The organism is Streptomyces sp. NPDC046866 (assembly GCF_040704625.1).
GTDB lineage: Bacteria > Actinomycetota > Actinomycetes > Streptomycetales > Streptomycetaceae > Streptomyces.
In genome coordinates this window covers 228,320-342,619 of record NZ_JBEYXN010000004.1, presented here as the reverse complement: position 1 = coordinate 342,619, position 114,300 = coordinate 228,320, and the positions used below count along the sequence as shown (strand labels likewise).

99 protein-coding genes, 2 tRNA genes, 1 pseudogene and 1 riboswitch (2 of these 103 only partly in view) are annotated in these 114,300 nt (G+C 73.6%); of the genes and pseudogenes, 44 read left to right on the top strand and 58 right to left on the bottom strand.

The annotated features are described in order from the left end of the window. From AB0953_RS09920 to AB0953_RS09910, 3 genes are all read right to left on the bottom strand, one after another. On the bottom strand, positions 1-358 hold the 5' portion of the coding sequence (locus AB0953_RS09920) for a DUF3291 domain-containing protein (protein ID WP_366858893.1). 92 nt of this gene lie to the left of the window's left edge; the window shows 358 of its 450 coding nt (coding positions 1-358); it begins with the start codon at positions 356-358; the stop codon falls past the left edge of the window. 117 nt (positions 359-475) lie between these two features. Then, the gene (locus tag AB0953_RS09915; RefSeq protein WP_366858892.1) at positions 476-1,939 is read right to left on the bottom strand and encodes a penicillin-binding transpeptidase domain-containing protein; all 1,464 of its coding nucleotides are present in this window, start codon (positions 1,937-1,939) and stop codon (positions 476-478) included. Beyond that, positions 1,936-3,414, bottom strand: a complete 1,479-nt coding sequence (locus tag AB0953_RS09910; protein WP_366858891.1) for an FtsW/RodA/SpoVE family cell cycle protein — start codon at positions 3,412-3,414, stop codon at positions 1,936-1,938. Before AB0953_RS09910 ends, AB0953_RS09915 begins: the two co-directional genes overlap by 4 nt. A 99-nt stretch (positions 3,415-3,513) precedes the next feature. Here AB0953_RS09910 and AB0953_RS09905 point away from each other — a divergent pair, with 99 nt between their 5' ends. From AB0953_RS09905 to AB0953_RS09895, 3 genes are all read left to right on the top strand, one after another. Beyond that, positions 3,514-3,903, top strand: coding sequence for a DUF6325 family protein (locus AB0953_RS09905; protein ID WP_366858890.1), 390 nt, complete (start codon positions 3,514-3,516; stop codon positions 3,901-3,903). Then, positions 3,903-4,565: a hypothetical protein gene (locus tag AB0953_RS09900; RefSeq protein ID WP_366858889.1), complete on the top strand. Its 663-nt coding sequence runs from the start codon at positions 3,903-3,905 to the stop codon at positions 4,563-4,565. The genes AB0953_RS09905 and AB0953_RS09900 overlap by 1 nt, the downstream gene beginning before the upstream one ends. Before the next feature lie 948 nt (positions 4,566-5,513). Continuing rightward, positions 5,514-6,602: a C40 family peptidase gene (locus tag AB0953_RS09895; RefSeq protein WP_366858888.1), complete on the top strand. Its 1,089-nt coding sequence runs from the start codon at positions 5,514-5,516 to the stop codon at positions 6,600-6,602. On the opposite strand, the gene AB0953_RS09890 is transcribed toward AB0953_RS09895, so the two are convergent. The 5 genes from AB0953_RS09890 to AB0953_RS09870 all read right to left on the bottom strand — a co-directional run bounded on the left by AB0953_RS09890 (position 6,599) and on the right by AB0953_RS09870 (position 12,701). Next, positions 6,599-7,846, bottom strand: coding sequence for a styrene monooxygenase/indole monooxygenase family protein (locus tag AB0953_RS09890; RefSeq protein WP_366858887.1), 1,248 nt, complete (start codon positions 7,844-7,846; stop codon positions 6,599-6,601). The two genes, AB0953_RS09895 and AB0953_RS09890, sit on opposite strands and share 4 nt — an antisense overlap. A 101-nt stretch (positions 7,847-7,947) precedes the next feature. After that, positions 7,948-8,565: an ATP/GTP-binding protein gene (locus tag AB0953_RS09885; RefSeq protein ID WP_366858886.1), complete on the bottom strand. Its 618-nt coding sequence runs from the start codon at positions 8,563-8,565 to the stop codon at positions 7,948-7,950. Continuing rightward, a complete protein-coding gene (locus AB0953_RS09880; protein WP_366858885.1) occupies positions 8,546-9,028 on the bottom strand; it encodes a DUF742 domain-containing protein in 483 nt (160 codons plus the stop codon). Before AB0953_RS09880 ends, AB0953_RS09885 begins: the two co-directional genes overlap by 20 nt. Further along, positions 9,025-9,519, bottom strand: coding sequence for a roadblock/LC7 domain-containing protein (locus AB0953_RS09875; RefSeq protein ID WP_366858884.1), 495 nt, complete (start codon positions 9,517-9,519; stop codon positions 9,025-9,027). Before AB0953_RS09875 ends, AB0953_RS09880 begins: the two co-directional genes overlap by 4 nt. Beyond that, positions 9,516-12,701 carry a nitrate- and nitrite sensing domain-containing protein gene (locus AB0953_RS09870; protein ID WP_366858883.1) on the bottom strand — a complete coding sequence of 1,062 codons (3,186 nt, stop codon included), beginning with the start codon at positions 12,699-12,701 and terminating at the stop codon, positions 9,516-9,518. The genes AB0953_RS09875 and AB0953_RS09870 overlap by 4 nt, the downstream gene beginning before the upstream one ends. A 400-nt stretch (positions 12,702-13,101) precedes the next feature. On the opposite strand from AB0953_RS09870, the gene AB0953_RS09865 reads away from it, so the two are divergent. Then, a complete protein-coding gene (locus AB0953_RS09865) occupies positions 13,102-13,875 on the top strand; it encodes a hypothetical protein (protein WP_366858882.1) in 774 nt (257 codons plus the stop codon). 91 nt (positions 13,876-13,966) lie between these two features. Here AB0953_RS09865 and AB0953_RS09860 read toward each other — a convergent pair whose 3' ends face one another. The 5 genes and pseudogenes from AB0953_RS09860 to AB0953_RS09840 all read right to left on the bottom strand — a co-directional run bounded on the left by AB0953_RS09860 (position 13,967) and on the right by AB0953_RS09840 (position 20,205). Continuing rightward, positions 13,967-14,407: a MarR family transcriptional regulator gene (locus tag AB0953_RS09860; protein WP_361906736.1), complete on the bottom strand. Its 441-nt coding sequence runs from the start codon at positions 14,405-14,407 to the stop codon at positions 13,967-13,969. A gap of 127 nt (positions 14,408-14,534) precedes the next feature. Further along, positions 14,535-16,946: an endopeptidase La gene (lon, locus tag AB0953_RS09855; protein WP_366858881.1), complete on the bottom strand. Its 2,412-nt coding sequence runs from the start codon at positions 16,944-16,946 to the stop codon at positions 14,535-14,537. Between the two features lie 292 nt (positions 16,947-17,238). Continuing rightward, positions 17,239-17,811: a DinB family protein gene (locus AB0953_RS09850; protein WP_366858950.1), complete on the bottom strand. Its 573-nt coding sequence runs from the start codon at positions 17,809-17,811 to the stop codon at positions 17,239-17,241. Then, positions 17,803-18,672 (bottom strand): annotated as a pseudogene (locus AB0953_RS09845) (sulfurtransferase); the annotation flags it as partial. The pseudogene AB0953_RS09845 and the gene AB0953_RS09850, both read right to left, overlap by 9 nt. A gap of 237 nt (positions 18,673-18,909) precedes the next feature. After that, on the bottom strand, positions 18,910-20,205 hold the full coding sequence (locus tag AB0953_RS09840) for a hypothetical protein (protein ID WP_366858880.1): 1,296 nt from the start codon (positions 20,203-20,205) through the stop codon (positions 18,910-18,912). A gap of 170 nt (positions 20,206-20,375) precedes the next feature. On the opposite strand from AB0953_RS09840, the gene AB0953_RS09835 reads away from it, so the two are divergent. From AB0953_RS09835 to AB0953_RS09820, 4 genes are all read left to right on the top strand, one after another. Beyond that, positions 20,376-20,951 carry a hypothetical protein gene (locus AB0953_RS09835; RefSeq protein WP_366858879.1) on the top strand — a complete coding sequence of 192 codons (576 nt, stop codon included), beginning with the start codon at positions 20,376-20,378 and terminating at the stop codon, positions 20,949-20,951. 229 nt (positions 20,952-21,180) lie between these two features. Continuing rightward, positions 21,181-21,924, top strand: a complete 744-nt coding sequence (locus AB0953_RS09830; protein WP_366858878.1) for a response regulator transcription factor — start codon at positions 21,181-21,183, stop codon at positions 21,922-21,924. 68 nt (positions 21,925-21,992) lie between these two features. Further along, positions 21,993-23,045, top strand: coding sequence for an ATP-binding protein (locus tag AB0953_RS09825; RefSeq protein ID WP_366858949.1), 1,053 nt, complete (start codon positions 21,993-21,995; stop codon positions 23,043-23,045). 258 nt (positions 23,046-23,303) lie between these two features. Then, the gene (locus AB0953_RS09820; RefSeq protein WP_366858876.1) at positions 23,304-27,191 is read left to right on the top strand and encodes a multifunctional oxoglutarate decarboxylase/oxoglutarate dehydrogenase thiamine pyrophosphate-binding subunit/dihydrolipoyllysine-residue succinyltransferase subunit; all 3,888 of its coding nucleotides are present in this window, start codon (positions 23,304-23,306) and stop codon (positions 27,189-27,191) included. A 177-nt stretch (positions 27,192-27,368) separates the two neighbouring features. Here the strand turns inward: AB0953_RS09820 and fxsT are convergent, their stop codons facing one another. The 7 genes from fxsT to AB0953_RS09785 form a co-directional block, all read right to left on the bottom strand. Then, positions 27,369-30,374 (bottom strand): FxSxx-COOH system tetratricopeptide repeat protein, encoded by a 3,006-nt coding sequence (gene fxsT, locus AB0953_RS09815; RefSeq protein ID WP_366858875.1) that lies wholly within the window; start codon positions 30,372-30,374, stop codon positions 27,369-27,371. A 63-nt stretch (positions 30,375-30,437) separates the two neighbouring features. After that, the gene (locus AB0953_RS09810; protein WP_366858874.1) at positions 30,438-31,694 is read right to left on the bottom strand and encodes an HEXXH motif domain-containing protein; all 1,257 of its coding nucleotides are present in this window, start codon (positions 31,692-31,694) and stop codon (positions 30,438-30,440) included. Further along, on the bottom strand, positions 31,691-33,034 hold the full coding sequence (locus tag AB0953_RS09805; protein WP_366858873.1) for an FxsB family cyclophane-forming radical SAM/SPASM peptide maturase: 1,344 nt from the start codon (positions 33,032-33,034) through the stop codon (positions 31,691-31,693). The genes AB0953_RS09810 and AB0953_RS09805 overlap by 4 nt, the downstream gene beginning before the upstream one ends. Before the next feature lie 151 nt (positions 33,035-33,185). Continuing rightward, complete coding sequence (fxsA, locus tag AB0953_RS09800) at positions 33,186-33,560, bottom strand: FxSxx-COOH cyclophane-containing RiPP peptide (RefSeq protein WP_366858872.1); 375 nt, start codon at positions 33,558-33,560, stop codon at positions 33,186-33,188. Positions 33,561-33,621: 61 nt separating this feature from the next. After that, entirely contained in the window at positions 33,622-36,930 is a 3,309-nt protein-coding gene (locus AB0953_RS09795; protein ID WP_366858871.1) for an SAV_2336 N-terminal domain-related protein, read from the bottom strand. A 3-nt stretch (positions 36,931-36,933) separates the two neighbouring features. Further along, on the bottom strand, positions 36,934-37,944 hold the full coding sequence (locus AB0953_RS09790) for a MoxR family ATPase (RefSeq protein WP_366858870.1): 1,011 nt from the start codon (positions 37,942-37,944) through the stop codon (positions 36,934-36,936). Between the two features lie 19 nt (positions 37,945-37,963). Beyond that, the gene (locus AB0953_RS09785; RefSeq protein ID WP_366858869.1) at positions 37,964-40,090 is read right to left on the bottom strand and encodes a trypsin-like peptidase domain-containing protein; all 2,127 of its coding nucleotides are present in this window, start codon (positions 40,088-40,090) and stop codon (positions 37,964-37,966) included. 133 nt (positions 40,091-40,223) lie between these two features. Between AB0953_RS09785 and AB0953_RS09780 the strand changes: the two genes are divergently transcribed. From AB0953_RS09780 to AB0953_RS09770, 3 genes are all read left to right on the top strand, one after another. Further along, the gene (locus tag AB0953_RS09780) at positions 40,224-40,409 is read left to right on the top strand and encodes a DUF6104 family protein (protein WP_010061466.1); all 186 of its coding nucleotides are present in this window, start codon (positions 40,224-40,226) and stop codon (positions 40,407-40,409) included. A gap of 256 nt (positions 40,410-40,665) precedes the next feature. Next, on the top strand, positions 40,666-41,586 hold the full coding sequence (locus tag AB0953_RS09775; RefSeq protein WP_366858868.1) for a hypothetical protein: 921 nt from the start codon (positions 40,666-40,668) through the stop codon (positions 41,584-41,586). A gap of 1 nt (position 41,587) precedes the next feature. After that, positions 41,588-42,556, top strand: a complete 969-nt coding sequence (locus tag AB0953_RS09770) for a helix-turn-helix transcriptional regulator (protein WP_366858867.1) — start codon at positions 41,588-41,590, stop codon at positions 42,554-42,556. A 366-nt stretch (positions 42,557-42,922) separates the two neighbouring features. Here the strand turns inward: AB0953_RS09770 and AB0953_RS09765 are convergent, their stop codons facing one another. Together AB0953_RS09765 and AB0953_RS09760 are read right to left on the bottom strand one after the other, a co-directional pair. After that, positions 42,923-43,885, bottom strand: a complete 963-nt coding sequence (locus tag AB0953_RS09765; RefSeq protein ID WP_366858866.1) for a zinc-binding dehydrogenase — start codon at positions 43,883-43,885, stop codon at positions 42,923-42,925. Between the two features lie 537 nt (positions 43,886-44,422). After that, positions 44,423-45,613, bottom strand: coding sequence for an NADP-dependent malic enzyme (locus tag AB0953_RS09760; RefSeq protein ID WP_366858948.1), 1,191 nt, complete (start codon positions 45,611-45,613; stop codon positions 44,423-44,425). A 539-nt stretch (positions 45,614-46,152) separates the two neighbouring features. Here AB0953_RS09760 and AB0953_RS09755 point away from each other — a divergent pair. The 3 genes from AB0953_RS09755 to AB0953_RS09745 are packed head-to-tail and all read left to right on the top strand — an operon-like array spanning position 46,153 to position 48,860. Continuing rightward, a complete protein-coding gene (locus tag AB0953_RS09755) occupies positions 46,153-47,109 on the top strand; it encodes an ABC transporter substrate-binding protein (protein WP_366858865.1) in 957 nt (318 codons plus the stop codon). Positions 47,110-47,145: 36 nt separating this feature from the next. Then, entirely contained in the window at positions 47,146-48,096 is a 951-nt protein-coding gene (locus AB0953_RS09750; RefSeq protein WP_366858864.1) for an amino acid ABC transporter permease, read from the top strand. Next, positions 48,093-48,860, top strand: coding sequence for an amino acid ABC transporter ATP-binding protein (locus tag AB0953_RS09745; RefSeq protein ID WP_361906693.1), 768 nt, complete (start codon positions 48,093-48,095; stop codon positions 48,858-48,860). The genes AB0953_RS09750 and AB0953_RS09745 overlap by 4 nt, the downstream gene beginning before the upstream one ends. A 110-nt stretch (positions 48,861-48,970) precedes the next feature. On the opposite strand, the gene AB0953_RS09740 is transcribed toward AB0953_RS09745, so the two are convergent. Continuing rightward, entirely contained in the window at positions 48,971-49,729 is a 759-nt protein-coding gene (locus tag AB0953_RS09740; RefSeq protein ID WP_366858863.1) for a class I SAM-dependent methyltransferase, read from the bottom strand. A gap of 82 nt (positions 49,730-49,811) precedes the next feature. Here AB0953_RS09740 and AB0953_RS09735 point away from each other — a divergent pair, with 82 nt between their 5' ends. Next, positions 49,812-50,441, top strand: a complete 630-nt coding sequence (locus tag AB0953_RS09735) for a CGNR zinc finger domain-containing protein (protein ID WP_366858862.1) — start codon at positions 49,812-49,814, stop codon at positions 50,439-50,441. Here AB0953_RS09735 and sodX read toward each other — a convergent pair. Next, a complete protein-coding gene (gene sodX / locus AB0953_RS09730; RefSeq protein WP_366858861.1) occupies positions 50,345-50,758 on the bottom strand; it encodes a nickel-type superoxide dismutase maturation protease in 414 nt (137 codons plus the stop codon). The two genes, AB0953_RS09735 and sodX, sit on opposite strands and share 97 nt — an antisense overlap. Before the next feature lie 181 nt (positions 50,759-50,939). On the opposite strand from sodX, the gene sodN reads away from it, so the two are divergent. Beyond that, a complete protein-coding gene (sodN, locus tag AB0953_RS09725; protein ID WP_366858860.1) occupies positions 50,940-51,335 on the top strand; it encodes a superoxide dismutase, Ni in 396 nt (131 codons plus the stop codon). A gap of 142 nt (positions 51,336-51,477) precedes the next feature. On the opposite strand, the gene AB0953_RS09720 is transcribed toward sodN, so the two are convergent. After that, entirely contained in the window at positions 51,478-52,413 is a 936-nt protein-coding gene (locus tag AB0953_RS09720; protein ID WP_366858859.1) for a LysR family transcriptional regulator, read from the bottom strand. A 206-nt stretch (positions 52,414-52,619) separates the two neighbouring features. Between AB0953_RS09720 and snpA the strand changes: the two genes are divergently transcribed. After that, a complete protein-coding gene (snpA, locus tag AB0953_RS09715; RefSeq protein ID WP_366858858.1) occupies positions 52,620-53,294 on the top strand; it encodes a snapalysin in 675 nt (224 codons plus the stop codon). 39 nt (positions 53,295-53,333) lie between these two features. On the opposite strand, the gene AB0953_RS09710 is transcribed toward snpA, so the two are convergent. The 5 genes from AB0953_RS09710 to AB0953_RS09690 form a co-directional block, all read right to left on the bottom strand. After that, a complete protein-coding gene (locus AB0953_RS09710; protein WP_366858857.1) occupies positions 53,334-53,561 on the bottom strand; it encodes a hypothetical protein in 228 nt (75 codons plus the stop codon). Positions 53,562-53,599: 38 nt separating this feature from the next. Then, positions 53,600-54,184 carry a dihydrofolate reductase family protein gene (locus AB0953_RS09705; RefSeq protein WP_366858856.1) on the bottom strand — a complete coding sequence of 195 codons (585 nt, stop codon included), beginning with the start codon at positions 54,182-54,184 and terminating at the stop codon, positions 53,600-53,602. 69 nt (positions 54,185-54,253) lie between these two features. Then, a complete protein-coding gene (locus tag AB0953_RS09700; RefSeq protein WP_366858855.1) occupies positions 54,254-54,877 on the bottom strand; it encodes a GNAT family N-acetyltransferase in 624 nt (207 codons plus the stop codon). Positions 54,878-55,011: 134 nt separating this feature from the next. After that, positions 55,012-56,103, bottom strand: a complete 1,092-nt coding sequence (locus AB0953_RS09695; protein WP_366858854.1) for a family 2 encapsulin nanocompartment cargo protein polyprenyl transferase — start codon at positions 56,101-56,103, stop codon at positions 55,012-55,014. Positions 56,104-56,141: 38 nt separating this feature from the next. Further along, on the bottom strand, positions 56,142-57,548 hold the full coding sequence (locus AB0953_RS09690) for a family 2B encapsulin nanocompartment shell protein (protein ID WP_366858853.1): 1,407 nt from the start codon (positions 57,546-57,548) through the stop codon (positions 56,142-56,144). Between the two features lie 188 nt (positions 57,549-57,736). On the opposite strand from AB0953_RS09690, the gene AB0953_RS09685 reads away from it, so the two are divergent. From AB0953_RS09685 to AB0953_RS09670, 4 genes are all read left to right on the top strand, one after another. Further along, positions 57,737-58,195, top strand: a complete 459-nt coding sequence (locus AB0953_RS09685; RefSeq protein ID WP_366858852.1) for an Rrf2 family transcriptional regulator — start codon at positions 57,737-57,739, stop codon at positions 58,193-58,195. A 133-nt stretch (positions 58,196-58,328) separates the two neighbouring features. Continuing rightward, positions 58,329-59,525, top strand: coding sequence for a globin domain-containing protein (locus AB0953_RS09680; protein ID WP_366858851.1), 1,197 nt, complete (start codon positions 58,329-58,331; stop codon positions 59,523-59,525). A 169-nt stretch (positions 59,526-59,694) separates the two neighbouring features. Next, entirely contained in the window at positions 59,695-60,285 is a 591-nt protein-coding gene (locus AB0953_RS09675; protein WP_366858850.1) for an N-acetylmuramoyl-L-alanine amidase, read from the top strand. Between the two features lie 34 nt (positions 60,286-60,319). Continuing rightward, positions 60,320-61,228, top strand: coding sequence for a pyridoxal-phosphate dependent enzyme (locus AB0953_RS09670; protein ID WP_366858849.1), 909 nt, complete (start codon positions 60,320-60,322; stop codon positions 61,226-61,228). 259 nt (positions 61,229-61,487) lie between these two features. Here AB0953_RS09670 and AB0953_RS09665 read toward each other — a convergent pair whose 3' ends face one another. Beyond that, the gene (locus AB0953_RS09665) at positions 61,488-63,068 is read right to left on the bottom strand and encodes a Na+/H+ antiporter (RefSeq protein ID WP_366858848.1); all 1,581 of its coding nucleotides are present in this window, start codon (positions 63,066-63,068) and stop codon (positions 61,488-61,490) included. Positions 63,069-63,142: 74 nt separating this feature from the next. Here AB0953_RS09665 and AB0953_RS09660 point away from each other — a divergent pair, with 74 nt between their 5' ends. The 3 genes from AB0953_RS09660 to AB0953_RS09650 all read left to right on the top strand — a co-directional run bounded on the left by AB0953_RS09660 (position 63,143) and on the right by AB0953_RS09650 (position 65,082). Then, a complete protein-coding gene (locus AB0953_RS09660; protein WP_366858847.1) occupies positions 63,143-63,403 on the top strand; it encodes a UBP-type zinc finger domain-containing protein in 261 nt (86 codons plus the stop codon). 204 nt (positions 63,404-63,607) lie between these two features. After that, a complete protein-coding gene (locus AB0953_RS09655) occupies positions 63,608-64,021 on the top strand; it encodes an anti-sigma regulatory factor (RefSeq protein ID WP_366858846.1) in 414 nt (137 codons plus the stop codon). Then, positions 64,018-65,082 (top strand): RNA polymerase sigma factor SigF, encoded by a 1,065-nt coding sequence (locus tag AB0953_RS09650; RefSeq protein ID WP_366858845.1) that lies wholly within the window; start codon positions 64,018-64,020, stop codon positions 65,080-65,082. The genes AB0953_RS09655 and AB0953_RS09650 overlap by 4 nt, the downstream gene beginning before the upstream one ends. 78 nt (positions 65,083-65,160) lie before the next feature. Here the strand turns inward: AB0953_RS09650 and AB0953_RS09645 are convergent, their stop codons facing one another. Further along, a complete protein-coding gene (locus AB0953_RS09645; protein WP_366858844.1) occupies positions 65,161-65,595 on the bottom strand; it encodes a hypothetical protein in 435 nt (144 codons plus the stop codon). An 84-nt stretch (positions 65,596-65,679) separates the two neighbouring features. On the opposite strand from AB0953_RS09645, the gene AB0953_RS09640 reads away from it, so the two are divergent. Continuing rightward, a complete protein-coding gene (locus AB0953_RS09640; RefSeq protein WP_366858843.1) occupies positions 65,680-66,645 on the top strand; it encodes a diacylglycerol kinase family protein in 966 nt (321 codons plus the stop codon). Positions 66,646-66,966: 321 nt separating this feature from the next. Beyond that, complete coding sequence (locus tag AB0953_RS09635; RefSeq protein ID WP_003953983.1) at positions 66,967-67,224, top strand: WhiB family transcriptional regulator; 258 nt, start codon at positions 66,967-66,969, stop codon at positions 67,222-67,224. A gap of 197 nt (positions 67,225-67,421) precedes the next feature. On the opposite strand, the gene AB0953_RS09630 is transcribed toward AB0953_RS09635, so the two are convergent. After that, a complete protein-coding gene (locus tag AB0953_RS09630) occupies positions 67,422-68,891 on the bottom strand; it encodes a PAS domain-containing sensor histidine kinase (protein ID WP_361914649.1) in 1,470 nt (489 codons plus the stop codon). A 435-nt stretch (positions 68,892-69,326) separates the two neighbouring features. Next, positions 69,327-69,920, bottom strand: coding sequence for a TetR/AcrR family transcriptional regulator (locus tag AB0953_RS09625; protein WP_366858842.1), 594 nt, complete (start codon positions 69,918-69,920; stop codon positions 69,327-69,329). Between the two features lie 84 nt (positions 69,921-70,004). On the opposite strand from AB0953_RS09625, the gene AB0953_RS09620 reads away from it, so the two are divergent. Further along, on the top strand, positions 70,005-70,766 hold the full coding sequence (locus tag AB0953_RS09620; RefSeq protein ID WP_366858841.1) for an SDR family oxidoreductase: 762 nt from the start codon (positions 70,005-70,007) through the stop codon (positions 70,764-70,766). A 195-nt stretch (positions 70,767-70,961) separates the two neighbouring features. Next, positions 70,962-71,747: a glucosamine-6-phosphate deaminase gene (nagB, locus tag AB0953_RS09615; RefSeq protein WP_366858840.1), complete on the top strand. Its 786-nt coding sequence runs from the start codon at positions 70,962-70,964 to the stop codon at positions 71,745-71,747. Between the two features lie 47 nt (positions 71,748-71,794). Here the strand turns inward: nagB and AB0953_RS09610 are convergent, their stop codons facing one another. Further along, entirely contained in the window at positions 71,795-73,063 is a 1,269-nt protein-coding gene (locus AB0953_RS09610) for an FHA domain-containing protein (RefSeq protein WP_366858839.1), read from the bottom strand. A 79-nt stretch (positions 73,064-73,142) separates the two neighbouring features. Here AB0953_RS09610 and AB0953_RS09605 point away from each other — a divergent pair, with 79 nt between their 5' ends. Further along, the gene (locus tag AB0953_RS09605) at positions 73,143-75,053 is read left to right on the top strand and encodes a serine/threonine-protein kinase (protein WP_366858838.1); all 1,911 of its coding nucleotides are present in this window, start codon (positions 73,143-73,145) and stop codon (positions 75,051-75,053) included. A 64-nt stretch (positions 75,054-75,117) separates the two neighbouring features. Here the strand turns inward: AB0953_RS09605 and AB0953_RS09600 are convergent, their stop codons facing one another. From AB0953_RS09600 to AB0953_RS09585, 4 genes are all read right to left on the bottom strand, one after another. Further along, a complete protein-coding gene (locus AB0953_RS09600; protein WP_366858837.1) occupies positions 75,118-76,608 on the bottom strand; it encodes a glycoside hydrolase family 3 protein in 1,491 nt (496 codons plus the stop codon). A 6-nt stretch (positions 76,609-76,614) separates the two neighbouring features. Then, on the bottom strand, positions 76,615-77,451 hold the full coding sequence (locus tag AB0953_RS09595; protein WP_366858947.1) for a carbohydrate ABC transporter permease: 837 nt from the start codon (positions 77,449-77,451) through the stop codon (positions 76,615-76,617). Between the two features lie 74 nt (positions 77,452-77,525). Further along, positions 77,526-78,476, bottom strand: coding sequence for a sugar ABC transporter permease (locus AB0953_RS09590; RefSeq protein ID WP_366858836.1), 951 nt, complete (start codon positions 78,474-78,476; stop codon positions 77,526-77,528). A gap of 187 nt (positions 78,477-78,663) precedes the next feature. Further along, positions 78,664-79,947: an extracellular solute-binding protein gene (locus tag AB0953_RS09585; RefSeq protein ID WP_366858835.1), complete on the bottom strand. Its 1,284-nt coding sequence runs from the start codon at positions 79,945-79,947 to the stop codon at positions 78,664-78,666. Between the two features lie 294 nt (positions 79,948-80,241). Here AB0953_RS09585 and AB0953_RS09580 point away from each other — a divergent pair, with 294 nt between their 5' ends. The 3 genes from AB0953_RS09580 to AB0953_RS09570 all read left to right on the top strand — a co-directional run bounded on the left by AB0953_RS09580 (position 80,242) and on the right by AB0953_RS09570 (position 83,555). Next, positions 80,242-81,006, top strand: coding sequence for a GntR family transcriptional regulator (locus AB0953_RS09580; RefSeq protein WP_179172853.1), 765 nt, complete (start codon positions 80,242-80,244; stop codon positions 81,004-81,006). A gap of 192 nt (positions 81,007-81,198) precedes the next feature. After that, positions 81,199-83,352: a carbon starvation CstA family protein gene (locus AB0953_RS09575; RefSeq protein ID WP_366858834.1), complete on the top strand. Its 2,154-nt coding sequence runs from the start codon at positions 81,199-81,201 to the stop codon at positions 83,350-83,352. Continuing rightward, a complete protein-coding gene (locus tag AB0953_RS09570) occupies positions 83,349-83,555 on the top strand; it encodes a YbdD/YjiX family protein (RefSeq protein ID WP_366858833.1) in 207 nt (68 codons plus the stop codon). Before AB0953_RS09575 ends, AB0953_RS09570 begins: the two co-directional genes overlap by 4 nt. A gap of 60 nt (positions 83,556-83,615) precedes the next feature. On the opposite strand, the gene AB0953_RS09565 is transcribed toward AB0953_RS09570, so the two are convergent. Next, positions 83,616-84,203, bottom strand: a complete 588-nt coding sequence (locus AB0953_RS09565) for a Uma2 family endonuclease (RefSeq protein WP_366858832.1) — start codon at positions 84,201-84,203, stop codon at positions 83,616-83,618. A 78-nt stretch (positions 84,204-84,281) separates the two neighbouring features. On the opposite strand from AB0953_RS09565, the gene AB0953_RS09560 reads away from it, so the two are divergent. The 3 genes from AB0953_RS09560 (at position 84,282) to AB0953_RS09550 (ending at position 88,544) form a co-directional block, all read left to right on the top strand. After that, entirely contained in the window at positions 84,282-84,779 is a 498-nt protein-coding gene (locus tag AB0953_RS09560; RefSeq protein WP_366858831.1) for a GNAT family N-acetyltransferase, read from the top strand. A 90-nt stretch (positions 84,780-84,869) separates the two neighbouring features. Beyond that, positions 84,870-84,948, top strand: a riboswitch (cobalamin riboswitch). Between the two features lie 168 nt (positions 84,949-85,116). Beyond that, positions 85,117-87,531, top strand: coding sequence for a ribonucleoside-diphosphate reductase subunit alpha (locus AB0953_RS09555; protein ID WP_366858830.1), 2,415 nt, complete (start codon positions 85,117-85,119; stop codon positions 87,529-87,531). Positions 87,532-87,587: 56 nt separating this feature from the next. Then, entirely contained in the window at positions 87,588-88,544 is a 957-nt protein-coding gene (locus tag AB0953_RS09550; protein WP_366858946.1) for a ribonucleotide-diphosphate reductase subunit beta, read from the top strand. A gap of 115 nt (positions 88,545-88,659) precedes the next feature. Here AB0953_RS09550 and def read toward each other — a convergent pair whose 3' ends face one another. The 8 genes from def to AB0953_RS09510 form a co-directional block, all read right to left on the bottom strand. Continuing rightward, positions 88,660-89,295 carry a peptide deformylase gene (def, locus tag AB0953_RS09545; protein ID WP_366858829.1) on the bottom strand — a complete coding sequence of 212 codons (636 nt, stop codon included), beginning with the start codon at positions 89,293-89,295 and terminating at the stop codon, positions 88,660-88,662. A gap of 58 nt (positions 89,296-89,353) precedes the next feature. Further along, positions 89,354-90,343, bottom strand: coding sequence for a hypothetical protein (locus tag AB0953_RS09540; protein ID WP_362171410.1), 990 nt, complete (start codon positions 90,341-90,343; stop codon positions 89,354-89,356). A gap of 105 nt (positions 90,344-90,448) precedes the next feature. Further along, a complete protein-coding gene (locus AB0953_RS09535) occupies positions 90,449-91,744 on the bottom strand; it encodes an HD domain-containing protein (protein WP_366858945.1) in 1,296 nt (431 codons plus the stop codon). A gap of 31 nt (positions 91,745-91,775) precedes the next feature. Next, on the bottom strand, positions 91,776-93,335 hold the full coding sequence (locus tag AB0953_RS09530; protein ID WP_366858828.1) for an HD-GYP domain-containing protein: 1,560 nt from the start codon (positions 93,333-93,335) through the stop codon (positions 91,776-91,778). A gap of 185 nt (positions 93,336-93,520) precedes the next feature. Then, a complete protein-coding gene (gene rsrA, locus AB0953_RS09525) occupies positions 93,521-93,823 on the bottom strand; it encodes a mycothiol system anti-sigma-R factor (RefSeq protein ID WP_179172862.1) in 303 nt (100 codons plus the stop codon). Then, the gene (locus tag AB0953_RS09520) at positions 93,820-94,464 is read right to left on the bottom strand and encodes a sigma-70 family RNA polymerase sigma factor (protein ID WP_361914643.1); all 645 of its coding nucleotides are present in this window, start codon (positions 94,462-94,464) and stop codon (positions 93,820-93,822) included. The genes rsrA and AB0953_RS09520 overlap by 4 nt, the downstream gene beginning before the upstream one ends. Positions 94,465-94,774: 310 nt before the next feature. After that, entirely contained in the window at positions 94,775-95,428 is a 654-nt protein-coding gene (locus AB0953_RS09515; protein ID WP_366858827.1) for an alpha/beta family hydrolase, read from the bottom strand. 19 nt (positions 95,429-95,447) lie between these two features. Further along, complete coding sequence (locus AB0953_RS09510) at positions 95,448-96,266, bottom strand: SOS response-associated peptidase (RefSeq protein ID WP_366858826.1); 819 nt, start codon at positions 96,264-96,266, stop codon at positions 95,448-95,450. A gap of 53 nt (positions 96,267-96,319) precedes the next feature. Here AB0953_RS09510 and AB0953_RS09505 point away from each other — a divergent pair, with 53 nt between their 5' ends. From AB0953_RS09505 to AB0953_RS09490, 4 genes are all read left to right on the top strand, one after another. Further along, a complete protein-coding gene (locus AB0953_RS09505; protein WP_366858825.1) occupies positions 96,320-97,033 on the top strand; it encodes a M50 family metallopeptidase in 714 nt (237 codons plus the stop codon). 64 nt (positions 97,034-97,097) lie between these two features. Further along, positions 97,098-98,435: a 3-phosphoshikimate 1-carboxyvinyltransferase gene (gene aroA, locus AB0953_RS09500; protein ID WP_366858824.1), complete on the top strand. Its 1,338-nt coding sequence runs from the start codon at positions 97,098-97,100 to the stop codon at positions 98,433-98,435. Between the two features lie 9 nt (positions 98,436-98,444). Continuing rightward, positions 98,445-99,455 carry a ribosome small subunit-dependent GTPase A gene (gene rsgA / locus AB0953_RS09495; RefSeq protein ID WP_366858823.1) on the top strand — a complete coding sequence of 337 codons (1,011 nt, stop codon included), beginning with the start codon at positions 98,445-98,447 and terminating at the stop codon, positions 99,453-99,455. 106 nt (positions 99,456-99,561) lie between these two features. Further along, a complete protein-coding gene (locus tag AB0953_RS09490; RefSeq protein WP_361914558.1) occupies positions 99,562-99,885 on the top strand; it encodes a multidrug efflux SMR transporter in 324 nt (107 codons plus the stop codon). On the opposite strand, the gene AB0953_RS09485 is transcribed toward AB0953_RS09490, so the two are convergent. Beyond that, complete coding sequence (locus AB0953_RS09485; RefSeq protein WP_366858822.1) at positions 99,851-100,423, bottom strand: TetR/AcrR family transcriptional regulator; 573 nt, start codon at positions 100,421-100,423, stop codon at positions 99,851-99,853. The genes AB0953_RS09490 and AB0953_RS09485 overlap by 35 nt on opposite strands. Positions 100,424-100,546: 123 nt before the next feature. Here AB0953_RS09485 and hisN point away from each other — a divergent pair, with 123 nt between their 5' ends. Further along, on the top strand, positions 100,547-101,350 hold the full coding sequence (gene hisN / locus AB0953_RS09480; RefSeq protein WP_366858821.1) for a histidinol-phosphatase: 804 nt from the start codon (positions 100,547-100,549) through the stop codon (positions 101,348-101,350). 193 nt (positions 101,351-101,543) lie between these two features. After that, the gene (locus tag AB0953_RS09475; protein WP_361914549.1) at positions 101,544-101,939 is read left to right on the top strand and encodes a CBS domain-containing protein; all 396 of its coding nucleotides are present in this window, start codon (positions 101,544-101,546) and stop codon (positions 101,937-101,939) included. A gap of 57 nt (positions 101,940-101,996) precedes the next feature. Here the strand turns inward: AB0953_RS09475 and AB0953_RS09470 are convergent, their stop codons facing one another. Continuing rightward, a complete protein-coding gene (locus tag AB0953_RS09470) occupies positions 101,997-103,448 on the bottom strand; it encodes a catalase (protein ID WP_366858820.1) in 1,452 nt (483 codons plus the stop codon). 160 nt (positions 103,449-103,608) lie between these two features. On the opposite strand from AB0953_RS09470, the gene AB0953_RS09465 reads away from it, so the two are divergent. Continuing rightward, positions 103,609-104,025 (top strand): Fur family transcriptional regulator, encoded by a 417-nt coding sequence (locus AB0953_RS09465; RefSeq protein WP_366858819.1) that lies wholly within the window; start codon positions 103,609-103,611, stop codon positions 104,023-104,025. A 163-nt stretch (positions 104,026-104,188) separates the two neighbouring features. On the opposite strand, the gene AB0953_RS09460 is transcribed toward AB0953_RS09465, so the two are convergent. The 4 genes from AB0953_RS09460 to AB0953_RS09445 form a co-directional block, all read right to left on the bottom strand. Further along, positions 104,189-104,262: transfer RNA gene (locus AB0953_RS09460), tRNA-Met, on the bottom strand. Between the two features lie 92 nt (positions 104,263-104,354). Next, on the bottom strand, positions 104,355-106,211 hold the full coding sequence (locus tag AB0953_RS09455; protein WP_366858818.1) for a tetratricopeptide repeat protein: 1,857 nt from the start codon (positions 106,209-106,211) through the stop codon (positions 104,355-104,357). Positions 106,212-106,415: 204 nt separating this feature from the next. Next, a tRNA-Met gene (locus AB0953_RS09450) sits at positions 106,416-106,489 on the bottom strand. 52 nt (positions 106,490-106,541) lie between these two features. After that, entirely contained in the window at positions 106,542-109,418 is a 2,877-nt protein-coding gene (locus AB0953_RS09445) for a UPF0182 family protein (RefSeq protein ID WP_366858944.1), read from the bottom strand. Positions 109,419-109,558: 140 nt separating this feature from the next. On the opposite strand from AB0953_RS09445, the gene AB0953_RS09440 reads away from it, so the two are divergent. Further along, positions 109,559-110,128, top strand: coding sequence for a PPA1309 family protein (locus AB0953_RS09440; RefSeq protein WP_366858817.1), 570 nt, complete (start codon positions 109,559-109,561; stop codon positions 110,126-110,128). A 30-nt stretch (positions 110,129-110,158) separates the two neighbouring features. On the opposite strand, the gene AB0953_RS09435 is transcribed toward AB0953_RS09440, so the two are convergent. The 4 genes from AB0953_RS09435 to AB0953_RS09420 form a co-directional block, all read right to left on the bottom strand. Continuing rightward, positions 110,159-111,247 carry a PDZ domain-containing protein gene (locus AB0953_RS09435; RefSeq protein WP_366858816.1) on the bottom strand — a complete coding sequence of 363 codons (1,089 nt, stop codon included), beginning with the start codon at positions 111,245-111,247 and terminating at the stop codon, positions 110,159-110,161. A 103-nt stretch (positions 111,248-111,350) separates the two neighbouring features. Then, entirely contained in the window at positions 111,351-111,548 is a 198-nt protein-coding gene (locus AB0953_RS09430) for a hypothetical protein (RefSeq protein WP_366858815.1), read from the bottom strand. Positions 111,549-111,759: 211 nt separating this feature from the next. Beyond that, the gene (locus AB0953_RS09425) at positions 111,760-112,221 is read right to left on the bottom strand and encodes a molybdenum cofactor biosynthesis protein MoaE (protein ID WP_366858814.1); all 462 of its coding nucleotides are present in this window, start codon (positions 112,219-112,221) and stop codon (positions 111,760-111,762) included. A 131-nt stretch (positions 112,222-112,352) separates the two neighbouring features. After that, the gene (locus AB0953_RS09420) at positions 112,353-113,528 is read right to left on the bottom strand and encodes an SDR family oxidoreductase (protein ID WP_366858813.1); all 1,176 of its coding nucleotides are present in this window, start codon (positions 113,526-113,528) and stop codon (positions 112,353-112,355) included. Positions 113,529-113,722: 194 nt separating this feature from the next. On the opposite strand from AB0953_RS09420, the gene AB0953_RS09415 reads away from it, so the two are divergent. Next, positions 113,723-114,300, top strand: the start of a protein-coding gene (locus AB0953_RS09415; protein WP_366858812.1) for a zinc-dependent metalloprotease. The gene runs 874 nt beyond the window's last position; the window shows 578 of its 1,452 coding nt (coding positions 1-578); the start codon lies at positions 113,723-113,725; its stop codon lies off the right edge, out of view.

The window sequence follows — 114,300 nt, the reverse complement described above, 5'->3', positions numbered from 1 at the left end:
CCGCGACGGTGGGCCGGACCCCCGCCTCGACCCACCACAGGACGGTGCCGGCCTCGGTGAGCGGCTCGAACCACTCGCGGCGGCGGGACATCAGCGTGCGGTGCAGCCCCTCGTACATGAAGGCGGCCAGGGCCTCGGCGTCGCGCCAGACGGAGAGGTTGACCATCACCGAGTCGTCGCCGTCCAGGCGCAGGGCGGTGGCGTTGCCGGAGTCGTCCTGGAGCCGCCAGACGAACCCGTCGGCGGCGTCGGCTACGGCGTTGACGGGATCCAGCCCGTCCATGAAGTCCTTGAATTCGGGGGCGTCGGCTGCGTACTTGGGGCGGGCTGTGTTCAACTGCGCCAGTTCGTGGGTCATGGGGCCAGCGGTACCAGGCGGAAGCCGCCCCGTGCAGGGAATTTCGCGGTGCGGACGGCGGGGCCCGCCCCGGACCGGGCCGCCTGCCTGCATGCCTGCCCCGCTACGTGCCTGCGGCTACGGGGCCCCGTACAGGGCGGCCTGCATGACCGCGCGGGCGATGGGGGCCGCGGCGCTGTTGCCGGTGACGTCGCCCTGGTCGCCCCCCGCGTCCTCGACGACCACCGCGACCGCCACCCCCGGCAGCGGTGCGTTCGCGGCCTTGGCCCAGCCGATGAACCAGGCGTAGGGGGTGCCCGCGTTGCCGACGCCGTGCTGCGCGGTGCCGGTCTTGCCGCCGACGACCGTGTGCGGGATGGCCGCGTTGCGCCCGGTCCCGTCCTGCACCACCTTCACCATCAGCTGCTGCAGCCGCACCGCCGTCGCCGGGGTCATGGCCCGGCCCAGGCTGCGCCGGCCGCCGCGCCGGACCTGGGTGCCGTCGTCCTGGGTGGTCCGCTCCACCAGGTACGGGGCCTGCAGCTCGCCGCCGGCCGCGACGGCCGCGGCCACCATTGCCATCTGCAGCGGCGTGGCCGTGGTGTTGAACTGCCCGATCGCGGACAGGGCGAGCTGGTCGCCGCTCATGTCGGTGTCGAAGTTCGACCGCGACACCCACGCCGGCACGCGCAGCCCGCCGTCGTTGAACCCGAACCGGCGGGCCGCCTCCGCCATGCCGCGCAGCCCCACCTGGACGCCGATCTTCGCCATCACCGTGTTGCAGGACCACTGCACCGCCTCCGCCATCGAGGCGTCGCGGCAGCCCGTGCCGGCGTTCGGCAGCAGGGTGCGGGTGCCGGGCAGCGGATAGGGGTCGGGGGTCTGCGTGGGCGCGTCCACGTCCGTGACCACGCCGGCGTCCAGGGCCGCGGCCGCCGTCACGATCTTGAAGGTGGAGCCCGGCGGGTACGTCTCGCGCAGCGCCCGGTTCAGCATCGGCCGGGCCGGGTCCGCGTTCAGCCGCGCCCAGGCCGCGGCGACGGCCGGGCCGGTGCCCGAGAGCACCGCCGGGTCGTACGAGGGGCTGCTGACCAGCGCGAGGATCCTGCCGGTGGCCGGCTCCAGCGCGGCCACCGCACCGCGCTTGCCGGCCAGCGCCGCGTACCCGGTCCGCTGCGCCGCCGCCTTGACGGTGGTGACCGCGTTCCCGCCGGGCGGGCGGCCGCGCGCGAGGTCGTACCAGAGGGGGAAGGCGGAGAGCGCCGGGTCGGAGCCCGAGAGCACCGCGTCCTCGGCGCGCTCCAGGAGGCTGGTCCCGTACGTCTGCGAGGAGAACCCGGTGACGGGCGCGTACAGCGGGCCGTTCGCGTACGTCCGCTCCCAGCGCAGCAGTTGGCCGCTGTCCCGGGATCCGGTCACCGGCCGGCCGTCGACCAGGATGTCCCCGCGCGGGCGGGCGTAGCGCTCGATGGCGGTGCGCTTGTTGGCCGGGTTCGCCCCGTACCCGGCGGCCTCCCACACCTGCACCCGGGCCAGGTTGACCAGCAGGGCGGCGAGCAGCAGGGCGCAGAACCAGGCGCACCAGCGGATGTAGCGGATCACGCGGCGGCCCCCGTGCTCGTCCCCGGGCCCGTTCCCGCGCTCCCCCTGGCGCCCGGTCCCGTTCCCGCGCCCGCATCCGCCCCGGCCGGGAAGGCGGCGGCCGGACGGGGCCTGCGGGCGCTGTCGCTGAGGCGGACCAGCAGCGCAACGATGATCCAGTTGGTGACGACGGAGGAGCCGCCCTGGGCGAGGAAGGGCATGGCCATCCCGGTGAGCGGGATCAGCCCGGTGACGCCGCCGGCGATGCCGAAGACCTGCAGGGCCACGATCGAGGCCAGCCCGGTGGCCAGGAGCCGCCCGAAGGGGTCGCGGAGCGCGAGGCCGGCCCGGAAGCCGCGGTCGACGAGGAGCCCGTACAGCAGCAGGATCGCGGTGAGGCCGGCGAGTCCGAGCTCCTCGCCTGCGGTGGCGAGGATGAAGTCGGACTTGGCGGCGAAGCCGATGAGGAAGGACCGGCCGTGTCCGAGACCGGCGCCGAGGAGCCCGCCGGCGCCGAAGGCGAACAGGGACTGGGCGAGTTGGCCGGGGCCCTCGCCGCGCTCGATGGAGGCGAAAGGATTCAGCCAGTCCTGCACCCGGCCGTGCACGTGGGGCTCCAGCGCGCCCACGGCGTAGGCGCCGAGGGCGGCGAGGGCCAGCCCGACGGCGATCCAGCCGATCCGGCCGGTGGCGGTGAACAGCATGACCACGAACAGGCCGAAGAAGAGCAGGGAGGTGCCGAGGTCCCGCTCCAGCACCAGCACCCCGACGCTGAGCAGCCAGATCGTCAGGATCGGACCGAGGACCCGGCCGGGCAGGAGCCGCAGCGGCACGCGCAGCGGGAGCCACGGGAAGAGGCGGCGGCCGGTCAGGGCGAGGGCGGTGCGGTTCGCGGCGAGGTAGGCGGCGAAGAACACGGCGAGCAGGATCTTGGCGAACTCCCCCGGCTGCAAGGACAGCCCGGCGAACCGGATCCAGATGTGGGCGCCGTTGACGGCCGGGAAGAAGACGGGCACCAGCATCAGGGCCAGGGCCGCCGCCACCGACAGGTAGGCGTAGCGCTGGAGGGTGCGGTGGTCGCGCAGCACGGCCACGGCGAGGACGAACAGGGCCAGCCCCACGGCCGACCAGCGCAGCTGGTCCCCGGCGGCCGTCCGGGCGGGGGTGGTGGCGTCGAGGCGCTGGATGAGGACCAGGCCGAGCCCGTTGAGCAGGAACGCGATGGGCAGCAGGACCGGGTCGGCGTACGGGGCCCGGAAGCGGACGGCCAGGTGGGCGAGGAGCGCGGCGACGGCGAGGCCGGCGGCGTGGCGCCCGGCGGACGGCGGCAGGTGGCCGGTGGTGGCGAGGCCGACGTGGAGGTGGCCCAGGAAGCAGAGGAGGACGGCCCCGGCGAGGAGCGTCAGCTCGGCACCCCTGCCCCGGGGCGGGCGGGGGCCGGGCCCGGCGTGCGGGGAGGGCGCGCCCCCCGCCGCCTCTGCCGTCAGAGCGGTCATACGGGAAACGTAGCAAGCGGGCGGGCGATATGTCCGGTGATGTCATAGTGTGCCGAAGAGTCGTCAGAAACGGTCAGGAACGAGTGGGAGCCGCGGCACATGGGACCTGTGGAATTCATCGTCCTCGCCTTCCCCGAGGAGCAGCTGCGGGTGCCGGCGGTCGAGGCCGTGCTGGGGCTGAGGAAGACGGGGAACGTGCGGCTGATCGACGGCCTCGTGGCCACCAAGACCGCGCGGGGCGAGGTGCTGGCGGCGGAGTTCGACGAGTTCGTCGAGCTGAAGGGGCTGCTGGCGCACCGGGAGGCGGCGCCGCTGATCGGGCCGGAGGACGTACGGGAGGCGGCCGACCTCTTGGAGTGCGGGAGTTGCGCGCTGCTGCTGGTGGTGGAGCACGTGTGGGCGGAGGACGCGGCCAAGGCCGTACGGGCGGCGGGCGGCCGGATCGCCGGGTCGGTCCGGATCCCGGCCGAGCGGCTGGGGGCGGCCTGATGTTCATCCGCCCCGTCGGCCCGGTCGTCCACCCGTCCCAACGCCCTCCGGGGCGACCGCTGCTGCGGGGGATCCTGGCGCGGGGCGCCTACGTGTGGGACGCGGCCCAGATCCCGGAGGAGGAGCCGGGCCCTGCGGGGGGCGCCGAGGCCGGTGGGGGTCGGGGCGGGGGCGCGGGAGGTGCCTGGGCCGCCGACGCCGACGCCGGCGGCGAGGTGTGGGCCGCCGAAGCGGAGGGGGGCCTGTGGGACGCGGACGCGGCGGCCGGCGCCGGCGAGGGCGAGGCCTGGGACGCGGAGGAATGGAGCGCCGAACCCGAGCCCCCGGAGGGCCCGCCCGCGGAGGGCCCGCCCGCGGAGGGCCCGCCCCCGCCGGCGCCCGCGCCGGCGCCCCCCGCCCCGCCGGCCCCGGCTCCGCCGACGTCGGCCCCCGCCTCCCCCGCCGGCCCGACGGCGACCGCGGCCGGGGCCGCCGCCTGGCCCGCCGACCCGGCGGCTCCGGGGCGGGCGCCGCGAGGCGGTCCGGGCGGCTCCGGCCGCACCGGCCCGGAAGCCGGCCCGGACTTCGTGCTCCGCCTGAACCAGCTGGCCGACCTGGCCCGCGAGGGCCTCCTGACCCCGGAGGAGTTCGCAGCGGCCAAGTCCCGCCTCATGAACCCCTGACGGGCCGCCCATCAGCCGGCCCCGCAGCGGTACCCCGCGCCGACCGCCGCCGCCCGGAGCCGCTCCCCGCCCCACCCTTCCACCGCTCCCCTGCCCCCGCCCCGGACCCCACAGGGTGGCCTCACCCCGGCCCCTGCGGCGGACCCCGCTCCGCGGAGTCACGCCGTGCCCCACGGGCTCCGCCCCTATGCCCGGCGCACAGCGGCACTCGCCTTCGCCCCGCGGCCGGCCACCGCTGCGCGGAGCCCGCCGCACCCCGGCCCCGCCCTTCCACCGTTCCCAGGGCTCCGCCCCGGATCCCACGGGGTGGCCGCACCCCGTCCCCCCTGCCTCCGCGCACAGGGCACTCGCCTGGCTGCTCGGGTGATGCGTGGCGTTGCTTGGTGCCGCCGCCTCGGAAGGGGCGTGCTGGGCTGGGTCGGTGAGGGGGCGTGCGCTGCGCGGGTGAGGGGGGTGACGCGGCCGTCCCGGGTGGGGGGTTTGTCATATCGGGCGTGGCAGCATCGGCGGGCCGGAGGTGCTCCCATGTCACGCCGTCTGCTTCGTTCCGCCTGCATCGCCGCCGTCCTGCTCGCGGCCTGTCCGCTTTCGCTCACCCACGCCGAGCCGCGTCCCGCCTCCTCCCCCGACGCCACGTCCGAGGCGACCGTGGCGCCTGCCTCGCCTGCCTCGGCTGCCTCGCCTGCCTCGCCTGCCGCTTCTGAGCGGGCGTCCGTCAGGGCTGGGGCCTCCGCGTCTGCCTCTGCCTCTCCGTCTGCGTCCGCGTCCCCCTCTCCCTCCGCCTCGGAGCGCTTCGGGTCCGTGGGGGGCTCTGCGGTGCCGGACGCCCCCGTCCCCTCCGCCTCCCCCTCCGTTCAGGCCTCCCCCTCCGTTCAGGCCTCCCCGTCCGTTCAGGCCTCGGCCGAGCCGGAGGCCGGGGCCGCTTCCGGCGGTGGGGACATCGGGGCGTTGCTGACCCGGCTTCAGGGGCTGTACCGCGAGGCCGAAGAGGCCGCCGAGGCCTCTGACGCCGCCGAGGCCGCCCTCAAGGCCCGGCAGGACGACGAGCGCCGGCTGAGTACCGCGCTCGGGCGGGCCCGGGCCGCGCTCGGGGCCGAGAGGGCCGCCGCCGGGCGGATCGCCCGGGAGCAGTACCAGTCGGCCCGCGGCCTGTCCCCGTACGCCCGGATGCTGCTCACCGGGGACCTGCAGGCGGCGCAGGACCAGCGCCGGCTCGCCGCCCGGGAGAGCGCCCGCCAGGCCGGGGTCCTGACCCGCCTCGCCCGCGGCGAACGGCGGGCCGACGCCCTGGCCACCGCCGCCCGCAAGGCCCTCGACGCCCAGCAGGCCGACGCCGCCCGGGCCAAGAAGCTCAAGGACCGGGCGGAGCTCCGGCTCCGGGAGGTGGAGCGCATGCTCTCCGCGCTCACCGCCGACCAGCTCGCCCGGGTGGGGGAGCGCGAGGCCGCCGACACGGCCGCCGCGCAGCGGGAGCTGCTGGCCTCCGGCCGGCTGGGCGCTCCCGGCGCGGCTCCCGCCCGTACGCCGACGGCCGCCGGGGGCGCGGCCCTCGCGTACGCCACCGCCCAGATCGGCAAGCCGTACGTGTGGGGCGCGGAGGGACCGGGGGCCTTCGACTGCTCCGGGCTCACCTCGCAGGCCTGGGCGCACGCCGGCCGGGCGATCCCGCGGACCAGCCAGGAGCAGTGGGCCCAGCTGCCGCACGTACCGCTGGACCGGCTGAGGCCGGGTGACCTGGTGGTCTACTTCCCCACCGCCACGCACGTCGGCCTGTACCTCGGTGACGGCAAGGTCGTCCACGCCCCGCGCCCCGGAGCCGCGGTGAAGGTCTCCCCGCTCGCCGCGAACCCGCTGCTCGGCGCGGTACGGCCCGATCCCGACGGCATCCCGCTGCCCGCCTACACCCCGCCGCCGCTGCCGCAGCCGGCGCCCGAGGCGGCCGTGCCCGAGGACGACGCCGGGTACTCAGCCGCCGAGGCCCCGGCCCCGGCCCCCGGCCCCATGAGTGTCCGGTCACGGCCGGCACCGGAGGGCTAGCGGCCCGCGGCGGCCGCGGCCTGGGCCAGGTAGTCCGCCGCGTCCTCGGCGTCGTAGAAGTACGTGTCGAAGTCGGACGGGTTGTCGAAGCCGTTGGCGAAACGGTCCGCCACCGCCTGGTGCTGCCCCGCCGCCCCGATCAGGTCCAGCACGTGCGCCGGCGGCTCGGCCAGCATCGCGTTCGTCCAGTCGGTCACCGGCTTGCCGGTCGTGAACCAGTACGTGTCGAACGTGGCCTTCATCCAGGCCTCGTCGAACGGCTTGTCCCCGTGCATCAGGATCGACGACAGGTACGAGGCGGCGCACTTCGCCGCGGAGTTCGAGCCCTGCCCGGTGATCGGGTCGTTCGCGACGACCACGTCCGCGACGCCCAGCACCAGCCCGCCGCCCGGCAGCCGCCCGACGGGGTTGCGGACCACCGGCGCGTACCGGCCGGCCAGCGTGCCGCCCGCGTCGGTCAGTTCGACGTCCACCGCCCGCTCGTACTCCCAGGGCGTGAACTTCTCCATCAGCTCCAGGGTGAGCTCCAGGTGCTCCGACGGATCGTTCACCCCGCGGAACACGTCGAGCGGCCCGCCCGGGAGCCCCTCCCAGAACAGGATGTCCGCCCGCCCCGACGTGGTCAGGGTCGGCATGACGAACAGCTCGCCCACGCCCGGCACCAGGTTGCAGCGCACCGCCTCCGTGCGCGGGTGCTCGGGACGCGGGCGGAGCCCGTGCACGTACGAGACGGCCAGTGCGCGCTGCGGCGCGTCGTACGGGGAGCGCTTCGCGTCCCGCTCGAACATCGACACGAGCTCGCCCTTGCCCGCCGCGACGAGCACCAGATCGTACGTGCGGGAGAAGTAGTCGAGGTCGGCGACGGACGCGCCGTGGATGACGAGCTGCCCGCCCTGCTGGACGAAGGTGTCGAGCCAGCCGGCCATCTTCACGCGCTGGTCCACGGACTGGGCGTACGCCTTGAGCCGGCCGAGCCAGTCCACGGCCCGGGCGCCGTCGGCGCCGGCCACGGAGACGCCGATGCCCTCGATGCGCGGGGCGAGGCGCTCCCAGTAGTTGAGCCCGAGGTCGCGCTCGTGCTGGAGCGCCGTGTCGAACATGACCTGCGTGGACATGATCCGGCCGGTGCGGATCTCGTCCGCGGTCCGGTTGGACATGAGGGTGACGTCGTAGCCCTTCGACTGGAGGCCGATGGCGAGTTGGAGGCCGGACTGGCCGGCCCCCACGACGAGTATCTTGCGCATCTCACGTTCTCGTTTCGGGCAGGTGCGGAGGAGGGGCGGGCGGAACGGCGCGCGGGGCCGCTGCGCTCGGGGCGGCTCAGGACTGCTCGGGGCGGATCGGACTACTCGGGCGTCGCCTCGAGGGCGTGGGCGACCAGCGTGGTCAGGGAGTCGACGACCGTGTCCCGGCGCCGCGCGTCCATGATCATCACGGGGACGTGGGGCGGGATCGTGAGCGCCTCGCGCACGTCCTCGGGCTCGTACGACCGCGAGCCCTCGAAGTGGTTGACGGCGACCGCGTACGGCAGCCCACAGCTCTCGAAGTAGTCGAGGGCGGGGAAGCAGTCCCGCAGCCGGCGGGTGTCGGCCATGACGATGCCGCCGATGGCGCCGCGCACCAGGTCGTCCCACATGAACCAGAACCGCTCCTGGCCCGGCGTCCCGTACACGTACAGCACGAGGTCGTCGGCGAGGGTGATGCGGCCGAAGTCCATCGCGACGGTGGTGGTGTTCTTGTCCGGCGTCGCCGACAGGTCGTCGGTCGGGAGGCTGGCCTGGGTCATCACCGCCTCGGTGCGCAGCGGGGTGATCTCGGAGACGGACGACACGAACGTGGTCTTGCCGACGCCGAAGCCGCCCGCGACCAGCACCTTGACGGCGACGGGGGCGCGGGAGCGGTCATACTGCCAGGGCTGGACGGGCTCGTCGTCGATGGCGGTTTCACAGACGGCGAAGGCCACTGAGCACCCTTTCGAGCAGCGCGCGGTCGGGACGGCCCGGGCCGTGCCCGGTTCCGTAGACGCGGATCCTTCCCTGGTCGGCGAGGTCGCTGACCAGGACGCGGACCACGCCGAGCGGCAGCTTCAGCAGCGCGGCTATCTCGGCGATGGTGCGCATGCGGCGGCAGACTTCGACGATCGCGGGCATCTCGGGCATGCGGTCGCCCGAGCCGGAGCCCGAGCCCGGGACGGAGCCCGGGCCGGTCCCGGTGCCCGCTCCCGCGCCGTCCGCGTCGCCGGTCTCGCCGTCGGCCTTCTGCGGCTGCGAGACGCGCGTGTCGAGCGCGGCGACGAAGGTCTCCACGTGCAGGACCTGCGTGAAACGGGTGCGGCCGCCCGTGAGCGAGTACGGGCGGACGCGGGCGGGCCGGCGGTCGGCCCCGCGTATCGGCAGCCGGTCGGATGCCGGGGCCGGGCTCCTCACGTGGTCTTCTCCATCGACTGGCGCAGCTCGCTGCGGACTTCGGGCGTCAGGACGTGTCCGGCGCGTCCGACGAACAGCGCCATGTGGTACGCGACGACGCTCATGTCGCAGTCCGGGGTGGCGTGCACGCCGAGCAGCGAGCCGTCGCTGATGGCCATGACGAAGACGGAACCGTACTCCATCGCCACCATGGTCTGCTTGACGCCCCCTCCGTCCATGAGGGCGGCGGCGCCGGTGGTGAGGCTGCCGAGGCCGGAGACGATGGTGGCGAGGTCGGCGGACGCGCCGCGCGGGCTCTTCACCGCCCCCCGGCCCCCCGCGCCCACGGCGGAGGCGGCGGCGCCTCCGGGGTCGGAGGACAGCAGCAGGAGCCCGTCCGAGGACACGACGGCGACGGAGTTGACGCCGGGCACCTCCTCGACCAGGTCCGTCAGCAGCCACTGCAGGTTGCGGGCCTGGGTGCTCAGTCCGTACGTACTGGGCGCGGTCATGTGCGTGCGTCCTCCTGTGCGGTGTCCCCCTGGTCGGTGTCCTGTGCGAGCTCGGCGGCCACGACGCGCCGCCCGTCCCGCGTCCCCTGGTAGAAGCCGCCGAGCCGGCGCCGCAGCTCGTCCGCGTCGACGCGGCGCGGTGCGGGCCGGGCGGGGCCGGCACCGGGGGCGGTGCCGCTGCCGGGGTGGGCCCGGCCGCCGGCGGCCACGGTGCGCGGGGTCCGCTTGGGCAGGCCCTTCGCGGTGACGGCCTCGGTGGCGGCCTCGGTGAGGGCCTCGGGCGCCGCGTCGGGGTGGCTCCCCTGGCGCGGCACCCAGTCGTCCTCGGCGGGTGCGTGCCGGTGCGGTTCCGCCGGCGCGCCGTCCGCGGTGAAGACCTGGTCGGCCGGGGGCAGCCGTTCCGCGTCGGGGGCGCCGGCTGGGGCGGACCGCCCGGGCAGCGAGGGGTTCTCTTCCGTTACGGGGGCCGGCTGCGCGGAGTCCGTCGAGAACTCCGCGGCCGCCGGGCCGGGGTCGGGCACCGCGAAGGCGCCCGGTTCCGCGTCGGGGACGACCCGCGCGAGGAGTTCGTCTCCGGGATCCCGGTCGGCCGGGGTCTGCGCAGTGAACACCTGCTCGGCGGGCGGCAGCCCCTCCTGCGGCGCGCGCTCGCGCACCGGCAGCGGGGCCGGCCCGTCCGCGGCCGCGGCGCCGTGCGCGTCGGCCCCGGCGTCGGCGGCCTCGGGTGCCCGGACGGTGAAGACCTGCTCGGCCGGAGGCAGCCCGGCTCCGCTCTGCGCAGCGGGGGCCGGGGCGTCGGCCGGTGCCACGGGCGCCGCCCCCTGGGCGGGGACCCGCACCCGGGCGGCATCCGCCTCGGGATCCGCCACGGGCTCGGCGTCGGCCGGCCCGGCGGCGAACCCGTCGGCCGGCCCGTCTCCGTACGCGGCGGCGTCGGCCGCGGCGTCGGCGGCGAAGCCGTCGACGAGGGGCTCCGAGCCCGTCAGCGGGTCGGTGTCCCGGCCGTCGGCGGATCCGGTTTCCGCGGCCATCCCGAAGTCCCCCTCCGCCGTCGGCCGGAGCCGCGGCTGGAGGGTGTTCTCGTTGGCCTCGGCGACCACGCCCGGGAGCTGGTAGTGCGGCAGGCCCGGCGTGGCGGAGGCGGTGTGGACGGGCGAGGGCGAGGCGGGCGGGCCGTCCGGCAGCAGGGCGGCCGGGACGACCACCAGGGCCTCGGTGCCGCCGTGCTGCGGGGCGCGCAGCTCGGCGGTGACGCCGTGCCGGGCCGCGAGGCGTCCGGCCACGTACAGGCCGAGGCCGAGGCCGTGCTCCGCCTCGGACTCCTCGTCGTAGGCCTCGGGCGTGGCCAGCCGGGCGTTGAGCGCCTCCAGCCGGTCGGCGGTGACGCCGATGCCCTCGTCCACGACGGACAGCACCACGTCGCCGCCGTCCAGCAGCCGGCCCGACACCTTGACCTTGGCTCCGGGCGGGGAGAACGTCGTCGCGTTCTCCAGCAGCTCGGCGAGCACGTGGGAGATGTCGTCGGCGGCGTGGCCGGCGACCTGCACGAAGGCGGGCAGGACGGCGAGGTCGACGCGCTCGTAGCGTTCGATCTCGCTGACCGCGGCCCGCATGACGTCGACGAGCGGCACCGGTGCGCCGGCGCCGGGGCCGTGCTCCTGTCCGGCGAGGACGAGCAGGTTCTCGTTGTGGCGGCGCATCACGGTCGCCAGGTGGTCCAGCTTGAAGAGGGTCTCCAGCCGGTCCGGGTCCTGCTCCTTGGCCTCCAGCTCCTCGATGACGGCGAGCTGGCGCTCGACGAGGCCGAGGGTGCGCAGCGACAGGGAGACCGAGGTCGTCGACATGACGCGCCGGTGCTCTTCGAGGCTCTCGCGCAGCCGGTCGAGTTCGGCTTCCAGGGCGTCGCGGCCGGAGGCGAGGGCCTCGTTGCGGCCGATGAGGCGGCGCTGGTCGGCGTCGAGGCCGGCGATCTTGGTGTGCAGGGCGACCGTCTGGTCGCGTACGGCGTTGAGGTGGCGGACGACCTCGGCGAACTCGTCGTTGCGGCCGGTGAAGCGGACCGGTTCGACGGAGCCCTCGGGCGTCGCGAGGCGGGCCGCGCCGCGCCGCAGTACGGACAGCGGCCGGGTGAGGGAGCGGGCGACGGCCGTGGAGACGCCGACGGCGACGAGGAACAGCACGCCGAGGACGGCGAGCAGCAGTTCCAGCCGGGTCACGTCGTCGTCGCGCTGGGCGGCGAGGGCGGTCGACCGCTGTCCGGCGAGGGTGGCCTCCACGGACCGCATGCGGTCGATGCGGGCGGTGAGGGCGGTGCCGACGGCGGCGGTGTCGCCCTTGCGGTCGGCCGCGGAGAGCGTGGGGCGTTCGGTGAGCCGCTTGAGGTGGTCGTCGGCGGCCTTGACCTCGGGGCCGGTGACGGTGGCGGCGAGGTTCTGCCGGATGTCGGGCCGGGCGACGCGCGTGAAGTCCTCCAGCGCGGCCTGCTCCCGTACGCGGGCCCGCTGGGCGGCGGTGCTGAGCTCGTCGGAGACGGCCGCGCCGGGCTGCTGGTCGCCGCGGGGGACGGCCAGCGCTGCGAGGAGCAGCCCGCGGGTGGCGGAGGCCTGCTCCACGGCCTGGCCGAGGGGGGCCAGCGGGCGGGTGGTGGCGAGGGCGGCCTCGGCGCGCGGCGGGGTCTGCTCGGCGAGCCGGTCGCCCGGTGCGAGGAGTTCCGCGACGACGGCGGAGTAGGCCTGGTGGGCGGCGAGGGCGCTGCCCTTGCCGTCGACGGCTTCGGCGCGGACGGCCTGGACGCGGGCGAGGGCCTTGGCGAGCGGTTCGTCGGCCTCGGCCTTGACCTCGTCGAGCTGCCGGTCGGTGAGGAGGACGCGCTCCTGGACGGCGGACTTGGCCTGGCCTCCGGGGCGGCCCTTGGCCACGTACTCGACGACGGCGTCGCGCTCGTCGCCGAGGAGGTGGGCGAGGGTGAGGGTGTGCTGGGCCTGTTCGGCGAGGGTGACCAGCGCCTGGGAGTCGTTCAGCTCGCGGGTCGCCGTGACGACGGCGGGGGCGCCGGCCGCGAGGACGGTGAGTCCGGCGACGGCGACACCGACGACCAGCCTGCTGCGCACGCGGACGCGGCGTCCTGCGGGGGCGGGTCCGTCGGTGGCGGTGCCGTTCTTCCGAGACCGCTTCTTCTGCACCGGTGCTCGCAATCCTGTACGTGTGCTCGTGCTCGTCTACTCGTGTGGCCGAGGTAACGGCCGGTCAACAAGTAAACGCCCCCTGCCCCCTCGTACCGCCTCAGACCTTCGCAGTGTGTTGGGGAGAGAGCCTCACATCGCCCACCCGGCCACTCGAACGAGTGAACATCACGGATGAGTTGGCAACCAACTCGGCGGCGTGACTTCGGAGGGCTTCCACCGGCAGGTGGTTGAAACATCGACGGGGGCTTTGGCAATATGCGCGCCCACATGTGCCGGACGGGCCTCCGGGCGGCCCCGGACGGCGGGGAGGCGGCACCCGGCCCCGACACCGGCCGCTGGTACGGACCTTCCCGGGCGATCCGGCCCGCCGCGGGGGTGCCGCGGGCAGAATGTCCGCATGCGCATCGACCTCGCCACGGCCCCCGGCAACCCGGAACGCCCCAACGAGGACTGGCTATCAGCCGCGACGCCCGCCTCGGGCGGCGGCGTCCTGGTCGCCCTCGACGGGGTCACGCCGCCGGCCGGCGACGTCGGGTGCGCGCACGGCGTTCCGTGGTTCACGACGCGGCTCGGGGGCCGATTGACCGAACTGTCCGGATCGCGGCGGGACATGCCGCTGGACCGGATCCTGGCGGAGTCCATCCGCGAGACCGCCGATGCCCACCGCAGCACGTGTGACCTTTCTCACGTGCGCACCCCGCAGGCGACGGTGGTGCTGGTCCGCTGGGACGAGGCGTACGTGGAGCACCTCGTCCTCTCGGACTCCGTCCTGCTGCTGGAGGCGCCCTGCGGGGAGGTGACCGCGGTCCTCGACGACCGCCTCGACCGCCTCCCGCGGGAGGCGCTGCGCACCCGGGCGTCGGCGGACGCCCTGCGCAATGCGGAGGGCGGGTTCTTCACGGCGGCCGCGGACCCGGCGGTCGCGGCACGGGCGGTGACCGGGCGCACCCCGCGCGACCGGGTCCGGGCGGTGGCCGCGCTCACCGACGGGGCGAGCCGGTGGACGGACACCTTCGCGGAGGGGGACTGGGCGCGGTGCCTGGCGGTGCTGCGGCGGGAGGGGGCGCGGGGCCTGATCGGCCGCGTCCGCGCCCTGGAGGCGACCCCGGCCCACCCCCGGCCCCGCGCCAAACGCCACGACGACGCCTCGGCCGCCTACGCTGAGCTCTAGGCCGTCTCGGCCGCCGCGCCGCCCGGGGTCCGGGGGCGGCGCCCCGGGGAACCCGGCTGCGAAGGCCGGCGGGCTCTCGCCCGAGCGGGGGTTATTCCTCGCCCTGGTTCAGCTGGTTCAGCAGGCGGGCGAGCTCCGCGACCTCGCCGCGGTCCCAGTCGGCGAGCTTGCGCATGTACTGCTCGCGCCGGGCCCCCCGCACCCGCAGGAACCGCTCGCGGCCCTCCTCGGTGAGCCCGACGAGGAAGGCCCGCCCGTCGGCGGGGTCCGGCTCCCGGGCCACCAGCCCCAGTACCTCCAGGGCCCGCAGCTGCCGGCTCATGGTGGCCTTGCCGACCCCGAAGTACGCGGCCAGCTCGGTGGCGCGCTGGCGCCCGGCGGCCTCCAGCCGGACGAGGAGTCCGTACGCGGCCGGCTCCAGCTCGGGGTGCAGGGCGCGGGCCATCTCCCCGGAGGAGGCGCGGGCCCGCCGCAGGAAGACGGACAGCTCCCGCTCCAGGGCGAGGAACTCCTGGTCTTCGCTGCCGTGCACGTGCCGCTCCCGTCGATCCCGTCCGTGGCCCGGCACCCGTGTGCCGGAGGCCTCCAGTATTTCGCAGGGCGTGCGGCGACGGCCCGGGGCCCCGCCGCAGCGGGACTCCCGGGCCGTCTGCGCGGCCTCAGGCGGCCGTGGTGACGGGGACCGGCTGGGCGGGGGCCCCGCCCTGGGCCAGCGCGAGCTGGAGCACCTGGCGCACGTCCGTCACCGGATGCACCTCCAGCCCCTCCAGCACCTCCGCCGGCACGTCGTCGAGGTCGGCCTCGTTGCGCTTCGGGATGATGACCGTGGTCAGCCCGGCGCGGTGCGCGGCGAGCAGCTTCTGCTTGACCCCGCCGATCGGCAGCACCCGCCCGGTCAGCGACACCTCGCCGGTCATGGCCACGTCCGTGCGGACCTGCCGCCCCGACAGCAGGGAGGCGAGGGCGGTGGTCATGGTGATGCCCGCGCTCGGCCCGTCCTTGGGGACGGCGCCCGCCGGGAAGTGGATGTGGACGCCCCGGTCCTTCAGGTCGGCGACGGGCAGCTCCAGCTCCGCCCCGTGCGAGCGCAGGAAGCTCAGCGCGATCTGCGCGGACTCCTTCATCACGTCGCCCAGCTGGCCGGTCAGGGTGAGCCCGGCGGCGCCGGTCTCGGGGTCGGCGAGGGAGGCCTCGACGAAGAGGACGTCGCCGCCGGCGCCGGTCACCGCGAGGCCGGTGGCCACGCCGGGGACGGCGGTGCGCCGCTCGGCCGGGTCCTGCGCGGACTCCGGGACGTGGTGCGGCCGGCCGATCAGGTCGCGCAGGTCCTCGGCCCCGATCCGCAGCGGCAGCTCCTTCTCCCCCAGTTCGTGCTGCGAGGCCACCTTGCGCAGCAGCCGGGCGATGGACCGCTCCAGGGTGCGCACGCCGGCCTCGCGGGTGTACTCGCCGGCGAGCTTGCGCAGGGCGCCCTCCTCCAGGACGACCTCGTCGGCGGCGAGGCCCGCCCGCTCGAGCTGGCGGGGCAGCAGGTGGTCACGGGCGATGACGATCTTCTCGTCCTCGGTGTAGCCGTCGAGGCGGACGAGCTCCATGCGGTCGGCGAGGGCCTCGGGGATGGCCTCCAGCACATTGGCCGTGGCGAGGAAGACGACGTCGCTGAGGTCGAGCTCGACCTCCAGGTAGTGGTCGCGGAAGGTGTGGTTCTGGGCCGGGTCGAGGACCTCCAGGAGGGCGGCGGCCGGGTCGCCGCGGAAGTCGGAGCCGACCTTGTCGATCTCGTCGAGGAGCACGACCGGGTTCATGGACCCGGCTTCCTTGATGGCGCGGACGATGCGGCCGGGCAGGGCGCCCACGTACGTGCGGCGGTGTCCGCGGATCTCGGCCTCGTCCCGCACGCCGCCCAGGGCGACGCGCACGAACTTCCGCCCCATGGCGTGGGCGACGCTCTCCCCGAGGGAGGTCTTGCCCACGCCGGGCGGGCCGACGAGGGCGAGGACGGCGCCGCCGCGGCGGCCGCCGATGACGCCCATCCCGCGCTCGGAGCGGCGCTTGCGCACGGCGAGGTACTCGGTGATGCGGTCCTTCACGTCGCTGAGCCCGGCGTGCTCGGCGTCCAGGACGGCGCGGGCGCCGCGGATGTCGTACGCGTCCTCCGTCCGCTCGTTCCAGGGCAGTTCGAGGACGGTGTCGAGCCAGGTGCGGATCCAGGAGCCCTCGGGGGACTGGTCGCTGGCGCGCTCCAGCTTCTCGATCTCCTTCAGGGCGGCCTCGCGCACCTTCTCGGGGAGGTCGGCGGCCTCGACGCGGCTGCGGTAGTCGTCGGACTCCTCGCCCTCCTTCTCGCCGCCCAGCTCGCGCAGCTCCTTGCGCACGGCCTCCAGCTGACGGCGCAGCAGGAACTCGCGCTGCTGCTTCTCGACGCCGTCCTGGACGTCCTTGGCGATGGACTCGGCGACGTCCTGCTCGGCGAGGTGGTCGCGCAGCCAGGCGACGGCGAGCTTGAGGCGGGCGACCGGGTCGGCGGTCTCCAGGAGCTCGACCTTCTGGGCGACGGTGAGGAAGGGGGAGTAACCGGAGTTGTCGGCGAGGGCGGAGACGCCCTCGATCTGCTGGATGCGGTCGACGACCTGCCAGGCGCCGCGCTTCTTGAGCCAGCTGGTGGCGAGGGCCTTGTACTCCTTGACGAGCTCGGTGACGGATCCGGGCAGCGGATCGGCCAGCCGTTCGTCGACGCTCTCGCCCTCGACCCAGAGGGCGGCTCCGGGCCCGGTGGTCCCGGCGCCGATGCGGACGCGGCCGATGCCGCGGATGAGCGCCCCGGGGTCACCGTCGGAGAGCCGGCCCACCTGCTCGACGGTTCCGAGCACACCGGTGCCGGCGTACTTGCCGTCGACCCGCGGAACGAGCAGCACCCGGGGCTTCCCGCTGCGGACCGCGGCCTGGGCGGCCTCGACGGCGCCCCGCACCTCGGCGTCGGACAGGTCCAGCGGCACGACCATTCCGGGCAGCACGACCTCGTCGTCGAGCGGCAGCACGGGCAGGGTGAGCGTTACGGACGTCGAAGCCATGATCTTCCCTCCGGCAGTGAAGTTGAGCTATGCCGACTCAATGCATGTGCGCCTCCCGATGTTCCCCAACTCCTGTTCGCCTCGGGCGAACAGGAGGGAGAGTGGGGTCACGGAGTGGCCCACGTCACACGAACAGGCCCCTATCCGCCGTCGCTCGCCACCCCACCCGACCGGAGCGGCGCAGCACGGCGTGAACCGTCGACCCCGGCCGCACCGCCGCGTCACGGAGGAGGGTCTGGCACCCCGTCATGCGGCGGGTGACGCGGGGGCGTTGTCGCAGACGGCGGGCCGGTCAGAGGCCGATCGCGCCGTCGATGCGTTCGCGCAGGAGGTCCGCATGGCCGTTGTGGCGGGCGTACTCCTCGATCATGTGGACCAGGACCCAGCGCAGGGACACCCGGCCGCGCCAAACGTCGTCCCCCTCCACGTCGAGGTCGGGGGCGTCCGCGGCGAAGGCGCGGGCGAACGCGGCCTCGGCGCGCCAGGCCTCCCATGCCGCCCGGGCGGCATCGGCGGTGTCGGCTCCGGGGCCCGGGCCGGGCGCCGCCACCCCGTCGAAGTCCCCGTCCGGGTCCGCCTCCGAGGAGAACAGGGCCGGTGCCTCCTGCCCCGCCAGGACGTTCCGGAACCAGCGGCGCTCGACGTCGGCGAGGTGCCGCACCAGGCCCAGCAGGGAGAGCGTGGACGGCTCGACCGACCGCAGCGCCAGTTCGGCGCCCAGACCGGAGCACTTCAGTTCGAGCGTCGCCCGCTGGGCCTCCAGGACGCCGGTCAGGATGCTCCGCTCGTCCCCCGTCGCCGGGCCGGCGAACCGTTCCCCGGACGCGGGGCCGCCCGCGAACAGCTCCGCCCTACGGCCGGTCACCGCCGGCAGCTCCGGCCGCATGGCCCAGTCCGTCCACGAGCCGTCGTACACCGCGAGGCGGGAGTAGCCGGCGAGGGCCGCGCCGAGCGCGAGGACGCAGGCCGTCACCCCCGAGCCGCAGCTGAACACCAGCTGCTCGCGCTCCCCCACCAGCGCCGCGAAGGCGTCGCGGAGCTCGGCGGCGGGCCGCATCAGGCCGCCCTCCCGCTGGAGCTCGCCGAACGGCAGGTTGACCGCCCCGGGCATGTGCCCGCCGCGCAGGCCCGGCCGCGGCTCGGGCGCCGTCCCGGCGAACCGCTCCCGGCTCCGGGCGTCCACCACGGCCGCGGCGGGGTCGGCCAGGGCGGCGCCGACGGCATCGCTGCCGACCAGCAGCCCCGGCCGCGGCCGGGCGGTGAAGGAGCCGCGGGGCCCCTCGTACGCCGGCTGCGCGGCCTCGACGGGCAGCCCGGCGGCGGTCCAGGCGGGCAGGCCCCCGTCGAGGACGGCGGCCCGGTCGAAGCCCATGGCGCGCAGCATCCACCAGGCGCGGGCGCTGGAGTAGATCCCGGCGCCGTCGTAGACGACGACGGTGGCGGCGTCGTCCAGGCCGAGGGCCCGCATCGTCTCGGTGAACGCGGCGGCGCCGGGCATGGTGTGCGGGGCGGGGGCGTCGTGGTCGGACAGCTCCCCGTCGAGGTCGAAGGGCCGCGCCCCGGGAATCCGCCGGCCGGCGCCGCGGTGGGCGCCGACGGAGGCGTCGAAGACGACGAGTCCGGGGCTGCCGAGCCGGGCGGCCAGCCAGTCGGCCCCGACCAGCGGACCCACCTCCTCGTGCCCGACTCCCGTGGCCGCGTGCGGTGTCGTGCGTGCCGTGTCCATGCGGTGCGTCCCCCGAATCCCCGATGCAAGTGCCGCCCTCATCTTGCCCCGCCCGCCTGCCGCACGGGCCGGCCCCGGTCACCGGGCGGAGGGCCGGATCTTCCGGCTCCGCCGGCGTTCGAGGCGGACGCGGACCGCGACGGAGCTCCGGGAAGCGGCGGAAGGGCGGGGCGGGGAGCAGGTCCGCGCGGCGGCGCCCGCGGGCCGCGACGAAAGCGGCAACCGGGCGGCCGCCGGTCAGCGGCAGGTGCCCGGGCGGGCTGCGTACACGGCGATGCGGGCCCCGCGGACCTCGTCCACGGAGCACAGCGTGAACCGGGCGGCCAGCGCCTCCCGCTTCGCGGCCTCCTCCGGGTACGGGTCGAGCGGCTGCCCAGCCGGATCGAGCAGGGCCACCACCCGCGGGGCGGCCGCGAGCCGCTCCCTGATCTCCGCCGCCGGCAGTTCGGTGCCCCACAGGGAGGCCGAGGCCGCCGGGGAGCGGTCCAGGGCCAGGTCCTGCAGGCTGCGGTAGACCCCGGGCGAGGGCAGCAGCCAGGCGCGCCGCCGGGCCGGCATGAACAGCACCGCGTCCCCGGGGCGGGCCCGCTCCCGGACGGCGGCGGCCACCGCGAGGGCGTCGTCCTTGCGGCTCTCGGGGGTGCGCAGCCACACCGACCACCACCCGATCGGCAGCAGGAGCAGGGCGACCCCGAGCCACGGCCGCCAGGTGCGCAGCGCCGCGAGGCGGGCCCCGGCGGCCAGGGCGAGTCCGGCCAGGGCGTAGAGGACGTACCGGTCGACGTACCAGGGGTGGACCAGCGAGACCGCCATCAGCAGCCCGGGCGGCAGCAGTGCCAGCGGCACGGCGACCCGGACGAGGTCCCGCGGCAGCGCGCCGCCCCGGGTGAGCAGCCACACGGCGGCCGCGAGGACCGCGTACGCCGCCCAGTCCTGCCACTTCGGCCGGCCGAGCCAGCCGAGCTGCTGCTCGGCCTGGCGGGCGCTGACGGCGGCCAGGGGCAGCGTCAGGGCGAGCACCGCGGCGGCCGCGCGCCGCCAGCCGGGCGAGCGGCGGGCGGTGACGGCGTGCGCGAGCAGCGCGAGGGCGGCGAACTCGTGCAGCCAGCATCCGAGCAGCAGCACCGCGCCGTAGGCGGTCCAGCGCTCGCACAGCATCAGGTACGTGGCCCAGACGACGGCCGCCGCGACCAGCGCGTACGAGCGCCCCTCCTGGGCGTACATCTGTACGGGCGGCAGTACGGCGTAGACCAGCCCGCCGAGCAGCCCGGCCCGCTCCCCCGCGAGCCGCCGGCCGACGGCGGCCGCTCCGGCGGCGGCGAGGGCGGTGGCGGCAACGGACGGCAGGCGCAGCGCCCACAGGGCCGCGGCGGCTCCCGCGGCGCCGTCCGGATCGCCGCCGGCGGCGCGGAACACCGCGTGCATCAGGAGGTAGTAGAGGCCGTGGACGGCATCGACGTGCCCGAGCAGTTCCGCCAGCCCGCCGAGCGGGCGGTGCGCGACCTCCCAGGTGACGGCCTCGTCGCGCCACATGCTGCCGCCCCCGCCGCCGCGCGCGAGGCCCCACAGGCCGAGGAGCGCGGCGAGGAGCGGAGGCGGGCATCGCGTGACTGCGGTGCGGATGTCGTCCTCCGGGTGCTTTCCGTACGGGCGCGGCCGACTCCATACTCGGGGGTCGGCCCGGGTTCCTGCGGGGGTGGGGTGTGCGCGCGAGCAGAGCGACGGCAGCGGTGCTGCTGGGTGTGGTGGTCCTGGCGGGGTGCGGCGCGGGCGGCGGGGACGGGGCTGCCCCTGCGAGCCCCTCCTCCGGGAGTGCCGCCGGCCGTACGGGCCCCGGCCCGTCGGCCCCGCCCCCGACCGCCGCCCCACCCGCGACCGCCCCGCCCCGGCCCCCGGCCACGCCGCCGGAGGCATCGCCGACCGCCGGGCCGACCTCCGCGGCCGAGCGCCTGGTGACCGTCACCCGCAGCGGCGGCTTCGCCGGCCGGACCTGGAGCCTGCTGGTCAAGGGCGACGGCTCCTGGCTCCGGCTGGACGGCAGGGCCCGGCAGGTCGGCGCGGGCAGGCTGTCGCCGGACGGCCTGGCGCGGCTGCGGGGCGCGCTCGCGGCGGCGGACTTCCCGCACCTGCCGCGGGTGCCGACGGGCGGCCCGACGGTGTACGACGGGTTCACGTACGCCTTCGTGTACGGCGGCTTCGAGGTCATGGCGGCCGACGGCAGCATCCCGGCGGGGCTGTCGGACGTCCTGTCTGCGCTTCCCCCGTTCGAGGCCCCCTGAGCCCGGGCCCGGGCGGGCCGGGTCCGCCGTGCCGGAGGCGCCGGGTCCGCCGGGCTGCCGAGGTAACGTTTCGAGCACGTTCACCAGGCCCGGCATCACCGCCCATATCCCGATTCCGCCCCCAAGCGGAACCAATGACTCCGGCGTTTTCGCTGTCTGAACCCCTCATAGCCGCAGGCCGGTGGCTCCTCTACGCTGCCCCCATCACGCGGATCTTCAGGGGCGGGACATGGAACAGACGACGCACACCACCCACGGCGGCGCCGCGGCCACTCCCGGCGCCCAGCGGCGCGTGCTCGTGGTCGAGGACGACCGCACCATCGCCGACGCCATCGCGGCGCGGCTGCGCGCCGAGGGCTTCCAGGTGCAGACGGCCTTCGACGGGCCGGCCGCCGTGGCCGCGGCCGAGAGCTGGCAGCCGGAGCTGCTGGTCCTGGACGTGATGCTGCCCGGCTTCGACGGCCTGGAGGTCTGCCGCCGGGTCCAGGCCCAGCGCCCGGTGCCGGTGCTGATGCTGACCGCGCGCGACGACGAGACCGACATGCTGGTCGGGCTCGGGGTCGGGGCGGACGACTACATGACCAAGCCGTTCTCCATGCGCGAGCTGGCGGCCCGGGTCCACGTCCTGCTGCGCCGGGTGGAGCGCGCCACGCTGGCCGCGACCGCCCCCCGCGGGGCCACCCTGCGGCTCGGGGACCTGGAGATCGACCACGCGCAGCGCCGGGTCCGGGTGCAGGCGGAGGACGTCCACCTGACGCCGACCGAGTTCGACCTGCTCGTCTGCCTGGCGGGCACCCCGCGGGCGGTGCTCTCCCGGGAGCAGCTGCTGGCGGAGGTCTGGGACTGGGCCGACGCCTCCGGCACCCGTACGGTCGACAGCCACATCAAGGCCCTGCGCCGGAAGATCGGTGCGGAGCGGATCCGTACGGTCCACGGCGTCGGGTACGCCCTGGAGACCCCGGCGCAGGCGTGAGCGGCGCCCGCCCCGGCAGGGGGCGCGGCGCCGGCCGCTCCGCTGGAGCCGATGCCTTCAGCGGCGGGCTGCGCCCGTTCTCCCCCTTCTCGATCAAGACCAAGCTCGGCACGCTGGTGGTGGTGTCGGTCTTCATCACCACGGGGCTGCTGATGGTGGCCCTGCGCACCGACACCGAGCTGCGCTTCATCACCGTGTTCTCGGTGATCGCCTCGATGCTGATCACCCAGTTCGTGGCGCACAGCCTGACCGCCCCGCTGGACGAGATGACGCGGGTGGCGCGGGCGATCTCGCACGGGGACTTCACCCGCCGCGTGCGCGGGGCGGGCCGCCGCGACGAGCTGGGCGACCTGGCCTCCACGATCAACCTGATGGCGGACGACCTGGAGGCCGTGGACCGGCACCGCCGGGAGCTCGTCGCCAATGTCTCCCACGAGCTGCGCACGCCGATCGCGGCGCTGCGCGCGGTGCTGGAGAACGTGGTGGACGGGGTCTCCGAGGCCGATCCGGAGACGATGCGGACCATGCTGAAGCAGACGGAGCGCCTCGGCCGGCTGGTCGGGACGCTGCTGGACCTGTCCCGGGTGGACAACGGGGTGGTCCCGCTGAAGGCCCGCCGCTTCGAGGTGTGGCCGTACCTGTCGGGGGTGCTGAAGGAATCGGGGCTCGCGGCGGCCGGCCGGCCGGGGCTGGCCTCCGGCTCCGGCGGGCACACCCGCAACGACGTGCACCTGCACCTGGACGTGTTCCCGCCCGGGCTGACGGCGTACGCGGACGCCGAGCGGCTGCACCAGGTGGTGGCGAACCTGATCGACAACGCGGTCAAGCACAGCCCGGCGCTCGGCCGGGTCACCGTCCGCGCCCGGGCCGGCGAGGCGCCCGGCAGCCTCGCCCTGGAGGTGGTGGACGAGGGCCCCGGGATCCCCGAGGCCGAGCGCCACCGGGTCTTCGAGCGGTTCAACCGGGGCAGCGCCAGCGGCGGCGACGGGGGCACCGGGCTGGGCCTGGCGATCGCCCGCTGGGCGGTCGAGCTGCACGGGGGCCGGATCGGCGTGGCCGAATCGTCACGGGGCTGCCGCATCCTCGTCACGCTCCCGGGCAGTCCTGCGGCGCCGCATTGACGTAGGGTTCGACTGGGAAGGACATGATCTCGGCCACACGTGCCCGAGGTCCGTCAGGGGTGCGAAGCCAGGGGGCCGCAACCCTGGTGCGCGCTACCCGAACCAGGCTGGTTTCCCGCCATTCAGCACCGTGAAACCCGCCGTTCGGTGTGACCTACATGACGGAAGTCCCGCCCGGTCTGCATCTCCCCGCCGGGGAGGCGTAGCCTTTATTCCCGCTGTCCATACCTTGTGAAGCGGAAGAGGGCGGTTGCCGCCGTGTCGCCACAGTCCCCCAGTAACTCGAGCACGACGACCGAAGCAGCAGAAGGCGGGAAGACCCCTGCCTCAGGCTTCGGCGCCAATGAGTGGCTCGTCGACGAGATCTATCAGCAGTACCTCCAGGACCCGAATTCGGTCGATCGGGCCTGGTGGGACTTCTTCGCCGACTACAAGCCGGGGGGCGCGAGCGCTCCCGCCAAGGCCGACGAGCCGGTGAAGTCCCCGACGACGGATGGCGCCTCCGCACAGGCCTCCACCGCCGTCGCCGCCACCCCGCAGGTCTCCGACGCCGCCGCCACGGGGGCGGCGAGCGCCGCGAAGCCCGCTCCTGCCGCCGCACCCGCGCCTGTGTCAGCTCCTGCCCCTGCTCCTGCCACCCCCTCTGGTGCCCCTGCTGTGACTGTCACCTCCCAGGCCCCGGCCGCCGCACCGGCCGCGCCCGCCCCTCAGGCCCAGGCTCCGGCCGCCGCCCCCGCCGCCCCCAAGGCCGCGCCCGCCACCGAGGCCCCGGCGGGCCCCGAGCTGGTGACGCTCCGCGGCCCGGCCGCGGCGGTCGCGAAGAACATGAACGCCTCCCTCGACGTCCCGACGGCCACGTCCGTCCGCGCCGTCCCGGTGAAGCTGCTGTTCGACAACCGCATCGTCATCAACAACCACCTCAAGCGCGCCCGGGGCGGGAAGATCTCCTTCACGCACCTGATCGGCTACGCGATGGTGCAGGCCATCAAGGCCATGCCGTCGATGAACTACTCCTTCCAGGAGAAGGACGGCAAGCCGACCCTGGTCAAGCCGGAGCACGTGAACTTCGGCCTCGCGATCGACCTGGTCAAGCCGAACGGCGACCGCCAGCTCGTCGTCGCCGGCATCAAGAAGGCCGAGACCCTGAACTTCTTCGAGTTCTGGCAGGCCTACGAGGACATCGTCCGCCGCGCCCGCGTCGGCAAGCTGACGATGGACGACTTCACCGGCGTGACGGTCTCCCTGACCAACCCGGGCGGCCTGGGCACCGTGCACTCCGTGCCCCGCCTGATGCCCGGACAGTCCGTCATCATGGGCGTCGGCTCCATGGACTACCCGGCCGAGTTCCAGGGCACCTCGCAGGACACCCTGAACAAGCTGGGCATCTCCAAGGTCATGACCCTGACCTCGACCTACGACCACCGGGTCATCCAGGGTGCGGCCTCCGGCGAGTTCCTGCGGATCGTCGCCAACCTGCTCCTCGGCGAGAACGGCTTCTACGACGACGTCTTCGAGGCGCTGCGGATCCCGTACGAGCCGGTCCGCTGGATGCGCGACATCGACACGTCCCACGACGACGACGTCACGAAGGCCGCCCGCGTCTTCGAGCTCATCCACTCCTACCGGGTCCGCGGCCACGTCATGGCCGACACCGACCCGCTGGAGTACAAGCAGCGCAAGCACCCCGACCTCGACATCACCGAGCACGGCCTCACCCTGTGGGACCTGGAGCGCGAGTTCGCCGTCGGCGGCTTCGCCGGCAAGTCGATGATGAAGCTGCGCGACATCCTCGGCGTGCTGCGCGACTCGTACTGCCGCACCACCGGCGTCGAGTTCATGCACATCCAGGACCCCAAGCAGCGCCGCTGGATCCAGGACCGCATCGAGCGCCCGCACTCCAAGCCGGAGCGCGAGGAGCAGCTGCGGATCCTGCGCCGCCTGAACGCTGCGGAGGCCTTCGAGACCTTCCTGCAGACGAAGTACGTCGGCCAGAAGCGCTTCTCCCTGGAGGGCGGCGAGTCCGTCATCCCGCTGCTCGACGCGGTCATCGACTCCGCGGCCGAGGCCCGCCTCGAAGAGGTCGTCATCGGCATGGCCCACCGCGGCCGCCTGAACGTCCTCGCCAACATCGTCGGCAAGTCGTACGCGCAGATCTTCCGCGAGTTCGAGGGCAACCTGGACCCGAAGTCCATGCACGGCTCCGGCGACGTGAAGTACCACCTGGGCGCCGAGGGCACCTTCACCGGCCTCGACGGCGAGCAGATCAAGGTCTCGCTCGTCGCGAACCCCTCCCACCTGGAGGCCGTCGACCCGGTCCTCGAGGGTGTGGCCCGCGCCAAGCAGGACATCATCAACAAGGGCGGCACGGACTTCACCGTCCTGCCGGTCGCCCTGCACGGTGACGCGGCCTTCGCCGGCCAGGGCGTCGTCGCCGAGACGCTGAACATGTCGCAGCTGCGCGGCTACCGCACCGGCGGCACCGTCCACGTCGTGATCAACAACCAGGTCGGCTTCACCGCCGCCCCGGAGTCCTCGCGTTCGTCGATGTACGCGACCGACGTGGCCCGCATGATCGAGGCGCCGATCTTCCACGTGAACGGCGACGACCCGGAGGCCGTGGTCCGCGTCGCGCGGCTCGCCTTCGAGTTCCGCCAGGCGTTCAACAAGGACGTGGTCATCGACCTCATCTGCTACCGCCGCCGCGGCCACAACGAGTCCGACAACCCGGCGTTCACGCAGCCGCTGATGTACGACCTGATCGACAAGAAGCGCTCGGTGCGCAAGCTCTACACCGAGTCCCTCATCGGTCGCGGCGACATCACCCTCGAAGAGGCCGAGCAGGCGCTGCAGGACTTCCAGGGCCAGCTGGAGAAGGTGTTCGCGGAGGTCCGCGAGGCCGCGACCCAGCCCGTGGGCGCCCCGCCGGTCGCCCCCTCGGAGCAGGCCGACTTCCCGGTCGCGGTCAACACCGCGGTCTCCCCGGAGGTCGTCAAGCGGATCGCCGAGTCCCAGGTCAACATCCCCGAGGCGCACACCGTCCACCCGCGCCTGCTGCCGCAGCTGCAGCGCCGCGCGGCGATGATCGACGACGGCACCATCGACTGGGGCATGGGCGAGACCCTCGCCTTCGGCTCGCTGCTGATGGAGGGCACCCCGGTCCGCCTGTCCGGCCAGGACTCCCGCCGCGGCACCTTCGGCCAGCGCCACGCGGTCCTCATCGACCGCGCGACGGGCGAGGACTACACCCCGCTGCAGCACCTGTCGGACGACCAGGCCCGCTTCAACGTCTACGACTCGCTGCTGTCGGAGTACGCGGCGATGGGCTTCGAGTACGGCTACTCGCTGGCCCGCCCGGACGCGCTGGTGCTGTGGGAGGCCCAGTTCGGTGACTTCGTCAACGGCGCGCAGACCGTCGTCGACGAGTTCATCTCCTCGGCGGAGCAGAAGTGGGGCCAGACCTCCGGCGTCACCCTGCTGCTCCCCCACGGCTACGAGGGCCAGGGACCGGACCACTCCTCGGCCCGCCCCGAGCGGTTCCTGCAGCTGTGCGCGCAGAACAACATGACGGTCGCGATGCCGACGCTCCCGTCGAACTACTTCCACCTGCTGCGCTGGCAGGTCCACAACCCGCACCACAAGCCGCTGATCGTCTTCACCCCGAAGTCGATGCTGCGTCTGAAGGCGGCGGCGTCGAAGGCGGAGGAGTTCACCAGCGGCACCTTCCGCCCGGTCATCGGCGACACGGCGGTGGACCCGAACGCGGTCCGCAAGGTCGTGTTCTGCGCGGGCAAGGTCTACTACGACCTGGAGGCCGAGCGGGTCAAGCGCGGCATCACCGACACCGCCATCATCCGCATCGAGCGGCTGTACCCGCTCCCGGGTGCGGAGCTCCAGGCCGAGATCGCCAAGTTCCCGAACGCGGCGAAGTACATCTGGGCGCAGGAGGAGCCGGCGAACCAGGGTGCGTGGCCGTTCATCGCGCTGAACCTGATCGACCACCTCGACCTGGCGGTCGGCGCCGACCTGCCGCCGGCGGAGCGGCTGCGGCGCATCTCCCGCCCGCACGGCTCGTCCCCGGCGGTCGGCTCCGCCAAGCGGCACCAGGCGGAGCAGCAGCAGCTGATCAACGAGGTCTTCGAGGCCTAGTCGCTGCGCTGGCTGGAACGTCGGAAGGCCCGGTACCCACCACGGGGACCGGGCCTTCCGGCATGTTCGGCGAGGCCGGATGTGCCGGCGTTTGAGGCGAAGGGGGGCCGGGGCGACAGTCCCGGGATACGGAGAAAGGGCCGGGCGGGGAGGGGCTCCGCGCAGCGGAAACGGAGGCTACGGCTGGGGTTCGAAGTCCCAGTAGGGCCGCATCTGCTGGCGGGCCGACACCGTGTGGACGTGCTGCGGGCCCAGGGTCCGGGTCAGGGCCTTCAGGCCGGCGTCCTCGTGCTTGGCCGCCTCCACGTCCTCGCGCACCGACCGCAGGTCCGCCGCCAGCGCGATCTGCGCGCTCAGCGTCATGGGGTGGTCCGGGCCGAGGACCGCCTCGCAGGCCCGCAGCGTGTCCCGGCTCAGCGACAGGGCGTCGTCCAGGCGCCCGGTGATGTTCCGGTGCCCGGTGGCGTTCAGGGCGCAGCCCAGCGTCCAGGGGTGGCGCTCGCCGACGGCCCCCCGCATGCCGACCAGCGCCTGCTCGGCCAGGTTCAGCGCCTCCAGCCGCTCTCCCTGGGCGCGCAGCACCAGGGCGAGGTTGCCCACCGTCCCGATGCTGTACGGGTGGGCCAGCCCCAGCTGGGTCTGGTAGCCGCGCACCACTTCCTCGGAGATCCGCCGGGCCTCGCCGATGTCCCCGTACTCGCGCAGGTAGGTCGCGTAGTCGGAGGCGACCATCAACGTCCAGGGGAAGTCCGGCCCGAAGACCCGGGTGGAGCGCTCCAGGACGCTGCGCAGGCGGGCGCCGGCGCCCGGGATGTCCCCCGACCGGCGCAGGCACATGCCGAGGTTGTGCTCGGCGCGCAGGGTCTGGGGGTGGTTGGGGCCGAGGACCTGGGAGTTGAGCTTGAGGCCCTGTTCCTGCCGGGCGAGGGCCTCGCGGTAGCGGCCCATCAGCCGCAGCCCCATGGCGCAGCCGATCCCGGAGGAGAGGGTGGCGATGTGCCGGACCCGCAGCACCCGCTCGCGCCGGCGCAGGGTGTCGAGGTCGGTCTCGTACGCCTCCTGGTAGCGGCCGAGGAGCCGCAGGACGACGGCGACGTTGTTCTCGGCGTTGAGGGTGGTGGAGTCGTCCTCGCCGAGCAGTTCCCGGTACCGGGCGAAGGCGTGTTCCAGCAGCTCGCGCGCCTGCTCGAACTTGGCGGTGCCGAGCAGGACGCCGGCGTAGGTGCTGGTGGCGCGCAGGGTCTCGAGGTCGCGGTCGCCGCGCTCGGCGAGGAGCCGGTCGGCGACCGATTTGGCGAGGGTCTCGGCGCGTTTGAAGTGGCCGAGCATGCGCAGGGCGCCGCCGTAGTGGTAGCTGAGCTCGCGGACCTGGTCGTGGTCGTCGCCGAGCATGGCGCGCCACACGGCGTCGGTCTGCTCGGCGAGCCGCAGGCAGGTGCGGTACTCCCCGGCGAGGATGAGGTAGCGCAGGCAGTTCAGCAGGAAGTTCTGGATCCGCGGGTTGCTGCTGGTGAGCACGCCGGCGGCTTCGAGGTGCGGGATCAGCTCGGCGAAGCGGGGCCACAGCCGGGAGTCGGAGGGGCGGCCGGGGTCGGCGGCGGCGAGGACCTGGCGGACGGCGCGGGCCAGCGGCCGGGCCTCGTCCTCGGAGAGGTTCTCGCGGACGATGCCGTGGACCATGCGGTGCAGTTGGACGGTCTCCAGGCCGCCGCCGCCCTCCTCGACGGCCAGGTCGGAGTACTCCAGTCGGACGACGGAGAACTGGACGAGCTTGTTGAGGGCGGCGTTCCACCGGATCTGGTCGTTGATGAGCCCGGCGAGCTGTTCGGGCACGTCGTCGGCGGGGAATTCGCGCAGCAGCCGCAGGGGCACCGGGCCGGGTGCGAAGAACACGAACAGCCGCAGCAGGGCGAGCGCGTCGGGGAAGTTCTCGCGGACGTTGTTGAGGAGTATCGCCAGGGCGGTGGGGAAGGGCAGCGGGTAGTCGTCGGAGACGGTGACGGCCTCGCGGGAGTCCAGCCGGCGCCGCAGCAGGTCCAGGTAGTCGCCGACGGTCAGGGGCGAGTCGGCGAGCCAGCCGGCGGTCTGGTCGAGGGCGAGCGGGTAGTCCTCCAGGGCCTCGGCGAGCTGGTCGGCCTCGTCGCCGGTGAGCCGGCGGGCGCGGCGGCGGATGAAGGTGATGGACTCGGCGCGGGCGTAGAGGGGGACCTCGACGAGGCTGGTGTGCCGGGAGGCCCATTCGCGGTTGCGGGAGGTGATGATGACGTCGCCGGCGCCGGAGGGCAGCAGGTCGGTGAGGTCGTCGGGGTTGTCGCAGCCGTCGAAGACCACCAGCCAGCGGCTGTACGGGTTCCCGCGGCGCAGCGCCTCCAGCACGGCCCGGATCTGCTCGCCGTAGCTGCCGGCCCCGCGGGGCAGGCCCATCTCGGGGGCGAGGTCGGCAAGCCGTTCGCGCAGGGTGGGCCGGTCCTCGGCCGGGACCCACCAGACGACGTCGTACTCGGAGGCGAAGCGGTAGGCGTATTCGGTGGCCACCTGGGTCTTGCCGACGCCGGACAGCCCGAGCAGCGTGACGGTGGAGGCGCCGGGCGGGGCCTCGGACAGGGCGGCGCGCAGCTTGCCGATGACGTCGTTGCGGCCGGTGAAGCGGGGGTTGCGGCGCGGGACGCGGCCCCAGATCTCGGGCGGGTCGTTGGGGAAGCGGGGTCCGCGGCGGCCGGTCTCGGTGCCGACCCGGTCGGTGGGCAGTTCCAGGCGGCGCAGGACGCGGTACTCGGCCTCGTAGGCGTCCAGGCCCCACAGGTCGGTCTTCTCCAGGACGGCGACGGCGCTGGGCAGCGGGGCGTCGGTCAGGCAGACGGCGGCGAACCGGTCGGGGTGGCTGTCGGTGACGGCGCGCAGGGCGGTGTTCCACTCCTCGTCGGTGTGGGCGCCGCCGGAGAAGTAGCGTTCGCTGAGGATGAGCAGGACCCGGCTGCCGCTGCGGGCGAGGTCGTCGAGGGCCTGGGTGAGGCCGCCCTCGGCCTGCGGGTCCCAGCGGGCGAGGGCGACGCGGTGGCCGTGCTCCTCCAGGCGGTGCGCGATCCACACGGCCCAGGGCCGGTTGAACCCCGCGAAGCTGATGACGAAGCGCTGCGGCATGTGCGGGGCCGGGTCTCGCTCCTGACGGATGCCGGTGGTCATGCGGCCGTCTCCCTGGGATCCGGGCGGTGGACGGGTTTGAAAGGTACCGCAGCCGACGGTGTGTCAGCCCTCTGCGTACGGCGCGAGTTCCGGGTGTTGCCCGTACCAGGCGCGGCGGGCCCGGTCGACGGCGCGGCGGGCGACGGCGTGCTGGTCGCCGGGGGGCGGCAGCTCGTCCATGGACCGTTCCGCGGCGGCCATGGCGTCGGCGAACTCCCGTCCTGCCACGGTCAGTTCGGGCTGGGCGCGCAAAACCGGGAGGACGGCGGCGACCTGGGCGCGGATCCGGGCGTGCTGGGCCCAGGCGCCGCGGGCCCCGTAGAGGGCGGCGCGCTGCCAGTAGCCGGCGAGGGCGAGGTGGGCGTACGCGCCGTGCAGGAGCCCCTCCAGGGGGCGGGGGTCGGTGCGCCAGGGGGCCCAGTGGCGGGCGGTGCGGTCGGCGGTGTGCAGGGTGAGGACGTCGGCGAGGGCGGTGAGCTTGCCGTGCTGGACCTCGTGGACGAGGGTGGCGGCCAGGGCGGGCGGGGCCTGGTTGCGGGCCAGGACGGAGCCGGGGGCCGCGGGCTGGGTGGCGCCGTGGGAGCGGGAGCCGCCGGCCAGGGGCACGACGGAGCGCAGCAGGCGGGCGACCTCTTCGGCGCGGGCGGTGTCGTAGCGCTCCAGCAGGGTGAGCGCGCCGGTCCACTGGGTGTCCCAGCGTTTGTGGCCCTTGGGGGTGAGCCGGCGGGCGGCGCGCACGGGTGCGGGGCGGGCGCTGCCGCAGGCCCGGTAGGGGTCGAGGTCGTCGAGGGCGGTGCGGCCGCCGGGCAGGGTGTGCAGCGGGAGGGTGGCGGGGTCCTCGGGGTCCCAGGTGCGTTCGGTGAGGGCGAGGGGGCCCGGGCGGGGCGGGCGCAGCAGTCCGAGGGTGGGCAGCACGAGGCGGCCGTTCACGGGCCGCAGGGCGGCCTTGAAGGCGATGCCGGAGCGCACGGCGGCGGCGACGGCGAGGGCGCCGAGGTGGCCGAGGTCCGGCGGCGGCCCGGACGGGGCGTGCAGCCGGCGCAGGGTCTCCTCCGCCCAGACGCCGGTGGCGGGGTAGTGCAGTACGTCGCGCACGGCCTCGGGGTCGTGCCGTTCGGCCTCCTCCAGCAGGGCCCAGTGGTCGGCGGCCTCGCCGGCGCGGGGGCCGGGGGCGGCGTCGAGGATGCCGCGGAGCAGGACGAGCCGTTTGGAGCGTCGGATGTCGCCGATCAGGCGGGTGCCCTCGGCGGACGGCTCGGTGGAGGCGAGGGCGCGCAGCAGCGGCGAGGGCACGCTGAAGGCGGCCGGCGGCCGGGTCACGAGGCGGCCGCCCGCGGCTGCGCCCGGCCGGCGGCCGGGGGGCCCGGGGGGCCGTCGCCCGGGACGGCCGTGGCGCGGGCGGCGGCGCGGTGGAGGGAGGCGGCGACGTGCCGGATGAGGGCCTGGAGGTCGGCGCAGTACACGGAGGGCCGGCGGAAGCCCTCGCCGTCCCGGTAGCGGTGCGGGTAGTGGCCGCCGCCGCAGACCGCGACGAGCTCGCAGGCGCGGCACTCGTCGGCGAGGGCGTCGAGGCCGATCTGGCGGGCGGCCATGCCGGGGTGGTCGAGGAAGGCGTCGAAGCTGTGGGTCCGCACGTCCATGCCGGTGGCGGCGGCGCCCTCGTAGGCGGACTTGAGCGAGTCGGTCTGCTCCAGGGTGCCGTCGGTCTCGATGACGGCGGTGGCGGCGGGGGCGAGGCCGAGGGTCTCGGTGGCGGCGGGCAGGCCGAGCAGCAGGGCGATGACCTCCTCGAACATCCGGATCCGGGTGCGGGGCACGGCGTCGTGCCACCAGCGCTCGAAGACGGCGATGAGCCAGTCTGCGTACGGGGTGGGCTGCGGGGCGGGGCCGGTGTGCGGGGCGCGGCCGGAGGGCGGGGTGTGGCCGGACGGCGGGCTGCTCCAGTTGGCCAGCGGCAGCAGCAGCCCGACGGCGGGCGGGGCGAAGGCCAGCAGGGACTCGTACGTCTCCACCGGGTCCTGGGCGGGGTCGACGACGCACAGCAGGCCGGCGTAGCTCTCGGGATGCCGGGCGAGCAGGCGCAGCCCGCGGGCGGCGGCGGCGAAGGAGGGCCGGCCCGTGCGGTCCAGGCGGCGGGCGTTGTGCCCGGGGAGCCCGCCGTCGAGGCTGACGCCGACGCGGATCCCGGCGGCGGCCAGCGCGGCGAGCCGGCCGGGGGTGAGCAGGGTCGCGTTGGTCTGGACGGTGGCGGTGACCGCGGTCTGCGGTGACGCCGCGCGCAGGGCGGCCCGTACGGCGTCGACGGGTGCCGCGAGCTCGGCGGGGGCCGTCAGCAACGGCTCGCCCCCGTGCAGGACGAGGTCGACGCGGGGCAGCCGGTGGGCGGCGGCGTGCTCGGCGATGCGGCCGGCGGCGCGGCTGCGGGTGGCGGCCGACATGGCGGCGGGGCGGCCGCGCCAGCTCTGGTCGGCCATCTCGTAGACGTAGCAGTAGGTGCAGGCGAGGTTGCAGCGGCTGCGGGTCTTGAGCACGAACTGCCGGACGGGGTGGGGCCGGTGGCCGGCGGCGCGCAGGGCGGGCACGTCGAGCCGGGCGTAGGGCCAGGGCGCGCGGGCCCGGTGTGCGGGCAGCACGGAGCGGCTGCTGTCGGTGCGGCCCATCGTCGCCTGCGTCCCCCTCCCCGGCCGCCGCCGGGCGGATTCCCCGGCGGACGGTCCATCCCTGCCCGGGGTTCGCCGCGGCCTAACGGCGGAAACGGGTCAACTGTGGGTGCGCTGCGTGGCGTTGGGGATGCGGTGCGTGAGCGGGCGCTCAGCTGACGCCGGAGTCGAAGGCGTTCAGGATCTCCGCGGGGTCCCGGACCCGTTCGAGCAGTCCCTCGATGACCCGGGCGAGCACGGGGTGCTCGATCCCGCGCAGCGCGGCCAGATCGAAACCGGACAGATCCGGCAGCCCACCGCCGCACCCGTATCCCGCGGGGGTCTGCGTCGGTCCCGGCGCTGAACCCTCGGCCCGGCCCGGCGCGCGGCCCTCCGCGGGGGCCGGCCCGGGCGCGGCGGCAGCCGGCGGGGCTGCGGCCGGGCTGCGGGGCGCGGGGGGCGCCCCCGGGCCGGGGGCCGGTTGCGTCGCCTCCGTCGCGGCGTCCGCTTCCGGGTCCGTCGGTCGTGTGCGGTGCCGCGTTGCCATGGGCTGCCCGTCCCCCCGTCTGGTGATGGTCTGCTGCCTGTTCGCGCCGTTCCTGCGGGACTCACATCCCGGCCTCCAGGGTGCGGATGCGCGAGCCGAGCGCCTCGCGCCGGTCCGCGGCCCGTTCGCCGAGGCGGCGCCACAGCTCCAGGGCGGAGCGGTAGGCGTCGAGGGCCGCCCGCGGCCGTGCCAGGCGCTCCAGCACCTCGCCGCGCATCTCCTGCGCCCGGGCCGCCACTTCCACGGCGGCCCCGGGCCGTTCGGCGCCGCCGGTGGCGTCGGCGCCGTCGTCGAGTCCGGTGCGGTCGGTGCGGTCGGCGTCCAGGGCGGCCCGCCAGGCCCGCCGGTAGGAGTCGGCCGCCCGGTCGAGGCGGTCCAGGGCCCGGGTGTGGGCGTGGATCTCCTGTTGGACGTCGCCGTGCTCCCGCCACGCGCGGGCCTGCTCCAGCGGCTTGCGGCTCTGCCGGACGGCGAGTTCCAGCAGGTACTCCGCCTCGCGCAGGTCCACCACGTCGCCCTCGTAGCCGTGGCGCAGCCGCAGCCCCTCGGCGAGCCGTACCAGCCGGTGCGCGGAGCGGGGGTCGGACTGCGGGACGGCCGACCGGCTGTCGCGCAGCACCCGTACGGCCTGCGAGGTGAACCGGCGCCCGCCGGCGGCCCGGGCCCGGTCCAGCAGGGCGTCGCCCCACTCGGGCAGCAGCTCCCCGTACGCCTCCCCGTCGCGCGGGATCAGCCGGCGGGCCCGGGCGTAGGCCTCGGCCGCGGCCTCCAGGGCCGCCGGGTCGGCGTCGCGGGCGTGCCGGGCCCGGTGCACCCGCGCCAGGCAGACCAGGGCGGCCAGGAGCAGCTCGGGGTCGCCGGCGGACTCGGCGAGGGCGAGGTCCAGCTGGCCGGCGGCCTCCTCCAGCCGCGGGGGCAGGTACCGCAGGGCGGTGGCGAGGTCGACCCGGATGCGGGCGGTCTCGGCCGGGGTTTCGGCTCCGGGGGCCTGCGGCGCCCCGTGCAGCACGGATTCCAGGTGCCCGGCGGCCCCTTCGGCCAGGGCGGTGCGCTCCGCCGGGTCGGGCGTGCGGGGCAGCAGGGCGACCAGGACCCGGCCCAGGGCCCTGCGTACGGCCGGCCCGGCCGCCCCCGGGTCGGGGCCGGCGAGGGCCTCCAGCGCGGCCCGCGCCTCGCGCAGCGCGCCGGTGTCCTCGCGCAGCTCGCCGAGCGCGACCAGGGTCCGGGCGCGCCGCAGGACGCAGTCCAGCCGCAGCGGCGGGTCCCCGTCGGGGGCGGCGGCCGCGGCCGCGAACTCCCGTGCGGCGGCGGCCAGCAGCTCCGCGTCCGGCCGGTCCGGCCGGTCGGGGCGGTCGGCGAAGGCCCGCGCGTACAGGACGCGGCCGAGCAGGGCCCGGGCGGGCGCCGTCGGCAGCCCGGCCAGCAGCTGCCCGGCCTCGGCGAGCAGCTCGGGGTCGCGCTGCTGCGCCCACAGCCGCAGCAGGGCTCCGGCCAGCTCGCACTCGGCCTCGCCGGCTGGATCGTCGGGGGCCGCGGGGGCCGCCACGGCGCGGCGCAGGACGGCGACGGCCTCGTACAGCCCGCGCCGGCCGCCGGCCCCTTCGGCGTCCTGGGCGGCGAGGCGTTCGCGGGCGGTGCGCACGGCCCAGGCCCGTCCGGGGGGCGGTGCGGGCGGCTCGCGGTCGGCGGTGTCCTCGGCGGCCGGCCCGGGCAGGTAGCGGCGTACGACGCGGGCGGAGACCTCGGCGAAGGCCTGCGGGAGCCGGCCGGCCGGGACCCGCCCGTCGCCGCCCTCCTCGACGACGGGGGCGCCCGTGAGCTGGGAGACGGCCAGGGCGGGGAAGTTGCGCACGCCGCTGCCGAAGTGGGCGAGGACGTACTCCGAGCAGTGCTTGAGCACGAGCGCGGCCTCGTCGCGGCCGAGCGGCCCCAGCAGCACGTCCTGCACGCCGGGCACGAACTCGTACCACTGCCCCGGCGCGGATCCGCGCCGCAGCAGCCCGCTGAGCAGCACCTCCGCCAGGTCGGAGGGTTCGGAGTCGGGCAGCATCGTGCGCTGGACGAGCCGCATCACCGGCAGGGTCAGCGGGGCGGCGGAGAGGTAGACGGCGAGCTGGACGGCGCGCGGCGAGGCCGAGGAGCGGAAGCGGCGCACGAGGTCGCGGGGCGGCCGGGCGGCGCGCGGCGGCGGAACGGGCGCGGCCGGGTGGTCGGCGAGGACCCGGCCCACCTCGGCCGGTACGGGCCCGGTTCCCAGGCCGGCGACGAGGCGGGCCCAGGCTCCGAGTGCGCTGGCGTTGGGCGGCAGGACGGGCACGGTCAGCCCGCCGGCGGGCCGCCCGGGCCGCGCGGGCCGGTCGGCCCGGAAGCGCAGCCGCGCGGCGGTGGCGCCCTCGACCCGGGCGAGGGTGCCCCGCTCGGTCGGCAGCCAGCTGCGGGCCCACAGCCGCTGCGGCAGGGGCTGGACGACGGCGCACGGGGTGCACTCGGCCCAGCGGTGCAGGACGCGCTGGGCCTCGCCCTCGCGCCACAGCGGTCCGGCGCAGTCGGAGACGACCATGGTCAGGGCCCGCCCGCTGGGGTCGCGCAGCTGGTCGCCGGAGCGCAGGCGGCCGCCGGCGCCGGGTGCGCGGCCGAGGGCGGCCCGGCCGTCGGCGAGCCGGTGGAGGTAGTGCACCTGGACGTCGCGGAAGGCGCCGAGGCGTTCGCAGACGGAGCGCAGTTCCTCGAACATGTCCTGCCAGACGGCCATCGAGGGGGAGGCGTCCATCACCAGCCGGACGGTGGCCTCCCGGCGGGTCTCGGGCCGCATGACCGGGATGACGAGGCCGAGGGCGCGGGCGCTGGCCTCGGCGGTGGCGGGCTCGTCGAGGACGAGGCGGGTGGGCCGGCCGGGCGGGCGGTGCCGCTGGAGGGAGCGCAGGGCGCGCTGGATCTCCAGGATGCGGGGCAGGGCGGCGGCGCCGGGGACGCGGACGGGCACGCCGGCGCCGGCGGGGAAGGCGGCTGCCTCCTCGGCCACGGTGCCGCGGACCCGGGAGGCGTAGAGCCGGACCGGGTCCTCGGTGTCGGCCGGGGCGGGGACGGGCTCCTCCTCGGGCGGCGGCTCGTCCTGCGGCGGGGTCCGGTGCGCGGGTAGCTCGTCGGCCGGGCCGGCGGGCGCCTGCGCGGGCGGGCCGATCCGCCCGGCGAGCCAGAGGGCGTCGGCGAGTTCCTCGGCGGAGGGGTCGAGCCCGGCGGCGCGCAGCAGCCGGGCCAGCTCCCGGAATCCGGGCAGGGGCGGGGGCGCCGGCGCCCCGGGCGGCGGCACGGACCCGGACGGCGGCGGGGCTGCGGGGGGCGGGGTGGCGGGGGGCGGGGTGGCGGGCACGGGTCACCTCGGGCGGTCGAGGCGCTGGATGAGCAGGTCGGCGAGGTCCTCCCGGGTCGGCGGGGCGGCGTAGTGCGTCAGGTAGATGGCGTTCAGCAGCTGGTCGGCGGCGACCAGCTCGGACTGGGAGCGGCTGAGGAACTCCCGGATGAGGTCGGCGCCGAGCCGGGCGGCGTCCTCGCCGAGGTGGGCCCGGACCATCGTGGCGAGCCGCTTCTCGCCGGGCTGGCCCAGCTTGAGCTGGATGCAGCGGCGCAGCAGGGCGGCGGGGAAGTCCCGTTCGCCGTTGCTGGTCAGGATGATGAAGGGGAAGGCGCGGCAGCGGACCCGGCCGCCCTGGACGGTGACCTTGGCGCCGTCGTCGGTGAGGACCTGCACCTCCGGCTCGGTGTCGGCGACGCGTTCCAGTTCGGGCAGGGCGAACTCGCCTTCCTCCAGCACGTTGAGGAGGTCGTTGGGCAGGTCTATGTCGCTCTTGTCGAGCTCGTCGATGAGCAGCACGCGGGGCCGCGCGGTGGGCAGCAGGGCGGTGCCGAGCGGCCCGAGGCGGATGTACTTGCCGATGCCGGGCGCGCCGGCCGGGTTCCCGCCGGACGCGGCGATCTGGACGTCCTGGAGGCGGGCGATGGCGTCGTAGCGGTAGAGGCCCTCCTGGAGCACGGTCCGGGAGACCACGGGCCAGCGCAGGACCCGGCCGAGCTTCAGCTCGTGGGCGACGGCGTGCGCGAGGGTGGACTTGCCGGTGCCCGGGTAGCCGGTGACCAGCAGCGGCCGCCGCAGGTAGAGGGCCGCGTTGATGGCCTCCAGCTCCTCCGGTTCGGGCCGGTGCAGCTCGGCGGCCTGCCGGTGCGCGCCGAGCCGCCGGGCGACGTTGCCGTCCGCGGCCCGGGCCGGGTCGGGCGCCTCCCCCACGGGGCCCCCGTCGAAGTCCCGCCACGGCGGCGGGTCGGGCAGGGCGTCGATCCCGTCGTGGGGCTCGCCGATCCCCCGGTAGATGAGCCATTCCTCGTTCACTTCTGTCCCCTCCCGCCCGTCACAGATCCCCCTGCAGCGGCTCGTCCTCGGGCAGGGCGCGGGCCGGGTCGTCCCAGACGAGGGCCATGCCGTCGGCCCAGAACGCGTCGGGGTCGGCCGCGTGGGCGCGGGCCCGCAGCGCCTGGATGCGCACCGGCAGGGGCGCGCCCCGCCCCGCCTCGGTCAGCTCCTCGCGCAGCCCGCGGTGGAAGGGCGCGCAGGACTCCCCAGGGTCGGCCGGGGGCCGCCGGGTGACCGCCACCCCGTACCCGGCGTCGCGGACCGCGTGGAGGGATCCGCGGGTGGGTTCGGCGTCGGCGGCCCGGCAGTGCACCGGCACGGTGTTGTCGGGGAGGGCGTCCAGCCATTCGGGGGCGGGGCTGCGGGGTCGGCCGCGGTCGCAGTCGACCCGCTCGTCCAGCAGCGGGCCGGCCTGGACGCGGGCCCAGCGGTCGGCCCTGCGGTGCGCGTCGGTGTCGGCGTCGGCGTACGGGGCGGGGCCGTGGGCGGTGGCGGCCGGGGCGGCCGGGCCGTCGCCGCCGGCCGGGTAGCGCAGGACGACGGGCCGCTGGACCCCGAGCGGGATCCGACCGGCCACCGTCCAGGTGTCCACGGGCAGCCCGAACAGCTCGGGCGCCACGGCGACTTCGAGGAGGGCGGGGGCCTCGTGGGTGTCGCAGCGGCGGAAGGCCTCGGCGAGGGCGTCGCGGACCGCCTCGGGCAGCCGGGCCCGGCTGACGTGGACGCCGGAGCCCACGGGGGTGAGCCGGCCGGGGTGGGCGGGCCCGGCGAGGACGGATACCCGCCAGTCGTAGACGTCCTCCCAGCCGTGCGCCCAGGCCTCCAGCAGCACCGAGGGTCCCGGGGCGAGGGCCCCGGCAGGCCGGCCGGGGGCGGGGACGGGCTGTCCGGCGCGGGCGCGGCGGCGCCGGTCGCGGGCGGCGAGGCCCTGCTCGTGGCGTTCGCCGAGCTCGCGGCGCAGCGGCCGCCACAGCCGCTCGGCGGTGGCCCGGACCCAGTCCCACAGCTCCTCGTCGGCGCCGGGCGAGGGCGGTTCGCGGTGGTCGGCGACGCTGACGTCGGTGGCGTAGCGGAGCATGGCGGCGGCCTCGCCGGCACCGCCGGGCGGGTCGAACAGCATGCCGAGGCCGTCGCGCCAGCTCAGCGGGGCGGGCAGGGCCGGGTCGGGCTCCTCGCCGCGGGCGGCCTCGACCAGGGCGCGGACGGCTTCGGAGGAGCTGGGCGGCGGGAGTTCGGCGAGCAGGCCGCACAGGGTGGTGCGTTCGGCGGGGGTGAGGCGCCGGCGGCCCTCGTACGGCTCGTCGGGCGGCGGGAGTTCGCCGTGGACGTCGGTCCAGGTGCGGCGGCTGTCGAGGTCACTGCGGTGCTGGTCGTAGTGGTAGAGGTCGTGGGCCTGGATGACCCGGCGGTAGAGGCCGACCTGGCCGGTGGCGGGCAGCGGCAGGGTGCGCAACTGCACGACGGAGACGGCGAGTCCGCCGCCGCCGGTGCGCCGGCGGGCCTTGACGACGCCGACGACCTCCCCGCGGGCCAGGTCGACCACGGGGCCGCCGGACATGCCGGGCTCGATCTCGTCGTCGTCTCCGAGGCGCAGGGCGGCGCCGGCCGCGGCGGTGCCGCGCAGCCGGGTGGTGCGGCCGGTGATCTCGGGGGTGCCGAGGTCCTCGGTGACGCCGAAGTAGGCCACCTCGCCAGGGCGGGCCCGGGCCCGGTCGGTCAGGCGTACGCAGGCGTGGGAGACGGGGGCGAGGACGCGGACCAGGGCCAGGTCGGGCAGGTCCCACAGGGCGCGCCGGGCGGGGCGCTGCTCTTCGAGCCGCTCGGGCAGCACGCATTCGACGCGGCCGGTGACGGTCCCGGTGGTGCCGGGTCCGGAGGAGAAGGTGATGCCGAGCTCCCGTCCCACGAGACGCACCGCCGCACCCCCTTCCCCGATCACGTGCGCGCACGTCAGGACCCAGCCGGGGGCGATGAAGAAGCCGCTGCCCCACGTGGGGGCGGTCCGGTGGCCGTCGGGGTGTGCATACCCGCCGGGGGCCGCGTGGACGCGTACGGTGGCGGCCTGGACGAGGGGCTCGAGGAGCTCGAAGGCGCGTGCGGAGCCGCCGGTGCGCCCGTCCTGCATCCCCCGCCCCCTCCGGTCGACGGCATTCCAGGCTAGCGCCGGGGCCGTGACGGGGGGAGGTCCCGGCGGGTATGCGGATTATCCTGGCGGGAAACATCCCCCTGCACACCTTCATCACGGCACGGAGCCCGACTTGTACTTCACCGATCGCGGCATCGAGGAGCTGGAGAAGCGGCGCGGCGAGGAGGAGGTCACCTTCGAGTGGCTCGCCGAGCAGCTGCGCACGTTCGTCGACCTGAACCCGGACTTCGAGGTCCCGGTGGAGCGGCTGGCCACCTGGCTGGCCCGCCTGGACGACGAGGACGACGAGGACGAGTGAGCCCGCCCGGGCCTGCGGCGTACGCGCGCGGGCCCGGCGGTGGCCGAGGGGCCCGACCGGTGGACACGTTCCACGGGTCGGGCCCCTCCGTCGTTGCGGGACCTTCCCCCTCCGCTGGCGAAATGGCGCAAAACGCACTCTCCCGTCCCGGCGGCCGGCGGATGGACGGCGGAGTGCGGCGGCCTTGACTTCCACAGACCGCGATATATCGTGTTCCTCAGAAACGCGATATGTTGCGTGCGCCGAGGAGGACGCCATGGCAGAGCAGAAGACGTGGTCGGTGGGGGAACCGCAGAAGCTCGGCTTCGAAGGGCCCGTCGGGGAGCTCCGGGTGCGGCTCGTCGGCGGGACCGTCAACGTCGTCGCCGACGAGGGGCCGGCCCGGCTGGAGGTGGCCGAGGTCGAGGGGCCGCCGCTGCACGTCGTCCAGGAGGGCGACACCCTCACCGTCTCCTACGAGGACCTGCCCTGGAACGGCTCCCAGGGACTGCGCAAGTGGTTCGAGTCCAAGCCGTGGAAGGCCTGGTCCGGGTCCGCGTCCGGCCGCAAGGCCTGGGAGCGCAGCGCCGTCGTCACCCTCACCGTCCCGGCGTCCGCCCGCGTCCAGGTGGCCGCGGTCGGCGCCGCCTGCGTCGTCTCCGGCATCTCCGGGGGCACCGACGTCAGCCTCGTCTCCGGCGACGCCACCCTGGTCCGCCTCTCCGGCACGGTCGCGACCCGCACCGTCTCCGGCGCCGTCGAGGCCCAGTCCGTCACCGGCGAGCTCGGCTTCCACTCGGTCTCCGGCGGCCTGACCGTCGTCGACGGTGCGGACCTGACCGTACGGGCCGACTCGGTCAGCGGGGACATGCTCATCGACCTCGACGCGGACCCGGAGGCCCCCCGCCCCGTGGACATCGCGCTGAACTCCGTCTCCGGGCAGGTCGCGATCCGCCTGCCGCACCCCGCCGACGCGCGCGTGGAGGCCAACACCGCCAGCGGCGGCGTCTCCAACGCCTTCGAGGACCTGCACGTCTCCGGCCAGCTGAGCGCCAAGCGGATCACCGGCACCCTCGGCGCCGGCACCGGCACCCTGCGGGCCACCACCGTCTCCGGTTCCATCGCCCTGCTGCGGCGCCCGGCGGCCGATGCGCCGTACCCGGCCGCTCCGCTCGCACTTGACAAGAAGGTGCTCTGACATGCCGCCCGTCTTCGCCCACGGCCGCCTCCGCCTGTACCTCCTCAAGCTGCTGGACGAGGCCCCGCGCCACGGCTACGAGGTGATCCGCCTGCTGGAGGAGCGCTTCCAGGGCCTGTACGCGCCCTCCGCCGGCACGGTGTACCCGCGGCTGGCCAAGCTGGAGGCCGAAGGCCTGGTCACGCACGCCACCGAAGGCGGCCGCAAGGTCTACTCCATCACCGACGCCGGCCGCGCCGAGCTGGCCGACCGCGGCGGCGAACTCGCCGACCTGGAACTGGAGATCCGCGACTCCGTCTCCGAACTCGCCGCCGAGATCCGCGACGACGTACGCGGCGCGGCCGGGGCGCTGCGGCGTGAGATGCAGGCAGCGGCCTCCGCGTCGGCCACCCGCGTGGAGGACGACTCCTGGACGGCGGCCAAGGAGGAGCTGCGGCGGGCCCGGCAGGAGTGGAAGGAGCAGGCGCGGCGGGCGAAGGACGAGAGCCGGCGGGCCCGCGAGGAGGCACAGGCGGCACGGCGCCAGGCCAAGGAGGCGCAGGAGCGGGCACGCGAGGAGGTCATGCGGATCGCTGCACAGCTCCAGGAGCAGTTCGCCAAGTCCGGCGGCATGCTGGGCAACCTGGCGGGCAGCTGGCTGAACCCCGGCCCCACCGCCCCGGGCCCGGACACCGCCGACTCCCCCGCCCCGGGCCCCGACGCGCACGGCACCGGCACCGGCGCCCCCGCCGGCCCGGCGGCCACCGGCTCCGGCAGGGACACGCCCGCGCCGGACTCACGCTGGGCGGAGGACTTCGCCTCCACCGGGGATCCGGCCCGGGACCTCGACCGGCTCCTGGACCGCTTCCGGGACGACGTCCGGGACGCGGCCCGCGACCACGGGGTGAGCGCGGGCCAACTGGCCGAGGCCCGGACCCACCTGGCCGCGGCAGCGGACCGCATCACCGCCCTGCTCGGCCCGTCCCGCTGAGCCGTAAGCCGTTCCCGCCGGCCGGTACCGCCGCCGCTGCGCGGAACCCTTCCCCCACCCCCCTTCCCGCAGCCGGGGGCTCCGCCCCCGGACCCTCCCCCAGCTACCGCTGGGGTACCCCCAGCGCCTCAAACGCCGGCGGGGCTGATTTCAGCCCGCGCGGCGTTTGAGCGCACCGGGCGCGAAGTGCACGGAACGGGGCCCGGGGCGCAGCCCCGGTTTCTGGGGGCACCTCCCAGCGGTAGCTGGGGGAGAAGGGGCGGGGAGGGGACAGCTCCGCGCAGCGGAACAGCGGCAGCGGGGCCGCGGCCTCGTGCCGCGGCGGACACCGGCCCCCGAGGCCGCGGCAGGAGCGGGGGCGGTCGCCTAGACCGTCAGGACGACCTTGCCGAAGAGGTCGCCGGACGCCAGCTTTTCGAAGCCCTCCCGCGCCCGATCCAGCGGCAGCACCTCGTCGATCACCGGCCGCACCCCGGTCGCCGCACAGAACGCCAGCAGGTCCTCCAGCTCGTCCTTGGACCCCATGGTCGAGCCGACCACCTTCAGCTCCAGGAAGAAGATCCGGGTCAGCTCCGCGTGCGCCGGCCGGTCCCCGCTCGTGGCGCCGGAGATGACCAGCGTCCCCCCGGGCCGCAGCGACTTCACCGAGTGCGACCAGGTGGCCGCGCCCACCGTCTCGATGACCGCGTCCACCCGCTGCGGCAGCCGCGCCCCCGGCTCGAAGGCCTCGACCGCACCGAGCTCCACCGCCCGCTTCCGCTTGGCCTCGTCCCGGCTGGTGGCGTAGACCCGCAGGCCGGCCGCCTTGCCCAGGACGATGGCCGCGGTGGCGACGCCGCCGCCCGCACCCTGGACCAGCACCGCGTCGCCGGGCCGCACGCCCGCGTTGGTGAAGAGCATCCGGTACGCCGTCAGCCACGCGGTCGGCAGGCAGGCGGCCTCCTCGAACGACAGCTCGGCGGGCTTGCGCAGCACGTTCCAGGCGGGAACGGTCACCTGCTCGGCGAACGTGCCCTGGTAGCGCTCGGTCAGGATCGAGCGCGGCTCGTCGGGGCCCACGCCGTGCCCGCTCTGGCCGATCACGGAGTGCAGGACGACCTCGTTGCCGTCCTGGTCGACGCCGGCGGCGTCACAGCCGAGGATCATCGGGAGTTTGTCCTCGCCGAGGCCCACCCCGCGCAGCGACCAGAGGTCGTGGTGGTTGAGGGAGGCGGCCTTGACGTTCACGGTCACCCAGCCGGGGCGGGCCTGCGGGGCCGGGCGCTCGCCCAGCTCGAGGCCGCTCAGCGGCTGGTCACGGTCGATTCGGGCGGCATAGGCAGCGAACATGCCGCGACGCTACCGCCCGGTAGCGCGCGGGGGCCAGAGCTGCCGCCGCTTCGCGGGTGAGGCCTTCGTCGCACTGCCCGCCGACGGAACGGGGGCCTCGGACGGGAACCGGAAGGGGGTCAGGACGCGTCCGGAATGGCCCGAACCGATCAAGAACGGAACTGTCCGTCACCCTCCCAACTACGGTCTGTACGTGCACTCTTGCGCTTTGGCGACACGGAAGCGGAACGTCAAGATCAGGCCTCGCAGGGCGGTAATATTCAGGCCGTGCGGCCCGGCTCGTCATGAGCCTGTCACGTGGCCGCACGTCAGCGGCGCAGTGCGCCGGCCTGCCTGCGGCGCCCTGCGCGCCACCCGGACGGGCCCGCCTCCCCCCACGCGCCGCTGCGGTGCGACCCCTCCCGGTTCGGGGGCGGGGAGGGTGCGCCCTGCAAGCCGGCATACGCGAAGGGGCCCGGCCGGAATCATCCGGCCGGGCCCCTTCGCGTTGCGGCAGGCAGCAGGCTCCGCCGCTCACGCGGCGGGCCCGTCGGTCCGTCAGCCCAGGCGGGCCACGCCGTCGGCCTTGGCGGCCGCGGCGACCGCGGAGGCGACGGCCTCGGCGACGCGCTCGTCGAACGGCGACGGGATCACGTAGTCGGCGGCGAGCTCGTCACCCACGACACCGGCGATGGCGTCGGCGGCGGCGATCTTCATGCCCTCGGTGATCCGGCTGGCGCGGACCTTCAGGGCGCCCGCGAAGATGCCCGGGAAGGCCAGCACGTTGTTGATCTGGTTCGGGAAGTCCGAGCGGCCCGTGGCCACGACCGCCGCGTACTTGTGCGCGACGTCGGGGTGGACCTCCGGGTTCGGGTTGGCCATGGCGAAGACGAAGGCGTCCTTGGCCATCGAGGCCACCGCCTCCTCGGGCACCGTGCCGCCGGAGACGCCGATGAACACGTCCGCGCCGTTCAGGGCCGCCTCCAGGGAGCCGGTCTGTCCGGTCCTGTTGGTCAGGCCCGCGATCTCCGCCTTGACGTCCGTCAGGTCGGAGCGGTCCGCCGAGACGACGCCCTTGCGGTCGGTGACGCACACGTCGCCGATGCCCGCGTCCACGAGGATCTTGGCGATGGCGATGCCCGCCGCGCCGGCACCCGAGATCACGGCGCGCAGGTCGCCGAGCGTGCGCCCGGTGAGCTTCGCGGCGTTGCGCAGGGCGGCCAGCGTCACGATGGCCGTGCCGTGCTGGTCGTCGTGGAAGATCGGGATGTCGAGGGCCTCCTGCAGGCGGCGCTCGATCTCGAAGCAGCGCGGTGCGGAGATGTCCTCCAGGTTCACGCCGCCGAAGGAGGGGGCGAGGCGGACGACGGTCTCGACGATCTCGTCCGTGTCCTTGGTGGCGAGCGCGATCGGGACCGCGTCCACGCCGCCGAACTGCTTGAAGAGAATGGCCTTGCCCTCCATCACGGGGAGGGAGGCCTCGGGTCCGATGTCACCGAGTCCGAGCACGGCCGTGCCGTCGGTGACGACGGCGACCACGTTGGACTTCCAGGTGTACTCGTTGACCAGCTCGGGCTGCTCCGCGATCGCGGTGCAGACCTTCGCCACGCCGGGCGTGTAGGCGAGGGACAGGTCGTCCTTGTTCTGGACCGGCACGGTGGCCTCGATGGCCATCTTGCCGCCCCGGTGCAGCGCGAACACCGCGTCCGGGTTGTTGTCCGTAACGCTGTCGCTGCGAGGATTGACGATCTCCGCTGCCACTGTTCTTGACCCCTTAAGTCTTTGAATCGTTGAGGGTGGCCACTCCTGGTTAAGGGGTGGGCGGGCACCGCGTTCGTACTCCGCATCGACGGTTGGCCCGTCTCCGCGAAGGGGAGGTTCGTACGCGCGGGGCGCGCCGCACGCGCGCCCTGAGCCCCGGATGAGGGGTGTAAGGATCCGTTGTACCCGAAGAACACTCACCCAGACGAGTCGATTCCGGCTGGACTGGATGTCTCTTGTCCGGATTTCGGCGAAAGGTCCAAACCGCTCTGTCCGACTGGTGAGACGCACCGCAAATAATCCATCAAAAAGGCCAGGTCACAGCGGTTTCTGCGGTCCGTGGGCGGTCTGTCCGCAGCCCTGTTGGGCACACCGGGACACCCGTTATCCGATTTTGACCTGACGAACTGCCTGAATGCGTCAGTCCGAATGGCAAGATGCCGTAATCACACGAGGTCGCGACACTCGAAGGTGCGTGCCCGACCCTCTCCCGCTTGTTTTTCCCAGCCAGTCGGAGGAACCTGCTCATGACCGCAAGCACCACCCGTCGTACGACCGCCGCCCGGTCCCGGATCGCCGCGGTCGGCGCGATCGCGGTCGCCGGCGCCCTGATCCTCACCGGCTGCGGTGACCAGACGGAGAAGGGCTCCAGCACCCCGTCGACGGGCGCCAAGGCCGACAGCTCGGCTCCGCTCTTCTCGAAGCTCCCGAAGAAGATCCAGGACGCCGGCGTGATCAAGGTCGGCACGGACTCCGCGTACGCCCCGATGGAGTTCGTCGAGAACGGCAAGATCGTCGGTGTCGACCCGGACATCGCCGAGGCGCTCGGCAAGCAGCTCGGCGTGAAGTTCCAGTTCACCGCCGGCACCTTCGACGGCCTGATCACCTCGATCTACACCGGCCGTGAGGACGCGATTATGTCCTCGATCACGGACAACAAGAAGCGCCAGGAGGGCCTGGACGACAAGGGCCAGAAGATCGGCAAGGGCGTCGACTTCGTCGACTACTTCTCCTCCGGTCTGTCGCTCCTGGTCAAGAAGGGCAACCCCGAGGGCATCAAGTCCATGGACGACCTCTGCGGCAGGACCGTGGCCGTCCAGCGCGGCACGATCTACGAGGACACCTTCAAGGCCCAGGCCGAGAAGTGCGGCGACAAGAAGCTCACCATCCAGGCCTTCGACACCGACGCCGAGGCGCAGACCCGCGTCAAGGCCGGCGGCGCCGTCGCCGACCTGAACGACTACCCGGTCGCCGCCTACACGGTGAAGACCTCCGGTGGCGGCAACGACTTCGAGATCGCCGGCCAGCAGAGCGACGTCGGCCTCTTCGGCATCGGCGTGAGCAAGGACAACACCCAGCTCCGCGACGCGCTGAAGGAAGCCCTCGACGCCGCGATCAAGGACGGCTCCTACGCCAAGGCCCTGGAGAAGTGGAACGTGCAGGACAGCGCCGTCAAGTCCGCCACGATCAACGCCGGCCAGTAAGACCCGCGCTCCACGCTCCACTGAAGGGCAGTCATTGTGACTGACAAGATCGACAAGGGTCCGGCCGCCACCCCGCCGGCCGGACCCGGCCCCTCGGGCACCCCCTACGAGGCCATCAAGGCCATCCCGGTGCGGCACTACGGCCGCTGGGTCAGCGGCGTCGTCGTGGTCGCGCTGCTGGGCTGGCTGGTGTACGCCTTCGCCAACGGCAACATCATCTGGAAGACGGTCGGCGACAAGCTGTTCGACCCGGCGGTCCTCAGCGGCCTCGGCAACACCGTCATCATCAGCGTCTCCTCCATGGCGCTGGGCCTCGCGCTCGGCATCCTCTTCGCCGTGATGCGCCTGTCGAAGAACCCGGTGACGAACTCGGTCGCCTGGCTCTACATCTGGTTCTTCCGCGGCACCCCGGTGTACGTGCAGCTGCTGGTGTGGTTCAACCTGTCGCTGATCTTCCAGTACATCAACCTCGGTCCGATCTACAAGAACGAGACCGTCGACGTCATGACCCCGTTCATGGTGGCCCTGCTGGGCCTCGGCCTGAACGAGGGCGCCTACATGGCGGAGATCGTCCGCGCGGGCATCCAGTCCGTCGAGGAGGGCCAGACCGAGGCCTCGCACGCGCTCGGCATGACCCAGACGCAGACCATGCGCCGCGTGGTGCTGCCCCAGGCGATGCGGGTGATCATCCCGCCGACGGGCAACGAGTTCATCAACATGCTGAAGACCTCCTCCCTGGTCTCGGCGGTGCAGTACACAGAACTCCTGCGGGCCACGTCGAACATCGGCAACACCGCCGGTGCCATCATGGAGATGCTGTTCGTGGCCTCCATCTGGTACCTGGCCCTGACCAGCGTGTTCAGCGTCGGCCAGTACTACCTGGAGCGCCGCTTCGCCCGCGGTTCGCTGCGCAGCCTGCCGCCCACGCCGTTCCAGCGGCTCAAGGCCAACCTGAACATGTTCCGCCGTACGGAGGTCGCGCGATGACCGCCCAGCCGATGGTCAAGGCAGAAGGCGTCCACAAGTCCTACGGCGCCGCCCACATCCTCCGGGGCATCGACCTCGAGGTCGCCCCGCGCGAGGTCTTCTGCCTGGTCGGCCCGTCCGGCTCCGGCAAGTCGACGTTCCTGCGGTGCATCAACCACCTGGAGCGCATCAACGCCGGCCGCCTGTCGGTGGACGGCCACCTGGTGGGGTACCGCCAGAAGGGCGACAAGCTCTACGAGCTGAAGGACAGCGAGGTCGCGGCCCAGCGCCGGGACATCGGCATGGTCTTCCAGCGCTTCAACCTCTTCCCGCACATGACGGCCATCGAGAACGTCATGGAAGCCCCCGTGATGGTCAAGCGGGAGTCCAAGGCGGTGGCCCGCGAGCGCGCCATCAAGCTGCTCGACCGGGTCGGCCTCGGCGAGAAGGGCGGGAACTACCCCTCCCAGCTCTCCGGCGGCCAGCAGCAGCGCGTGGCGATCGCCCGTGCGCTGGCCATGGAGCCGAAGCTGATGCTCTTCGACGAGCCCACCTCGGCGCTCGACCCGGAGCTGGTCGGCGACGTCCTCGACGTCATGCGGGACCTGGCCGAGTCGGGCATGACCATGGTCGTGGTCACCCACGAGATGGGCTTCGCCCGCGAGGTCGGCGACAACCTGGTCTTCATGGACGGCGGCGTGGTGGTCGAGTCCGGCAACCCGCGCGACGTCCTCGGCAACCCGCAGCACGAGCGCACCAAGGCGTTCCTGTCCAAGGTGCTCTGAGCGCTCCCGCGCCCGCTCCTGCAGTACGGCGCCAGGGGCGGTACGGATCCCGATCGGGTCCCGTACCGCCCCTGGCGGCTTTTTCGATTTCTCACTTTCCTCCAAAGGTCCTACTTCAGACCGAGGACCAGTGCGTCGCAGGGCGAGCTCCACACGGTCCGGGCCTCGGCGAAGCCCGCCTCGCGCAGCGTGCGGACGTGCCAGTCCGCCGCGGGGGTGTCGCCGTCGGCGTGCTCGCCGTAGATCTCGTAGCGCTGCCTGGTCGGCTCGGCGAGGACGGGGTCGGCCGCGGCCAGGGCCCACCATTCGGCCCAGCCGAGGGCGCCCTCCTCCCGGGCCCGCTCCATGGCGGCGTGCCGGTGGGCGTGCTCGGCGGCGTTGATCCTCGGCGTCGCCGGGTCGGGCATGTGGTCGGCGTTCATGAAGACCCCGCCCTCGCGCACCAGCGGGGCGAGCTGCCGGTAGAGGACGGCGAGCTGCGGGCTGTGCAGCCAGTGCAGGGCGGTGGCGGTCAGCACCGCGTCGTACGAGGCGTGGGGCAGCGCGGCGACCCAGTCGGGGTCCTTGAGGTCGGCGGTGACGAAGGCGGCGCGGCCGTCGCCGGCGAAGTGTCCGCGGGCGATGGTGAGCAGCGCCGGGTCCAGATCGACCCCGGTACTCGTGGCGTTCGGGAACCGCTTGAGGACGCGGTCCGTAATACTTCCCGTACCGCACGCCAGATCGAGCACCCGGGGGGTGGGTCCGACCAGTGCCTCCAGCATGTCCAGCATCACCCGGAACCGCTCCTCGCGGTCGGGCATGTACCACTCCTGCTGCCGGTCCCAGCTGTCCTGCCAGGCCTGCCAGTCGGTCGTCGTGACGTCAGCCATCGCGAACCCCTCCGCGCGTAATACCCTCGAAGACATATCAGCCGTTACCCGAGACACTAATCGGCAGCCGTAAGGACTACAAGTGGAACTGGCCCATTACTCGGACTATGCCGTGCGCCTGGTCAACACCGAGGAGCCGGCCCGCAACAAGGACGCGCTCACCTCGGTCGAGGCCGTGCGCGCCCTCTTCGGCACGAGCACGCAGATGGCCCGCCGGGTCACCGAGACCGACGTGACGCGCTTCCGCAACGTCCGCGGCCGCCTGCGCGCCGTCTTCGAAGCCGCCGACGGCGGCGACCACGTGCTCGCCGTGGACCTGCTGAACTCCCTGCTCATGGAGTTCCCGGTCAGCCCCCAGGTCTCGGGGCACGAGTACCTCGACGACGAGGGCCGTCCCGACTGGCACATCCACCTCGCCGACCACCCCTCGAACGCCTCCGCCGGGTACGCGGCCATCGCCTCCTTCGGGCTGGCGTTCCACCTCACCGAGCACGGCCCGGACCGGCTCGGGCTGTGCCAGGCGCCGCCCTGCCGCAACGCCTACCTCGACACCTCCACCAACCGCTCCCGGCGCTACTGCTCGGACCGCTGCGCCACCCGGGCGAACGTGGCCGCCTACCGCGCCCGCAAGCGGCTGGAGGCCGAGGCGTCCGCCCGCAGCGGCCGCAGCGCCGACACCGCCCAGGACAGCCGCGCCCTCAGCGAGCTCTGATCCGCCGGGCGCGGCCGGAAGCGCAGCACCGCCGTCGCCAGCACCAGCTCCTCGGGCACCGCCCCGTAGTCGGTGCTGTCGCCGGACTCGTTGTACGGGTTGTCGCCCAGCACCCACCAGCCGCCCGGCCGCCGCTCCACCGCCCGCTTGACCACCAGCAGGTCCTGCTGGAACGGGTGGCGCAGCACCACCACGTCACCCGGGCGCACCGCGGCCCCGTACCGGACCACCAGCCGGTCGCCGTGCAGCAGCGTCGGCACCATCGAGGGCCCCGCCACCTCCAGCACCTCGAACCGGGGGCGCCTCTGCTCCGCCATGGCCGACCTCCTCGCGCACTCGCACCTCACCAGGCATGCTGCCGCACACTCCCGTACGTTCGCTCACCGGTCCCCGGCCGACCCTGGACTTTTGTCCTAAGCCCATGGGGCCGCTCGCGAAATACGCCCTCCCACGGAGTAACCTCGCCCTTGAGAAGACGATCACGAGGAGGACAACTCCATGCTTTCCCGCCTCTTCGCCCCCAAGGCGAAGGTCTCCGCCCACTGCGACCTGCCGTGCGGCGTGTACGACCCTGCCCAGGCCCGCATCGAGGCCCAGTCCGTCAAGGCCGTCCAGGAGAAGTACCAGGCCAACGAGGACGCCGATTTCCGCGCCCGCGCCATCACCATCAAGGAGCAGCGCGCCGAGCTCGCCAAGCACCACGTGTCGGTGCTGTGGAGCGACTACTTCAAGCCCCCGCACTTCGAGAAGTACCCGCAGCTGCACACGCTGGTCAACGACACCCTGAAGGCCCTGTCGGCCGCCAAGGCGTCCAACGACCCGGCGACCGGCCAGAAGGCCCTCGACCTCATCGCCGAGATCGACCGCATCTTCTGGGAGACCAAGCAGGCCTGATCCGGGCAGCCCCGGTTCTCCTGCTCTGCCGCCCGGAGCACACGACTACGGCCCGGCCGCCGATGCGGCCGGGCCGTAGTCGTGGACGGGCCTCGTGGACGGGCCTCGTGCACGGGCCGCGCGGGCCCCTCCGGCCGCGGCCCTACGACGCCGCCAGCAGGGGGCTGGCGTGGTGGTGGAGCCAGGCGCGGTACGGGGGCGTGCGCAGGGCCGCCTCGCGGTAGGCCGCGCGGAGGTCCTCGTACGCCTCCGGGTGGGCGCCGGGCCGGGTCGCCAGCAGCAGGCGCACCGCCAGGGGGTCGCCCGACAGGGGCCGGATGGCCATGTCGTCGCGCGGCCCGGAGGTCGGCTGGCAGGGGGCGACGGCCTCGCCGGAGACGATCAGCGAGGCGGCCGTGTGGTAGTCGGCGTGCAGGACCGGCGGGTCCACGCCGGCCAGGGCGAAGACCCGCCGCAGGCCGTCCCATTCGCCGTCGACCGAGGGGTCCACGGTCCACCGGTCGGCGGCCAGGTCCCGTAACTCGACCACCGGCCGCCGGGCCGCCGGGTGGTCCAGGGACATCGACACGAACTGCGGCTCCCGCTCCACCAGCACCCGCACCTCCAGCCCGTCCGGGATCCGCAGCGGGCTGCCCTCCACCTCGTGGACGAACGCCACGTCCAGCTGCCCCGAAGCCACCATCCGCAGCAGGGCGTTGGCGGAGACGTCCACCACCAGCGAGGTCTCCGTCTCCGGCCACCGGCGGTGCAGCCGGCGCAGCCACCCCGGCAGGGCGCGGCTGGCCGTGGAGCCGAGCCGCAGCCGCGGCCCGCGGGCCACCGCCCGGGCCTCGGCGACGAGGGCGGCCATGCCGTCGAGCAGGGGCCGGGCCCGGCCGAGGACGGTGCGCCCGAAGGGGGTGGGCCGGCATCCGGTGCGCTCGCGCAGGAACAGCTCGCCGTCCAGGGCCCGTTCGATGCGGCGCAGCTGGGTCGTCAGGGAGGGCTGGCTCACGCCGAGCTGCCGCGCGGCCTTGTGCAGGCTGCCGGCGTCGGCGATGGCGCACAGTGCGCGCAGGTGCCTCACCTCGAGCTCCATGCCCCGAGGGTAGGGCGGCCCCGTTTGATTTCACCAGCCACTGACACCCCGCCGATTCACGCCATTCTCACGCAAGCCGCTTCGCCGAAACCTGCCGATAGGACGGCGTTATCGGTGGCTGACATCATCCGCGGGCCCGTCGGGCTCCCGCAGACTCCGGTACCGAACCACCACCCCCCGCACCGGAGTTGAGTAGGAGCCCCCACATGCGCCACTCCCGCCACACCTCCCGCAAGACCCTGCTGGCCGCCGCCGTGGGCCTCGGCGTGGCCACCGTCCTCGGCGGCGTCGTCCCCACCGCCGGCGCCGCGACCGTCCCCGCCGCCGGAAGCGCGCAGAGCTACGCCGCCTACGAGCGCTCGCAGGAGAACCAGGACGCCAACCGGGCCTTCTTCGAGGCCGTGCAGCGCTCGGTCGCCGAGCAGCGCGCCGCGAATCCGGGCATCCAGGTGGTGACCGTCACCTACAACACGCGCAACGCGCCGAGCTTCCGCACCCAGATAGCCCGCTCCACCCAGATATGGAACAGCTCGGTGACCAACGTGAAGCTCCAGGAGGTGTCCTCCGGCGGCAGCTTCTCCTACCGCGAGGGCAACGACCCGCGCGGCTCGTACGCGAGCACGGACGGGCACGGCCGCGGCTACATCTTCCTGGACTACCAGCAGAACCAGCAGTACAACTCCACCCGCGTGACCGCGCACGAGACCGGGCACGTGCTGGGTCTGCCCGACCACTACTCCGGCCCGTGCTCGGAGCTGATGTCGGGCGGCGGCCCGGGCACCTCCTGCACGAACGCCTACCCCAACAGCACCGAGCGGGCCCGGGTGAACCAGCTGTGGGCCAACGGGCTCGTCGCCTCGGGGCTGGGCACCAAGAGCTGAGGCCTGCCGCCGCGGCAGGCCTGGTTCCGGGGGCGGCCGCTAGGGCAGCCGTCCCGCCTCGGGTGCGTACTGGGGGCACTCCGGGTTCCTGCACGGACCGGGGACCCATTCCGGAACGAAGATCCCCAGCGCCTTGCGCCGCCTGACGACCGTGTCGACGGCGCGTCCGCAGACCGGGCACGTGTACTGCTCGTGCCCGGCCTGCGGGGCGACCGTCTCGTGCGCTCGCCCGTGGCGCGGATCGGACTGCCGCTTTTCACCGGTCATACCACCACGGTAGGCCGGTTCCGCGCGTTCGGCGGGTTTCAGCGCTTGACGGCGTACGAGGTGATGACCTGGCCGCCGCTCAGGGCGGTGCAGCCGGTGAGCTCCAGCTCGCGCACCCCGAAGCCGGTCCGGGACATCGGCATGCCGGTCCCGGCGATGACCGGGTAGGTCTTGACGACGTACTCGTCGATCTCCTCGTGCAGCTGGGCCGCGAGGTCCGCGCCGCCGCACAGCCAGATGTCCAGGCCGTCCTGCGCCTTCAGCTTGCGGACGGCGGCGGCGATGTCCCCGTCGAGCAGCTGCACCTGCGGGTCGAGGGGCTCGGTGAGGGAGCGCGAGACGACGTACTGCTCGCGCATGTGGCCGTAGGGGCTGGTCATGCCCGCCTTGAGGCCGGGCTCGTAGGTGCGCCGCCCCATGAGCACCGTGTCGAACCGCTTCGGCGGCACGTCCTCGATGCCGAGCCGGGTCCGGCCCAGCGCGGAGATCGTCTCCGGGTACTCGGCCACCAGGTGGGCCACGAACTCCTCGTCCACGCAGGAGTACATGAACTCCGCATCGCCGTCCGGGCCGCCGATGAAGCCGTCGACCGTGGTGGCGATGAAGTACGTGAGCTTGCGCAAGCGATTCTCTTCCGTTCGGCAGTGCCACCGCTCCGGGGCACGCCAGTTAAAGTACTTCAGCTGTAGTGGTTAGGCAAGGGGCGGTGCCGCCGCGGCGGCCGGCGGCTGCGGCTTGCGCCACATCGGCCACATCAGCGGCCCCTCCGGCAGCTGCACCGCCTCGCCCGTGAACTCCCAGCCGAGCCGCTCGTACAGGCGCATGCTGCGCTCGCTGCTCGCCTCCAGGTACGCCGGCACGCCGTCGCGGTCGCACCGCTCCAGCACCGGCCGCATCAGGGCGGTGCCCAGCCCCTCGCCCTGCCGGCCCGGGGCGACCGCGATCATCAGCAGGTACTCGTGCTCCTCGGCCGTCGGGTGCACCGCCCCGGTCAGCCGGCCCACCAGCTCGCACCGCTCGTTGTCCGGGTCGGCGACGGCCCGCATCCGGGCCGGCGTCTCGTCCTCACCCTCCGGCTCACCTGCAGGGACCCGCAGCCACAGCGCGGCCGCCGACCCGTCCGCCGCCCAGTCGATCCGGCCCTCGGCCAGCGCCACGTCCACGAAGACGCCGAGGAACCGGCCGTGCACCGCGGCCCGGTGCTCGGGGTCCGGGAAGACCCAGCTGCTCACCGGGTCGTCGCGGAAGGCCTCGTCCAGCAGTCGGGCGACCGCGTCCCGGTCCGCCTGGCCGGCCCGGCGTATGTCCAGCACCACGTTCCACACCCTTCACTGAAGTCTCAATCGGCTCGGCAGATCCTAGAGTTGGCGCCGAAACCGCGAATAGCCCTGTTCCGGCACCATGCGGTGCCGGAACAGGGCTTGCGCACCGGCCAGGGTGCGCTAAGGGGTCACCGCGTGCGCCGCGTGACGAACTCCGCGAGCGCCAGCAGCCCGCCCGCCGCACCGAGGTCCGGCACGGCCCGCGACAGCTGCTGCACCGCCCGGCCCATCCGGTCCGCGGCATGGGCCTGCGCCCAGTCCCGCCCGCCGGCCCGCTCCACGGCGTCGGCCGCCCGGTGTACGTCGCGCCCCGTCATGGGGCCGGCGTACAGCGCGGCGAGCTCCTCGCCGGCCGCGGTGCCCGAGGTGAGCGCGGCCACGACGGGCAGGGACTTCTTGCGGGCGAGCAGGTCGGCCCCGGCGGGCTTGCCGGTGTGCCCGGGATCGCCCCAGATGCCGATCAGGTCGTCGATCAGCTGGAAGGCGAGGCCCGCCTCCCGGCCGAAGGCGTCCATGGCGTCCACCTCCTCCGGCCCGGCGCCCGCATAGAGCGCACCGAGCGCGCAGGCGCAGCCCAGCAGGGCCCCGGTCTTGGCCGTGGCCATGACCAGGCACTCGTCGAGGGAGACGTGCCGGCGCTGCTCGAAGGCGCAGTCCGCCTGCTGTCCCGCGCACAGCTCGACCATGCAGGCCGCGAGCCGGGCCGAGGCCGCCGCCGAGGCGGGGTGCGGGTCCTCCGCGAGGAGTTTCAGGGCGAGCGCCATGACGGCGTCGCCCGTGATCACCGCGTCCGGGATCCCGAACACCGTCCAGGCCGTGGCCCGGCCGCGCCGGGTGACGTCCTTGTCGATCACGTCGTCGTGCAGCAGCGTGAAGTTGTGCGCGAGCTCCACAGCCACCGCCGCCACCACCGCCGCCGCCGACGCCCCGTCGGCCGTGCCCGCGGCGCCGGCCCCGGCCGTGCCGCCCTGGCCCTGCACGGCCTGGGCGGCGGCCAGCACCAGGGCGGGTCGGATCGCCTTGCCCGCGGGGGCCGCGGCCGGCGTGCCGTCCGCGTGCTCCCAGCCGAAGTGGTACATCGCCACGCGCCGCATCCCGCCGGGCAGGCCCGCGAGCGCGCGGCGCAGCTCCGGGTCGACCGTTCCCCTCGTCCGTTCCAGCAGGGCGGCGGCCTCGGCCTCCTGCCCCTCGCCGGTCGCGATCGCCTCCGTGGCGCCCATGGCGTGCCCCCGATCCCCGGTGCTCCTCGGCCGGCCGGTCAGGACCGGCGGGCGATCTCGACGTTCTCCAGGATGCCCAGCGCGTCCGGCACCAGCACCGCGGCGGAGAAGTAGGCCGTGACCAGGTAGGAGATGATCGCCTGCTCGCTGATGCCCATGAACCGCACCGACGTGCTCGGTTCGATCTCGTCCGGAATCCCCGGCTGGTGCAGGCCGATCACGCCCGACTCCTCCTCGCCGGTGCGCATGCAGAGGATGGAGGTCGTCCGGGCGTCGCTGATCGGGATCTTGTCGCACGGGTAGATCGGCACCCCGCGCCAGGCCTGCAGCATCCGGCCGCCGACCTCGACCGGGTCCGGGTACACCCCGCGCTTGTTGCACTCGCGGCCGAAGGCGGCGATGGCCTTGGGGTGCGCGAGGAACATCGTGGAGCCGCGGCGCATGCTGAGCAGCTGGTCCAGGTCGTCCGGGCCGGGCCCGCCGTCGTGCGGCTGGATGCGCTGGTCGTACTCCGCGTTGTGGAGCAGGCCGAACTCGGGGTTGTTGACCATCTCGTGCTCCTGGCGCTCGCGCAGCGCCTCGACCGTGAGCCGCAGCTGCTGCTCGGTCTGGTTCATCGGATGGTTGTAGAGGTCGGCGACGCGGGTGTGCACGCGCAGGACGGTCTGCACGAGGGAGAGCTCGTACTCGCGCGGCCTGGCCTCGTAGTCGACGAAGGTGCCGGGCAGGACGGGCTCGCCCTCGTGGCCGGCGGACAGCTCGATGGCGGCCTCGCCGAAGGCGTTCGTGCGCCGCTCGGGCCTCGACCGTACGGAGTCCACGTGCCGGCGCAGCGAGTCGGCGCGGTCGGCGAGCAGCCGGAAGTCCTGGCGGGTCAGGACGAGGGCGGTGCCGGAGGTGACGGCGCGGGCGGTGTACTCCCAGATGGCCTCGTCGTCGACGAGGGAGTCCTCGCCGAAGTAGGCGCCGTCGGCGACGGTGCGCAGGACCGCGTCCTCGCCGTAGGGGCCGGGGCCGATCTGCTCGATGCGGCCGTGGGCGAGCAGGAAGACCTGGTCGGAGACGCTGCCGAAGGAGGTCAGCTCCTGGCCGGGCTCGAAGTCGACCTGCCGGCACCGCCGGGCGAGCTCGGTGAGCACGTCGAGGTCCTCGTAGGTGCGCAGCAGCGGGAGTTCACCCAGCTCGGCGGGGATGACCTGGACCTGGCTCCCGGTCTTGACGAACTCCACGCGGCCGTCGCCGACGGTGTGGCTGAGCCGGCGGTTGACCCGGTAGGTGCCGCCCTGGACGGAGACCCACGGGAGCGTCTTCAGGAGCCACCGGTCGGAGATCTCCTGCATCTGCGGTACGGACTTGGTCGTGGTTGCCAAGTTCCGCGCGGCCGAAGTCGCAAGGCTCCGCTGGGGGGTCTGGACCTCGGATTCGGAACCTGCCTGGACCGACATGCGCTTCCCTTTCGACACTCCGTGGATCTGCGGCAGAAGCCTTTCAGCACGGAACGCGGTGGGACCATTACACAAAAGGGTGGGACTAGTCGGCCGCCCGCTGGGCATCCTCTGGGGTTCGATCCCGCCCACCCCGCTTCCGCGGCTTAATTTGCATCGGGCAGTCAAGTTTCTCTACGGTGACGGCCATGCGGCTGACCCGATTCACCGACCTCGCCCTGCGCACCCTGATGCGCCTGGCCGTGGCGGAGGAGGACCTACCCACCACGCGCGAGGTGGCGGCGGCGATGGAGGTCCCGTACACGCACACGGCCAAGGTGGTGGCCAGGCTCCAGCACCTCGGCCTCGTCGAGGCGCGCCGCGGCCGCGGCGGCGGGCTCGCGCTGACCGCCGCCGGGCGGGCCGCGTCCGTCGGCGGGGTCGTGCGCGAACTGGAGGGCGCGGGCGACGTCGTGGACTGCGACGGGACCACGCCCTGCCCGCTGCGCGGCGCGTGCATCCTGCGCGGTGCGCTGCGCCGGGCCCAGGAGGCCTTCTTCGCCGCGCTCGACCCGCTGACGGTGTCCGACCTGGTCACCGCGCCCACGGGGCCGCTGCTGCTGGGCCTTTCGGGCCGCGGCTCCGCCGTCCGGGCCGAAGGTCCCTGAGGGTCGGGCCGGTCGGCCGGTGCGCACCGCCCACCGGTCCGCCTAGCCTGATCGCGCCTCAAAACTTGAATATCGGATACCAAAAAAACCGCAGAACGCACCGCACTGCGCCCGTTCACGCAAGGAGTCACCGATGCTGTCCGAGAAGTCGGCCGAGACCGTCCGCGCCACCCTGCCCGCCGTGGGCGCGGCCGTCGGCGACATCGCGGAGCTGTTCTACGCGAAGCTCTTCGCAGCCCACCCGGAGCTGCTGCGCGACCTTTTCAACCGCGGCAACCAGAACGCCGGCCTGCAGCAGCAGGCCCTCGCCGGCTCCATCGCCGCCTTCGCCACCCACCTCGTCGCCCACCCGGACACCCGGCCCGACGTCATGCTGAACCGCATCGCGCACAAGCACGCCTCCCTCGGCGTCACGCGCGAGCAGTACGGGACCGTCCACCGCCACCTCTTCGCAGCGATCGCCGAGGTCCTCGGCGAGGCCGTCACCCCCGACGTCGCCGCGGCCTGGGACGAGGTCTACTGGCTGATGGCCAACGCCCTCGTCGCCATCGAGGAGCGGCTGTACGCCGAGCAGCAGGTCCTGGCCGGCGACGTCTGGCGCCCGTGGACGGTCACCGCCCGGGTGGAGGAGACCGCCGACTGCACCACCTTCCACCTGGCCCCCGCCGACGGCGCCCCCGCGCCCGGCTTTGCCCCCGGCCAGTACGTGTCGGTCCAGGTGGAACTGGCCGACGGCGCCCGGCAGATCCGCCAGTACAGCCTGTCCTGCGCGCCCGGGTCGCAGCTGCGCAGCATCACCGTCAAGCGGGTCCACGGGCCGGCCGCCGCCGGGCCCGACGGCGAGGTCTCGAACCACCTGCACGCGCGGGTCGCGGTCGGCGACACCCTGCGCGTCTCCGCCCCGTACGGCGACCTGGTCCTGCGCGGCGGTGCGGCGCCCGTCCTGCTCGCCTCGGCCGGCATCGGCTGCACCCCGATGCTGTCGATGCTGGAGCACCTGGCCGAGACCGGGCACCCGTCCCCGGTCACCGTCCTGCACGCGGACCGCTCCCCCGCCGACCACCCGCTGCGCGCCGACCACCGGGCGCTGACCCACAAGCTGGCCGACGGCACGGCCCGGTTCTGGTACGAGGCCGGCGCCGAACCGGGCGACGGCGAGGGCCTGATGGACCTGGCGGACGTCGCGGTGGCCCCGGGCACCCGGGCGTACCTGTGCGGCCCGCTCCCCTTCATGCGGGCGGTGCGCGCGCAGCTGCTGGCGAAGGGCGTGCCGGCGGCGGACATCCACTACGAGGTGTTCGGCCCGGACCTGTGGCTGGCCTCCGCGTAAGGGCCGCGACGCACGGGGCGCGCGGGCCGGCCGGGACCGCCGTCCGCTGTCCGGATCGGCTCGCTCGCCGTACGAACGCCCTAGCCGCGGAAGGAACTCCTCCACTACACCGGAGAGCAACGAGGCGGACACGCGAGGTGACCGTCGCGCTACCGGAGAGGAGGCGGCCGTGGCCGCTCCCATGTCCGCGGACCGGTTCATCACAGCCCTGCGCCGCGAGGGGCTGACCGTCGTCGAGGTCGGCGCCTGGCGCACCCACAACCGCAACCACAAGGGGCCGTGGGGCCCGGTGCACGGGGTCATGATCCACCACACCGTCACCCACGGCACCTCGTACACCGTCAGGCTCTGCCGCGACGGCGACGAGGAACTGCCGGGCCCGCTCTGCCACGGCGTGATCACCAAGGACGGCCGGGTCCACCTGGTCGGCTACGGCCGGGCCAACCACGCCGGCGCGGGTGACTCCGACGTCCTGGCGGCGGTGATCGCGGAGAAGCGGCTGCCGCCGGACCACCGCGCGAACACCGACGGCAACCGCCACTTCTACGGCTTCGAGTGCGAGAACCTCGGCGACGGCGAGGACCCCTGGCCGGCCGTCCAGCTCGACGCGATGGCCCGCGCGGCGGCCGCCGTGTGCCGCGTGCACGGCTGGACCGAGCGTTCGGTCATCGGCCACCTCGAATGGCAGCCCGGGAAGATCGACCCGGCGGGCTTCACGATGAACTCCTTCCGCACCCGCGTCGGCGAGCGCCTGAAATAACGCCCCCGCCCCGGCAGGCGCCGACAATGGACGGGTGAACCGCCCCGTGAACCCCGAGCCGCTTCTGCGCCCGCGCCCGCCGTCCCCCGTGCAGGAGGTCCGCGACGAGCGGTTCGAGCGGTGCGGCGTGCGGCTGCTGCTCAAGCGGGACGACCTCGTCCATCCCGAGCTGCCGGGCAACAAGTGGCGCAAACTCGCGCCCAACCTGCGCGCCGCGGTGGCGGCAGGGCAGCGGGAGCTGGCGACCTTCGGCGGGGCCTACTCCAACCACCTGCGGGCCACCGCGGCAGCGGGGCGGCTGCTCGGGCTGGCCACCGTCGGCATCGTGCGCGGGCACGAGCTCGCCGGGCAGCCGCTCAACGACTCGCTCGCGCGGTGCGCCGCGGACGGGATGCGGCTGCACTTCGTGACGCGCGGCGACTACCGGCGCAAGGGCGAGCCCGAGGTGCTCGCCCGGCTGCTCGCCGCGGCGGGCGCCGACGGGGCGTACGTGGTCCCCGAGGGCGGGAGCAACCCGCTCGCCGTGCACGGCTGCGCGGAGCTGGGCCGCGAGCTGCGCGGCGGATCCGACACGGTCGCGGTGGCCTGCGGGACCGGCGGGACCCTGGCCGGCCTGGCCGCGGGCCTCGCCCCGGGGCAGCGGGCGCTCGGGGTGCCGGTGCTGGCGGGCGGGTTCCTGGCGGCGGAGATACGTTCCCTCCAGGAGCGGGCCTTCGGGGGCCCGGCCGGGGAGTGGAGCCTGGCCGAGGGCTTCGACCACGGGGGCTACGCCCGGGTTCCGGCCGCCCTGGAGGCCTTCGCCGCCGACTTCGAGGCCCGCCACGGCGTTCCGGTCGAGCGGATCTATGTGGCGAAGCTCCTCTGGGCCCTGGCGGCCCTGGCCGAGCGGGGCGCCTTCCCGCGGGGCACCGCCGTCACCGCCGTGATCACCGGCCGCCCCTGACCACCACCGCCGCCGTCGCCGCTGCCGCCCCGGCCGCCGCTGCGCGGAGCCCGTCCCCTCCCCGCCCCTTCCCGCTGTGCCGGACATGCGGCTCCGCCGCGTGGCGGGGCTCCGCCCGGCCCTCTCGGGGAGGGTCCGGGGGCGGAGCCTCCGATCTTCGACGGGTCCGGGCGGAGCCCGGTTTCGGGAAGGGGCGGGGAGGGGAACGGCTCCGCGCAGCGGCACCCGGCACCCGGCACCCGGCACCCCCGCGGAGTGGTCAGGCGGTGTCCTCGCGGTAGGCCGCCGCCTCCTCCAGGTCCAGCCGCCGCAGCAGACCCCGCAGCATCTCGTCGTCGATGCGGCGCCGGTCCCGCAGGGAGACGAAGACCTCCCGCTCCGCCTCGATCATCTCCCGCGCCAGGCGCCGGTAGACGTCGTCCGCCGACTCCCCGGTGACCGCGTTGACCTCGCCCAGCCGCTCCCACACCGCGTTGCGCCGCCGCTCCAGCACCGTGCGCAGCCGCTCCGCCAGCGGCGGCGGCAGGGCGTTCTCCGGGGCGGCGAGCAGCTCCGCGAGCCGTTCCTCCGCCGCCCGGGAGGCCTCGCTCTGGGCCTGGGCCTCGGCGAGGGTCTGCTCCTTGGCGTCCCGGGGCGGCAGCCTCAGCAGCCGGATCAGCGGCGGGAGGGTCAGCCCCTGCACGACCAGCGTGCCGATGACGGTGGTGAAGGTGAGGAAGAGGATGAGGTTGCGGTGCGGCACGCCCATCGGCACCGAGAAGGCGATGGCCAGGGAGACCACGCCCCGCATCCCCGCCCAGCCGACCACCACCGGCGCCTTCCAGGTGGTGTCCGGCTCCCGCAGCCGGATCCGCTCCGAAGCCCACCGGGGGACGAAGGTCGCGGGGAAGACCCACACGAACCGGGTGACGACCACCACCGCGAAGACCGCCACCGCGTACCAGGCGGCGTGCACCCCCTGGTACTCCCCCAGGCCCCTCAGCACGACCGGCAGCTGGAGCCCGATCAGCGCGAAGACCACCGACTCCAGGATGAAGGCGACCATCTTCCACACCGCCTCCTCCTGGAGCCGGGTCGCGAAGTCGACCTCCCAGTTGCGGTGGCCGAGGTACAGGGCCACCACGACCACGGCGAGCACGCCCGAGGCGTGCACCCGCTCGGCCGCGGCGTACGCCACGAACGGGATGAGCAGCGACAGCGTGTTCTGCAGCAGCGGCTCCCGCAGCCGCTTGCGCAGGTGGTGGATCGGCACCATCAGCAGCAGGCCCACCCCGACGCCGCCCACCGACGCGAGCAGGAACTCCGCGATCCCGCCCGCCCAGCCGACGCCGACGCCGACCGCCGCGGCCAGCGCCACGTTGTAGGCGGTGATGGCGGTGGCGTCGTTGACCAGGGACTCCCCCTGGAGGATCGTCGTGATCCGGTTCGGCAGCCCGAGCCGGCGCGCGATCGCGGTCGCGGCGACCGCGTCGGGCGGCGCCACCACCGCACCCAGGACCAGCGCCACGGGCAGCGACAGCCCCGGCACGGCGAGGTACGCCGCGTACCCGACGGCCAGCGTCGCGAACAGCACGTACCCGACGGACAGCAGCGCGACGGGCCGGATGTTCGCCCGCAGGTCCAGGTAGGAGCTGTCGACCGCGGCCGTGTACAGCAGCGGCGGGAGCAGCAGCGGCAGCACGATGTGCGGGTCGAGCGTGTACGCGGGCACCCCGGGCACGGCCGAGGCCAACAGGCCCGCTGCGACCAGCAGCAGGGGCGCGGGCACCGGGGTGCGGCGGGCGAACCCTGCAACGGCCGCGCTGCCCGCCACCAAGGCCACCAGCTGCAATACCTCCATCGAAGATCACCCTCGCTCGTCGTGGCCGATCGGCCTTCGTCCTGCAGCGCCCGCACGTCAGTACGCTGGCCATCATGAGCGAGTGCACCCACGTTCCCGAACTGCCGCGCCCCGAGCCCGTCCCGACTGCCCTGACCTGCACTGAATGTCAGGTTCTCGGCAGTCACCCGGTGCAGCTGCGGATGTGCCTGGGATGCGGGCACGTGGCCTGCTGCGACTCCTCCCCGCACCGGCACGCCACTGCGCACTACCACGCGACGGGCCATCCGGTGATGCGGAGCTTCGAACCGGGCGAGACCTGGCGGTGGTGCTTCGTGGACGGTTCGATCGTCTGAGGCGGGGTAGTTCAACCCTCCGCCGGTTCCCCTCATTTGGGCCCGCAGACCCCTAGCCACTGTGCGTGCCGATGGGCATACCATCGGTCACCGGCCGTAGGCACGGGCGTCCCGGACGGGTGTGATGAGGGGTGCCGCGACACGATCGCCCGGATCGCGGTAGCGTCACCGGCGAAGAGAGCTCGTACCACCTTGGAGGTGAGGGTGTCCCAGATCGCAGGCGAGCCCGCGACTCAGGACTTCGTGGAAGTCCGGCTGCCCGCTGCGGGTGCCTACCTGTCGGTGCTGCGAACGGCCACGGCCGGCCTCGCAGCACGTTTGGACTTCACCCTCGACGAGATCGAGGACCTCCGCATCGCGGTGGACGAGGCCTGCGCGATCCTGCTCCAGCAGGCCGTGCCGGGCTCCGTCCTCAGCTGCGTGTTCCGGCTGGTCGACGATTCGCTGGAGGTGACCGTCTCCGCGCCGACCACCGACGGCCGGGCCCCGGAGCGCGACACGTTCGCCTGGACCGTCCTGTCGGCGCTGGCCGGCAAGGTCGAGTCCACGGTCGGCGACGACCGCACGGTGAGCATCAGCCTCTACAAACAGCGCGGCGCGGGTCCAGGCCCGGCGTGAGCGGCGGGGAGATCCCGGTGCGGGGCGGGGATCGGCCCCGGGTACGGCACGAGGTCGACGGCGGCATCCCGGAGCAGCAGCAGGCCCGGCCGCACCCGGCTGACGCGGATGCGGACAACGGCTTTTTGGACTCGGCGGAGCGACGGGCGGGCCCCATGAGCGAGAACCAGAACGAAGAACCACAGGCGTCCCGGCCACCCGCGGGCGCCGCCACGGCCGAAGACCGGGACACGGAACAGGACGCGGAACGGGACGCCTACGCGGACCTGGCGCCGGAGTTCCCGGCGCCCCCGCCGCTGCCCGACCCGCGCGACCGCAGCGGGGCCCGGGCCCTGTTCGTCGAGCTGCGGGCCCTGCCCGACGGCTCGCCGGAAAAGGCCGAGCTGCGCAACCGGCTCGTACGGATGCACCTGCCGCTGGTCGAGCACCTGGCGCGGCGGTTCCGCAACCGCGGCGAGCCGCTCGACGACCTGACGCAGGTCGCGACGATCGGCCTGATCAAGTCGGTGGACCGGTTCGACCCGGACCGCGGGGTCGAGTTCTCGACGTACGCGACGCCGACGGTGGTCGGGGAGATCAAGCGGCACTTCCGCGACAAGGGCTGGGCGGTCCGGGTGCCGCGGCGCCTGCAGGAGCTGCGGCTGTCCCTGACCACGGCGACGGCCGAGCTGTCGCAGCAGCACGGCCGCTCCCCCACCGTCCACGAGCTGGCCGAGCGGCTGGGGATCTCCGAGGAGGAGGTGCTGGAGGGGCTGGAATCGGCCAATGCCTACAGCACCCTGTCGCTGGACGTCCCGGACACCGACGACGAGTCGCCGGCGGTCGCGGACACCCTCGGCGCGGAGGACGAGGCGCTGGAGGGCGTCGAGTACCGCGAGTCGCTCAAGCCGCTGCTGGAGGGGCTGCCGCCGCGGGAGAAGCGGATCCTGCTGCTGCGGTTCTTCGGCAACATGACGCAGTCGCAGATCGCGCAGGAGGTCGGCATCTCGCAGATGCACGTCTCGCGCCTGCTGGCCCGCACCCTGGCCCAGCTCCGCGAGAAGCTGCTGGTCGAGGAGTAGGCAGCGCCTGCACCCACGCCGACGGGGCGTGCACGAGCCGGGCTCGTGCACGCCCCGTCGGCGTGGGTCGTGCGGCGCTCAGGAGGAGGACGACGGCCCGATGCCCAGGGCCTCGGTGGCCGTCGGGTTGACCAGCAGCACCACGACGGCGACCGCGGCCGCGGCCAGGGCCGCGGCGGCGGCGATCATCGCGCCGCCGGTGGTGTAGAGGGTCCAGGCCACCGGCAGCGCCATCAGCTGGGTGATCAGCGCGGGCCCGCGGCTCCAGCGGCGGCCGAGCCGCAGCCCGCGGGCCGCGACCAGGGGCAGGGCGGCCAGCGCGATCAGGGTGATCCCGCCGGTCTCGGCCTGCTGCGGGGAGTCGGGGTCGCCGGCGATGCCCACGAACAGCATGTAGATGCCGAGGCCGGCGAGCGCCAGGCCTTCGAGGGCGGTGAGCGCGGCGGCTGCGGTGAGCCGGCCGGGCAGGGGGGCGGTCGGCCGGTCCGGGGCGGGGGTGGGCTTCGTACTCACTCCAGCAGGGTAGCCGCGCGGCCCCGGCGGCGGAGGGGACGGGCCGTACGGGAGCGGTAGGACGGGGTCGGTAGGCTGGTGTTCATGCGTGCACTCCTCGTGGCCAACCCAGCAGCGACGACCACCAGTGCGCGCACGCGCGACGTCCTCATCCACGCGCTGGCCAGCGAGATGAAGCTGGAGGCGGTGACCACCGAGTACCGGGGGCACGCCCGGGACCTGGGCCGCCGGGCCGCGGAGACCGGTGTCGACCTGGTCGTGGCGCTGGGCGGCGACGGCACCGTCAACGAGGTGGTCAACGGGCTGCTGCACCACGGCCCGGATCCGGACCGGCTGCCGCGGCTGGCGGTGGTCCCCGGGGGGTCCACCAATGTCTTCGCCCGCGCGCTCGGGCTGCCCAACGATGCGGTCGAGGCGACCGGCGCCCTGCTGGACGCGCTGCGCGAGCACCGGGAGCGGACGGTCGGCCTGGGCCTGGCGGCCGGCACCCCGGGCACGGAGGACGAGTCGGTCCCGGCCCGCTGGTTCACGTTCTGCGCGGGCTTCGGCTTCGACGCGGGCGTGGTGGGGCGGGTCGAGCAGCAGCGGGAGCGGGGCAAGCGTTCGACGCACGCCCTCTATGTACGACAGCTGATGCGCCAGTTCTGGGAGGAGCCGAACCGGCGGCACGGCACGGTGACGCTGGAGCGTCCCGGCGCGGCTCCCGTGAGTGACCTGGTGCTGTCGATAGTCTGCAACACGTCGCCCTGGACGTACCTGGGCAATCGGCCCCTGTACGCCTCCCCGGAGGCGTCGTTCGACACCGCACTTGACGTACTGGCGCTCAGCCGTTTGTCAACTCCGGCTGTCGCGCGCTACGCCGCACAGCTCCTGACCTCGACTCCTGAGCGCGGTCCGCACGGCAAGCATGCAGTGTCTCTGCACGATCTGACCGACTTCACCTTGCATTCGAAGGTTCCGCTTCCTTTCCAGATGGACGGAGACCACCTCGGTCTGCGCACCAGCGTTCGGTTCACAGGCGTTCGCCGTGCACTGCGTGTGATTGTGTGAGTAGAAGGGGCCAAAGTCCTTTCAGTCGAACGTTTACGCGCCGATCCACCCTCAAGATGTAGGGCTGTGACCTAGTAGACACCGACGAATCAAAAAAAACTTTCCGGAAGGGGTTGTATCCCCGTCCGAGGTTTGCGAATCTCTTCATGGCGATCGGGGCAGCCCGCAGAACCGGCTCCCGGACAGACCGCCAGAACCCCTCCACGAGTCTCCGACTGACCTTCCGCTTAGCCGGGCGGTCGCCCTTCCCTCACGGGGGGATTCGTGAAAGCGTTCACATTCACAAGCAACCTGCCCGCAATACAAGGAGATGGAGCAGCCATGGACTGGCGTCACAACGCCGTTTGCCGCGAGGAAGACCCGGAACTCTTCTTCCCCATCGGCAACACCGGTCCTGCGCTGCTGCAGATCGAGGAAGCCAAGGCCGTCTGCCGCCGCTGCCCCGTCATGGAGCAGTGCCTGCAGTGGGCGCTCGAGTCCGGCCAGGACTCCGGCGTCTGGGGCGGTCTCAGCGAGGACGAGCGCCGCGCCATGAAGCGCCGCGCCGCTCGCAACCGGGCGCGCAACGCCAGCGCCTGACATCGACTTTCGAGCCTCGAGCCGCAGCGCGTAGTTACACCTGATAGCGCTCAGCAACGTGCTCTCGAGCCCCGGATCGATCCGCCCCGACCACCGTCGGCGGCGGAACGGTCCGGGGCTCAGTGCTGTCCGGGGCGGTCCGGCTCACCGCCGAGGGCCCGTCACGGTGAGTGACGGGCCCTCGCGCTGCTGCGGCGCTACTTCTGCGGGCTGACGGGGACGTCCAGGACGACCTTGGTGCCGCGCGGCTCCGCCCGGACCATGTCGAACGTGCCGCCGAGCTCGCCCTCGACGAGGGTCCGGACGATCTGGAGGCCGAGGTTCCCGGCGCGCTGCGGGTCGAACCCCTCGGGCAGTCCGGAGCCGTCGTCGAGGATCGTGATCAGCAGCCGGCCGTCGGTGCGGCCGGTGCCGCTGCGGGCCGCGGTCACCTCGACGGTGCCGCCCTCTCCCTGGGTGAAGGCGTGCTCCAGGGCGTTCTGGAGGATCTCCGTCAGGACCATCGACAGCGGAGTGGCCACCTCCGCGTCCAGGATCCCGAACCGGCCGACCCGCCGGCAGTCCACCTTGCCCGGCGAGATCTCAGCGACCATCGCGATCACGCGGTCGGCGATCTCGTCGAACTCGACGCGCTCGTCCAGGTTCTGAGAGAGGGTCTCGTGCACGATCGCGATCGAACCGACGCGGCGCACGGCCTCGTTGAGCGCCTCGCGGCCGCCCTCGGAATCCATCCGCCGGGCCTGCAACCGCAGGAGTGCGGCCACGGTCTGGAGGTTGTTCTTCACCCGGTGGTGGATCTCCCGGATGGTCGCGTCCTTGGTGATCAGTTCGCGTTCGCGACGTCGCAGCTCCGTGACGTCGCGGCACAGCACCAGCGAGCCGATCCGGGTGCCCTTGGGCTTCAGCGGGATGGCGCGCAACTGGATCACCCCGCCGTTGCCCTCGACCTCGGTCTCCCGGGGGGCCCAGCCGCTGGCCAGCTTGACGAGCGCCTCGTCGACGGGGCCGCGGGAGGGGGCGAGCTCGGCGGTGGTGGTGCCCAGGTGCTGCCCGACGAGGTCGGAGGCGAGCCCGAGCCGGTGGTACGCCGACAGCGCGTTCGGGGACGCGTAGGTGACGACCCCGTCGGCGTCGAGCCGCATCAGGCCGTCGCCGACGCGCGGGGAGGCGTCCATGTCGACCTGCTGGCCGGGGAAGGGGAAGGCGCCCGCCGCGATCATCTGGGCGAGGTCGGAGGCGGACTGGAGGTAGGTCAGCTCCAGCCGGCTCGGTGTACGCACCGTGAGCAGGTTGGTGTTGCGCGCGATCACGCCGAGGACGCGGCCCTCGCGCCGCACCGGGATGGACTCGACGCGGACGGGCACCTCCTCGCGCCACTCGGGGTCGCCCTCGCGCACGATCCGGCCCTCGTCGAGGGCGGCGTCGAGCAGGGGCCGCCGGCCGCGCGGCACCAGGTGGCCGACCATGTCGTCCTGGTAGGAGGTGGGGCCGGTGTTGGGGCGCATCTGCGCGACCGAGACGTACCGGGTGCCGTCGAGGGTGGGCACCCACAGCACGAGGTCGGCGAAGGACAGGTCGGAGAGCAGCTGCCACTCCGAGACCAGCAGGTGGAGCCACTCCAGGTCGGTTTCACCGAGAGCGGTGTGCTGGCGTACGAGGTCGTTCATGGAGGGCACGGGCCGAGCGTACCCCGGGCTTGGCCATGACTTTCCCCACGGCGACTACTGGGGAGTATCCAGGAAGGGGTGACTCCGCGTACTGTTGGAGAAAGTGACGGGTTTCGCCGGCCCGACATTGGATGGACAGAGCAGAATGGTCTAGTCCACAATGGGCAACAATCTTCCGCCCTCCCCGCACAGGAGGACGGATCGAGGCGGCCGCGCGCTCTGCCCTGACCGCGCAGGCAGCCTCCCAACCGGCCGCGGGAACCGCACACCCGCCGGCCGTTAGTACTCCGGGCTACGGTGCCGGGCGGGTTGAGGGTCCCGCCCCGGCACCGTGGCCCAGAGGAACTCCCGCCACTTCTGCCGCGCCCGTGGCGCCCCCGGCTTCCGCCGCCGCCGCTGCTGCCGCGCCTGCCGCTTCCGCCCCGTGCGCCGCCGTCACTGCGGCCAGGCGAGCATCGCCCGTTCCGCGACCGCCTCCAGCTCCTGCCGCGTCGCCCCGTCACGCGACTGCTGGGACATCCCCTGGAGGACCGCCACCGCGTACCGGGCCAAGGCCGCGGTGTCCGTGTCTGCGGGGACCAGGCCCGCGGCGACGTCCGCCCGGATCCGGCGCTCGAACAGCTCGATGTTGGCCGTGCGCCGCTCGCGCAGCGCCTCCGCCACCTCCCGGGAGGTGGTGTTGACGGCCGCGCTGATCACCATGCAGCCCGGCGGGTGGGCCGGGTCGGTGTAGACCTCGGCCGCCTCGCGCAGGATGCGCTCCATCGCGGCGCGGGCCGTGGGCTCCTCGGCGAGGGCCACGGCCGCGAAGTCCCCGTACCGGCCGCCGTAGACCACCACGACCTCGTCGAACAGCGTGCGCTTGTCGCCGAAGGCCGCGTACAGGCTGGGGGCGCTGATGCCCAGTGCGCCGGTCAGGTCGGAGATCGAGGTCGCCTCGTAGCCCTTCTCCCAGAAGGCGAGCATCGCCTTGTCCAGGGCGGCGTCGCGGTCGAAGGAGCGGGGCCTGCCGCGCTGTCCGGTCACCATGCACGCATTCTATAGCGCCCACTACGGAATCTGGTACGGTGCCTTTCTGTAGCGACCACTAGGAAATGCGAAGGGGGGCGCGTCATGGGCGTGCTCGACGGCAGGACGGCACTGGTCACGGGCGGCAGCCGGGGGATCGGACGGGCGGTGGCGCAGCGGCTCGCGCGGGACGGGGCACTCGTCGCCGTGCACTACGGCAGCAACGCGGAGGCGGCGAAGGAGACGGTGGCCGCCATCGAGGCGGCCGGGGGGCGCGCGTTCGCGATCGGGGCGCAGCTCGGCGTCCCGGGCGACGCCCAGGCCCTGTGGGCGGCGTACGAGGCCCATCCGCAGCACACGGAGCAGGTCGACATCCTGGTGAACAACGCGGGCGCGGCGGCGTTCGCCGGCATCGCGGACACGGACGAGGAGACCTACGACCGGGTGCACGCGCTCAATGCGAAGGCGCCGTTCTTCATCATCCAGCAGGGCCTGGCGCGGCTGCCGGACGGCGGCCGGATCGTGAACGTGACCGGCACCCCGCAGATCGCCCTGCCCGCGATCCTGGCGGCCATCACGGCGAAGGGCGCCGTGAACGCCCTGACCCGCTCGCTGGCGGCCGAGCTCGGCCCCCGCGGGATCACCGTGAACTCGGTGGGCCCCGGGATCATCGAGACCGACCTGAACGCGGGCTGGCTGGCGGATCCCGCGGCGCGGGCCCACGTGTCCTCGCGCTCGGTCCTCGGCCGGGTGGGCACGCCCGACGAGGTCGCGGCCGTGGTGGCGTTCCTGGCCTCGCCGGACTCCGGCTGGGTGACGGGCCAGCACCTGGACGCCACCGGAGGGCTCCAGCTCGCGCTGATGTGACGGGCTGCGCCGCGGCGCCGGGCCGGCCGGGACGGACGGGGGCACCCGGACCGCGCGGCCGGCACCGGGAGGCCCGGCCCCGGGATCGGGACGAGGATGGAACGGGGCCGATTTTCCGGGCCGCAGACGCCCGGGCTCTGCTAGATTGGTCTATACCACACCGCCCCATCCCCCTCCCAGATCGGCAGGCCCCGCGTGGAAGTTGTCATCGTCCCGGACGCCAAGGCAGGCGGCGAGCTCATCGCGGAGGCCATGGCGGCCCTCGTCCGCCGCAAGCCCGACGCCCTGCTCGGTGTGGCCACCGGCTCCACCCCGCTGCCCGTCTACGAGGCGCTGGCCGCCAAGGTGAACTCCGGGCAGGTCGACGTCTCCCGGACCCGCGTCTGCCAGCTCGACGAGTACGTGGGCCTGCCGGCCGGGCACCCCGAGTCCTACCGCGCCGTGGTGCTCCGCGAGGTCGTCGAGCCCCTCGGCCTGTCGGAGTCCTCCTTCATGGGCCCCGACGGCACCGCCGAGGACCTCCCGGCCGCCTGCGCGGCGTACGACCGCGCCCTCGCCGAGGCCGGCGGGGTCGACCTGCAGCTGCTGGGCATCGGCACCGACGGGCACATCGGCTTCAACGAGCCGTGCTCCTCGCTCGCCTCCCGCACCCGGATCAAGACGCTGACGCAGCAGACCCGGGTCGACAACGCGCGCTTCTTCGACGGCGACCTGGAGCAGGTGCCGCACCACGTCATCACCCAGGGCATCGGCACCATCCTCGACGCCCGCCACCTGGTGCTGCTCGCCACCGGCGAGGGCAAGGCCGAGGCCGTCGCGCAGACCGTCGAGGGGCCGCTCTCCGCGCTGGTCCCGGCCTCCGCGCTGCAGCTGCACCCGCACGCGACCGTGGTCGTGGACGAGGCGGCCGCCTCCAAGCTGAAGCTCGCGGACTACTTCCGCCACACCTACGCCAACAAGCCCGCGTGGCAGGGGCTGTAGGCCGGTAGGCCTAAGAGCCCACGGGAGTTCGGGCCGGGCCGGCGCCGTCAGCGCGTCGGGTCCGGCCCTTCCGCGTTCCCGTCCCCGGCTCCGTCCCGGCCCGCGTCCGCGCGCGCGTCCGTGCCCGCCGCTGCCTCGGGGTCCTCCTCGGCCGGGGGCCGCAGCGGGTGGTCGGCCTGCCAGGTCGTGGCGCTCGCCCGAGTCGGTACGGGGCCCCGCCCGGCCCCCGCACGCCAGGCGTCCGCGAGCTCCGCGGGGAAGCGCCGCCCGCTGCGGGTCAGGACGACCCCGGGCGCCAGCTCCACCTCGTCGCCCGGGCGGAACGGCCGGTCCGCGCCCGGCGGCAGCCGCGCCCAGGGCCCGGGCCCGCCGCCCTTGCCGGCCGTGCGCATCCGCGTCCCGTACCGGCTGACGTCGCGCACCAGCACCGCGCCGCCCTGCGCCGAGACCGTCACGTGGGTCCGGCTGACCTGGGCCGCCACCTCGGGCGAGAGCAGGCTGTGCAGGGCGATGCCCTCCGGGCCGGGGAAGCGCCCCACCTGCGCCCGCGCCCCCTCGTCCAGCGTGTACCGCGCGACGCAGGACCCGTCCACCACCACCTTCAGCTGGGTCGTGCCGCGGCGCGGACCGTCGTCCGCGAGCGGCGCGCCGTGCAGCTCGCAGGTCGGTACGCCCCCGCGCATGCGGGGCAGCAGGACGCGGTCGCCCGTGCGGCTGTCGTACAGCGAGCAACGGGGCTCCGGACAGCGCCAGTTCCGCGTCAGCACCTGGGTCAGGGGCGTGCGGGCCGGCCCGAGCAGGCCCTGCTTCTTCAGCGCGGCGAACTCCATGTGGCGGGAGATGTCCGCCGCCGAGCGGACCCCCATGTCCATCGCGACGAGGGCGACCGAGCCGTCGGGGCGGGGCTCGGGGCGCAGGAACTGCCAGGTGTTGCCCTGGATCCAGGCGTGTTCGGCCCGGTGGTCGACGAAGTGGTCGCCGGTCACCACGCGCAGGCCCGTCATCCGGGCGAGCTCCAGGATCCGCTCGTCCGCGTCGCCGACCTCCTCCACCAGCTCCTCGGCCACCCAGCGGCGCAGCCGGCGGACGTCCTGCGGATCGGTGAACTGCGTGTGCCCGCCCAGCAGGCTCGCGTCGGCGACCGCGTACGCCGAGACGTCCGGGTCCCCGGTGGCCTCCATCAGGGCGCGCACGACGAGCCCGAGCCGGAGCAGGGACCGCGGTCCCCTGGGTCCGATGTCCGTGCGGCGCACGATGTTGGAGAGGTCGATGAGGTAGTCGGCCGTCTCGGCCGAGGCGGCCAGGTGGCGTTCCACAGGTGTGCCTCCTCGGCGCTGCCGCGGATTCCGCGGTTTTCCCGTCGGCGTCGTCGTGGCCAGATATAGCATCACCGGCGTGACGACGGAGGGTGATCGCATCAACACCACAGGTGGAGGACGCCCGTTGGCGGGACTCGGCCCCGACGACCCCCGGGAGGTGGCCGGTTACCGGCTCCTGGCGCGGATCGGCGAGGGCGGAATGGGGGCGGTGTACCTCTCCCGGACCCGCGGCAACCAGCCCGTGGCCCTGAAGGTGATCCGCCGCGAGTACGCGGAGGACCCGGGGTTCCGGCGCCGCTTCGAGCAGGAGGCGCTGGCGGCCCGGCAGGTGCAGGGCTACCACATCGTCCCGGTCGTGGACCACGACACGAGCGGGCCCCGGCCGTGGCTGGCCACCGCGTACGTGCCCGGACTGCCGCTGGACGAGGTGCTGGACCTGCACGGGCCGCTGCCGATGACGACGGCGCTCCAGCTGGTGGGGTGCGCGGCCGAGGCGCTCCAGGCCGTGCACAAGGCCGGGGTGATCCACCGCGACCTCAAACCGGGCAACGTGCTCATCGGATCGGACGGGCCGTGGGTCATCGACTTCGGGATCGCGCGGGCCGCCGACGCCGCCCGACTCACCCGCAGCGGGGGCTTCATCGGCACGCCGCAGTTCATGTCGCCGGAGCATGCGGGCGGCCTGCCGCTGACGCCCGCTACGGACGTCTTCTCGCTCGGCCTGATCGCCGCGGTGTGCGCGACCGGCCGCCATCCGTACGGAGAGGCCGGGGCCATCACCGTGGCGACGCAGATCGCCAACACCGCGACCCGGCCGCCCGATCTGAGCGGGTACCCGGAGCCGCTGCGCGGCATCCTGCGGGACTGCCTGGCCGCGGACCCCGACGCCCGCCCGACCCCGTCCGAACTGGCCGGGCTGTGCCAGGACCTGAGCGGGCGGCCGCTGCGCGACTTCGCCGGCTGGCTGCCCGGGCCGGTGGCGCGGGACATCGCCCTGCGCCGGCGCCAGGCGCTGGCTCGGACGGAGCCGCCGGAGCCGCAGGCTCCCCCGGCCGGGTACGGGGGCGGGACCACGCAGCCGCCGTACGCCCCGGCCGGCACCGGATCGCCGGCCGCGGGCCCCGCGACGGGCGCGCCTCCGGCCGGCGGCCCGGCGGCCGGGGCCACCACGGGCGGCGGGCCGCTGCCGCCGCAGGGCGCGCCGTACGCACCCGGCGCGGGCGGCGCCGCCGCAACCGGCGGGTGGGGTCCGCCCGGCGGCGGCGCGGGGGCGGCACCGCCGGCCCCGCCCTCTGCCCCGCCCTCGGCCCCGGCGGCGGGCGGGCACCGCGGGCCCCGGCCGCTGACCGTGGGCGTGACCGCCCTGGCCCTGCTCGCCCTGACGGCGGGCGGGTACGTGTACCTGCGCGAGGAGGCCCCGGACAAGGGCGCGGACCGAGGCGCCGCCGGGCAGCCCGCCGACCCGGGCGCGGGCGACCGGTCCCCCGCCGCGGGGCCGGCCGCGTCCGCCTCGGGGTCCGCGTCCCCGGGCCCGGCCGCTGCCACGGCGTCCGCCGCCGCCCCGAAGGGCAAGACGTACAAGGTGGTCTTCGAGAACCAGGCCTTCGCCCTGCGCTGGCCGTCCACCGGCTACACGCAGTTCGACCTGGACACGCCCAGCGCCTTCCCGTCGGGCGCGCAGAACGGCCGGATCGAGCTGACGTACGCCACCGTCGGCGGGCCGCCGAACAACCACGAGATCGTCTTCGCCACCCCCACCGGCCTGAGCGACTCCCCCGCCCCCGACGCCTGCCACACGGCGGTGGGCGCCAATGCGCTCTCCGGCCGGCTGGACGCAGCGACCATCGACAAGGAGCTCACCGCGGGCCGGATGCTGTGCACCGTCACCCTCGAGGGCAAGCTCGCGATGATGCGGATCGACCGGGTGGAGCCGAACGACGGCAAGCCCGAGTTCTTCACCCGGCTGACCGTGTGGAGCATGTCCTGACGCCGCCGGCGACACCCGTGCCCCCGGCTGCCATCCGGGGGCACGGGTGCGGACCGGGGGCTGGTCAGACCCCCGCGATGACCTCGGCCGCCGCCCGGCCGCAGACCCGCGCGGCTCCGTGCGTCGCGAGGTACAGCGCGCCGCGCGGCTCCGCCCGCGGCAGGCCCATCTCGACGACGACGGTGTCCGGACGGGCCGCGACCAGCGCGTCGACGGCCTCGGCCATCCACGGGTACCGGTGTGCGTCGCGGACCACCGCGACCACCGTGCGCCCGCCCGCCGCGGCCAGGATCTCCCCGGCCGTGGAGCCATTGCCGTACACGCCCGACGCGGTCCCCGGCAGCAGCGCGGCCAGCTCGGCGGCCACGCCCCACGGGGTCTCACCGCCCACCGCGATGTTCGGGGCGGGCGCGAGCGTGGCGACGTACGGCTCGGTGACCGGCGCCGCGGTGCCGTGGACGGCCAAGGCGCGGCGGGCGGCCTCCAGGCCGATGCCGGGCGCGCTCCCCTCCGGCGCGCCCGGCGCGGCGTGGGCGGCCCGTGCCGCCCGGGTCCACCCGGCCAGCGCGCGGACCCTGGCGGCGGCGTCGGCGAGCCGCTCCTCGGGCAGCGTGCCCTCGCGCACGGCGGCGACCAGGGCGTCGCGCAGCCGCAGGACGGTGGCCTCGTCGGCGAGCCCGCCGCCGACGCAGATCGCGTCGGCGCCGGCGGCGATGGCCAGCACCGAGCCGCGCTCGATGCCGTAGGTCCCGGCGATGGCGTTCATCTCCATGCCGTCGGTGACGATCAGCCCCTCGTAGCCGAGCTCCTTGCGCAGCAGTCCGGTCAGGATCTGCGGGCTGAGGGTGGCCGGCCGGGTGGGGTCGAGGGCCGGCACCAGGATGTGCGCGCTCATCACGGCCCTGGAGCCGGCGGCGATGGCCGCCCGGAACGGGACGAGCTCGCGGGCCGCGAGGGTCTCCAGGTCGGCGTCGATGCGCGGCAGGGCGTGGTGGGAGTCGACGTTGGTGTCGCCGTGGCCGGGGAAGTGCTTGGTGCAGGCTGCGACGCCGGCGGCCTGCAGGCCCTCGACGTACGCGGCGGTGTGCCGGGCGGCGAGGTGGGTGTCGGCGCCGAAGGAGCGGACCCCGATGACCGGGTTGTCGGGGTTGGAGTTGACGTCCGCGGACGGCGCCCAGTTGAGGTCGACCCCGCACGCGGCGAGGCGGCGGCCGAGCTCCCGGGCGACGGCGCGGGTCAGGTCGGTGTCGTCGACGGTGCCGAGGGCCAGGTTGCCGGGGAAGGAGGAGCCGCCGCGGACCTCGAGGCGGGTGACGTCGCCGCCCTCCTCGTCGATGGCGACGAGCAGGTCCTCCCGCTCGGCGCGCAGCCGGGCGGTGAGCGCGGCGAGCTGGCCGGGGCTTTCGATGTTGCGGCCGAAGAGGCCGACGGCGGTGAGGCCTTCGCCGACCCGCCGCAGCAGCCAGGCCGGGGCGGTGGTGCCCTCGAAGCCGGGCTGGAGGACGGCGAGGGCGTCCCGGGTGAGGGTGTCGGCGGAGTGCGCAAGGACGGTCATGTGGCGTTATCCCTTCACCGCGCCGGCGGTCATGCCGCCGACGGCCTTGCGCTGGAGGAAGACGAAGATGACGAGGACGGGCAGCGCGAAGAGCGAGGACGCGGCCATGGTGGCGCCCCAGTCGTTGCCGAAGGCGGTCTGGAACTGGGTCAGCCACAGGGGCAGCGTCTGCGCGGACTTGTCCTTGTTGAGGATCAGGACCATCGCGAACTCGTTCCAGGCGGTGATGAAGCCGAAGAGCGAGGTGGACATCAGGCCGGGCGCGAGCAGCGGGAAGATCACCTTGCGGAAGGCCTGGCCGCGGGTGCAGCCGTCGATCTGGGCGGCCTCCTCCAGGGTCACGGGGACGGCGGCGATGAAGCCGCGCAGGGTCCAGATGGTGAAGGGCAGGACCATCACGAAGTAGATCGCGGTGAGCAGGGCGAGGCTGTTCAGCATTTCCACGTCCCGGGCGATCATGTACATGGCGATGACCATGACCTCCCAGGGGGCCATCTGCGCCATCATCACGCCGAGGACGAGGCCCTTGCGGCCCTTGAACTTCGTCCGGGCGATCGCGAAGCTCGCGGCGAGGGCCACGAGCAGGGCGAGGACGACGGCCCCGACGGTCACCGTCAGGCTGTTGCGCACGTACGTCCAGAACAGCTCGACGCCGGTGGCCTTGGTGAAGTTGTCGAGCGTCGGGGTGAAGACGAAGACCGGGTCCTTGGCGAGGATCTGGCCGGACGGCTTGAACGCCGAGGAGAACATCCAGTAGACGGGGAAGACGAAGACCAGGGCCACGAGCAGGGCGCCGAGGTTCTTCGCGACGGCCGCCGGGCGGACGGGGCGGCGGGTGCGCAGCCTCTGCGCCGGGCGGGCCGGCCCGGCGGGGGAAGAGGCGGCGGCGGGGGCGGGCTTCGGCGCGGTGGTGGTGCTCACTGCTCCTCCTCCTGCTTCAGGATCAGGCGGAAGTAGAAGGACATGACGACCACGAGCATCACGATCGTCAGGACGGAGATCGCCGCCGCGAGGGCGTAGTGCCCCTGGCTCTGGCCCTCCACGAAGGCGAAGACGGGCAGGGTCTCGGAGGCCCGGTCGGGGCCGCCGCGGTTCATCGCGTACACCTGGGTGAAGGCCTTGAAGACCCAGATCACCTCGAGGAAGGTGGTGACGAGGAAGAACGGCTTGAGGTGGGGGAAGACCACCTGCCAGAAGGTCTGCCAGCCGTTCGCGCCGTCCATCCGCGCCGCCTCGTACAGCTCGGCGCCGACGGTGGTCAGGCCCGCGTACATGTTGAGGGCGACGAAGGGGACGGAGCCCCAGACCACCAGGACGGTGACGATCACCAGGGTGGACCAGCCGGTCTCGAACCAGTTGTGCTGCTCGTAGCCGGAGAAGCCGAGCGTGCGCATGACCCAGTTCATGACGCCGAACTGCTCGTCGAAGAGCCACTGGAAGACGGTGACGGACGCCACGATCGGCATCGCCCAGGCCATCACCAGGGCCAGGGACAGCACCAGGCGCATCCACGTGCCGAGGCGGTTCAGCAGGAGGCCGAGCAGGCTGCCGATCACCATGATCAGCGCGACGTTGGCCGCCGTGAAGGCGAAGGTGCGGACGACGACGGTCCAGAAGTGGGAGTCGCCCAGCAGCCGGGTGTAGTTCTCCACCCCGTTGAAGGGCGCCTTGCGCTGGATGAACTCGATCTTGTCGACCTTCTGGAACGACAGGACCACGTTCTTGGCCAGCGGGTACAGCAGCAGTGCGGCCATGCTGAGGACGGCCGGGGCGACCAGCAGGTACGGCAGTCGACCCGAGAGCGACTTTCCGGCCCGGTGCGGTGCGTCCTGTGGAGCGGTCGCCGCCCCCTGGGAGTGCACGGTCATGTCTTGGTTTCCTCGCGGTTGACTGTGGCTCCATGCGCGACCGGGGGCGCGGCGGACGCCGTGGGCGCCTGCCGCACCCCCCGGTGCTTCACTGCCGGTACTGCGGGTGGTGCTCGGGTGGTACTGCGGAGTGCTGCGCTGGGTGCTGCGGGTGCTGAGGGGTGCTGCGCTCGGTGCTGCGCGGGCCCTACTTGTTGATGCGGCTCGCGATCTCCTTGTCCGCCTCCGCGCCCGCCTTGGCGGCGTCCTCACCCTTCAGGACCTTGGTCATGAACTCCTTGATCGGGTTGGGCTCGGTCTCGACGTTCGCCCAGCCCGGGGTGACCGGGGTGATCCGGCCGTTGGCGCCGGCCTTGCCCATCGCCTCGGCGAAGGAGCCCGCGGCCGGGGTGAAGTTGGCGGCGGCCTGGTTCGGCAGCGACGCGCCCTTGCCCTCGGCGGCGAACTTCGTCATCTGGTCCTTGCCGGCGGCCAGGGCCAGCCACTCCTTGGCGAGCTCCTTGTTCTTGGAGCGCTCGGCGATGGCGAGGTTGGAGCCGCCGAGGAAGACGGTGCCGGGCTTGTCGGCGGTCTTGCCGGGGATCGGGAAGTAGCCGAAGTCGGCCTCCTTGCCCGCCTCCTTCAGCGCCTTCTCGGCGCCGCCGGCCTCCCAGCCCAGACCGATCCAGGACGCCACGCCGCCCTTGGGGACCACGTCGGTGGACTGCTGCGGGGTGGCCTCGTCCTTGTCCTTCGGCGCGGTGGAGTAGGACTGCAGCTTCTTGTAGAACTCCATCGCGGAGGCGGCCTGCGGGGTGCCGAGCTGGCCCTTCCACTTGCCGCCGTCCTTGACGGCGAGCTCGCCGCCCTCGTCCCAGATCAGGCCGGCGAGCACGTACCAGCTCTGGCCGGGGAGGTAGATCGGCTGCGCGGAGGGGTCGGAGGCCTTCAGCTTCTCCAGGCCGGCGATCCACTCGTCGCGGGTCTTCGGCGGGGTGACGCCGGCCTTCTCGAAGGCCTTCTTGTCGTAGACGACGACGCGGTTGGCCGCGTACCACGGCGCGGAGTAGAGCTTGCCCTCGTACTCGGCCGACTCGAGCATGCTCTTCTGCCAGGCGTCGGCGCCGAGCTTGCCCTTGTCCTTGGTGAGGTCGGCGAGGCCGCCGGTGACCGCGTAGCCGGCGGTCTGGGTGTTGCCGAGCTCCAGGACGTCCGGCGGGGTGTTCTCGCTGAGGGCGGTGGTGACCTTCTCCTGGATGCCCTTCCAGGCCTGCACCTCGACCTTGACCGTCACACCGGGGTGCTTGGCCGAGAACTCCTTGTTGACCTCGTCGATCCAGGCCTTGGGCGCGGAACCGTCCATCACCCAGACGGTGATCTCCTTGGCGCCGCCCGCGTCGGTCTTGCCCTTGTCGTCGCCCCCGTTGCCACACGCTGCGACACCGGCCATGATGCCCGCGACACTGACCGCCGCGATGAGCTTGCGCTTCACGCCACCCTCCTCAGGGATGCTGCCTGCAACTTCCCTCGCCCGCCGCGGTGACACCTGTACGAAGTACTGCCCGTGGGGCCGGGATCTGATCCATATTGGTGTAGACCAGTAACCGGGAGCTTGGCCTAGACCTTTGGGGGTGTCAAGGGTCTAATGATCGGGTGCCGGGTCCGTTACCGGACCGACACCTGGGGGAGGGCGGAGGGCCGCCCTCCCACCCGTGTCACCATGTGACCGCACATATCGGAGGAGCCGGTGACGGCAGCGAAACTGGAGTCGGGAAGGCGGGCGGCGATGGCCACCGAAGGGGCGACCACCGAGCCGGAGGGCGGGGCGGCCACTCGCACCGCGCGCGTACCCAAGTACTACCGACTCAAGCGGCACTTGCTCGACATGACGGAAACGCTGCCCCCCGGCACCCCCGTACCGCCCGAGCGCACCCTCGCCGCCGAGTTCGACACCTCCCGCACCACCGTGCGCCAGGCCCTGCAGGAGCTCGTCGTCGAGGGCCGGCTGGAGCGCATCCAGGGCAAGGGCACCTTCGTGGCCAAGCCGAAGGTCTCCCAGCCCCTGCAACTGTCCTCCTACACGGAGGACATGCGGGCCCAGGGACTGGAGCCCACCTCCCAGCTCCTGGACATCGGCTACGTCACCGCCGACGACACCCTGGCCGGGCTGCTCAAGATCGCCACCGGCGGGCGGGTGCTGCGCATCGAGCGGCTGCGCCTGGCCAGCGGCGAGCCGATGGCCATCGAGACCACCCACCTGTCCGCCAAGCGCTTCCCGGCCCTGCGCCGGTCGCTGGCCAAGTACACGTCCCTCTACACCGCCCTCGCCGAGGTGTACGGGGTCCGCCTCGCCGAGGCGGAGGAGACCATCGAGACCTCCCTGGCCACCCCGCGGGAGGCGGGCCTGCTCGGCACCGACGTCGGCCTGCCCATGCTGATGCTCTCGCGCCACTCCCTGGACGCCGACGGCGAGCCGGTGGAATGGGTCCGCTCGGTCTACCGCGGCGATCGATACAAGTTCGTTGCCCGACTGCAGCGCCCCGCCGTCTGATCCGTAGTTGACTCTCGTTCCGCTATACGGACGGGGGCTTACGTTCATCGGGCGCGCCCCCGTAGATTCCCTGCACTTTCGCAGATGATCAACGAGGGGACGAGGATCATGCCGGAACCGGAAGCAACAGGTACAGAGCGGAACGCGGCGAGTTCGGGCACGGGCCCGGACTCGTTTTCCGCATCGGGCCGCATGTCGCCGAAGTCGGTCGCCGTGTGGGTGCTCGTCGCCCTCGTCGGGGCCATCGGCTGGGGCATGCTGGCGCTCTCGCGCGGTGAGGAGATCTCCGCCGCCTGGCTGCTCGCCGCGGCGCTGGGCTCGTACGCCATCGGCTACCGCTTCTACGCGCGCTTCATCGCCCAGCGGGTCCTGAAGGTGGACAAGACCCGGGCCACCCCGGCCGAACGCCTTGACAACGGTGTCGACTTCCACCCCACCGACCGGCGCGTGCTGTTCGGCCACCACTTCGCCGCGGTCGCCGGTGCGGGCCCGCTGGTCGGTCCCGTGCTCGCCGCGCAGATGGGCTATCTGCCGGGCACCATCTGGATCGTCGCCGGCGTCATCTTCGCCGGTGCCGTCCAGGACATGGTGACCCTGTTCTTCTCCACCCGGCGCGACGGGCGCTCGCTCGGCCAGATGGCCCGGGACGAGATCGGTCCGGTGGGCGGAGCCGCCGCCCTGGTCGCCGTGTTCGCCATCATGATCATCCTGCTGGCGGTGCTGGCCCTGGTCATCGTCAATGCGCTGGCCCACTCCCCCTGGGGCGTGTTCTCCATCGGCATGACCATCCCGATCGCCCTGTTCATGGGCTTCTACCTGCGCGTGCTGCGCCCGGGCCGGGTCACCGAGGTCTCGGTCGTCGGCGTCGCCCTGCTGCTGCTCGCCATCGTCGCCGGCGGCTGGGTGGCGGAGTCCTCCCTCGCGTCCACCTTCACCCTGGAGAAGGAGACGCTGATCATCTGGATGGTCGCGTACGGCTTCGTCGCCTCGGTGCTGCCGGTGTGGATGCTGCTCGCCCCGCGCGACTACCTCTCCACCTTCATGAAGATCGGCACCATCGCGCTGCTCGCCCTCGGCGTGGTCATCGCCATGCCGACGCTGAAGATGCCCTCGATCACCGACTTCGCCGCCCGCGGCGACGGCCCGGTCTTCGCCGGGTCCATGTTCCCCTTCGTCTTCATCACCATCGCCTGCGGCGCCCTCTCGGGCTTCCACTCCCTGGTCTCCTCGGGCACCACCCCGAAGATGATCCAGAAGGAGACCCAGGTCCGGGTCATCGGCTACGGGGCCATGCTGACCGAGTCCTTCGTCGCCGTCATGGCGATGATCGCGGCCACGATCATCGAGCCCGGCCTGTTCTTCGCGGTGAACTCCCCCGCCGGCGTCGTCGGCGCGACCGTCCAGACCGCCTCGCAGGCGGTCGGCAACTTCGGCTTCGCCATCTCGCCGGAGTTCCTCGCCCAGGCCGCGAAGGACGTGGAGGAGGCCAGCCTGCTCTCCCGTACGGGCGGTGCGCCGACGTTCGCACTCGGAATGTCGGAGATCTTCTCCTCCGTGCTCGGCGGTTCCGGGATGAAGGCGTTCTGGTACCACTTCGCCATCATGTTCGAGGCCTTGTTCATCCTCACCACGCTCGACGCGGGCACCCGCGTGGGCCGGTTCATGCTCCAGGACACCCTCGGCAACGTGCACAAGTCCTTCAAGGACGTCAGCTGGAAGCCCGGCGTGTGGGTGACGAGCGCGCTCGTCGTGGGCGCCTGGGGCTACTTCCTGTGGGTCGGCGTGAAGGACCCGCTGGGCGGCATCAACCAGCTCTTCCCGCTGTTCGGCATCGCGAACCAGCTGCTCGCGGCCGTGGCCCTGGCCGTCTGCACGACCCTGCTGGTGAAGTCCGGGCGACTGAAGTGGGCCTGGGTGACGGGGGTTCCGCTCGCGTGGGACGTGGCCGTCACCCTCACCGCGAGCTACCAGAAGATCTTCTCGGACGACGTGAAGGTCGGGTTCTTCGCCCAGCGCGACAAGTACCAGGCCGGCATCGACGCCGGGCAGGTGCTCAAGCCCGCGAAGAACACGGGCGAGATGCACACCATCGTCACCAACGCCACCGTCGACGGGGTGCTGTCGGCGCTGTTCGCCGCCCTGATCGTCGTCGTGCTGCTGGACGCGGCCCGTACCTGCCTGAAGGCCGTCCGCAACCCGGGGGCGGTCAGCCTGTCCGAGGTCCCGTGGACCGAGTCGAAGATCATCGCCCCGGCCGGCCTCATCGCGACGCCCGAGGAGCGGGCCGAGCTCGCCGCCGCGGGGCTGGACTCGGGCGGCGGCCGCGCGAAGGAGCCGGTGGCGTGAGCCGGGTCCGCGGCGTCCGCGGGGCGCTGGCGAAGGCCCGGCACTACGTACGGGAGTTCTCGGGCGAGGCGGCGTACGACCGGTACGTCGCGCACGCCCGCTCCCACGACCCGGCCGCCGAGGTCATGACCCGCCGCGCCTTCGAACGCGCCCGCACGGACGCCCGGGAGGCGGACCCCCGCACGGGCTTCCGCTGCTGCTGAGCCGTCCCGCGTACGACGAAGGGCCCCGCCGCATCGGCGGGGCCCTTCTCGCGCACCGGCTCAGCGCACCCAGTCCTTGAGGGGCTCGGTCGGGAAGGTGAAGCCGACAGGGTCGGGCAGTTCGACGTCCTTGCCGAAGGGGACAGTGCGGACCGTCTCATACAGCTGCCCGTCGGGCTCGCTGTGGACGTGCACCAGGCAGTTGTCCCGGTCGATGAGGAGATACACGGGGATCCCTGTCGCCGCGTAGGCGCGGGGCTTCTCCTTGCGATCGCGTTCGTCGGTGTCGGAGTCGTACGAGGTGACCTCGACAACCATCAGGACGGGAGCGGGGTCAGCCCACTCCCCCTGCCCTTCGAATGCCCCGTCCGGGGCAAGAGACGCATCCGGGCGTGCCCGACCGGAGCGGTACTGCTCGACCTTCAGGCCACGTTCCACATGAAGCCACACCTCGGGCCGGTGCTGCATGCACATGCGCGAGAGCCACACAACGATGCGGTCGTGATCTCCGTCAGGCACCGCTTTGACCCCCAGCTTTCCGTCGATGAACTCCAGCCGCAGCCCCTCCACCTCTCTGGCGGCTATACGCGCGAGGGTCTCGAACTCCTCAGTCAACATGTGGGGACGTCGGTCGGTCATGATGCTCATGCCTCGCTCGCCTTCCTCGACGGTGCTGCTTCCGACGATAGCGCCGGGCGCCGGCACCCGTCCGGCAGACTCGGTGGCATGGACATCGACATCCGGGCCGCCGAGCCCGCGGAATACGGGCGGTTGGGCGAGATCACCGGGCAGGCCTACACCGGGGACGGGCTGCTCGACCAGAACGAGGACGACACCTACCTGAACGTGCTGCGCGACGTCGCGGGGCGGGCCGGCGCCGGGGAGGTGCTCGTCGCCGTGCAGGACGGGCAGGTGCTCGGCGGGGTGACCTTCGCCGCGCCCGGCAGCCCGCTCGCCGACGTCGCCGGGCCGCACGAGGCCGAGTTCCGGATGCTCGCCGTGGCCCGCGAGGCCCGCGGGAAGGGCGTCGGCGAGGCCCTGGTCCGGGCGTGCATCGAGCGGGCCCGCGCCCTCGAAGGGGTCACCGCCATCGTCCTGTCGACCCAGCCGGCGATGCGCGGCGCCCAGCGGATCTACGCCCGCCTGGGCTTCGTCCGCACCCCGGAACTGGACTGGTCGCCGATCCCCGCGCTCACGCTGCTCACCTACCGGCTGGAGCTGTGACACCACGCTCAGCAAGGGCCCGACACAACATCTAGGGGGTCGCACAGACAGGCCCCCCCACATGTATGCTCATCCTCGCTGTCGACGCAGGGGAATCCGGTGCGAATCCGGAACTGTCCCGCAACGGTATGACGTACGCCTCCATCGGTGTCACCGAAGTCCGAGGACCTGCCGACGGTGCGCCCGGATCGACCGACCCGGGTGCCGACCACGTCCGGGCCCCGCGGTTGGGCCGGTGGACGCCGCGCGGTGCTGCCCTGGCGGGCCCCTGCCCGCGTGCGCCCGCTCGCTCCCCCGCCGCCGGTCTCCCGGAGCCGAGCGAGGGAGAGCTCCCCCCGTGACCATCGCGCCTTCCGCACCGCGCGCCGAGTCCGACCCGTCCGACAACGGAACCGAGGGCGGGGGCCCTGGGGCCGCGCTGCTGCGGACCCTCACCGAGCTGACCGCCGACCTCCCCGACACCGACCCCGGCCGGGTCGCCGCCGCCGCGCTGCGCGGCCGCAGCGCCGGCGCCGACGAGGCCGAGCTGCGCGGGCTGGCCACGGAGGCGGCCGCGGGCCTGATCTCCGAGGACCCGGCGTACTCCCGCCTGGCCGCCCGGCTGCTGACGCTCGCCGTCGCCGAGGAGGCCGCGGGCCAGGGGGCCACCTCCTTCTCCGCGTCCGTCGCGGTCGGCCACCGCGAGGGCCTGATTGCCGACCGCACCGCCGAGTTCGTGGCGCAGCACGCGGCCCGTCTCGACGCGCTGGTCGAGCACACCCTCGCCGAGGGCGCCGACGACCGCTTCGGCTTCTTCGGCCTGCGCACCCTGCACAGCCGCTACCTGCTGCGCCACCCGATCACCCGCCAGGTCATCGAGACCCCGCAGCACTTCATGCTGCGCGTGGCCTGCGGCCTGGCCGAGAACGACAGCGTCCAGGCCGTCGAGGAAGTCGCCTCGCTGTACCGGCTGATGAGCCGGCTGGACTACCTGCCGTCCTCGCCCACGCTGTTCAACTCCGGCACCCGGCACCCGCAGATGTCCTCCTGCTACCTGCTGGACTCCCCGCTGGACGAGCTCGACTCCATCTACGACCGCTACCACCAGGTGGCCCGGCTGTCGAAGCACGCCGGCGGCATCGGCCTGTCGTACTCGCGCATCCGCGCCCGCGGTTCGCTGATCCGGGGCACCAACGGCCACTCCAACGGCATCGTCCCGTTCCTGAAGACCCTCGACGCCTCCGTCGCCGCCGTGAACCAGGGCGGCCGCCGCAAGGGCGCCGCCGCCGTCTACCTGGAGACCTGGCACGCGGACATCGAGGAGTTCCTCGAGCTGCGCGACAACACCGGTGAGGACGCCCGGCGCACGCACAACCTGAACCTGGCGCACTGGATCCCGGACGAGTTCATGCGCCGCGTGAACGCCGACGGCCAGTGGTCGCTGTTCTCCCCGGCCGACGTGCCCGAGCTGGTCGACCTGTACGGCGAGGAGTTCGACGCCGCGTACGTCAAGGCCGAGGCGGCGGGCCTGGCGAAGAAGACCATGCCGGCCCGCGACCTGTACGGCCGCATGATGCGCACCCTCGCGCAGACCGGCCAGGGGTGGATGACGTTCAAGGACGCCTCCAACCGGACCGCCAACCAGACCGCGCTGCCCGGCACGGTGGTCCACTCCTCGAACCTGTGCACCGAGATCATCGAGGTCACCAACGACGGCGAGACGGCCGTCTGCAACCTCGGCTCGGTCAACCTCGGCGCCTTCGTGCTCTCCGACACGGGCGAGATGGACTGGGAGCGCCTGGACGAGACGGTCCGCACCGCCGTGACCTTCCTCGACCGGGTCGTGGACATCAACTTCTACCCGACCGAGCAGGCCGGCCGCTCCAACGCCAAGTGGCGTCCGGTGGGCCTGGGCGCGATGGGTCTGCAGGACGTGTTCTTCAAGCTGCGCCTGCCCTTCGACTCCGCCGAGGCGAAGGCCCTCTCCACGCGGATCGCCGAGCGGATCATGCTGGCGGCCTACGAGGCCTCCGCGGACCTGGCCGAGAAGCACGGCACCCTCCCGGCCTGGGATCAGACCCGTACCGCGCAGGGCGTGCTGCACCCCGACCACTACGACGTCGAGCTCACCTGGCCGGAGCGCTGGGAGGCGCTGCGCGCCCGGATCGCGACCACCGGCATGCGCAACTCGCTGCTGCTGGCCATCGCGCCGACCGCGACGATCGCCTCGATCGCCGGCGTGTACGAGTGCATCGAGCCGCAGGTGTCCAACCTGTTCAAGCGAGAGACGCTGTCGGGCGAGTTCCTCCAGGTCAACGCCTACCTGGTGGAGGACCTGAAGAAGCTCGGCGTGTGGGACGCGCAGACCCGCGAGGCGCTGCGCGACTCCTCCGGCTCGGTGCAGGGTTTCGGCTGGATCCCGGCCGAGATCCGGGAGCTGTACCGCACCGCGTGGGAGATCCCGCAGCGCGGTCTGATCGACATGGCCGCCGCGCGCACCCCGTACCTGGACCAGTCGCAGTCGCTGAACCTGTTCATGGAGACGCCGACGATCGGCAAGCTGTCGTCGATGTACGCGTACGCCTGGAAGCAGGGGCTGAAGACCACGTACTACCTGCGCTCGCGCCCGGCGACGAAGATCGCCCGCGCGGCGTCCGGCGGGGCCGCCGTCCCGGCCGCCGCCACCCCCTCCTCCCCGCTCCCGCAGGCCCTCGACGCCGAAGCGCTGGCCTGCTCCCTTGAGAACCCCGAGTCCTGCGAGGCCTGCCAGTGACGTCCACGCCCGACAAGAACCTGCTCGACCCCGGTTTCGAGCTGACGCTGCGCCCCATGCGCTACCCGGACTTCTACGAGCGCTACCGGGACGCGATCAAGAACACGTGGACGGTGGAGGAGGTCGACCTCCACTCGGACGTGGCCGACCTGGCGAAGCTGACGCCGGCCGAGCAGCACATGATCGGCCGCCTGGTCGCGTTCTTCGCCACGGGCGACTCGATCGTGGCGAACAACCTGGTCCTGACGCTGTACAAGCACATCAACTCCCCGGAGGCGCGCCTGTACCTGTCGCGCCAGCTGTTCGAGGAGGCCGTGCACGTCCAGTTCTACCTGACGCTGCTGGACACCTACCTGCCCGACCCGGACGACCGCGCCGCCGCGTTCGCCGCGGTCGAGAACATCCCGTCCATCCGGGAGAAGGCCCAGTTCTGCTTCACGTGGATGGACTCGGTCGAGAAGATCGAGCGCCTGGAGACGAAGGCCGACCGCCGCCGCTTCCTGCTGAACCTGATCTGCTTCGCCGCGTGCATCGAGGGCCTGTTCTTCTACGGCGCCTTCGCGTACGTGTACTGGTTCCGCAGCCGCGGTCTGCTGCACGGCCTGGCGACGGGCACCAACTGGGTGTTCCGCGACGAGACCATGCACATGAACTTCGCGTTCGAGGTCGTGGACACGGTCCGCAAGGAGGAGCCGGACCTCTTCGACGACGAACTGCAGCAGCAGGTGACGGACATGCTGAAGGAGGCCGTCGAGGCGGAGCTCCAGTTCGGCCGCGACCTGTGCGGTGACGGCCTGCCGGGCATGAACACCGAGTCCATGCGCGAGTACCTGGAGTGCGTCGCCGACCAGCGCCTGGTCCGCCTCGGCTTCGCGCCGGTGTACGGCTCGCAGAACCCGTTCTCCTTCATGGAGCTGCAGGGTGTCCAGGAGCTGACGAACTTCTTCGAGCGCCGCCCGTCGGCATACCAGGTCGCCGTCGAGGGCACGGTCGACCTGGACGAGGACTTCTAGGACGCGGACTGCGGGACCCGGCGGTCCTTCCCACGGACCGCCGGCGCACCACCGGACCGGCCGGGGGCCCTGTTGGGCTCCCGGCCGGTCCGCTGTTGCCTCGGGGACTTCCCTGCTACTCGTTCGGGACGGTCTCGTAGCGCGGCGTGCCCTCGGCCATCTGGCGCAGGGCGTCCTTGCGGTCCCGCTTGGAGAGCCGGTCGATGTACAGGTAGCCGTACAGGTGGTCGGTCTCGTGCTGGAGGCAGCGCGCGAAGTAGCCGGTGCCGCGGACCTTGATCGGGTTGCCCTGCGCGTCCTGGCCGGTCACCTCGGCGTAGTCCGGGCGGGCCAGGGAGGCGTAGGCGGTCGGGACCGACAGGCAGCCCTCGTTGGAGTCGTCGAGCACGCGGGAGGCGGCCGGCAGCTCCACGAGCTTGGGGTTGACCACGACACCGGTGTGGCGCACGCCCTCGTCGTCCGGGCAGTCGTAGACGAAGACCTTGGCGTCCACGCCGATCTGGTTCGCGGCCAGGCCCACGCCCTCGGCGGCCTTCTGGCTGGCGAACATGTCGTCGATCAGCTGCGCCAGTTCGTCGCCGAACTCGGTGACGTCCTTGCACTCGCGGTGCAGGACCGGGTTGCCGACGACCGTGATCGGGCGGGCCGTGCCGCGCTCCCGGTAGGCGAGTTCACGCGCCTCACAGTCCTCGGTGTCCACGACGTAACCGTCGTCATCGACCTTGAGGACCTCGTTCTCCTGCTGCGCCATGTCCCGCGTACGCCTTCCCTGAAGTCACTGGTGTGCCCGTACAGCCTACGTGCAGCAATCAGCAGACCTCTTCGAGATCCCGCCACTCGCGGGTGTCCGGGCTGTCGGCGACCCAGCCGTCGAGCAGGCCGCGCACCAGTCCGGCGGGCGCGGCGATGCCGCATTCGCGTTCGGGGACCCACAGCGAGCCGGAGCCCGCCGTCCGGTGCCCGAGCGGGCCGGGGTGGCCGGGTTCGCTGTGGTCGTGGGGGTCCAGGTGCTCGCCGTCGCCCTCGCCGCTCGGCATGACGCTCTCCGAGCAGGTCCGGCACAGCAGCCGCACCGAGGAGGACCAGTCCTCGGCGGCGAAGCCCGCGTCGGAGGCCAGCTGCTCCAGGGCGTCGCGGTCCGCCTCCGAGGCCGCCTCCAGCAGCACGACCCAGGTCGGTACCGGGGACGGGGCCCACAGCTCGATCTCGTCGAAGACCGGGTACGAGGGGCCGGCCGCGGTGACCCGCTCGCCGTGCGGGACGCCGTCGTGCAGGACGACCTCGCCCCAGCGACGCCCCGAGGACGGCAGCGGGATCGACAGCACCTCGATGCGGGCCGGATCCAGCCGGCGGCCCCAGACCACCTCGGCCTCGCCCTCGGGCGACAGCCGGACGGCGGCGCTGCCGAGCTCCATGCCCACCGGTTCGCCGCCCTTGCCGTGCGGGTCGCCGGGCACCTTCAGGCCGTACGCCTGCCAGGCGCGCCGGGCCAGCGGCCAGTCCTGCAGCGCGGTCGCGGCGATGCCCACGTTCCACCAGTCCGGTGCGCCGGCCTCGCGGTCCAGCAGGGCCACGGCCCGCAGTCCGGCGGCCCGCGCCTGTTCCCAGTCGTGGCGGAACTTGTGCAGCAGGGCCAGGTTGAACCAGGACTCCGAGAGCCAGGGCTCCAGGTCGGCGGCTCTGGTCAGCAGGGCGCCCGCGTCCTCGTACCGACCGTCGCCGATCAGCGTGAACGCGCGGTCGGTGGCCTGCCGCCACGAGGCGGAGGGCCGATGCCGTACCTTCCCGAAGATCCTCACGATTCCCGCCTGCTTGGGGACAACGGTGCAGCCTTGCGGACACCCACGGACGCTCCTACTGGCATCCAACCATGCCCACTCGGACGGCCGCTCATTACCCATGGGTTACCCAGGTCGAACGGGAACAACTCTGTCACGTCCACCCCTGGCCAGAACCCTTGCGAGGCATTCCACGACCTCCGGTTGGTAGTCGCGCCCGGTACCCAGCCGCAGCTGCTCCAGGGCGGCCAGTGAGCCACCCGGGTGACGGGCCCCGCCGGCCAGGTCGTCGTACGCGTTGACCGCGCGCACGATGCGCGCCGCGACGGGCTGCTCCCGGTACGGGTCCGCCTGCCGCTCCACGACGACGGCGACCTCGGCGGGCACCCCGGTCTGGCGGACCACCTCCCCGCCGAGCCCGGCGATCCGGCGGGCCTCGGCGGCGGGCAGGAGGGCGGTGGCGCCGCCCGGGACCGGGTCGACGAGGGACAGCTGGCCGATGTCGTGCATGAGCGCGGCGTACTCCAGCACCGTGAGCTCCCGCTCCGACAGCCCCAGCTCCCGGCCGACGGCGCAGCTCAGCGCGGCGACCCGGCGGGCGTGGCCGGGCCGGGTGCAGCCGGCGACCTCGGTGGCGCGGGCCAGGGAGGTGATGGTCTGGCGGTAGGCGGTGCGGACCTCGCCGATCCGGTGGAAGGACAGCTGGGTCAGCAGCAGCGGCACGCAGAAGACGGGCAGCGCCCACAGCCCCGCCGCGGCCGTGCCGAGGGCCGTCACGGCCCCGGTGGCGCCGACGGCCGCGCCGATGCCCGGCCGGGCCCGCAGCTCGTCGCGCAGCAGCGGCCCGTACGGCCGACCGGTGCGGGACCGGGCCGGGGCGGCGGCGAGCACGGCGTCGCACAGGGCGGTCAGGGCGAGGACGAGGAGGAGGTGGAGGACCGGCCCGGAGCCCTGGCCGAGCCACTGCTCCAGGCGCCCGGCGTTGTACAGCGGCCGGCAGCAGGCCGCGGCGAAGGCGGTCGTGAGGACGCGGCGGGCCAGGTGGTCGGCGGCGGGCCCGCGGCCGCGGGCGATGTGCGGGACGATCCCGACCAGCGTGGCGGCCACGACGACCGCGACGGTCTGGAGCACGCCGTGGTGGGCGGGCTGCGCCGCGACCCGGCCGAGCAGGGCGTACGCGAGGGCCCCGGCGGCGCCGAGCGGCGCAGGCCGGCGGTCCGCGGCCGGCGGCTGCCCGGAGGCGCGGCCGCGGGCGGGCGCGGTGTCGCGGCAGGCGAGCTCGCCGAGGGCGATCAGGGCGCCGAAGGCCAGGGCGGTGCCGGGCTCGACCAGACCGTGCCACAGGGTGTGCCCGAGGCCCGCCGCGGCCAGGACGGCGGCGGCCGCGCGCACGGCCCACGTGGTGGCGCCCGCGCCCCTCATGCCCCTCATGCTCCCCATGCCCTCCTGCCCCTCACGGGCCGTCGCCGCCCTCGGCCGCGGCCGTCCGGCCGGCCTCCCGGCCCTGGGCGGGCATCCCGGGCAGCCCGGACAGCGGGGCCGGCCCGGCAGCAGTGGCCGGGGCGGCGCCGGCCCCGCCGGAAGCGGTGACCGGGGCCGGCCGGGGCCCGGGCCCGGCAGCAGGGCCGGCTCCGGGGCCGCCCGCGCCGGGCGCGCCCGGCGGGAGGTCGGCCTCGGCGGCGGCCCCCACCGCGACGGGGTGCCAGCCGTGCCGGCCGACGGCGTCGACCAGGGCCCGCACCATGGCCGGGTCGAACTGGGTCCCCGCACACCGCTCCAGCTCGGCCAGCGCGGCCGGCACCGGCCGGGCACGGCTGTAGGAGCGGGTCGAGGTCATCGCGTCGAAGGCGTCGGCGACCGCCACCACCCGCGCCAGCACAGGGATCTGGTCGCCGGTCAGCCCGTACGGATACCCGGAGCCGTCGACCCGCTCGTGGTGGTGGAGGATCGCCGACCGGGCCTCGCCGAGGAAGCCGATGCCGCGGACCATCTCGTGCCCGTACTCGGGGTGCAGCTCGATGACGCGGCGCTCCTGCGGCGTCAGCGGTCCGGCCTTGCGCAGCAGCCGGGTGGGGACGCCGAGCTTGCCGATGTCGTGGAGGATCCCGGCGATGCGGACGGTCTCCAGCCTGTCCCCGGCCATGCCCAGTTCGCGGGCGATCATCACGGAGGCCTGTCCGACGCGCTCGCCGTGGCCGCGCGTGTAGCGGTCCTTGAGGTCGACGGCCCGGACCAGCGCCCGGATCGTGGCCTGGTGGGCGGCCCGCTCGTGGTGGTAGCGGCCGAAGACCCAGGCGGAGACGTACATCGGCAGCAGGACGAGCAGGGCCGCGGGCAGCCCGTACGGGCTGCGCCACAGGACGGCCGTCATCAGCCCGGCGAGGCCGTGCACGCAGTGCGGTGCCAGGGACCGGCCCAGCAGGCCGCGCCAGGCGGTCCGGGCGGGCCGGCGCTCGGCGGCGGCGAGGACCGCCCCGTCGAGGGCGGTCAGGACCAGGCTGAAGACGGTGGCCGCGGCCGCTGCGGGGAGCAGGGCGTACGGGAAGTCGGCGACGCCGGGGGCGGCCTGCCCCGGCCCGCCGGGCAGTGCGGCCGGCCCGCCGAGCAGGGCGAACGTCCACCCCGCGGCCCACGCGGCCACGGCCTGCTGGGCGGCGTGCCAGGCGCGGCGCACCGCGGCGGGCGGCCGGCCCGCCGGCCCCGCGAGAGCGCCGGGCACCGCGACGAGCGCGGCGGCGGCCGGCGGCAGCAGGAAGGCGGCGGCGAGCAGCACGGGGAAGAAGGGGCCGGTGCCCTCGGGGGCGCGGCGGCCGCCCGGCAGCGGGCAGACCCGGGCGAGCTCGCAGCCGAGGAAGAGCAGCGCGAGGAGCACGGCGGACGGCCGGGCGGAGGCGGTGCCGCCGGTCGCGGCGGCGGCCGCGGCGGGTTCGAGGAAGACGGGGGCGGTGCAGGCGCAGGCCGCGAGGACGGTGCACAGCACGAGGCCGCGCGCCGCAGGGTGCAGTTCCCGCATGGCGCTCTCCTCCCCTGGGCGGTGAAAGCCGCTACCGGAATCGCACCGGTACCGAAGGGGGAGAATAGGTGGGCCCCTCCCGCGAAGTGGGGCACATTTTCGTACGAGGCCATACGGGCGCCCCCGGATTAGCACCTTCGGGTGAACGAAGGGCCCTTCCGGGGGCTGTGTTCGATCGGCCGGGATCAGCCCGCTGCGGGGTCCGCGGTGACGTCGTGGTCGGGCACGGCCTGCCCGGAGCGGATCAGCTCGATCCGCCCCATCACCTTGGAGCGGAGGTCGCTCGGCACGTCGTCCGAGCCGCAGCAGCGCTTCACCAGCTTCTTCACGGCCTGCTCCAGGCCGTACTTCTCCAGACAGGGGTTGCACTCGCCGAAGTGCGTCTCGAACTTCGTGCAGTCGCTGTCCGGCATCTCGTGGTCCAGGAACTCGTAGAGGTGGTCAAGTACCTCCGAGCACTCCGTCTCGTGCGGCTCTCCGCAGCTCATGAGCCCGAGCCTTTCAGGTCGTTCGACTCTCCCGCGCCGGCCGGGACCAGCCCGCGCTCGCGGGCGTAGTCCTCCAGCATTCCGCGGAGTTGACGGCGGCCACGGTGCAGTCGCGACATGACCGTACCGATGGGTGTACCCATGATGTCCGCGATCTCCTTGTACGCAAACCCCTCCACGTCGGCAAGATAGACCGCGATGCGGAACTCCTCCGGAATGGCCTGGAGCGCTTCCTTCACATCGGAATCGGGCAGGTGGTCGAGCGCCTGCGACTCGGCGGAGCGCAGCCCCGTCGACATGTGGGACTCGGCGCGCGCCAGCTGCCAGTCCTCGATCTCCTCCGCGGCGCTGCGCTGCGGCTCGCGCTGCTTCTTGCGGTAGGAGTTGATGAACGTGTTGGTCAGAATGCGGTAGAGCCACGCCTTGAGGTTGGTGCCCTCGCGGAACTGGTGGAAGGACGCGTACGCCTTGGCGTACGTCTCCTGGACCAGGTCCTCGGCGTCGGCCGGATTGCGCGTCATGCGCAGCGCGGCCGAGTACATCTGGTCGAGGTAGCCGAGGGCGTCCCGCTCGAAGCGCGCGTTGCGCTCGGCGGACGTCTCCTCCGCGTGGCCTTCGTCGGTCCCAGCGACAGGACCCACCTCCTCCGACTGCGTGACGGCTCCGAAAGCGGACCCGCTCGAATCGGAGAATAGTCGACCTTCCCGGCCCTCCGCCGCCCGGAGCGTGCTGCGCCGCGGCCCGGGCAGGACCGTCCACTCCAGCCCCTCGGCCTGCGGACGGTTCTGGCTGATGACCTGGGTCATGCGCTCCCACTCCTCCGACGAGATTCCGTGCATTCCGACATCGGGCACAACGCCCGGGGTCGGGCCCGGCATTCCCGGGCGGGGCCGTTCCGGTGCAGGGTCTGTCACATCGGGCGTCACGCCGTGCGGGAGCGCCGGGCCGGGGTCACGGGGCGAGCCGGTCCAGCCAGCCGGCGACCGCGTCCGTGATCACGGCGAGGGCCTCCTCCTGGGTCGTCCCGGCCTTCTTCGGGACGGCGAAGCCGTGGTCGGCCTCCGGCACCTCGACGAGCTCGTACGGGGCCTGCCCGGTCGGCGGCGGGAACTCGTCCGGGCGCCCGAAGGGGTCGCGGCCGCCCTGGACGACGAGGGCGGGCCGTCCCGCTCCGGTGAGCTCCGCGGCCCGGGACTTCTCGGGCTTGCCGGGCGGGTGCAGCGGGAAGGAGAGCGCGAGCACGGCGGCCGCGTCGAGCTCGGCGGCGGTCCGGCAGGCCACCCGGGCACCGGCACTGCGCCCGCCCGCCACGACCGGCAGGCCGGGCGCGGCCAGCGCGGGCCACAGCTCCCGCCAGCCCTGGTCCAGCACCTTGGGCGCGGCGGCCACCTTCTTGCCGGCGACCCGCCACGGCTGCTCGACCAGGGCCACGGTGATGCCGCGGGGCGGCAGGGCGGCGGCCAGCGCCTGCAGGTCGCGGGCCTCGATCCCGCCGCCCGCGCCGTGGCCGAGGGCCAGGACGAGCCGGGCGTCGCCGGGGGCGGTGTGCCAGGTGATGCGGGCGGGGCCGGCGGAGGTGTCGAGGCTCTGGGTACGCGTGGTCATGGTCCCCATCCTGCCGGGGCTAGAAGAGGGTGCCCTCCTCCGGCGCGGCCAGCTCCTGGAGGAGCTCGGGGCCGTTGTTGCGTACGTTGCTCACGGCGGTGGAGACCGGGAAGGCGCGCATCAGCCCCCCGGGCGGCGGCGCCAGCAGCTGCTGCAGGGAGCCCTCGGTGTCCGTGTTCCCCGGGTCCAGCCAGGCGTCCCAGCGGTCCGGGGTGAGCATGAGCGGCATCCGCGGGTGGATCTCGGACAGGGAGCGCGGCCCGTCGGCGGGGGCGACGGCGAGCGGTCCGGTCTCGGCCTCGGTGGTGATCACCGAGCAGGTCGCCCACCAGGCCTGCGGGTGGCCGTCGGGCAGGGTCCGGTCGCGCCAGAACTCGTATATGCCGGCCATGGCGAAGACGGAGCCGTCGGCGGGCAGGACGAAGTAGGGCTGCTTGCGCGCCCTCTTCTTCCTGCCCTCGACCTCCAGGCGGCGCTCGTCGTGGGCGGTGACCCACTCGTAGTAGCCGTCGGCGGGGATGATGCAGCGGCGCTGCGCGAAGGGTCGGCGGAAGGAGGGCTTCTCGGCCAGGGTCTCGGACCGGGCGTTGATCATCCGGGCGGCGCCGTCGGGGTTCTGGGCCCAGGAGGGCACCAGTCCCCACCTCAGGACGCGCAGCTGGCGAACCGGGCGGCGGCTGGGGGCGTCTTTGAGGGGGCGGTCCAGGACGACGTGGACCTGCTTGGTCGGCGCCACGTTGAAATCGGGGGCCAGGGACTCCTCGGGCTCCCACCGCTCGACGCCGAAGGCCTCGGCCAGCTCCTCGGGCCCCCGGCTGACTGCATACCGTCCGCACATGGCTGCCACACTGCCATGTCCCCAGACCTCCACCGCAAGGAGTCCGCCACCTCATGGACAGCACCACCCCGGCCGGCCTGTGGGACCGGCTCACCGGCATACAGACCCCGCCGGCCCTCTGGCTGGTGATCGCGACGGGCCTCGCCGCGCTGGCCGCCGTCGGGCCGCACCCGGTGTGGCGGGTGTCGCGCAACGCGATCACCATCGCCCACGAGGGCGGCCACGGCCTGCTCGCCCTGTGCACGGGCCGGCGCCTGCAGGGGATCCGGCTGCACTCCGACACCAGCGGGGTCACCCTCAGCCGCGGCAGGGCGACCGGCTTCGGGATGGTGCTGATGCTCGCCGCCGGCTACACGGCGCCGCCGCTGCTCGGGCTCGGCGGGGCCGCACTGCTGTCCGCGCACCGGATCACGGTGCTGCTGTGGGCGGCGACGGCGCTGCTGCTGGCGCTGCTGGTGATGGTGCGCAACGCGTGGGGGCTGCTGACGGTGGTGGTGACGGGCGGCACCTTCGTGGCGGCGTCCTGGCTGGCCTCCGCCGAGGTCCAGGCGGTCTTCGCGTACGCGGTGGTGTGGTTCCTGCTGCTGGGCGGGGTCCGGCCGGTGTTCGAGCTGGGCGCGCAGCGCCGGCACGGCGGGGCCCCGGACTCGGACGCGGACCAGCTGGGGCGGCTGACCCACACCCACCCGGTGGTGTGGCTGCTGCTGTTCCACGTGGTCGCGCTGTGCTCGCTCATCGGCGGCGGGCGCTGGCTTCTCACCCTCTGAGACCGGGCTGCGGGCGCGGCTCGAACACGATGAGGGCTGCAACGAAGCCACTAAAGTGGGGGCCATGACCGAGACCCCCGCGCTCCCCGCCCTCTGGCCTGCCCCGCACGCCGACGGAACCGTCCACGCCACCGTCACCGTGCCCGGGTCGAAGTCGGTCACCAACCGCGCCCTGGTGCTCGCCGCGCTCGCCGCCGAGCCGGGCTGGGTGCGGCGCCCGCTGCGCTCGCGCGACTCGCAGCTGATGTCGGACGCGCTGCGCGCGATGGGCGTGGGCATCGAGGAGACCGCCTCCTCCAGCTCGCGCGACGGCGCCGGCGGCGAGGCCTGGCGGGTCATCCCGGCGGCCCTGCATGGCCCGGCCGCCGTGGACGTCGGCAACGCCGGCACGGTCATGCGCTTCCTGCCCCCGGTCGCCACCCTCGCCTCCGGCGACATCCGCTTCGACGGCGACCCGCGCTCCTACGAGCGCCCGCTCGGCCAGGTCATCCAGGCCCTGCGGGGGCTGGGCGCCCGCATCGACGACGAGGGCCGGGGCGCCCTGCCGATGACGGTCCACGGCGGCGGGGCGCTGGAGGGCGGCTCGGTCGAGCTCGACGCGAGCAACTCCTCGCAGTTCGTCTCCGCGCTGCTGCTCTCGGCTCCGCGCTTCAACCAGGGCGTGGAGGTCCGCCACGTGGGCGCGGCCCTGCCGTCGATGCCGCACATCCGGATGACGGTGGAGATGCTGCGCGCGGCCGGGGCCCAGGTCGACACCCCCGAGGCGGGCGGCGAGCCGAACGTGTGGCGGGTCGCGCCGAGCGCGCTGCTGGGCCGCGACATGGTGGTCGAGCCGGACCTGTCGAACGCCCAGCCCTTCATGGCGGCGGCCCTGATCACCGGCGGCACGGTCACCATCCCGGACTGGCCGCACCGCACGACGCAGCCCGGCGACGAGCTGCGGCGGATCTTCACGGAGATGGGCGGCTCCTGCGAGCTGACGGACTCCGGCCTGGTGTTCACCGGAAGCGGCAAGATCCACGGCATCGACGTGGATCTGCGCGAGGTCGGCGAGCTCACCCCCGGCATCGCGGCCGTCGCGGCGCTGGCCGACTCCCCCTCCACCCTGCGCGGGGTGGCGCACCTGCGCCTGCACGAGACGGACCGGCTCGCGGCGCTGACCGCGGAGATCAACGGCCTCGGCGGCGACGTCACCGAGACCGAGGACGGCCTGCACATCCGGCCGCGCCCGCTGCACGGCGGTGTCTTCCACACCTACGACGACCACCGGATGGCCACCGCGGGCGCGGTGATCGGCCTGGCCGTGGAGGGCGTGCAGATCGAGAACGTGGCGACCACCGCCAAGACCCTGCCGGACTTCCCGAGGATGTGGACGGACATGCTCGCGGGCTCGGGAGCGTAGGGCGGCGTCATGCGCAGGTACGGCAAGCACACCGACGAGGACGACATCCGCTCCCGCCCCAACCCCAAGGGCAACCGGCCGCGGACCAGCAAGCGGCCCAAGCACGAGGACGCGGCCGAGGGGTTCGTCCTGACGGTCGACCGGGGTCGGCTCACCTGTCTGGTGGAGGACCGCACGGTCGTCGCCATGAAGGCCCGCGAGCTGGGCCGCAAGGCGGCCGTGGTCGGCGACCGGGTCTGGCTCGTCGGGGACCTGTCGGGCAGGAAGGACACCCTGGCGCGGATCGTGCGGATCGAGGAGCGCAAGTCGGTCCTGCGGCGCACCGCCGACGACGACGACCCGTACGAGCGGGTGGTCGTCGCCAACGCCGACCAGCTGGCGATCGTCACGGCGCTGGCCGACCCGGAGCCGCGGCCCCGCATGATCGACCGCTGTCTGGTGGCCGCGTACGACGCCGGGCTGGAGCCGCTGCTGGTGCTGACCAAGTCGGACCTCACCTCGCCGGACAAGATCCTGGAGATCTACGCCACGCTGGGCGTGGACTACGTGGTGACCAACCGCGAGGAGCTCGCCGCCGGGGATGCGGCGGAGCGGGTCCGCGAGCGGCTGGCCGGCCGGATCACCGCCTTCGTCGGGCATTCGGGCGTCGGCAAGACCACACTGGTGAACTCGCTGGTGGCGGAGGGCCGCCAGCGCGCCACGGGCCACGTCAACGCGGTGACCGGCCGCGGCCGGCACACCACCACCTCGGCGCTGGCGCTGCCGCTGCCCTCCGGCGACGGCTGGGTCATCGACACCCCGGGCGTGCGCTCGTTCGGCCTGCACCACGTGGACCCCTCCCGGGTGATCCTGGCCTTCCCGGACCTGGTCCCCGGTACGGAGGACTGCCCCCGCGCGTGCAGCCACGACGAGCCCGACTGCGCTCTCGACGCGTGGGTGGCGGACGGCCATGCGGATCCCGCCCGGCTGTTCTCGCTGCGGCGGCTGCTGGGCACGCGGGAGCGCCGCGAAGGGGACTGACCGTCGTCCGGTACCGGTTCGGGCGGGTTTGCCGAACGCATCGTCGGGCTACATGCTTCATCGCACGGTGTGACGCGATGTCACCTGACGCGGGGAGGCATTCGCCATGGCGTGGCTGCTGGTCGTCGCCGCCGGACTGCTGGAGACCGGTTTCGCGGTCTGCCTCAAGCTGTCCCACGGGTTCACCCGCCTGTGGCCCACGATCGCCTTCGCCGCCTTCGCGCTCGGCAGTTTCGGGCTGCTGACCCTGGCCCTGAAAAAGCTGGACGTCGGGCCGGCGTACGCGGTGTGGACCGGCATCGGGGCAGCCGGCACGGCCATCTACGGCATGGTCTTCCTCGGGGACCTGGTCTCCACCCTCAAGCTCGTCTCGATCTCGCTGGTCATCCTGGGGGTCATCGGCCTCCAGCTGTCCGGCTCGGCTCACTGACCAGCCGCAGCAGCCCCAGCAGCTCCCCGAGCCCCGGCTCCTCGGCCGGGGCTATCACGTACGACAGCGCCAGGCGCACGGCGAGCTCGCAGCGCTGGGCCCCCTCCCCCGCGGCGAGCGCGGCAGCGGCCCGGTCCCGCACGGCCCGGGCCAGGTCCCCGGGCCCCGGCGCGGGCACGCCGGGCCGTGCCGCCCGGCCGGGCGGCACGGGCAGGTTCCCGTCCCAGCTGCCCGTCAGCAGGGCCCGTACGAGAGGACGGGCCCGGGCGGCGCGCACGGTCCACTCCGCGACCGAGGCGAGGCGCTCGCCGCTGCCGGCCGGGGAGCGCAGGGCCCGGTCCACGCCGTCGAGGTACCAGTCGGCCTCGCGCCGCACCAGGGCCCGGCCCAGCCCCGCCTTGCCGCCGAACTCGTTGTAGAGGGTCTGCCGGGACACCCCGGCGGCGGCCGCGACGTCGACCATCCGCACGGACGGCCAGGGGCGCGCCAAGAGCGCCACTCCCGCCGCTTCCAGCAAGGACTCCCGGGCTGCCGGCATCCGCGCCTCCCCGCTCGACTCCCCGCCAGGATTTGACGGACCGCCAGATCCTGTCAAGGGCGCCTGCGGGTCGCACTGTGGACGGCGTTCGCCCGCCCTGCGCCGTCCCGATACTGTTCGGCCATGCCCGACTATGACGATGACCTGCGCCTCGCCCTCGAACTCGCCGACGCGGCGGACGCCGTCACGATGCAGCGCTTCCGCGCCCTGGACCTGAAGGTCGAGACGAAGCCGGACATGACCCCGGTGAGCGAGGCGGACCAGGCCGCCGAGGAGACCGTGCGGGCGGGCATCGAGGCCGCGCGCCCGGACGACGCCATCCTCGGCGAGGAGTACGGGCTGAAGGGCAGCGGCCCGCGCCGCTGGGTCGTGGACCCGATCGACGGCACCAAGAACTACGTGCGCGGCGTCCCCGTCTGGGCGACGCTCATCTCCCTGATGGAGGAGGGCCCGGACGGGGTCTTCCGGCCGGTGGTGGGCGTGGTCTCGGCGCCGGCGCTGGGCCGCCGCTGGTGGGCGGCGCAGGGCTCCGGCGCGTACGCCGGCGGTGCGCTGGGCGAACCGGCGCGGATCGGCGTGTCGCAGGTGGGATCCCTCGCCGACGCCTCGTTCGCGTACTCCTCGCTGAGCGGCTGGGAGGAGCAGGGCCGGCTGGAGGGCTTCCTGGAGCTGACGCGGCAGTGCTGGCGCACCCGCGGTTACGGGGACTTCTGGCCCTACATGATGGTCGCGGAGGGCTCGCTCGACCTGTGCGCGGAGCCGGAGTTGAACCTGTGGGACATGGCGGCGATCGCCGCCGTCGTCCAGGAGGCGGGCGGCCGGTTCACCAGCCTGGAGGGGGTGGAGGGCGTACACGGGGGGAACGCGGCGGCCTCGAACGGACTGCTGCACGAGGAGATGCTCGGCTACCTGCGCCCGCGCGCCTGAGCCGGCCGCCGGGCTGCGCCCAGACGACCGCGTGCGCCCTCTTGATTACCCTCCGTGTCCATGGGAATCTGAGAATCCTCCGCTTGTGCGCTTGTGAAGGCCTTCTCTAAGTCAGGTCCGCCGGGCCCGACGGGCGGTCTGCGCGGCGCACCCCGCCCAGGCGGAGGGACACTCCCAGGAGGTGGCTCCCTTCATGATCGTCCGTGACGCCATGAGCACCGTGATCCTCACCCTCGGCCCCGCCCACACCCTCCGGCAGGCGGCCTGCCTGATGTCCGGCCGCCGCGTCGGCGCAGCCGTCGTCCTCGACCCCGACCACAGCGGCATCGGCATCCTGACCGAACGGGACATCCTCAACTCCCTCGGCGCGGGGCACGACCCGGACAGGGAGTCCGTGGGTGCGCACACCACCAACAACGTGGTGTTCTGCACCCCGCAGGCCACGCTCCAGGAAGCCGCCGAGGCCATGGCCCACGGCGGCTTCCGGCACCTGATCGTGCTGGAGCACGGCGGGCCGGTGGGCATCGTGTCCGTCCGCGACATCATCCGCTGCTGGGTGCCGGCCCGGCGCAGCACCGTAGCCGCGTAGCCCGAAGGGCCGGACCCCGTCGCGGGGTCCGGCCCTTCGGCTCTCGGCGAGCAGCGGTCAGCCGCGCAGGGCCTGGACCGCGACCTGGAGCCGCTTGCCGAAGTCGCCGTCCGCCTGGCGGAAGTTGTCGATGGCGCGCTCGGCGATGTCCTCACGGGAGACCTGGGCGATGGACCCGGCCAGGTTCTCGATCAGACGGCCCTTCTCGTCCTCGGACATCAGGCGGTAGAGGTTGCCCGCCTGGACGAAGTCGTTGTCCTCGGAGTGGACGGGGGCCGCGTGGTCGCCGGTGACGCCGGAGACGGCGATCGGCTGCCACAGCGGGCGGTCGATCTGGTGCGGGCCGCCGAAGCTGTTGGGCTCGTAGTTCTTCGCGCCCTTGTGGCGGCCGTCGTAGAGGAAGCCGTCGCGGGAGTTGGTGCGCGCCTCGGTGGCGTGCGGGCGGTTCACCGGCAGGTGGTCGGCGTTGATGCCGACGCGGTAGCGGTGGGCGTCGCCGTAGGCGAAGAGGCGGCCCTGGAGCATCTTGTCCGGGGAGGGGCCGATGCCGGGCACGAAGTGCGCCGGGCTGAAGATCGACTGCTCTACCTCGGCGAATATGTTCTCCGGGTTGCGGTTGAGCTCCAGCTTGCCGATCTCGATCGGCGGGTAGTCCTCGTGCGGCCACACCTTGGTGAGGTCGAACGGGTTGAAGCGGTAGGTCGCCGCCTCGGCCGCCGGCATGATCTGGACCTGCACGGTCCAGGTCGGGAACTCGCCGCGCTCGATCGCCTCGCGCAGGTCGCGCTGGTGGCTGTCGGGGTCCTCGCCGGCGAGGCGGTTGGCCTCGGCCTGGGTGAGGTTCTTGATGCCCTGGTCGGTCTTGAAGTGGTACTTGACCCAGAAGACCTCACCGGCCTCGTTGTTCCACTGGAAGGTGTGCGAGCCGTAGCCGTTCATGTGGCGGTACGAGGCGGGGATGCCGCGGTCGCCGAACAGCCAGGTCACCTGGTGGGTGGACTCGGGCGACAGGCTCCAGAAGTCCCAGACGTTGTCCGCCTCGGTCGAGCCGGTGTACGGGTCGCGCTTCTGGGTGTGGATGAAGTCGGGGAACTTGATGGCGTCCTTGATGAAGAACACCGGGGTGTTGTTGCCGACCAGGTCGTAGTTGCCCTCTTCGGTGTAGAACTTCAGCGCCCAGCCGCGGGGGTCGCGCACGGCGTCGGCGGCACCGAGGTTGCCGGCGACGGTGGAGAAGCGCAGGAACGTTTCGGTCTGCTTGCCCACCTCGGAGAGGAACGTGGCGCGGGTGTACCGGGTGACGTCCGCCGTCACCGTGAAGGTGCCGTAGGCGCCGGCGCCGCGGGCGTGCACGACGCGCTCCGGGATGCGCTCGCGGTTGAAGTGGGCGAGCTTCTCGAGCAGCAGCTGGTCCTGGACGAGGACGGGCCCGCCCAGGCCTGCGGTCTCGCTGTTCTGGTTGTCGGCGACCGGAGCCCCGGCCTCCGTGGTGAGCGGTCCCTGCGTCACGTGCGCCTCCTGCGTTCTTGCTTCATGCCGTGCAGGCCTGTCCTGTCCCTGGCGTTTTCCGTACTCGATCCTACGATGGACTTTGTCTAAGTCAAGCAAGCATCCAAGTCCGCACATGATCGGGAGTTACACCCGGTCCCCTCACTGTTAGGCTGGTGCCATGAGTGACCTGCTGGAACGACTTCGCGAACGCGGATGGCGCATGACCGCACAGCGGCGCGTGGTGGCGGAGGTGCTCGACGGCGAGCACGTGCACCTGACGGCGGACGAGGTCCATGCGCGTGCCGTGGACAAGCTGCCCGAGATCTCGCGGGCGACCGTCTACAACACCCTGGGCGAGCTCGTGTCCCTCGGCGAGGTCCTGGAGGTCTCCACGGACCGGCGCGCCAAGCGGTACGACCCGAACGCCCACCGACCCCACCAGCACCTGGTCTGCGCGCAGTGCGGCGCGATCCGGGACGTGCACCCCGCCGGCAACCCGCTGGCCGACCTGCCGGACGCCGAGCGCTTCGGCTTCGTGGTCTCCGCGGTCGAGGTGACCTACCGCGGCGTGTGCCCGGAGTGCGCGGGCGCGTAGCGCGCGGGCGGCGCGGGAGCGCAAGGAGAAGCGGAAAGACAAGGGCCGGATCCTCGGGATCCGGCCCTTCTGCACGGGCGCGGCCCGGGGCCGATGGAACACCGACCGGGGAGAGGGAACGCCGAAGGCCCGAATCCAGAGGATCCGGGCCTTCGGTCTTCAGTAGCGGGGACAGGATTTGAACCTGCGACCTCTGGGTTATGAGCCCAGCGAGCTACCGAGCTGCTCCACCCCGCGTCGGTGAACCCAACGGTACGGGACGCCCCCCGACAGATGCAAATCGGTTGAACGGCGTCCGACCGGCCCGGGGCCGGTCCGCTTCGCTCCGATCAGGCGGACTGCTCCTCGGCAAGGGCGTCGCGCAGCCGTGCGGCCCGCTCGGCGACCTCCGCAGGACCCAGCTCCATGGCGCGCACGCACCACTTCTGCCCCTCGGCGAGGTCGCCGTGCCGGGCGGCCAGCAGCCCCAGCCGCAGGGCGGCCCGGCCGTGCCCGGCCACCGCGGCCCGGGTCCACCACAGGGCGGCCTCCGGCTCGTTGCCCTCGCGGGCCAGGAGCAGCCCGAGGTTGAACGCGCCGTTGCGGGAGCCGGCCTCGGCCGCCTCCCGGTACCACCGCGCCGCCACGGCCGTGTCGCCGCGGGCCGCGGCCAGCATCCCGACCCGGACCTGCGCGCGCCGGTGCCCGAGTTCGGCGGCGCGCTCGTACCACTCCTCGCTCTCCGTGCGCGGGGCGCCGCCGACCGGCTCGCCCAGCGCCGGCGGCTCCGGCGGCGGGGCCAGCGACTCCAGCAGCGCGGCCAGGCGGAACGCCGCCTCCGCGCTGCCGCCGCTCGCGGCGCACCGCAGGTGGCGCTCGGCCGCCCGCTCCTCGCCGTCGCGCACCAGGGCGATCCCGACCTGGAGGGCGGCGTCGGTGTGGCCGGCCGAGGCGGCCCGCTCGTACCACTTCAGCGCGGTGCGGTCCTCGTCGCGGCTGGCGAAGAGGATGCCCAGGTTGAAGGCGGCGTCGACGCTGCCCGCCTCCGCCGCCTTGGAGAACCACGGCTCCGCCCCGGCGGCGTCGCCGACCTGGAGCAGCATGATGGCGAGCGCGTTGGCCGCCTCGCGGTGGCCGGCGTAGGCGGCCCGCCGGTACCACTGCTCGGCCTGCGCCGTCCGGTCCTGTGCGGCGCACAGCAAAGCGAGGTTGTACGCCCCGTTCTGGTCGCCCGCGTCCATGGCGATCCGGTACCACTTCTCCGCGGTCTCGGTCTCGCCGCGGGCGGCGTGCAGGGCTCCGAGCGCGTTGGCGGCGTTGCCGTCGCCGTCCTGGGCGGCCCGCTTCCACCAGGAGATCGCACTCTCCTCGTCGCCGGCGTCGCGCAGCAGGAATCCGAGGGCGCAGGCGGCACGCGCCTCGCCCTGCTTGGCGGAGGTCAGGTACCAGCGCCCGGCCTCCTTCAGCTCGCCGCGCGCCTCCAGCAGGGCGCCGAGGTGGAGCGCGGCGCGCCGGTGGCCGCGGGCGGCGGCCTGGCGGTACCACTGCTCGGCCTCGGCGGGGTCGCCCTTCCTCAGGTGGCGGGCCAGGCGGTACGCGGCCTCGCGGTGCCCCTGCTCGGCGGCCTGCCGCAGCCAGCGCTCCACGCCCTTGTCGCCCCGGTGCTCCAGCAGCTCGGCCAGTGCGTACGCGCCCAGGGCATGGCCGGATTCCGCCGCCTGGCGCAGCCAGTACTCGGCGGCGGGCTCGTCCCCGCGCTCGCGGAAGTGGCGGCCCAGGGCGTGCGCGGCGGGGGCGGATCCTGCCACGGCGGCGACCCGCCACCAGCCCGCGGCCTCGTCGGGATAGCCGCGCTGGAGCAGCAGGACGCCGAGGTTGTTCGCGGCCGCGCGGTCCCCCTCCGCGGTGGCGCCGCGCAGGTACGGCTCGGCTCCGTCCAGGTCACCGCGGCGCAGCAGCAGGGCTCCGAGCACGCTCATCGCGCCGGGGTCGCCACGGTCGGCCGCGACCCGGTGGCGGGCCTCGAGCTCCGTGTCGCTGGCGGCCTCGGCCTCGGCGAACAGCTCATCCGCAAAACCCGCATCGGTCAGTGCGGTCTGCGCGTCAACGACCGGAGCCCCCTTGGTGACTGCTGCATCCGCTTCGGCTTCGGCCCTCACAAACCGCCCTGTCTCCAGCAGAGTTGACCTGTCCCCCATAAATCCCATCGTCGCATCACCTGCTACCCGCGTACACCTGGTATGTCGCAGCCTGTGAGGTCACTACAGCGTTTTGTCGACATGCCCACAGAGAGACAAGTCAAACACGCTCCCACCCCAACTCACCTGTCCCAGCTACCCCGTGACCCTCACGTGTCGATCGCGGGCATGACGAAGGCCCGGATCCATCAGGATCCGGGCCTTGGCCTTCAGTAGCGGGGACAGGATTTGAACCTGCGACCTCTGGGTTATGAGCCCAGCGAGCTACCGAGCTGCTCCACCCCGCGTCGGTGAAACCACACTATCACGACGCGGGACGGAGCCTTACCGGATATCGGCTCAGCCTCCCGGCTTGGGCGCCGTCAGCTTCGCCTCCGCGTCGATCGCCCGCTTCAGCGCCGCCTGCAGATCGCCCTGGGCCTTGCCGTACGCGGCCCAGTCGCCGGCCTTCATCGCCTTGTCGGCCTCCTCCAGCGCCTTCTGCGCATCCGCGAGCGCGGCCTTGACCGTCGGGTCCTGGGCCGTCTGCGGCGGGGTGGTGGTGCCCGGCGGGGTCACCGGGGTCGTCGGCACCGTCGGCGCCTCCGCCCCGAACACCACGTTCAGCGCCTTCTCCAGCGAGTCCTCGAACGCGGTCTGGCCGCCGTACGTCACGAGCACCTTGCGCAGCAGCGGGTACTTCAGCCCCGAGCTGCGCACGTACACCGGCTCGACGTAGAGCATCCCGCCGTCGAGCGGCACCGCGAGCAGGTTGCCGTACTCCACCTCGGAGTCGCCGCCGCGCAGCAGCCGGATCGACTCGGCGATCTTCGGCTCGGACTGGAACTTGCTCTGCACCTGCTTGGGGCCGTCGACCGGCTTGCTCGTCGGCAGCTTCAGGATGCGGATCTTGCCGTAGTCCGTGCTGCCCGGGTCGGCGTTCACCGCCATGAAGGCGCTCAGGTTGTCCCGCTCGTTCGGCGTGAAGGTCGTCGTGAGCGAGAAGACCTGGTCCTTCTCCTTCTGGTCCGGCATCTTCATCGACAGGTAGTACGGGGGGACCGCCGTGCCGGCCTTGGTCGTCGGGTCGTCCGGGACGTCCCAGGCCTCGCTGCCGCTGAGGAAGGTCTGCGGGTCCGTGACGTGGTACCGGGTCAGCAGCTCGCGCTGGACCTTGAACAGGTCCTGGGGATACCGCAGGTGGTCCATCAGCGGCTTGGCGATCTCGCTCTTCGGCTTGACCGTGCCGGGGAAGGCCTTCATCCAGGTCTTCAGGACCGGGTCCTCGGTGTCCCACTGGTAGAGGCTGACCGTGCCGTCGTACGCGTCGACGGTCGCCTTCACCGAGTTGCGGATGTAGTTGACCCGGTTCTCCTGGGCCACGACCGCGCGCTGGCTGTTGGTCAGCGAGTCCGCGGTGCTCTGGCCGAGGGTGGTGCGCGAGGCGTAGGGGTAGCCGTTGGTCGTCGTGTACGCATCGACGATCCACTTGATGCGGCCCTCGACGACCGCCGGGTAGGGGGCGCCGTCGATGGTCAGCCACGGGGCCACTGCCTCGACGCGCTCCTTGGGCGTGCGGTGGTACAGGATCCGCGAACCGTCGCCGATGGCGCCGGAGTAGAGGATCTGCGGCTCGCTGAAGGTCAGGGCGTACGCGGCCCGGTTGACCGGGTTGTCGAGGCTGACGCCGGAGTCGCCCTTGTAGCTCGTCTCCTTCTCGCCCTTGTCGTCCGAGTAGTCGAGCTCCTTCTGCGGTCCGCCGACGATCGAGTACTGCTTCGTCTGCTCGCCGTAGTAGATGCGCTGCTCGAAGTCCGTGCCGAACATGCCCTTGGAGGGCAGGTCGGACTGGGTGAAGTCAGGGGCGCCCTGCTCGCCGACGGTGGTGCCCTTGGCGGCGACCACGCCGTAGCCGTGCGTGTACTTGAAGTGGTCGTTGATCCAGTTGTTCTTCGGGATGCCGCCGATGTTCAGCTCGCGCAGGCCGATCACCGTGTCCTGGCCGCTGTAGCGGTCCACGGCCAGCGTGGACGGGAAGGCGTAGTAGCCCTTGACCTGCTGGAGCTGCTGGAAGGCCGGGGAGACGATGTTCGGGTCGAGCAGGCGCACGCTGGCCGTGGTGTTGGCCGCCTGGCGCAGCCTGGCCTTGTCGTCGCTCTGCGGCACGCCGGGGTAGTCCTTGACCTCGGAGCCGTCGATCCCGTACGCGTCGCGCGTCGCCTTGATGTTCTTCTCGACGTAGGGCGATTCCTTGGCCTGCTCGTTGGGCTGGACCTGGAACTTCTGCACGATCGCCGGGTAGAGCCCGCCGATGAGGATCGCCGAGAGCACCATCAGGCCGAAGCCGATCACCGGCAGCTGCCAGGTCCGGCGCCACAGCGTCGCGAAGAACAGCGCGGCGCAGATGGCGGCGATGGCGACGAGGATGGTCTTGGCCGGCAGGTAGGCGTTGGCGTCGACGTAGCGCAGGCCGGTCCAGTTGTCGGCCGCCTTGAAGTCGCTGGACTTCACGGCCAGGCCGTAGCGGTCGAGCCAGTACGCGACGGCCTTCAGCGTGACGAAGAGGCCCAGCAGCACCGACAGGTGCCCGGTCGCCGCGGCGGTGGCCCGGGCGCCGGGGCTGGTCACGCGCAGCCCGCCGTACAGGTAGTGCACGACGACCGCGGCGATCACCGACAGCACGACCGCGGCGAAGCCGAAGCCGAGCAGGAAGCGGTACCAGGGCAGGTTGAAGGTGTAGAACGACACGTCCAGGTGGAACTGGGGGTCCTTCGTGCCGAAGGGCACCCCGTTCACGTACATCAGCCAGGTCTTCCACTGGCCCGCCGCCGAGGCGCCCGCGATCATCCCGACGAGCGCGGCGATGCCGAAGAGCAGCCACTTCCTGTACGGCGCGACGCTCATCCGGTAGCGGTCGAGGCTCTGCTGCTCCATCGACATGGCGGACAGCGGCGGCCGCAGCCGGTACGCCAGCCAGATGTTCAGCCCGACCGCACCCGCCATCAGCAGGCCGAAGACGGCGAACAGGCCGATCTTGGTCCACAGGGTGGTGGTGAAGACGGAGGAGTACTTCACGGAGCGGAACCAGAGCCAGTCGGTCCAGAAGCCCGCGAACATGATGAAGGCCATGCCCAGGACGGCCAGCACGCCCAAGGTCATCAGAAGCGTGCGGGCGCGCCGGGAGGGGCGGCCGACTCTCATCCGTGGCCCTGAGGGGCCTGAGCCGCGGTCCGGCATCTGGAAAGCCAAGGTGCGCACCTCGAAAGCTGGGTCTCGTGACTGGACATTTCTAAAGCTGGGCACCCGATCGTAGAGCCCACTCGTGCAACTTACGGAGGCATTGGTCAGTTCCCGTTATCGGCCGGAAAGGAGGCAGGATGTTGTCCATGTCCAACGTTTCCCCCTCCCCCGGCACCCCCATGGCGGCCAGCCCGCTGACCCGTGCCTGCCTCGAGATCGACGAGTACGCGGCCGGCCTCGGCTGGGACCAGCCGGCCCGGCTGTTCGCGCTCGTCGACACGGCCCGGCTCCGCAGGCAGGAGCCCCGCCTCGCCGGCCAGCTCGGCGTCGACACCGATGACGCCGGCCGGTCCTCCCTGACCCCGATCGAGCAGGACGAGCTGCCCGCCGGGACTCCCCTCGACAAGTTCCTCGGCACCGTGGCCTGGCCCGACGCGGTGGTCGGCTGCGCGCTGACCGTGGAGCGGCTGATGCTGCCGCCGTCGGCGGAGGCCTCCGTACCGGAGGGGCTGAGCGACAAGCAGCTCGCGAAGTGGGTCGCCGGGCACCCGGAGCGGCAGGAGGTCCGGCTGACCGTGGCCGTGCTGCGCGACGGCTCGCGCGAGTCGGCCGTACGGCTGCGCGAGAAGGACTCCCCGACCGAGGTGCTCACCGGCGCGGGCCTGGTGCCGGGGCTGGCCGAGGCGCTGGCCGCGACCTTCTCGTAGGGGCCGCGCGGGGCGGGGCGGCCGGGGCGGTCAGGACGTGGCGCAGCGCGGCAGCCCGGCCGTGTCCCCCTTGCCGATCTTCTCCACGGCCTGCTTCGCCTCGGCGAGCGTGGAGACCTTGACCAGGGTCAGGCCGTCGGGGGTGTCCTTGGCGGCCGCCGCGCAGTTCTCGGCGGGGGTCAGGAAGTACTCGGCGCCGGCCCTGCGGGCTCCGATGGTCTTCATCTCGATGCCGCCGATGGGGCCGACCTTGCCGGTGTCCTCGATGGTGCCGGTGCCCGCGACGAACCGGCCGCCGGTCAGGTCGCCGGGGGTGAGCTTGTCGACGATGCCTAGGGAGAACATCAGGCCCGCGCTGGGGCCGCCGACGTCGGCGAGCTTGATGTCGATCGGGAACGGGAAGGTGTGGGCGGTGCCCGCGCGGATGCCGACGATGGCGTGGCCGTCGTCCGGCGCCTTGCCCGTGTTGATCGTGACCTCGGAGGTGCCGGTGGGCTCGCGGTGCGCCTTCTGGGCCTCGGCCGCCTCGGCGGCGGGCACGACGGCGAAGGTGACGGGCTCGCCCGGCTTGTGCTTGGTGACCAGCTTGGCCACGTCCGCGGGGGCGGTGACGGCGGTGCCGTCCACGGAGCGGACCACGTCGCCCGCGTGCAGCCTGCCCTCGGCGGGGCTGCCCTTGACGACGGAGGAGACCACCACGCGGGTCGGGACGTCGATGCCCAGTTCCTTCAGGGCCGCCACCTTGGCGCTCTCCTGGGACTGGCTGAACTCCTCGGCGTTCTCCTGCGTGGACTGCTGCTCCGTCTTCCCGTTCGGGTAGAGGTTCTCGTGCGGGACGACGATGTTGTCGCCGGCCAGCCAGCCGTAGACCGCTTCGAGGACGTTCATCTCGTAGTCCGCGCCGGTCACGCGCACGGTCGTCATGTTCAGGTGCCCGCTCGTGGGGTACGTCTTGCGCTCGCCGATGCTGATGACCGGCTCGCCGTGCGAGTCGCCGAGCGTGTTCACGGTGGGTCCGGGGCTCATCTCGGAGTACGGGACCGTGGTGAACACCCCCGTGCAGAGCAGCGCGAACAGCATGAGGGTGGCGGCGAGCATCGTCGCAGTGCGGCGTGGCATGGATCGACAGTACGGGACGGGCCTCGGGGACGGCCGCCGGGGCCGGGCCGCGCACGGGCCGGCGCGGAGGTCTCAGGGGTTCCCGCGGGACGCGTCGACCGCGTCAGACCGTGTCGGAACCGGAGTGGGCCGCTGCCTTCGCCGTCGTCCGCTCGGACCTGTCCATGGCTTCCCGGAACCTCGCGTACCCCGCCAGTTCGGATATGTCGCCCTGGGTGCGGTCGCGGGCCGCCCAGCTTCCCCATATGGCCGCGCCTATCGCGGCGATCAGCGGAATCAGCAACCACGCCAATGACGCCATGGACGTGCCTCCCTACCCCGAAAGTGCGTGTCGTTGTGGCTTCAACGCTCCTGCCCAGGGGGGGGTTACGCAAATCGAGGGCGTGTTGCGCGGCCGATCGGGTGGGACAGTACTCCGTGCGGGGGACGGGGGCGCGGGCGGGGGGCCTGTGCGTCGCGGGCGGGGGGCCTGTGCGTCGCCCCCCGACCGGTACGGCGGCCGCGGGCGGGCGTCAGCAGGCGCCGACCCACTCCTCGGTGCCGTCCGAGAAGCGCTGGTGCTTCCAGATCGGGACCTCGTGCTTGAGGTCGTCGATGAGCATCCGGCAGGCCTCGAAGGCCTCGCCGCGGTGCGGGCAGGAGACGGCCACGACGACGGCGAGGTCGCCCACGGTCAGGTCGCCGATGCGGTGGACGGCGGCCAGGGCGCGGACGGGGTACTTCGCCACCACGCGCTCGGCGATGCGGCGCATCTCGGCCTCGGCCGTCGGGTGGCAGGAGTAGCCGAGCGCGTCCACGTCGGCCCCGCTGTCGTGGTTGCGCACCGTGCCGACGAAGAGCGTCGTGCCTCCCGCGGCGTCGTCGCCGACGGCCTGGAAGACCTCGTCGATCGACAGCGGGGTCTCACGGATCGCGAGCAGCCGGATGGGGTCCGGAGCGGCCTGCTCGCCGGGGTGGTCGAAGTGCGGTGCCATGCAGCCATCGTGCACCACCGCTCTCACATCGCGATATAGCCGATTCGACCGGGTGTACGGGCCAAGGGTATGGAGCCTCCTACAGGATCGCGGCCGGACGGCGCCGGCCCGGGGGCGGTCGCGGGCCGGCGTCAGATGCCGCGGCGCCTGCGGGCCCGGCGGACCACGGCGGCGGCGCCCAGCAGGGCCACCGTCGCGCCGGCGGCGCCCGCCGCGGTGGCGTCCTTGCGGCCCAGGCGGCGGCCCGCGACGGTGTGCCGGCCCGCGACCTCCTGCAGCAGCTCGGCCAGCACCTCCTCGTTGGTCCAGCGCGGCCGCCAGCCCGCCGCGTGCAGCCCGCTGACGCTGACCACCCACGGGTGCATCGTGTACGCGAGGTCGCCCGCCGGGGACGGTGTCAGGCCGATCCGGTGCAGCCGGGCCGCGGCGCCCAGCGCCACCGCCGAGGGGAGCTCCATGCGGCGGATGCCGCTGAGCTCCTCGACCTCCTCCTGCTCGAGCCAGCCCTCGCAGCCGACCGCGAGCTCGCCCTCGACCTTCTCCAGGGCGGCGTACTCCAGCGCGCTGACCAGGTCCTCGACGTGGCAGAACTGCCAGGTCGGGCGGGAGCCGGCCACCACGAGCAGGCGCGGGGACTCGAAGTAGCGGGTCAGCGCCGTGTCCGTGCCGCCGACCAGCACGGCCGGGCGGATCACCGTCACGTTCAGCCCGGGGTGGGCGCGCGGTGCCCGTCGGCCCAGCCGCTCGATCTCCAGGAGGTCGCCGACGCCGGTGGCCTCGGCCGTGGCCCGCAGCTCGGAGTCCTCCGACAGCGGGATGTCGTTGTCCGGCAGCGCCCCGTAGACCATCGCCGAGGTGCACAGCACGACGCGGCGCACCCCGGCCGCGGCGGCGGCCGTCAGCACCGTCTGGGTGCCGCGCACGTTGTACGCCGTACGGGCCGCGGGGTCGGTCTCGAGGTCGAGGTCGAGCGCGAGGTGGACGACGACGTCGCTGCCGCGCAGCTTGTCGGCGATCGCCGGGTCCCGTACGTCCAGGACGTGCCACTGGGCCTCCGCGCAGTCCCCGCGCCGCTCGTCGATCGCGACGACCTGCTTGACCTCCTCGGAGGCGGCCAGGCGCTTCACCAGGGCCGCGCCGACGCCCGACGCGGCGCCGGTGACCGCGATCACCGGGCCGGGCCGGCGGGGGCCCTGCTGGTTTCGCGGCCGGCGAACACCCTGCGTGCCGTCGCCGTGCTCAGGGCGGTTCTCGTCGAGCGGCGCGCGGCCGTGCTTATCCGAAAACTGCGGATCCGGGGAACTCACCAGGCGTCTCCAGCGGTTGTCTTCAGTAGGCACGCGCCCGTGACGCGTACCCACCAGGTGATGTCCATCCTGCCGCAGCCCAGGAGCCGGCGGAGCACCGAGCCCGGAACCGGGTGTGGTGTCTACGCTGGGTGGTGTTGTGGGACCACTTGCCCGCCGGCGCCCGCCGGCGGCCCTACGAGCCGAGGAAACCCGTGAGCGACACCCCATTCGGATTCGGCCTTCCGCCGGAGGAGCCGGAGAACGGCGACGAGGGCAAGAAGAAGGGCGGCGGCCAGGGCGGCCCCAATCCGTTCGGGTTCGGCGGCTTCGGCCTGCCCGGCGGCGGGGCGGGCGGGCAGGGCGGTGCGGACAACCCGTTCGCCGCGATGTTCGGCCAGATGAACCCCGCCGACCTGGGCGCGGCCTTCCAGCAGCTGGGCCAGATGCTGAGCTACGAGGGCGGTCCCGTGAACTGGGACATGGCCAAGGACGTCGCCCGCCGGACCGTCGCCCAGGGCACCTCGGACGGTGTGAAGGACGCGAGCGTCGGCATCGCGGAGAAGTCCGCCGTGGAGGAGGCCGTGCGCCTGGCCGACCACTGGCTGGACGACGTGACCTCCCTCCCCTCGGGCGCGACCACGGCCGTCGCCTGGAGCCGCGCCGAGTGGGTCGAGGCGACCCTGCCGGTGTGGAAGGAGCTCGTGGACCCGGTCGCCGAGCGCGTCGGCGCGGCGATGGGCAGCGTCGTGCCCGAGGAGATGCAGGCCATGGCGGGCCCGCTGCTCGGCAT

Coding starts and splice junctions, on each gene's coding strand:
- AB0953_RS09765 (WP_366858866.1), bottom strand. CDS start 43,885: ATGTTCGCTGCCTATGCCGCCCGAATCGACCGTGACCAGCCGCTGAGC.
- AB0953_RS09455 (WP_366858818.1), bottom strand. CDS start 106,211: ATGGGATTTATGGGGGACAGGTCAACTCTGCTGGAGACAGGGCGGTTT.
- rsgA (WP_366858823.1), top strand. CDS start 98,445: ATGCGCAGGTACGGCAAGCACACCGACGAGGACGACATCCGCTCCCGC.
- AB0953_RS09890 (WP_366858887.1), bottom strand. CDS start 7,846: ATGCGCAAGATACTCGTCGTGGGGGCCGGCCAGTCCGGCCTCCAACTC.
- AB0953_RS09770 (WP_366858867.1), top strand. CDS start 41,588: ATGCCGCCCGTCTTCGCCCACGGCCGCCTCCGCCTGTACCTCCTCAAG.
- AB0953_RS09740 (WP_366858863.1), bottom strand. CDS start 49,729: ATGGCTGACGTCACGACGACCGACTGGCAGGCCTGGCAGGACAGCTGG.
- AB0953_RS09430 (WP_366858815.1), bottom strand. CDS start 111,548: ATGGCGTCATTGGCGTGGTTGCTGATTCCGCTGATCGCCGCGATAGGC.
- AB0953_RS09560 (WP_366858831.1), top strand. CDS start 84,282: ATGGACATCGACATCCGGGCCGCCGAGCCCGCGGAATACGGGCGGTTG.
- AB0953_RS09660 (WP_366858847.1), top strand. CDS start 63,143: ATGAGCGAGTGCACCCACGTTCCCGAACTGCCGCGCCCCGAGCCCGTC.
- AB0953_RS09690 (WP_366858853.1), bottom strand. CDS start 57,548: ATGTCGGTCCAGGCAGGTTCCGAATCCGAGGTCCAGACCCCCCAGCGG.
- AB0953_RS09435 (WP_366858816.1), bottom strand. CDS start 111,247: ATGCCACGCCGCACTGCGACGATGCTCGCCGCCACCCTCATGCTGTTC.
- AB0953_RS09785 (WP_366858869.1), bottom strand. CDS start 40,090: ATGCAGGACGGGCGCACCGGCGGCTCCGCACGCGCCTTCGAGCTCCTC.
- AB0953_RS09445 (WP_366858944.1), bottom strand. CDS start 109,418: ATGCCGGACCGCGGCTCAGGCCCCTCAGGGCCACGGATGAGAGTCGGC.
- AB0953_RS09745 (WP_361906693.1), top strand. CDS start 48,093: ATGACCGCCCAGCCGATGGTCAAGGCAGAAGGCGTCCACAAGTCCTAC.
- fxsT (WP_366858875.1), bottom strand. CDS start 30,374: ATGACCACCGGCATCCGTCAGGAGCGAGACCCGGCCCCGCACATGCCG.
- AB0953_RS09565 (WP_366858832.1), bottom strand. CDS start 84,203: ATGAGCATCATGACCGACCGACGTCCCCACATGTTGACTGAGGAGTTC.
- AB0953_RS09530 (WP_366858828.1), bottom strand. CDS start 93,335: ATGCGGGAACTGCACCCTGCGGCGCGCGGCCTCGTGCTGTGCACCGTC.
- def (WP_366858829.1), bottom strand. CDS start 89,295: ATGGCGCAGCAGGAGAACGAGGTCCTCAAGGTCGATGACGACGGTTAC.
- AB0953_RS09665 (WP_366858848.1), bottom strand. CDS start 63,068: ATGGAGGTATTGCAGCTGGTGGCCTTGGTGGCGGGCAGCGCGGCCGTT.
- AB0953_RS09910 (WP_366858891.1), bottom strand. CDS start 3,414: ATGACCGCTCTGACGGCAGAGGCGGCGGGGGGCGCGCCCTCCCCGCAC.
- AB0953_RS09625 (WP_366858842.1), bottom strand. CDS start 69,920: ATGGTGACCGGACAGCGCGGCAGGCCCCGCTCCTTCGACCGCGACGCC.
- AB0953_RS09830 (WP_366858878.1), top strand. CDS start 21,181: ATGGAACAGACGACGCACACCACCCACGGCGGCGCCGCGGCCACTCCC.
- AB0953_RS09680 (WP_366858851.1), top strand. CDS start 58,329: ATGCTGTCCGAGAAGTCGGCCGAGACCGTCCGCGCCACCCTGCCCGCC.
- AB0953_RS09465 (WP_366858819.1), top strand. CDS start 103,609: ATGAGTGACCTGCTGGAACGACTTCGCGAACGCGGATGGCGCATGACC.
- AB0953_RS09905 (WP_366858890.1), top strand. CDS start 3,514: ATGGGACCTGTGGAATTCATCGTCCTCGCCTTCCCCGAGGAGCAGCTG.
- fxsA (WP_366858872.1), bottom strand. CDS start 33,560: ATGGCAACGCGGCACCGCACACGACCGACGGACCCGGAAGCGGACGCC.
- snpA (WP_366858858.1), top strand. CDS start 52,620: ATGCGCCACTCCCGCCACACCTCCCGCAAGACCCTGCTGGCCGCCGCC.
- AB0953_RS09635 (WP_003953983.1), top strand. CDS start 66,967: ATGGACTGGCGTCACAACGCCGTTTGCCGCGAGGAAGACCCGGAACTC.
- AB0953_RS09505 (WP_366858825.1), top strand. CDS start 96,320: ATGGACAGCACCACCCCGGCCGGCCTGTGGGACCGGCTCACCGGCATA.
- AB0953_RS09600 (WP_366858837.1), bottom strand. CDS start 76,608: ATGACCGTCCTTGCGCACTCCGCCGACACCCTCACCCGGGACGCCCTC.
- AB0953_RS09620 (WP_366858841.1), top strand. CDS start 70,005: ATGGGCGTGCTCGACGGCAGGACGGCACTGGTCACGGGCGGCAGCCGG.
- AB0953_RS09805 (WP_366858873.1), bottom strand. CDS start 33,034: ATGGGCCGCACCGACAGCAGCCGCTCCGTGCTGCCCGCACACCGGGCC.
- AB0953_RS09475 (WP_361914549.1), top strand. CDS start 101,544: ATGATCGTCCGTGACGCCATGAGCACCGTGATCCTCACCCTCGGCCCC.
- AB0953_RS09640 (WP_366858843.1), top strand. CDS start 65,680: ATGCGTGCACTCCTCGTGGCCAACCCAGCAGCGACGACCACCAGTGCG.
- AB0953_RS09575 (WP_366858834.1), top strand. CDS start 81,199: ATGTCGCCGAAGTCGGTCGCCGTGTGGGTGCTCGTCGCCCTCGTCGGG.
- aroA (WP_366858824.1), top strand. CDS start 97,098: ATGACCGAGACCCCCGCGCTCCCCGCCCTCTGGCCTGCCCCGCACGCC.
- AB0953_RS09720 (WP_366858859.1), bottom strand. CDS start 52,413: ATGGAGCTCGAGGTGAGGCACCTGCGCGCACTGTGCGCCATCGCCGAC.
- hisN (WP_366858821.1), top strand. CDS start 100,547: ATGCCCGACTATGACGATGACCTGCGCCTCGCCCTCGAACTCGCCGAC.
- sodX (WP_366858861.1), bottom strand. CDS start 50,758: ATGGCGGAGCAGAGGCGCCCCCGGTTCGAGGTGCTGGAGGTGGCGGGG.
- AB0953_RS09875 (WP_366858884.1), bottom strand. CDS start 9,519: ATGACCGCGCCCAGTACGTACGGACTGAGCACCCAGGCCCGCAACCTG.
- rsrA (WP_179172862.1), bottom strand. CDS start 93,823: ATGAGCTGCGGAGAGCCGCACGAGACGGAGTGCTCGGAGGTACTTGAC.
- AB0953_RS09865 (WP_366858882.1), top strand. CDS start 13,102: ATGCGCATCGACCTCGCCACGGCCCCCGGCAACCCGGAACGCCCCAAC.
- sodN (WP_366858860.1), top strand. CDS start 50,940: ATGCTTTCCCGCCTCTTCGCCCCCAAGGCGAAGGTCTCCGCCCACTGC.
- AB0953_RS09590 (WP_366858836.1), bottom strand. CDS start 78,476: ATGACCGTGCACTCCCAGGGGGCGGCGACCGCTCCACAGGACGCACCG.
- AB0953_RS09900 (WP_366858889.1), top strand. CDS start 3,903: ATGTTCATCCGCCCCGTCGGCCCGGTCGTCCACCCGTCCCAACGCCCT.
- AB0953_RS09580 (WP_179172853.1), top strand. CDS start 80,242: ATGGCCACCGAAGGGGCGACCACCGAGCCGGAGGGCGGGGCGGCCACT.
- lon (WP_366858881.1), bottom strand. CDS start 16,946: ATGGCTTCGACGTCCGTAACGCTCACCCTGCCCGTGCTGCCGCTCGAC.
- AB0953_RS09425 (WP_366858814.1), bottom strand. CDS start 112,221: ATGGCACCGCACTTCGACCACCCCGGCGAGCAGGCCGCTCCGGACCCC.
- AB0953_RS09535 (WP_366858945.1), bottom strand. CDS start 91,744: ATGAGGGGCGCGGGCGCCACCACGTGGGCCGTGCGCGCGGCCGCCGCC.
- AB0953_RS09685 (WP_366858852.1), top strand. CDS start 57,737: ATGCGGCTGACCCGATTCACCGACCTCGCCCTGCGCACCCTGATGCGC.
- AB0953_RS09775 (WP_366858868.1), top strand. CDS start 40,666: ATGGCAGAGCAGAAGACGTGGTCGGTGGGGGAACCGCAGAAGCTCGGC.
- AB0953_RS09630 (WP_361914649.1), bottom strand. CDS start 68,891: ATGAACGACCTCGTACGCCAGCACACCGCTCTCGGTGAAACCGACCTG.
- AB0953_RS09550 (WP_366858946.1), top strand. CDS start 87,588: ATGCGCTACCCGGACTTCTACGAGCGCTACCGGGACGCGATCAAGAAC.
- AB0953_RS09515 (WP_366858827.1), bottom strand. CDS start 95,428: ATGACCACGCGTACCCAGAGCCTCGACACCTCCGCCGGCCCCGCCCGC.
- AB0953_RS09695 (WP_366858854.1), bottom strand. CDS start 56,103: ATGGGCGCCACGGAGGCGATCGCGACCGGCGAGGGGCAGGAGGCCGAG.
- AB0953_RS09840 (WP_366858880.1), bottom strand. CDS start 20,205: ATGTGGCGCGACGAGGCCGTCACCTGGGAGGTCGCGCACCGCCCGCTC.
- AB0953_RS09490 (WP_361914558.1), top strand. CDS start 99,562: ATGGCGTGGCTGCTGGTCGTCGCCGCCGGACTGCTGGAGACCGGTTTC.
- AB0953_RS09440 (WP_366858817.1), top strand. CDS start 109,559: ATGTTGTCCATGTCCAACGTTTCCCCCTCCCCCGGCACCCCCATGGCG.
- AB0953_RS09710 (WP_366858857.1), bottom strand. CDS start 53,561: ATGACCGGTGAAAAGCGGCAGTCCGATCCGCGCCACGGGCGAGCGCAC.
- AB0953_RS09755 (WP_366858865.1), top strand. CDS start 46,153: ATGACCGCAAGCACCACCCGTCGTACGACCGCCGCCCGGTCCCGGATC.
- AB0953_RS09485 (WP_366858822.1), bottom strand. CDS start 100,423: ATGCCGGCAGCCCGGGAGTCCTTGCTGGAAGCGGCGGGAGTGGCGCTC.
- AB0953_RS09510 (WP_366858826.1), bottom strand. CDS start 96,266: ATGTGCGGACGGTATGCAGTCAGCCGGGGGCCCGAGGAGCTGGCCGAG.